The 115,343-nt window shown below is 38.6% G+C and carries 106 protein-coding genes and 4 pseudogenes (2 of these 110 running past the window's edge); 43 read left to right on the forward strand and 67 right to left on the reverse strand.

Going from position 1 to position 115,343, the window contains the following annotated elements; all coding sequences use genetic code 11:
- The 4 genes from HL290_RS06970 to HL290_RS06985 all read left to right on the forward strand — a co-directional run.
- Positions 1-340, forward strand: the 3' portion of a protein-coding gene (locus tag HL290_RS06970; RefSeq protein WP_198496013.1) for a rhodanese-like domain-containing protein. 170 nt of this gene lie to the left of the window's left edge; the window shows 340 of its 510 coding nt (coding positions 171-510); its start codon lies off the left edge, out of view; the stop codon is at positions 338-340.
- A gap of 18 nt (positions 341-358) precedes the next feature.
- Positions 359-1,300 (forward strand): serine O-acetyltransferase EpsC, encoded by a 942-nt coding sequence (epsC, locus tag HL290_RS06975; RefSeq protein WP_080026793.1) that lies wholly within the window; start codon positions 359-361, stop codon positions 1,298-1,300.
- A 251-nt stretch (positions 1,301-1,551) separates the two neighbouring features.
- Positions 1,552-2,484, forward strand: coding sequence for a family 2A encapsulin nanocompartment shell protein (locus HL290_RS06980; RefSeq protein WP_004642462.1), 933 nt, complete (start codon positions 1,552-1,554; stop codon positions 2,482-2,484).
- A complete protein-coding gene (locus tag HL290_RS06985) occupies positions 2,459-4,420 on the forward strand; it encodes a family 2A encapsulin nanocompartment cargo protein cysteine desulfurase (protein ID WP_198496014.1) in 1,962 nt (653 codons plus the stop codon). Before HL290_RS06980 ends, HL290_RS06985 begins: the two co-directional genes overlap by 26 nt.
- 157 nt (positions 4,421-4,577) lie before the next feature.
- On the opposite strand, the pseudogene HL290_RS18610 reads toward HL290_RS06985, so the two are convergent.
- From HL290_RS18610 to HL290_RS06995, 3 genes and pseudogenes are all read right to left on the reverse strand, one after another.
- A pseudogene (locus HL290_RS18610) lies at positions 4,578-4,698 on the reverse strand (hypothetical protein).
- A 115-nt stretch (positions 4,699-4,813) separates the two neighbouring features.
- Positions 4,814-5,452, reverse strand: a complete 639-nt coding sequence (locus HL290_RS06990; RefSeq protein ID WP_198496015.1) for a LysE family translocator — start codon at positions 5,450-5,452, stop codon at positions 4,814-4,816.
- Positions 5,453-6,094: an alanyl-tRNA editing protein gene (locus HL290_RS06995; protein ID WP_198496016.1), complete on the reverse strand. Its 642-nt coding sequence runs from the start codon at positions 6,092-6,094 to the stop codon at positions 5,453-5,455.
- Positions 6,095-6,184: 90 nt separating this feature from the next.
- Between HL290_RS06995 and HL290_RS07000 the strand changes: the two genes are divergently transcribed.
- Together HL290_RS07000 and HL290_RS07005 are read left to right on the forward strand one after the other, a co-directional pair.
- Positions 6,185-7,120 carry a LysR family transcriptional regulator gene (locus HL290_RS07000; protein WP_198496017.1) on the forward strand — a complete coding sequence of 312 codons (936 nt, stop codon included), beginning with the start codon at positions 6,185-6,187 and terminating at the stop codon, positions 7,118-7,120.
- 76 nt (positions 7,121-7,196) lie between these two features.
- A complete protein-coding gene (locus HL290_RS07005; RefSeq protein WP_151744355.1) occupies positions 7,197-7,316 on the forward strand; it encodes a hypothetical protein in 120 nt (39 codons plus the stop codon).
- Between the two features lie 37 nt (positions 7,317-7,353).
- Here HL290_RS07005 and HL290_RS07010 read toward each other — a convergent pair whose 3' ends face one another.
- From HL290_RS07010 to HL290_RS07030, 5 genes are all read right to left on the reverse strand, one after another.
- Positions 7,354-8,220 (reverse strand): cysteine ABC transporter substrate-binding protein, encoded by an 867-nt coding sequence (locus tag HL290_RS07010; protein ID WP_198496018.1) that lies wholly within the window; start codon positions 8,218-8,220, stop codon positions 7,354-7,356.
- Between the two features lie 82 nt (positions 8,221-8,302).
- Positions 8,303-9,163 (reverse strand): transporter substrate-binding domain-containing protein, encoded by an 861-nt coding sequence (locus HL290_RS07015; RefSeq protein ID WP_003651209.1) that lies wholly within the window; start codon positions 9,161-9,163, stop codon positions 8,303-8,305.
- 31 nt (positions 9,164-9,194) lie between these two features.
- Positions 9,195-9,926 (reverse strand): amino acid ABC transporter ATP-binding protein, encoded by a 732-nt coding sequence (locus tag HL290_RS07020; protein ID WP_198496019.1) that lies wholly within the window; start codon positions 9,924-9,926, stop codon positions 9,195-9,197.
- Positions 9,927-9,928: 2 nt separating this feature from the next.
- On the reverse strand, positions 9,929-10,594 hold the full coding sequence (locus HL290_RS07025) for an amino acid ABC transporter permease (RefSeq protein WP_198496020.1): 666 nt from the start codon (positions 10,592-10,594) through the stop codon (positions 9,929-9,931).
- On the reverse strand, positions 10,584-11,243 hold the full coding sequence (locus HL290_RS07030; RefSeq protein WP_002114214.1) for an amino acid ABC transporter permease: 660 nt from the start codon (positions 11,241-11,243) through the stop codon (positions 10,584-10,586). The genes HL290_RS07025 and HL290_RS07030 overlap by 11 nt, the downstream gene beginning before the upstream one ends.
- A gap of 64 nt (positions 11,244-11,307) precedes the next feature.
- Between HL290_RS07030 and HL290_RS07035 the strand changes: the two genes are divergently transcribed.
- A complete protein-coding gene (locus tag HL290_RS07035; protein WP_080547582.1) occupies positions 11,308-11,421 on the forward strand; it encodes a hypothetical protein in 114 nt (37 codons plus the stop codon).
- Between the two features lie 107 nt (positions 11,422-11,528).
- Here the strand turns inward: HL290_RS07035 and HL290_RS07040 are convergent, their stop codons facing one another.
- Entirely contained in the window at positions 11,529-11,813 is a 285-nt protein-coding gene (locus tag HL290_RS07040; RefSeq protein ID WP_004642449.1) for a GNAT family N-acetyltransferase, read from the reverse strand.
- Positions 11,814-12,074: 261 nt separating this feature from the next.
- Here HL290_RS07040 and HL290_RS07045 point away from each other — a divergent pair, with 261 nt between their 5' ends.
- Positions 12,075-13,280 carry an MFS transporter gene (locus HL290_RS07045; RefSeq protein WP_198496021.1) on the forward strand — a complete coding sequence of 402 codons (1,206 nt, stop codon included), beginning with the start codon at positions 12,075-12,077 and terminating at the stop codon, positions 13,278-13,280.
- Here the strand turns inward: HL290_RS07045 and HL290_RS07050 are convergent.
- Entirely contained in the window at positions 13,258-14,148 is an 891-nt protein-coding gene (locus HL290_RS07050; RefSeq protein ID WP_198496022.1) for a LysR family transcriptional regulator, read from the reverse strand. The genes HL290_RS07045 and HL290_RS07050 overlap by 23 nt on opposite strands.
- A gap of 284 nt (positions 14,149-14,432) precedes the next feature.
- Between HL290_RS07050 and HL290_RS07055 the strand changes: the two genes are divergently transcribed.
- Together HL290_RS07055 and HL290_RS07060 are read left to right on the forward strand one after the other, a co-directional pair.
- Positions 14,433-14,909 (forward strand): cyclophilin-like fold protein, encoded by a 477-nt coding sequence (locus HL290_RS07055; protein WP_198496023.1) that lies wholly within the window; start codon positions 14,433-14,435, stop codon positions 14,907-14,909.
- A 45-nt stretch (positions 14,910-14,954) separates the two neighbouring features.
- Complete coding sequence (locus tag HL290_RS07060; protein ID WP_198496024.1) at positions 14,955-16,025, forward strand: alpha/beta hydrolase; 1,071 nt, start codon at positions 14,955-14,957, stop codon at positions 16,023-16,025.
- Positions 16,026-16,070: 45 nt separating this feature from the next.
- Here HL290_RS07060 and HL290_RS07065 read toward each other — a convergent pair whose 3' ends face one another.
- Positions 16,071-17,030 (reverse strand): response regulator transcription factor, encoded by a 960-nt coding sequence (locus tag HL290_RS07065; RefSeq protein WP_127491417.1) that lies wholly within the window; start codon positions 17,028-17,030, stop codon positions 16,071-16,073.
- The gene (locus HL290_RS07070; RefSeq protein WP_198496401.1) at positions 17,027-20,491 is read right to left on the reverse strand and encodes an ATP-binding protein; all 3,465 of its coding nucleotides are present in this window, start codon (positions 20,489-20,491) and stop codon (positions 17,027-17,029) included. Before HL290_RS07070 ends, HL290_RS07065 begins: the two co-directional genes overlap by 4 nt.
- A 195-nt stretch (positions 20,492-20,686) precedes the next feature.
- On the opposite strand from HL290_RS07070, the gene HL290_RS07075 reads away from it, so the two are divergent.
- Positions 20,687-22,303, forward strand: a complete 1,617-nt coding sequence (locus tag HL290_RS07075; RefSeq protein ID WP_004642440.1) for a purine-cytosine permease family protein — start codon at positions 20,687-20,689, stop codon at positions 22,301-22,303.
- A 58-nt stretch (positions 22,304-22,361) separates the two neighbouring features.
- Here HL290_RS07075 and HL290_RS07080 read toward each other — a convergent pair whose 3' ends face one another.
- Positions 22,362-22,817: an Lrp/AsnC family transcriptional regulator gene (locus HL290_RS07080; protein WP_000376211.1), complete on the reverse strand. Its 456-nt coding sequence runs from the start codon at positions 22,815-22,817 to the stop codon at positions 22,362-22,364.
- 156 nt (positions 22,818-22,973) lie between these two features.
- On the opposite strand from HL290_RS07080, the gene HL290_RS07085 reads away from it, so the two are divergent.
- The gene (locus tag HL290_RS07085) at positions 22,974-23,585 is read left to right on the forward strand and encodes a LysE family translocator (protein WP_198496025.1); all 612 of its coding nucleotides are present in this window, start codon (positions 22,974-22,976) and stop codon (positions 23,583-23,585) included.
- 76 nt (positions 23,586-23,661) lie between these two features.
- Here HL290_RS07085 and HL290_RS07090 read toward each other — a convergent pair whose 3' ends face one another.
- Complete coding sequence (locus HL290_RS07090; protein ID WP_198496026.1) at positions 23,662-24,273, reverse strand: LexA family protein; 612 nt, start codon at positions 24,271-24,273, stop codon at positions 23,662-23,664.
- A 287-nt stretch (positions 24,274-24,560) separates the two neighbouring features.
- On the opposite strand from HL290_RS07090, the gene HL290_RS07095 reads away from it, so the two are divergent.
- Complete coding sequence (locus HL290_RS07095; RefSeq protein ID WP_003651181.1) at positions 24,561-24,794, forward strand: hypothetical protein; 234 nt, start codon at positions 24,561-24,563, stop codon at positions 24,792-24,794.
- Between the two features lie 183 nt (positions 24,795-24,977).
- Here HL290_RS07095 and katE read toward each other — a convergent pair whose 3' ends face one another.
- Positions 24,978-27,122: a catalase HPII gene (gene katE, locus HL290_RS07100; RefSeq protein WP_198496027.1), complete on the reverse strand. Its 2,145-nt coding sequence runs from the start codon at positions 27,120-27,122 to the stop codon at positions 24,978-24,980.
- 49 nt (positions 27,123-27,171) lie between these two features.
- Positions 27,172-28,584 (reverse strand): iron-containing redox enzyme family protein, encoded by a 1,413-nt coding sequence (locus HL290_RS07105; RefSeq protein WP_198496028.1) that lies wholly within the window; start codon positions 28,582-28,584, stop codon positions 27,172-27,174.
- Between the two features lie 314 nt (positions 28,585-28,898).
- Here HL290_RS07105 and HL290_RS07110 point away from each other — a divergent pair, with 314 nt between their 5' ends.
- The 3 genes from HL290_RS07110 (at position 28,899) to HL290_RS07120 (ending at position 30,319) form a co-directional block, all read left to right on the forward strand.
- The gene (locus HL290_RS07110; RefSeq protein ID WP_198496029.1) at positions 28,899-29,375 is read left to right on the forward strand and encodes a CinA family protein; all 477 of its coding nucleotides are present in this window, start codon (positions 28,899-28,901) and stop codon (positions 29,373-29,375) included.
- Between the two features lie 280 nt (positions 29,376-29,655).
- A complete protein-coding gene (locus HL290_RS07115) occupies positions 29,656-29,886 on the forward strand; it encodes a hypothetical protein (RefSeq protein ID WP_045436254.1) in 231 nt (76 codons plus the stop codon).
- A gap of 115 nt (positions 29,887-30,001) precedes the next feature.
- A complete protein-coding gene (locus HL290_RS07120) occupies positions 30,002-30,319 on the forward strand; it encodes a hypothetical protein (protein WP_005041460.1) in 318 nt (105 codons plus the stop codon).
- Between the two features lie 94 nt (positions 30,320-30,413).
- Here the strand turns inward: HL290_RS07120 and HL290_RS07125 are convergent, their stop codons facing one another.
- Together HL290_RS07125 and HL290_RS07130 are read right to left on the reverse strand one after the other, a co-directional pair.
- Complete coding sequence (locus HL290_RS07125; protein ID WP_198496030.1) at positions 30,414-30,842, reverse strand: hypothetical protein; 429 nt, start codon at positions 30,840-30,842, stop codon at positions 30,414-30,416.
- Positions 30,843-31,108: 266 nt separating this feature from the next.
- Complete coding sequence (locus tag HL290_RS07130; RefSeq protein WP_198496031.1) at positions 31,109-31,252, reverse strand: hypothetical protein; 144 nt, start codon at positions 31,250-31,252, stop codon at positions 31,109-31,111.
- A gap of 903 nt (positions 31,253-32,155) precedes the next feature.
- Between HL290_RS07130 and HL290_RS18620 the strand changes: the two genes are divergently transcribed.
- Entirely contained in the window at positions 32,156-32,458 is a 303-nt protein-coding gene (locus tag HL290_RS18620; protein WP_227602201.1) for a hypothetical protein, read from the forward strand.
- Here the strand turns inward: HL290_RS18620 and HL290_RS07135 are convergent.
- Entirely contained in the window at positions 32,451-33,356 is a 906-nt protein-coding gene (locus tag HL290_RS07135) for a LysR family transcriptional regulator (RefSeq protein ID WP_198496032.1), read from the reverse strand. The two genes, HL290_RS18620 and HL290_RS07135, sit on opposite strands and share 8 nt — an antisense overlap.
- A gap of 110 nt (positions 33,357-33,466) precedes the next feature.
- Between HL290_RS07135 and HL290_RS07140 the strand changes: the two genes are divergently transcribed.
- The gene (locus HL290_RS07140; protein WP_198496033.1) at positions 33,467-34,705 is read left to right on the forward strand and encodes an SGNH/GDSL hydrolase family protein; all 1,239 of its coding nucleotides are present in this window, start codon (positions 33,467-33,469) and stop codon (positions 34,703-34,705) included.
- A 46-nt stretch (positions 34,706-34,751) separates the two neighbouring features.
- On the opposite strand, the gene HL290_RS07145 is transcribed toward HL290_RS07140, so the two are convergent.
- The 5 genes from HL290_RS07145 to HL290_RS07165 form a co-directional block, all read right to left on the reverse strand.
- Entirely contained in the window at positions 34,752-36,107 is a 1,356-nt protein-coding gene (locus HL290_RS07145) for an MFS transporter (RefSeq protein WP_198496034.1), read from the reverse strand.
- Between the two features lie 100 nt (positions 36,108-36,207).
- Positions 36,208-37,491 carry a DcaP family trimeric outer membrane transporter gene (locus tag HL290_RS07150; RefSeq protein WP_198496402.1) on the reverse strand — a complete coding sequence of 428 codons (1,284 nt, stop codon included), beginning with the start codon at positions 37,489-37,491 and terminating at the stop codon, positions 36,208-36,210.
- 279 nt (positions 37,492-37,770) lie between these two features.
- Positions 37,771-38,442: a class I SAM-dependent methyltransferase gene (locus HL290_RS07155; protein WP_198496035.1), complete on the reverse strand. Its 672-nt coding sequence runs from the start codon at positions 38,440-38,442 to the stop codon at positions 37,771-37,773.
- A 73-nt stretch (positions 38,443-38,515) separates the two neighbouring features.
- Positions 38,516-40,210 carry an AMP-binding protein gene (locus HL290_RS07160; protein ID WP_198496036.1) on the reverse strand — a complete coding sequence of 565 codons (1,695 nt, stop codon included), beginning with the start codon at positions 40,208-40,210 and terminating at the stop codon, positions 38,516-38,518.
- A gap of 110 nt (positions 40,211-40,320) precedes the next feature.
- Positions 40,321-40,938 (reverse strand): TetR/AcrR family transcriptional regulator, encoded by a 618-nt coding sequence (locus HL290_RS07165; protein WP_003651165.1) that lies wholly within the window; start codon positions 40,936-40,938, stop codon positions 40,321-40,323.
- Positions 40,939-41,082: 144 nt separating this feature from the next.
- Here HL290_RS07165 and HL290_RS07170 point away from each other — a divergent pair, with 144 nt between their 5' ends.
- From HL290_RS07170 to HL290_RS07190, 5 genes are read left to right on the forward strand one after another with little or no spacing between them, the layout of a single operon-like run.
- Positions 41,083-42,255: an isovaleryl-CoA dehydrogenase gene (locus tag HL290_RS07170; RefSeq protein WP_003651160.1), complete on the forward strand. Its 1,173-nt coding sequence runs from the start codon at positions 41,083-41,085 to the stop codon at positions 42,253-42,255.
- Between the two features lie 24 nt (positions 42,256-42,279).
- Positions 42,280-43,881: a carboxyl transferase domain-containing protein gene (locus tag HL290_RS07175; RefSeq protein WP_198496037.1), complete on the forward strand. Its 1,602-nt coding sequence runs from the start codon at positions 42,280-42,282 to the stop codon at positions 43,879-43,881.
- A 9-nt stretch (positions 43,882-43,890) separates the two neighbouring features.
- Positions 43,891-44,694, forward strand: coding sequence for an enoyl-CoA hydratase/isomerase family protein (locus HL290_RS07180; protein WP_198496038.1), 804 nt, complete (start codon positions 43,891-43,893; stop codon positions 44,692-44,694).
- Positions 44,695-44,705: 11 nt separating this feature from the next.
- Positions 44,706-46,697, forward strand: a complete 1,992-nt coding sequence (locus tag HL290_RS07185; protein WP_198496039.1) for an acetyl/propionyl/methylcrotonyl-CoA carboxylase subunit alpha — start codon at positions 44,706-44,708, stop codon at positions 46,695-46,697.
- Positions 46,694-47,596, forward strand: coding sequence for a hydroxymethylglutaryl-CoA lyase (locus HL290_RS07190; RefSeq protein WP_198496040.1), 903 nt, complete (start codon positions 46,694-46,696; stop codon positions 47,594-47,596). Before HL290_RS07185 ends, HL290_RS07190 begins: the two co-directional genes overlap by 4 nt.
- 249 nt (positions 47,597-47,845) lie before the next feature.
- Here the strand turns inward: HL290_RS07190 and HL290_RS07195 are convergent, their stop codons facing one another.
- The gene (locus HL290_RS07195; protein WP_045436204.1) at positions 47,846-48,787 is read right to left on the reverse strand and encodes a LysR family transcriptional regulator; all 942 of its coding nucleotides are present in this window, start codon (positions 48,785-48,787) and stop codon (positions 47,846-47,848) included.
- Positions 48,788-48,991: 204 nt separating this feature from the next.
- Here HL290_RS07195 and HL290_RS07200 point away from each other — a divergent pair, with 204 nt between their 5' ends.
- Entirely contained in the window at positions 48,992-52,474 is a 3,483-nt protein-coding gene (locus HL290_RS07200) for an indolepyruvate ferredoxin oxidoreductase family protein (protein WP_198496041.1), read from the forward strand.
- Between the two features lie 73 nt (positions 52,475-52,547).
- On the opposite strand, the gene HL290_RS07205 is transcribed toward HL290_RS07200, so the two are convergent.
- Both HL290_RS07205 and HL290_RS07210 read right to left on the reverse strand, forming a co-directional pair.
- Positions 52,548-53,351, reverse strand: a complete 804-nt coding sequence (locus HL290_RS07205; protein WP_198496042.1) for a thioesterase family protein — start codon at positions 53,349-53,351, stop codon at positions 52,548-52,550.
- 197 nt (positions 53,352-53,548) lie between these two features.
- Positions 53,549-55,351, reverse strand: coding sequence for an acyl-CoA dehydrogenase C-terminal domain-containing protein (locus HL290_RS07210; RefSeq protein WP_198496043.1), 1,803 nt, complete (start codon positions 55,349-55,351; stop codon positions 53,549-53,551).
- A gap of 305 nt (positions 55,352-55,656) precedes the next feature.
- Here HL290_RS07210 and HL290_RS07215 point away from each other — a divergent pair, with 305 nt between their 5' ends.
- A complete protein-coding gene (locus HL290_RS07215) occupies positions 55,657-56,106 on the forward strand; it encodes a PaaI family thioesterase (RefSeq protein ID WP_198496403.1) in 450 nt (149 codons plus the stop codon).
- A 20-nt stretch (positions 56,107-56,126) separates the two neighbouring features.
- On the opposite strand, the gene HL290_RS07220 is transcribed toward HL290_RS07215, so the two are convergent.
- Genes HL290_RS07220 through HL290_RS07245 form a run of 6 tightly spaced genes read right to left on the reverse strand, consistent with a single transcriptional unit; the run spans position 56,127 to position 62,584 of the window.
- Positions 56,127-57,344, reverse strand: coding sequence for an MFS transporter (locus HL290_RS07220; RefSeq protein WP_003651145.1), 1,218 nt, complete (start codon positions 57,342-57,344; stop codon positions 56,127-56,129).
- Positions 57,345-57,363: 19 nt separating this feature from the next.
- Positions 57,364-58,680 (reverse strand): outer membrane trimeric porin-like protein DcaP, encoded by a 1,317-nt coding sequence (gene dcaP / locus HL290_RS07225; RefSeq protein WP_198496044.1) that lies wholly within the window; start codon positions 58,678-58,680, stop codon positions 57,364-57,366.
- A gap of 38 nt (positions 58,681-58,718) precedes the next feature.
- Positions 58,719-59,372 (reverse strand): 3-oxoacid CoA-transferase subunit B, encoded by a 654-nt coding sequence (locus HL290_RS07230; protein WP_045436187.1) that lies wholly within the window; start codon positions 59,370-59,372, stop codon positions 58,719-58,721.
- Positions 59,372-60,040, reverse strand: coding sequence for a 3-oxoacid CoA-transferase subunit A (locus tag HL290_RS07235; protein WP_045436185.1), 669 nt, complete (start codon positions 60,038-60,040; stop codon positions 59,372-59,374). The genes HL290_RS07230 and HL290_RS07235 overlap by 1 nt, the downstream gene beginning before the upstream one ends.
- 47 nt (positions 60,041-60,087) lie before the next feature.
- On the reverse strand, positions 60,088-61,371 hold the full coding sequence (locus tag HL290_RS07240) for an MFS transporter (RefSeq protein ID WP_198496045.1): 1,284 nt from the start codon (positions 61,369-61,371) through the stop codon (positions 60,088-60,090).
- A gap of 58 nt (positions 61,372-61,429) precedes the next feature.
- Complete coding sequence (locus tag HL290_RS07245; RefSeq protein WP_133746304.1) at positions 61,430-62,584, reverse strand: acyl-CoA dehydrogenase family protein; 1,155 nt, start codon at positions 62,582-62,584, stop codon at positions 61,430-61,432.
- A 311-nt stretch (positions 62,585-62,895) separates the two neighbouring features.
- Here HL290_RS07245 and HL290_RS07250 point away from each other — a divergent pair, with 311 nt between their 5' ends.
- The 6 genes from HL290_RS07250 (at position 62,896) to HL290_RS07275 (ending at position 69,461) form a co-directional block, all read left to right on the forward strand.
- Positions 62,896-63,684, forward strand: a complete 789-nt coding sequence (locus HL290_RS07250) for an enoyl-CoA hydratase (protein WP_198496046.1) — start codon at positions 62,896-62,898, stop codon at positions 63,682-63,684.
- 29 nt (positions 63,685-63,713) lie between these two features.
- Positions 63,714-64,475: an SDR family oxidoreductase gene (locus HL290_RS07255; RefSeq protein WP_045436176.1), complete on the forward strand. Its 762-nt coding sequence runs from the start codon at positions 63,714-63,716 to the stop codon at positions 64,473-64,475.
- A gap of 61 nt (positions 64,476-64,536) precedes the next feature.
- A complete protein-coding gene (locus tag HL290_RS07260) occupies positions 64,537-66,060 on the forward strand; it encodes a 3-hydroxyacyl-CoA dehydrogenase (protein WP_198496047.1) in 1,524 nt (507 codons plus the stop codon).
- Positions 66,061-66,074: 14 nt separating this feature from the next.
- The gene (locus tag HL290_RS07265; protein ID WP_198496048.1) at positions 66,075-67,280 is read left to right on the forward strand and encodes a 3-oxoadipyl-CoA thiolase; all 1,206 of its coding nucleotides are present in this window, start codon (positions 66,075-66,077) and stop codon (positions 67,278-67,280) included.
- A gap of 107 nt (positions 67,281-67,387) precedes the next feature.
- The gene (locus HL290_RS07270; RefSeq protein ID WP_003651129.1) at positions 67,388-68,230 is read left to right on the forward strand and encodes an IclR family transcriptional regulator; all 843 of its coding nucleotides are present in this window, start codon (positions 67,388-67,390) and stop codon (positions 68,228-68,230) included.
- 64 nt (positions 68,231-68,294) lie between these two features.
- Positions 68,295-69,461, forward strand: coding sequence for an MFS transporter (locus HL290_RS07275; RefSeq protein ID WP_198496049.1), 1,167 nt, complete (start codon positions 68,295-68,297; stop codon positions 69,459-69,461).
- A 72-nt stretch (positions 69,462-69,533) separates the two neighbouring features.
- On the opposite strand, the gene HL290_RS07280 is transcribed toward HL290_RS07275, so the two are convergent.
- The gene (locus HL290_RS07280; RefSeq protein ID WP_004642382.1) at positions 69,534-70,505 is read right to left on the reverse strand and encodes an NAD(P)H-dependent flavin oxidoreductase; all 972 of its coding nucleotides are present in this window, start codon (positions 70,503-70,505) and stop codon (positions 69,534-69,536) included.
- 287 nt (positions 70,506-70,792) lie between these two features.
- On the opposite strand from HL290_RS07280, the gene HL290_RS07285 reads away from it, so the two are divergent.
- On the forward strand, positions 70,793-71,602 hold the full coding sequence (locus tag HL290_RS07285) for an enoyl-CoA hydratase (RefSeq protein ID WP_198496404.1): 810 nt from the start codon (positions 70,793-70,795) through the stop codon (positions 71,600-71,602).
- 71 nt (positions 71,603-71,673) lie between these two features.
- Here the strand turns inward: HL290_RS07285 and HL290_RS07290 are convergent, their stop codons facing one another.
- Both HL290_RS07290 and HL290_RS07295 read right to left on the reverse strand, forming a co-directional pair.
- On the reverse strand, positions 71,674-72,519 hold the full coding sequence (locus HL290_RS07290) for an IclR family transcriptional regulator (protein ID WP_017389939.1): 846 nt from the start codon (positions 72,517-72,519) through the stop codon (positions 71,674-71,676).
- Positions 72,520-72,694: 175 nt separating this feature from the next.
- The gene (locus HL290_RS07295) at positions 72,695-73,912 is read right to left on the reverse strand and encodes a CaiB/BaiF CoA transferase family protein (protein ID WP_198496050.1); all 1,218 of its coding nucleotides are present in this window, start codon (positions 73,910-73,912) and stop codon (positions 72,695-72,697) included.
- Positions 73,913-74,243: 331 nt separating this feature from the next.
- On the opposite strand from HL290_RS07295, the gene HL290_RS07300 reads away from it, so the two are divergent.
- On the forward strand, positions 74,244-75,395 hold the full coding sequence (locus HL290_RS07300) for an acyl-CoA dehydrogenase family protein (protein WP_198496051.1): 1,152 nt from the start codon (positions 74,244-74,246) through the stop codon (positions 75,393-75,395).
- A 61-nt stretch (positions 75,396-75,456) separates the two neighbouring features.
- On the forward strand, positions 75,457-76,707 hold the full coding sequence (locus tag HL290_RS07305; RefSeq protein ID WP_198496052.1) for an MFS transporter: 1,251 nt from the start codon (positions 75,457-75,459) through the stop codon (positions 76,705-76,707).
- A 275-nt stretch (positions 76,708-76,982) separates the two neighbouring features.
- Here HL290_RS07305 and pobA read toward each other — a convergent pair whose 3' ends face one another.
- Positions 76,983-78,197, reverse strand: a complete 1,215-nt coding sequence (pobA, locus tag HL290_RS07310; protein WP_198496053.1) for a 4-hydroxybenzoate 3-monooxygenase — start codon at positions 78,195-78,197, stop codon at positions 76,983-76,985.
- Between the two features lie 141 nt (positions 78,198-78,338).
- On the opposite strand from pobA, the gene pobR reads away from it, so the two are divergent.
- The gene (gene pobR, locus HL290_RS07315; protein WP_004642369.1) at positions 78,339-79,154 is read left to right on the forward strand and encodes an IclR family transcriptional regulator PobR; all 816 of its coding nucleotides are present in this window, start codon (positions 78,339-78,341) and stop codon (positions 79,152-79,154) included.
- A gap of 61 nt (positions 79,155-79,215) precedes the next feature.
- Here the strand turns inward: pobR and HL290_RS07320 are convergent.
- Positions 79,216-79,419 (reverse strand): annotated as a pseudogene (locus tag HL290_RS07320) (carboxymuconolactone decarboxylase family protein); the annotation flags it as partial.
- Between the two features lie 217 nt (positions 79,420-79,636).
- On the opposite strand from HL290_RS07320, the gene HL290_RS07325 reads away from it, so the two are divergent.
- Positions 79,637-80,539 carry a LysR family transcriptional regulator gene (locus tag HL290_RS07325; protein WP_005041538.1) on the forward strand — a complete coding sequence of 301 codons (903 nt, stop codon included), beginning with the start codon at positions 79,637-79,639 and terminating at the stop codon, positions 80,537-80,539.
- 10 nt (positions 80,540-80,549) lie between these two features.
- Positions 80,550-81,254 (forward strand): nitroreductase, encoded by a 705-nt coding sequence (locus HL290_RS07330; RefSeq protein ID WP_005041540.1) that lies wholly within the window; start codon positions 80,550-80,552, stop codon positions 81,252-81,254.
- Positions 81,255-81,321: 67 nt separating this feature from the next.
- Here HL290_RS07330 and HL290_RS07335 read toward each other — a convergent pair whose 3' ends face one another.
- The 13 genes from HL290_RS07335 to HL290_RS07395 form a co-directional block, all read right to left on the reverse strand.
- Entirely contained in the window at positions 81,322-82,056 is a 735-nt protein-coding gene (locus HL290_RS07335; protein WP_005041542.1) for an SDR family NAD(P)-dependent oxidoreductase, read from the reverse strand.
- 24 nt (positions 82,057-82,080) lie between these two features.
- Positions 82,081-83,397, reverse strand: coding sequence for an MFS transporter (locus HL290_RS07340; RefSeq protein ID WP_005041544.1), 1,317 nt, complete (start codon positions 83,395-83,397; stop codon positions 82,081-82,083).
- A 12-nt stretch (positions 83,398-83,409) separates the two neighbouring features.
- Positions 83,410-83,910 carry a flavin reductase family protein gene (locus tag HL290_RS07345; protein ID WP_005041546.1) on the reverse strand — a complete coding sequence of 167 codons (501 nt, stop codon included), beginning with the start codon at positions 83,908-83,910 and terminating at the stop codon, positions 83,410-83,412.
- Positions 83,911-83,948: 38 nt separating this feature from the next.
- Positions 83,949-85,046, reverse strand: a complete 1,098-nt coding sequence (locus HL290_RS07350) for an acyl-CoA dehydrogenase family protein (RefSeq protein ID WP_227602204.1) — start codon at positions 85,044-85,046, stop codon at positions 83,949-83,951.
- A gap of 322 nt (positions 85,047-85,368) precedes the next feature.
- The gene (locus tag HL290_RS07355; protein ID WP_005041551.1) at positions 85,369-86,625 is read right to left on the reverse strand and encodes an OprD family outer membrane porin; all 1,257 of its coding nucleotides are present in this window, start codon (positions 86,623-86,625) and stop codon (positions 85,369-85,371) included.
- A gap of 283 nt (positions 86,626-86,908) precedes the next feature.
- The gene (locus HL290_RS07360; RefSeq protein WP_198496054.1) at positions 86,909-88,105 is read right to left on the reverse strand and encodes a multidrug effflux MFS transporter; all 1,197 of its coding nucleotides are present in this window, start codon (positions 88,103-88,105) and stop codon (positions 86,909-86,911) included.
- Positions 88,106-88,160: 55 nt separating this feature from the next.
- Positions 88,161-89,114 (reverse strand): PDR/VanB family oxidoreductase, encoded by a 954-nt coding sequence (locus HL290_RS07365; protein ID WP_005041553.1) that lies wholly within the window; start codon positions 89,112-89,114, stop codon positions 88,161-88,163.
- A gap of 126 nt (positions 89,115-89,240) precedes the next feature.
- The gene (locus HL290_RS07370; protein ID WP_005041555.1) at positions 89,241-89,726 is read right to left on the reverse strand and encodes an aromatic-ring-hydroxylating dioxygenase subunit beta; all 486 of its coding nucleotides are present in this window, start codon (positions 89,724-89,726) and stop codon (positions 89,241-89,243) included.
- 10 nt (positions 89,727-89,736) lie between these two features.
- Positions 89,737-91,014, reverse strand: coding sequence for an aromatic ring-hydroxylating oxygenase subunit alpha (locus HL290_RS07375; RefSeq protein WP_005041556.1), 1,278 nt, complete (start codon positions 91,012-91,014; stop codon positions 89,737-89,739).
- Between the two features lie 34 nt (positions 91,015-91,048).
- Complete coding sequence (locus tag HL290_RS07380) at positions 91,049-91,576, reverse strand: nuclear transport factor 2 family protein (protein ID WP_005041557.1); 528 nt, start codon at positions 91,574-91,576, stop codon at positions 91,049-91,051.
- A gap of 3 nt (positions 91,577-91,579) precedes the next feature.
- On the reverse strand, positions 91,580-92,707 hold the full coding sequence (locus HL290_RS07385) for an amidase (protein ID WP_198496055.1): 1,128 nt from the start codon (positions 92,705-92,707) through the stop codon (positions 91,580-91,582).
- A gap of 363 nt (positions 92,708-93,070) precedes the next feature.
- Positions 93,071-93,667 (reverse strand): cytochrome b, encoded by a 597-nt coding sequence (locus HL290_RS07390; RefSeq protein ID WP_005041560.1) that lies wholly within the window; start codon positions 93,665-93,667, stop codon positions 93,071-93,073.
- Positions 93,668-93,679: 12 nt separating this feature from the next.
- Positions 93,680-94,744, reverse strand: a complete 1,065-nt coding sequence (locus HL290_RS07395; protein ID WP_005041561.1) for a catalase family peroxidase — start codon at positions 94,742-94,744, stop codon at positions 93,680-93,682.
- A 238-nt stretch (positions 94,745-94,982) separates the two neighbouring features.
- Between HL290_RS07395 and HL290_RS18830 the strand changes: the two are divergent.
- Together HL290_RS18830 and HL290_RS07400 are read left to right on the forward strand one after the other, a co-directional pair.
- Positions 94,983-95,180, forward strand: a pseudogene (locus HL290_RS18830) (transcriptional regulator); the annotation flags it as partial.
- Positions 95,158-95,286: pseudogene (locus HL290_RS07400) on the forward strand (IclR family transcriptional regulator C-terminal domain-containing protein); the annotation flags it as partial. The pseudogenes HL290_RS18830 and HL290_RS07400, both read left to right, overlap by 23 nt.
- Positions 95,287-95,448: 162 nt before the next feature.
- Here HL290_RS07400 and HL290_RS07405 read toward each other — a convergent pair.
- Positions 95,449-96,093 (reverse strand): glutathione S-transferase family protein, encoded by a 645-nt coding sequence (locus HL290_RS07405; RefSeq protein ID WP_198496056.1) that lies wholly within the window; start codon positions 96,091-96,093, stop codon positions 95,449-95,451.
- Positions 96,094-96,313: 220 nt separating this feature from the next.
- Positions 96,314-96,871, reverse strand: coding sequence for a TetR/AcrR family transcriptional regulator (locus HL290_RS07410; protein WP_198496057.1), 558 nt, complete (start codon positions 96,869-96,871; stop codon positions 96,314-96,316).
- 860 nt (positions 96,872-97,731) lie between these two features.
- On the opposite strand from HL290_RS07410, the gene HL290_RS07415 reads away from it, so the two are divergent.
- Complete coding sequence (locus HL290_RS07415; protein ID WP_045436133.1) at positions 97,732-97,986, forward strand: hypothetical protein; 255 nt, start codon at positions 97,732-97,734, stop codon at positions 97,984-97,986.
- Positions 97,987-98,044: 58 nt separating this feature from the next.
- Here the strand turns inward: HL290_RS07415 and HL290_RS18770 are convergent, their stop codons facing one another.
- Both HL290_RS18770 and HL290_RS07420 read right to left on the reverse strand, forming a co-directional pair.
- A complete protein-coding gene (locus HL290_RS18770; protein WP_265091538.1) occupies positions 98,045-98,170 on the reverse strand; it encodes a hypothetical protein in 126 nt (41 codons plus the stop codon).
- 69 nt (positions 98,171-98,239) lie between these two features.
- Entirely contained in the window at positions 98,240-99,619 is a 1,380-nt protein-coding gene (locus HL290_RS07420) for an L-serine ammonia-lyase (RefSeq protein WP_198496058.1), read from the reverse strand.
- Positions 99,620-100,086: 467 nt separating this feature from the next.
- Between HL290_RS07420 and HL290_RS07425 the strand changes: the two genes are divergently transcribed.
- Positions 100,087-100,710 carry a hypothetical protein gene (locus HL290_RS07425; protein ID WP_151744396.1) on the forward strand — a complete coding sequence of 208 codons (624 nt, stop codon included), beginning with the start codon at positions 100,087-100,089 and terminating at the stop codon, positions 100,708-100,710.
- Between the two features lie 73 nt (positions 100,711-100,783).
- On the opposite strand, the gene HL290_RS07430 is transcribed toward HL290_RS07425, so the two are convergent.
- The 3 genes from HL290_RS07430 to HL290_RS07440 form a co-directional block, all read right to left on the reverse strand.
- A complete protein-coding gene (locus HL290_RS07430) occupies positions 100,784-101,218 on the reverse strand; it encodes an I78 family peptidase inhibitor (protein ID WP_003651098.1) in 435 nt (144 codons plus the stop codon).
- Between the two features lie 157 nt (positions 101,219-101,375).
- Positions 101,376-101,843, reverse strand: coding sequence for a redox-sensitive transcriptional activator SoxR (gene soxR / locus HL290_RS07435; RefSeq protein WP_198496059.1), 468 nt, complete (start codon positions 101,841-101,843; stop codon positions 101,376-101,378).
- A 192-nt stretch (positions 101,844-102,035) separates the two neighbouring features.
- On the reverse strand, positions 102,036-102,329 hold the full coding sequence (locus HL290_RS07440) for a hypothetical protein (RefSeq protein ID WP_045436127.1): 294 nt from the start codon (positions 102,327-102,329) through the stop codon (positions 102,036-102,038).
- A 451-nt stretch (positions 102,330-102,780) separates the two neighbouring features.
- Between HL290_RS07440 and HL290_RS07445 the strand changes: the two genes are divergently transcribed.
- Entirely contained in the window at positions 102,781-103,440 is a 660-nt protein-coding gene (locus tag HL290_RS07445) for an epoxyqueuosine reductase QueH (RefSeq protein WP_003651086.1), read from the forward strand.
- A 278-nt stretch (positions 103,441-103,718) separates the two neighbouring features.
- Here the strand turns inward: HL290_RS07445 and HL290_RS07450 are convergent, their stop codons facing one another.
- The gene (locus HL290_RS07450; protein WP_198496060.1) at positions 103,719-105,197 is read right to left on the reverse strand and encodes a PLP-dependent aminotransferase family protein; all 1,479 of its coding nucleotides are present in this window, start codon (positions 105,195-105,197) and stop codon (positions 103,719-103,721) included.
- A 111-nt stretch (positions 105,198-105,308) separates the two neighbouring features.
- On the opposite strand from HL290_RS07450, the gene HL290_RS07455 reads away from it, so the two are divergent.
- A complete protein-coding gene (locus tag HL290_RS07455; protein WP_198496061.1) occupies positions 105,309-105,764 on the forward strand; it encodes a GNAT family N-acetyltransferase in 456 nt (151 codons plus the stop codon).
- 90 nt (positions 105,765-105,854) lie between these two features.
- On the opposite strand, the gene HL290_RS07460 is transcribed toward HL290_RS07455, so the two are convergent.
- From HL290_RS07460 to tssH, 8 genes are all read right to left on the reverse strand, one after another.
- Positions 105,855-107,003, reverse strand: a complete 1,149-nt coding sequence (locus tag HL290_RS07460; protein ID WP_198496062.1) for a winged helix-turn-helix domain-containing protein — start codon at positions 107,001-107,003, stop codon at positions 105,855-105,857.
- Between the two features lie 126 nt (positions 107,004-107,129).
- Positions 107,130-107,798, reverse strand: a complete 669-nt coding sequence (locus HL290_RS07465; RefSeq protein WP_198496063.1) for a hypothetical protein — start codon at positions 107,796-107,798, stop codon at positions 107,130-107,132.
- A gap of 12 nt (positions 107,799-107,810) precedes the next feature.
- A complete protein-coding gene (locus tag HL290_RS07470) occupies positions 107,811-108,764 on the reverse strand; it encodes a M15 family metallopeptidase (protein WP_198496064.1) in 954 nt (317 codons plus the stop codon).
- A gap of 7 nt (positions 108,765-108,771) precedes the next feature.
- A complete protein-coding gene (locus HL290_RS07475) occupies positions 108,772-109,395 on the reverse strand; it encodes a hypothetical protein (RefSeq protein ID WP_198496065.1) in 624 nt (207 codons plus the stop codon).
- A gap of 12 nt (positions 109,396-109,407) precedes the next feature.
- Entirely contained in the window at positions 109,408-110,214 is an 807-nt protein-coding gene (gene icmH / locus HL290_RS07480; RefSeq protein ID WP_080026732.1) for a type IVB secretion system protein IcmH/DotU, read from the reverse strand.
- 17 nt (positions 110,215-110,231) lie between these two features.
- Complete coding sequence (gene tssK, locus HL290_RS07485) at positions 110,232-111,596, reverse strand: type VI secretion system baseplate subunit TssK (protein ID WP_005041639.1); 1,365 nt, start codon at positions 111,594-111,596, stop codon at positions 110,232-110,234.
- Positions 111,597-111,612: 16 nt separating this feature from the next.
- Positions 111,613-112,707, reverse strand: a complete 1,095-nt coding sequence (gene tssA, locus HL290_RS07490; RefSeq protein ID WP_198078780.1) for a type VI secretion system protein TssA — start codon at positions 112,705-112,707, stop codon at positions 111,613-111,615.
- Between the two features lie 22 nt (positions 112,708-112,729).
- Positions 112,730-115,343, reverse strand: partial view of a type VI secretion system ATPase TssH gene (gene tssH / locus HL290_RS07495; RefSeq protein WP_198496066.1) — the 3' portion only. 68 nt of this gene lie beyond the right edge of the window; the window shows 2,614 of its 2,682 coding nt (coding positions 69-2,682); its start codon lies beyond the right edge, outside the window; it ends in the stop codon at positions 112,730-112,732.

Below are 115,343 nucleotides of genomic sequence, written 5' to 3' on the forward strand. Positions count from 1 at the left end.
AGGACAGGCAGTTTTAGTTGATGTACGCACTAACGAAGAGCGCAAATTTGTAGGATATGTTCCTGAAAGTATTCATGTTGCATGGGCAACAGGCACCTCTTTCAATCGTAATCCACGTTTTTTAAAAGAACTCGAAACCAAGACGGGTAAAGATAGAACCATCCTTTTGTTATGTCGTAGCGGAAACCGCTCAGCATTAGCAGCCGAAGCCGCATTTAATGCGGGTTTTGAGCACATTTATAACGTTCTTGAAGGCTTCGAAGGTGACTTAGATGATCAACAGCAGCGTAACCAGAAAAACGGCTGGCGTATTCATCAACTCCCTTGGCAACAAGACTAAAACTTCAACACATTTTCAATGAATCAAGGAAAGCTTGTGACTCAATGGAACATTAATGCTGTTGTACAGGGTTTACAACAAGCAAGGCATGACTGGCGTCAGCAACAGCACAGAATCAAAGAATTTGGGGGCCGTGAACTTCCATCTAAAGAAGCTTTAAAAGCCATTTTAGATGATCTCTGCGGGATTCTATTTCCAATGCGCTTAGGCCCTGCCGACTTACGTCAGGAAACTGAAGATTCTTATATTGCCTATACTTTAAATCGGGTACTCACAGCCTTACATGCTCAAGTACAACTGGCTTTAAATTATGAGGCAAAGCGTCATTTGGGTCATTCAAGCACAGCCCAACAGCCGCAAGAGCTTGCCCAAAATATTGTTCAGGATTTTGCTAATACCTTGCCTTCTATACGTCGTCTTTTAGATGGCGATGTGCGTGCAGCCTACGAAGGTGATCCGGCGGCACATAGCGTGGATGAGGTATTACTCTGCTATCCGGGCATATTTGCGATTATTCATCACCGAATTGCGCATCAGTTATACGCCCAAGTACCTCTACTGTCTCGCATTATTTCTGAGTTAGCCCACTCTGCAACGGGAATTGATATTCATCCGGGTGCACAAATCGGTAAAGGATTTTTTATCGATCATGGGACTGGCGTAGTGATTGGTGAAACCAGTGTCATTGGGGAACGTGTCCGTATTTATCAGGCAGTAACGCTTGGAGCAAAACGCTTTGAAACCAATGATGATGGTGCTTTGAAAAAAGATTATACACGCCATCCAATTGTTGAAGATGACGTTGTGATCTATGCAGGTGCCACGATTTTAGGCCGTATTACGATTGGTCGAGGGTCCATTATTGGGGGAAATGTCTGGCTGACACATAGTATTGCCGCAGGTAGCCAGATTTTACAGTCACCAAATGAGTCTTATCAAAAAAATCATATTCCCGGTTAAAAACTATAGATGTGAAATAAATAGATAAGGAGACAAACAAATAGTAAGAGCTGAATTAAATTAATTTAATGCTTATTTCTCATTTAAATATATTTTTATTTTAAAGATAGATTTTTAATTAATAAGCCACCTATTCAAAGTTTATAAAACCTTTTTATTTTTTAAAACCAGAACTAATTCTAGTTTATAGCAATACTAGAGTTTTTAATTTTTTGATTTTACCAAGCCACTGTAATAAGGAAAAATGATTCATGGCGAAAAATACTGATAAAGCCCAACTTGCGCTTGGGGACCATGCGGCCCGCCAACTGGCCAATGCAACCAAGACAGCTCCTCAACTTTCTACAATTACTCCCCGATGGCTGACTCACTTACTTCAATGGCTTCCTGTTGAAGCAGGTATTTATCGCCTAAACCGTGTAAATAATACCGATGATATTCAAGTGGCTTGCACACAACGTGATGAAGCAACTTTACCTCAAACCTTTGTTGATTATGACCCAGAGCCACGCGAATACTTTTTGAATGGTGTATCGACTGTTCTGGATGTACATACACGTGTTGCTGACCTTTACAGCAGCCCCCACGATCAAATTAAGGAACAGCTACGTTTAACGATTGAAACCATTAAAGAACGTCAAGAAAGTGAGCTCATCAATAACCCTGAATATGGCTTATTGGCGAGTGTGACAGATGACCAACGTATACCAACTTTAAATGGCCCACCAACTCCAGATGATTTAGATGATTTATTACGTAAAGTCTGGAAAGAACCAGGATTTTTCCTAGCACATCCAGATGCAATTGCAGCATTTGGCCGTGAATGTACACGTCGTGGCGTACCGCCTCCAACAGTGAGTTTATTCGGTTCGCAATTTATTACATGGCGCGGGATTCCCCTCATTCCATCTAATAAAATTCCGGTAGAAGATGGCAAAACTAAAATCTTGCTGCTTCGTGTCGGTGAAAAGCGTCAAGGGATTGTTGGTTTGTTCCAACCAGGTCTTGCTGGTGAACAGTCACCGGGGCTTTCAGTACGTTTTATGGGCATTAACCGTAACGCGATTGCATCTTACCTAATCTCTTTATATTGCTCACTTGCAGTATTGACTGATGATGCTTTAGCAGTATTAGATGATGTGGAGGTGGACAAATATCATGACTACCCAGTTAACTACAAGTAATCTGCAAGGTAGTCCAACAGGGTCGGAAGTGACTGGTGTTAACCCACCAGCCAACTTCCCTGATGAGTCCACCATTGCTCGTCTTGCTAATGAGTTTTTTTCAGCATTGCCAAGTTCAAGCAGTTCGGCTTCTCCATCGGGCCTTAACTTGGATTTACCTGTAGGTACACCTCCACACCCACCACAACCGGGTGAACCATTTTCTGCACTCAGTGGTCGTGCGCCCAATATCGCCTTTCAGAAAAGTCTTAATCCAGAATATCCTGAGCATATTCCAAATTTGCCAGACTACCCTGAACGTCGAATTGTAGCCTCTGCGCCTGTAGTTGGTGGTGCAAATTTGCCACGCCCACCATTTGAACCACATTTGCCACAAGCTGTTCATAGTGAGCCGAACGTGCCCCGTATTGAACCAAGCCTTCCAACGGGTGCAGGTGAATCACCTTATTATTTTTTAAATGATTTTTCTGCTCCAAATGCAGCAGAACCATCTGTTACTGGTGTTGAAGATAACTATTCAATTGCGCAGTCTTTTCAGTTGCCGCATGGAGACCAGCTAAAGTCTTTACTCATTGAAGATCGTTTTGCAGCTGACACACCAGCAAAAACCTCACCAAGCTCTGGATTTTATTTCTTAGACTTACCACAAAGCGGGCAAAGTTATAGTCACTATCATCCATCTCAACCTACCTTTGTAGCAAGCAGTACTCAACCCTTAGATGTACATGCCATTCGTCGTGATTTCCCAATCTTGCAGGAACGCGTCAATGGTCGCCCACTAGTCTGGCTTGACAATGCTGCTACTACACAAAAACCACAGCGCGTGATTGATCGAATTGCTTATTTTTATCAGCATGAAAATTCAAACATTCACCGTGCTGCACATGAGTTAGCAGCTCGTGCAACCGACGCCTATGAACATGCGCGAAATGTGGTTGCCCGTTTTATTGGTGCACCCTCTTCCAAAGAAATTATCTTTGTTCGAGGAACCACTGAAGGCATTAACCTGATTGCAAAAACATGGGGCGAACAAAATATTGGTGAAGGTGATGAAATTATTGTTTCTCACTTAGAACACCATGCCAATATTGTGCCTTGGTATCAACTCACTAAAAAAACTGGAGCAAAATTACGAGTAATTCCTGTGGATGACACGGGGCAAATTATTTTAGAAGAGTTGCCAAAACTGATTAATGAACGCACTAAACTGCTGTCTATTACTCAAGTGTCTAATGCTTTGGGAACAGTTACCCCTGTTGCTGAAGTCATTAAAATTGCTCATGCCAAAGGTGTACGTGTATTGGTTGACGGCGCTCAATCTGTTTCGCATATACCAACCGATGTTCAAGCCCTCGATGCCGACTTTTTTGTGTTCTCTGGACATAAAGTGTTTGGACCAACAGGCATTGGCGCCATCTATGCGAAACCAGAACTGTTAGACACCATGCCAGTTTGGGAAGGTGGCGGCAACATGATTCAGGACGTCACCTTCGAACAGGTGGTTTACCAACCTGCACCAAACAAGTTTGAAGCTGGAACTGGGAACATTGCCGATGCAGTCGGTTTAGGTGCGGCTCTTGAATATGTCGAAAGTTTAGGTATTCATAACATTGCGCGCTATGAACATGATTTGCTTGAATATGGTCAAAATGCACTGAGCAGTGTGTCTGGTTTACGCTTGATCGGAACTGCACATCACAAAGCCAGTGTTATGTCCTTTACCTTACAAGGCTATTCAACGGAACAGGTCGGTAAGGCTTTAAACCAACATGGTATTGCCGTACGTTCTGGTCACCATTGTGCACAGCCAATTTTACGTCGTTTTGGTGTGGAACAAACCGTGCGTCCATCTTTGGCTTTTTATAATACAACGGAAGAAATTGATTTATTGGTTTCGGTATTACATCAACTGACGCGTAATAGGCGTAGCAATTAAATTTATTTAAAAAAGACTGCTTTTGGGCGGTCTTTTTTATGGATTATTTCTTAAAACTACTTTAGCTCAACTTCATATATACGAACAAGTCAAAGTAGCTATCACAGAGGAGTCTTATTATTTTGAATTTGATTTCTGAATTAGCTTTCGGCTCGTGCTAAGAGTCATCTACAGCCTGCCCATAATTTATAAAAATAATGTTTTCGCAACATTTCCTGATAGATGAAAACAGTTAACAGGTTCTGTAGATGACAAAGTTTTTTGGTTACTTTTTCCAAAAAAAGTAACAGAATTAGCTACTTTCTATTGGTGTATAAACGATAAGACTCCGCCTTGAACACTATAAGCAATCTAAAATCGTACTTCTGCAACCCCACTAAATACTCACGGCAATTAAACAAATAATCCCCAAATCAATCTCAATGCAATTCCAATTAACAACAGCCCCATCACCCTTTCAAAGTAAACCCCAAACTCCAAAAATCGTTTGCGTACTATTGGATGAGCAAACATTACACTCACGACCATAAACCAAATTGCATTAACCATACACATCCATACGCCATAAAAGATCTGAACTTTCATGGGAGTTGTTACACTCACAATAGTTGTGAAAATTGCCAGAAAAAATATCGTGGCTTTCGGGTTAAGAGCATTAGTTAAAAAACCCATCGTAAAGGCTTTAAATAAACTCGGAGTATCTGTATCTGCTTGGTCATTAATCTCAATATTAGTATTCGGCTGACTACGCAAACATTGCCATCCTAAATACAGCAAATAAGCCGCTCCCGCTGTTCTGATGATTGACATGAGCCATTCGCTTTGTTGAATCAAAAAGCCAATGCCAACAAGTGTATAAAACACATGAACCGAAATTCCAACACCAATACCAATCGCAGTCAGACATCCAATTAAGTAACCATAACGTACACTTTGTCTTACCGTAACCACAAAATCTGGTCCCGGTAAAATCACTGCCAAAAAGTGAATGAGTGCCAGCGTTAAAAACTCATGCCCATACAACTGCCACATTTATTCAGCCTCCTTGGCAACGCTATAACTGACACTGAGCTTTCCTTTCTTAATCTGATAGGACTGAATTTCTATAAGACCAATATCCCCTAATGCTGCAACATGAGTCCCGCCACATGGAAATGCAGAAAACTCACCAAACCCGATTTCACGAAAACCATCTGCACGTTGCTGAAGATTGGCTGGTAAATTAGCCTGAATATATTGTAAACAATGCTGTTCAAGCATTTGAGTATCTAACTGCTGAGCTGTATCCAAAGCAATGAACTGAACTCGTGCATCATGTGGCCAGTGCTGCGCTTTTACAGCTTGCCAGCCAAATAGATGCATTACATGTCCAAGCAAATGCCCTGCTGAATGTAAGCGGCTATGATAACGACGTACTGCTTCATCCACTTGTGCAAAAGCCACTCCCAACTCAACAGGTTGTGTGCAGTAATGAATAATTTCCCCTTGTTCAATCGCTACATGCACTACATCAACTTCTGCGATTTTGCCCGTATCACTCGGTTGACCGCCACCTTGAGGATGAAATGGGGTTGCCGATAAACGCACGGCAAAACGCCCATCTTCATAAGGATTACACGCTAGAACTTCAACCTCAGCGGCAAGAACACCTGTTAAATACAATGCTTGCGTCATATTTTTCTACATATACGTTAAGATGAAAAAGATTGTATTGCGATTTCTTAAACGCGATAATCCACTCTAAATTCAAATAACTTTTGCCTCATGAGCACAAATCAAAGTTTAGTTCTGTTAAATGAAATGGCGACTTTCGTTAAAGTGGTCGAGTCAGGGAGTTTTTCTGAAACGGCTCGACAACTCGGTACTACACCATCTGCGATAAGCCGTGCGATTGCTCGCTTAGAACGTGCTTTAGGAACACGCTTACTTTATCGAACCACACGAAAGCTTCGTTTGAGTGAAAGTGGTCAACAGGTCTATCAACGTTGTTTAGATATGGTCAATGCGGCACAGGCAGTGATGGAAAGTTCGGGCAAATTTCATGTTGAACCGCAAGGAATCATTCGTCTGAGTGTTCCAAAAGCCGTTGGACATTTTATGATTCATCCACATTTACCAGAGTTTTTAGAACGTTATCCAAAAATTGATATTCAAATGCTTTTAGAAGACCGTTACGTTGACTTAATTGATGATGAAGTTGATTTAGCGCTTCGAATTACAGAGCAACCTTCTGGCGGCTTAATGGGACGAAAACTCATTGATATCGATCACTTGATTTGTGCTACACCTGAATATTTGGAAAAACATGGCATACCAACCCATCCTCATGATTTAAAGCAGCATGACTGTATTTATTTAGGTGAACAACTCAGTGATTCAAAATGGAAATTTCAACAAGGGAATAAGTCCATTAACGTTACTGTGCGGGGTCGTTATGCTGCAAATCATACAGGTGTACGTTTAAGCGCAGCCCTACAGCATTTAGGAGTAGCCAGCTTACCCTACTTTGTTGCGCGCCATGCTTTACAACAACAGACTTTGGTTCAAGTTTTACCCGACTGGGATTTTAAGACCTATTACAGTGGTGGGCTATGGCTACTCTATCCGCCCACACGCCACGTACCACCTAAATTAAGTGTATTTATTCAATATTTGGCAGATAAATTGGCAGCAGAGCCGACTTTATTTAAGTTCAAATAATATAGAATCGAGGAATTAACACGATGGAATCCTACCTTTCTATCTCTAAAGCAATCAGCTAATTCTGTTACTTTTTTTGAAAAAAGTAACCAAAAAACTTTGTCATCTACAGAACCTGACCACTGTTTCCATCTATAAAAAATATTGCAAAAACATTATCTTTATAAATTATGGGCAGGCTGTAGATGAATACTAGCTCAAGCAAATACTATCTAGAGTCCTCTTTATTAGAATTATTCAACCAATAAATCTTTTGGATTAATCGTATCGCCATAGACTGGTTTTAAAGTTTTTTCATAGGCCTGATGAATTACACCTTCTTTTGCCAATTTTTCTAAATCTTGATTCAACCAGTTCAATAACTCTTTATCGCCTTTTTTCACTGCCGGTGCGATTAAGTCCTGCTCACCTAAATTGGTAATGCCAACAGTGTAATTTGGATTTTCTTTAGCCCAAGCTAAAACCAGCAAGTTGTCATGTGCTAAAGCAGCACCACGGCCATCTTTTAAAGCATCAAAGGTTTCAGTGTTTTGCTCATATTTTTGTAGTTTAATTTCAGGATGAGTCTTAGTGAAGAATGAATCAGCCGTAGTGCCTTTGTTCACCAACAAAGTTTTGTCTTTGAGTTGAGCAATATCTGTAATTGGATGAGTTTTAGGAGACACCACACCCAAAGCAACTTTTAAATAAGGTTTAGCAAAATCGACTACTTCTTTACGTTCTGGTGTAACTGTAAAGTTGGCAAAAATAATATCGACTTTATTGGCTTTTAAATATTCGACACGATTTGCAGCTTCAGTTAAAACAAACTCTACCTTGTTTTCATCACCCAACAAGTCTTTAGCAACATGCTTGGCAATCTCTACATCGAAGCCCTGATTTTTACCTTGAGCATCTAAATATCCAAACGGCGGTTTATCGCTAAATACACCAATACGCACGACACCATTCTTTTTAATCTGCTCAATACTCGACACAGTTTGAGTGCTGTCAGCTGTTTTTTCATTAGATTGCGTGCCTTTATCACATGCAACCAAACCTAAACTCAGCAAAGATGCAGCGAGGACATGCTTTATATTTTGTAAAGTTAGTGTTGTCATTATTTCACCCTATCGTTCTTGTAAAAGTCTTATTTAAAATCACAGTGCCTACTTTTAGACACTGCTCCAGCGATATCGAAAATTATTGGCCTACATCTAAAAACACATTAGGATTAACCGATTCACCATAAATTGGTTTTAAGGTTTCATCATAAATTTTCTTAATTTCACCGCTTGTTCTTAGCTGCTTAATTTCAGTATTGAGCCAATTCAATAATTGGGTATTACCCTTTTTAACTGCTGGTGCAATAAACTCTTGATCACCAATAGACTGGATACCCGCCACATAACTTGGATTCTTCGCAGCCCACGCCAAAGCATAAGTACTATCTTGTGAAATTGCGTCACCACGACCATCAGTCAAGGCTTTGAACGCATCCGAATTTCTTTCAAACTTCAGTAAATTCACTTTCGGATAGTGCTTAGTAAAATAGGTATCTGAACTGGTGCCTTTATTTACAATTAACGTTTTACCTTCTAATTGAGCAATGTCAGTAATTGGTTTGGCTTTAGGAGAGACAATACCGAAAGCACCTTTTAAATAAGGCTCGGCAAAATCTACAACCTCCTTACGTTCAGGCGTTACTGTAAATGTCGCAAATACAACATCGGCACGGTTTGATTTTAAAAACTCCACCCGATTTGAAGCCTCAGTCACAATAAACTCAACTTTTTTTTCATCGCCAAGCAGATCTTTAGTAACTCGTTTTGCTAAGGCCACATCAAAGCCCTGATTATTGCCAGCACTGTCTACATAACCAAACGGCGGATCATCAGCAAAAACGGCAACTCGCAACACCCCATTTTTTTTGACTTGCTCTAAAGACTGGTCTTCTTGAGTATTACTTGCTTGCTCAGTTGATGGCGTTTTACTACATGCCGTTAATAACACCCCAGCAACAGCAATACTGCTTAATATTTTTATTGAATTACGTTTAAACATTCACTTCCTCATGATTCAAATAATAAAAGACTTAATACGACAAAATATTTAAAAAGGTTTTAGCTCGTTCTGTTTTCGGCTGTTCAAAAAAATCTTCAGGTGGCGCCTGTTCAATAATTTTGCCCTTATCCATAAAAATAATGCGGTCAGCAACCTTACGGGCAAAGGACATTTCATGAGTCACAATCAACATGGTCATCCCCTCATTGGCTAGTTTCAAAACTACATCAAGCACTTCTCTGACCATTTCTGGGTCAAGTGCGGCTGTAATTTCATCGAGCAAAATGACTTTAGGTTGCATGACCAGTGAACGGACAATGGCTATACGCTGCTTTTGTCCACCAGAAAGTTGTCGCGGATAATCGAGTTTTCGTTCAAAGAGTCCTACTCGCTTTAACAACTCATCTGCAACTTGTTCAGCTTCATCACGGCGGCGTTTTTGCACTTTGAGTGGCCCGAGCAAAATATTGTCAATCACATTCATATGCCCAAACAGCTCATAGTTCTGAAAAACCATGCCAATTTTTTGACGAGCATTAGTCCAGTCAACATCTTTACCCAAAACACCTGAACCAGTTAAACGGATTTCACCACCCTGAATCGGTTCTAAGCCATTAATGCAGCGCAGTAAGGTACTTTTACCACAGCCCGATGGCCCTAAAATAACAACCACCTCTCCTTGTTCTACATCCAGATCAATACCTTGTAAAATATGACTTTGTGCAAATGATTTCTGTAATTGTTGTATCGATAACAAAGGCATAATTACTCCCAGACCTTTTCTAAATGTGCCGCCAAACGAGATAAGGGATAGCAAATCAGAAAATACAAAATAAAAATAAAGCCATAAATCCAAAGCGAGGCGCTCGGCACAGTCAGCAGCGAATTTTCAATAATTTGCTGGCCCACCTTTATGACCTCAACAACACCAATTAGTACTGCTAAAGAGCTGGTTTTCACCATTCGGGTAAATAAATTAATTGCGCCTGGTGTTACACGTTTTAGACTTTGCGGAAAAATGACATAGACCAATGCTTGAACATGAGTCAGTCCGAGCGCATAGGCCGAATCGCGTTGATGTTGATCGATCGAGGTTATGGCTGCACGGACCAAATCGCCCATTTCAGCCGTGCCCCACAAAACAAACACCACAACACACACCCACATCGCAGAAAACTGCCAGTTAAACCATGTCGCAAAGCCGAAATAAAAAACAAAAAGCAAAACTAAAATTGGAATGATTCGAATCGCTTCTAAATAAACACGGCACAGTGCTTTAATTACTATGTTTTTAGAAGTCATAATGACACCTAAAATCGTGCCTAAAATCGCAGAGAAAAATACTGAAATAAAAGCAATTTTTGCGGTTGCCCAGAGTCCCCACATTAAACGTTCGAGATGACTCGCCTGAAATAAATAATCAAGTTCCATGGCTCACCTTCCGACTTCTGTGTTCCAGATAACTGGTTAAAATAGACACGGGCAATAAAATAATCAGATAAGCCATGATTAATAAAAACAAAGCTTCCGTAGTTTTATAGTCCATGCCAATTAAGTCTTTGGTGACAAAAAGCAGCTCAACGACAGCAATCGCACTTACAACAGAACTTTCTTTAATGAGAAATAAACAATTTGCTCCAATTGCTGGAATTGAAATAGCAAGCGCTTGAGGAAAAATGACATATCTAAAAATTTGAATCGGTTGCAGACCAATACTTTTTGCAGAGTCAATCTGCCCTTTTGCAACAGATTGTAGACCCGCTCGAAAAGCTTCCGCCATATAGCTTCCACCTAAAAAGGTCAGTCCGATCACACCACAGGCAAAACCATCGATTTTGATACCAAGTTTGGGCAAACCGTAATACAAAAAGAATAGTTGAATTAATAAAGGGGTATTTCGAGATAACTCAATATAGAACTGGGCAATTCTATTTAGTACCCGCACGCGATATGTGATTAAAATGCTGCAAATCAGCCCTACAATAATGGCCAGAATAATGCTGATAATTGAAATTTTCAGCGTGGTCAAAGTTGCAGAGAAAAATTGCGGCAACACACTATGGATATACTGCCAGTTCAAGGAAAATTCCAAAAAATAATATTAAAACGTTATAAATATTTAGCTTTAATCAGCGATCAAATATTTGTGTACCGAGTTTATTTTTTTCCCAATTGGTCTAAAACTATTTTTATTAGATAAGCTTTTCTATAAGTTTGATAAATTCGATTTGGCAATCGAAAGCATTCAAATCAGTTGAATACAACCGCTTAAAACATGTTCATCTCAGTCCATATATAATAAAAACCAATAAAAAAAATCGGACACCAACGCCCGATTTTCATGAAACAACTTCCAGTCTATTGCTTATTTTCTAAGGACATCGCCAATGCTTGGATCTTTATCAAATACCGATTTTGCATAAGGGCAAAGCGGAATCACTTTCACATCTTTTTCGCGAACAAAAGCAACTAAAGCATCAAGTAATTGGCGACCTACGCCTTGTCCCCGATAATTTTCATTCACATCTGTGGCATCAATAATCAGCATGCCTTCGCCTGCCCATGTATAAGTCATTTCACCTGCAACGGTTTCACCATCAAGTAAACTAAAGCTACCGTGTTTTGTATCATCTTTTTGTTGAATATTCACAATAAATTCCTCTTCTTACGACTCATATTTATTTAAAAATGACTTTGTATATCTTGAACTATAAGAACAAATCTAAGTGTAAAAAAATAGCCTGTTTTTAGCAGCGAGTCTGTATGCTTTTTAAAGACAATTCATGCATAAAACTCATAATTCTATTCGTAATTCTAGGCCTAATCCTTTCAAACCCTTGCTGATAAGCTCTGCAACCAGATTTGTTCATTTCTTTTATGAACATTTAACGGTTTTAAAGTCGGAACTTTTATGTCTTCTTTCCATCAAATTGAGCAAGATACACATGAGAATAGCACACCTGCATGGGGTGCTGTATTTGTAATGTCACTATGCTGTGCAGTATTAATTGCCTCAGAATTCATGCCCGTAAGTTTACTCACACCAATCTCTTCAGATTTAAATATGAGTGAAGGCCAAGTCGGTCAGGCAATCGCAATTTCAGGCATTTTTGCTGTGGTAACCAGCTTAACTATTAGCCGTGTATTTAAGACATGGGATCGCCGTCATATCATGCTGTTACTTACCCTACTCATGATCATTTCTGGCATGCTTATTACATTTGCTCACTCTGCTGCTTTATTCATGGTGGGTCGTGCAATTTTAGGTGTAGTGATTGGTGGTTTTTGGGCCATGTCGACTTCGATTGTGATGAGACTTGTACCTCCTTTAGCTGTACCCAAAGCACTCGGTCTATTAAATGGCGGCAATGCTTTAGCCACCACAATAGCCGCACCTTTAGGAAGTTTTCTAGGTTCAATCATTGGCTGGCGTGGTGCGTTCTTCTGTATCGTTCCTATCGCGATTATTGCGCTTGTATGGCAATTTAAAAGTATGCCCGCTCTTCCAGCAGTTATGTCTGTTGAAAAGTCACAAAATCCATTTGGACTACTGAAACGTCCGATTGTGTTTTATGGCATGACAGGGATTTTATTGCTATTTATGGGGCAATTTGCGCTATTTACCTACTTACGCCCATTTCTAGAAACCGTCAGTCATGTCGATGCGGCCATGTTATCCATTTTATTACTCATATTAGGTATCGCAGGTTTAGTTGGCACATTCGTGATTAGTTTTATTCTTCATCAACATGTCTATCGCTACCTCATCCTTATTCCTTTAATGATGGCAAGCATTGCTTATGCCTTCGTGCTTGGTGGTCAGCACTTGTGGTTGGTCGCAATATTAATGGGATTATGGGGATTCATTGGAACTTCGGCGCCTGTCGCATGGAACACATGGCTTGCACAAACGTTGCATCAAGATACTGAGGTTGGTGGCGGTTTGATGGTTGCGATTATCCAATTTGCAATTACTTTAGGTGCAACTTTAGGCGGCTTGCTATATGACTCACAAGGCTATAGTGCTACGTTTTATATGAGCGCTATTGTGTTGTTATTGGGTGCTATCATTGCTCTTATTACATGGCGAAGTGCTACTCACGCAACACATCAATAACCAACCTTAATGCAGGCGAAAGCTGTCTACGATGTGGATAGTACAGGTGGTATCCGGGAAACTGGATACTGTACTCATCCAATACCTGAACAAGTTTGCCTTGATCGAGATCTTGTTGGATCAGTTCTTGCGGAATGTAAGCCAATCCAAATCCAGCTCTAACCGCCTCGACAATGTCGTAGCTTTCATTAAATATCCATTGTCCTTGGATTTTGATTTTTGTTTCTTGTCCATCCTTCATAAATTCCCATGCATAAATGCTGCCTTGAGTCGTTAAACGATAGCCAATACATTGATGATTGATTAAATCTTTGGGGGTTGCAGGAATTCCATATTTCTCAAAATATTTGGGCGTTGCAATCACCGCCATTTTGACATCTGCGCTAATACGTACCGCAATCATGCCATCTGCTACACGACTTCCAAAACGAACTCCAGCATCAAATCGCTCTGCAACAATATCCACCATACCGCTATTGGCAGCTAGCTCAACTTGTACATCAGGATAATCACCAGCAATCTTTTCAAGTTTTGGAATAAGAACTTCCCGTATCGCATGGCTACTGGCATTAATACGAACCGTACCAGCGGGCTGATCCCGAAATGATGTTAAAAGCGATAATTCATTATCAATCTGGTCAAAGCTGGCGCTAATGGTTTGCTTTAATCTTTCACCCGCGGCTGTCGGTGAAACGCTTCGTGTGGTTCGGGTCAGAAGTAGCATTCCTAAGCGCTCTTCTAAACCGCGAATGGTATGGCTGAGCGCAGACTGCGAAATTCCCATTTTTCCTGCGGCCTTCGTAAAACTCCCTTCTCGAGCCACCATTAAAAAAGCATAAAGATCATTATAGTTTTCTTTGTTTATCATCTGCTTTTGTCTCTTTTCACGGTTTAATTTAATTATAAATGATAAAACTATTTATGAATATTGCTCATAAGTCCATGTTTGTTTTTTAGGCTAATTATTATAAAGAAGATTCATTAAACTCTATATCAAGCAGTGAGCATCAAGATTTAGATGAGCTCAAGCATAAAAGTGCCTGATTTTATTATTGTCAAAAATTAATAAATTCAGCTCATACCTTTACGCTAGAAATTGAATAACTTCACTGTATTTAAGTTCGTTCTCTTAAAGAAATGAGGTTCTTCGATATGGCTACTCAGAAGTTTTTTCTCGCTTTACTCAGCATCTTTTTCTCGTTTTCAGCCATATCTATCTCTTATGCCACAAGGCCTACGGGCGACAATCAACAAAGGTTATCGATGATGAAAATCCGTATTGATATTGAGGGATCAAAGCAACCACTATTTGCAACATTACCCATGACACCGACGGTTCAAGATTTTGCCAAGCAGCTTCCGTTGACATTAACCCTTAAAGATTATGACTCTACTGAAAAAATAGCCGACCTACCCACCAAGCTAACTACACAGAATGCACCCAATGGCTATGCAGGAAAAGCTGGTGATCTTACCTATTACGCCCCTTGGGGTAATCTGGCTTTTTTCTATAAAGACTCAACTGTTGGGTACGCAAATGGTCTTATTTTGCTTGGGAAACTTGAGGCTATTCCCCAAGAATTCAAGCAAAAACAACCCATCAAAATTTCAATTTCCCAAATGAAATAAGCATGAGCAAATTCACCCATTCAAATTATTTAAATTGAGGTATCCATGACTACATCTCCCTTGTTTAAAAAGCTTAAAACCCATACAGCAGCGGCAATTTGTGCTGCAACAATTGGTTTATTCTCTTCAACCTCAGGTATGGCAGCAGACATGACTAACGGCGCAAATAACTTTTATCAAAGCCAGCAAGTGACTATTCAGAAAGTCACTTTCAAAAATCAATACAACATGGATATAGTCGGTAATCTGGTTATTCCCAAAAACTTAAATAAAAAACTAAAAGCCCCCGCCATTGTAATTGGTCACCCAATGGGAGCCGTGAAAGAACAAAGCTCTATGCTTTATGCACAGAAACTGGCTGAACAAGGTTTTGTAACATTGGCGATTGATCAATCATTTTGGGGGGAAAGCGCAGGCCAACCCAGAAATGTAGTTGCACCTGACATTTACGCAGAAGCATTTAGTGCGGCTGTAGATTATTTAGGAACACAATCTTTTATTAACCATGAACGTATTGGTGTACTTGGTATTTGCGGAAGTGGAAGTTTTGTCATTAGCGCAGCAAAAATTGACCCTCGTATGAAGGCCATTGCCACTGTCAGCATGTATGATATGGGAGCTGCGAACCGCAATGGCTTACGTCACTCACAAACCTTAGAGCAAAGAAAGCAAATTATTGCTGAAGCGGCTGCGCAACGTTATGTCGAGTTCACAGGCGGTGAAACAAAATATACTAGTGGGACTACGCATGAGTTAACGGCAGATACACATCCGATCCAACGTGAATTTTATGACTTTTATCGCACCCCACGCGGAGAATATACGCCGAAAAGTTCATCAAAAGACCTTACAACGCATCCAACACTGACAAGTAATGTCAAATTTTTAAACTTCTATCCATTTAACGATATTGAAACCATCTCACCACGCCCAATGCTATTTATTACTGGTGATCAGGCTCATTCAAAAGAGTTTAGTGAAGAAGCTTATAAACTCGCAGGCCAACCAAAAGAGCTTTACTACGTTAAAGGTGCGGGACATGTTGATTTATATGATCGAGTCAATCTTATTCCATTTGATAAATTGACCAGTTTCTTTAAACAAAACTTAAAGTAATAGCGATGATAGAGGCTCAAAACGGGCCTCTATTTTTAAATTTATTTAATGAAACTCTTGCACCAGACTATTAATATGCGCCACTGCCGCAGTTCGATTTTCAACACAAAGCTTTTCAAAAACATGTTCTAAATGTTTGTTTACCGTCCGCGGGCTCAGTTCCAAAATTTCCGCAATATCTTTATTGGTTTTCCCTAATAACAACCAGTGCATAACTTCTGCTTCACGCTGAGTCAACTGTGGGCAATATTTTAAGATATCAGCGACGTCTAATGCAGGCGTAGAAGTCTTGATCTGTATAAGATAATTTTTCGCCACACTTGTGCCAGATTGCCACGGCGTGAGTAATAAAAGTTGTAATTGCTGAGATGGCGTTGAATAAGAACAGCTGGTTAATTTTTTTGGGTCTTTTTCATGTTCCAAGTCTGAAAACCAAGCTTTTAAACCTGCCTCAAAGCCTTCTATTTCCGACAAATATTGATTCAATAAATCACTGGCTTTTTGGGTTTTCCAAACAATTTTACCTTGAACATCTAGCGCGAGAATTGCTGTTTCAGTTGCATCAATCACCTGTTTTTGTTGTTGTAACAGTTTGGCATGTGCCAAATGCGTTTTTACTCTTGCTAATACTTCTTCAATATTCAGTGGCTTGGTTACGTAGTCTACCCCGCCCACCTGAAAACCACGCACTATATGCTCTGTTTCCGACAAGCCTGTCATAAAAATGACTGGAATAAACTGAGTAATTGGGCTTGCTTTAAGCTGTATACAACTTTCAAAACCATCCATATGTGGCATATTGCCATCGAGCAAAATCATATCGGGTAAGCATCGGTGTGCTATTTCAATTGCACTCAACCCATCCGTTGTTACAAGCACGCGATACCCTGCCTGATCCAGACTTTCATGTAACAAGCCCAGATTTTCCGGTACATCATCCACAATCAGAATAACAGCCTGCTCAGTTGTTGAAGCCTGCTGAAAAGAAACATGTTGCGTACTCATTGCTTATCCTGAATTAATCGTTGGGCGTGTTTTAAATCAAACTTCTGAATAGCCTGTTCAAGCTGTTCCCATAACTCGTCATGCTCCGGAAAATCTTGACGACAATGCGTTAAAGCATGTTGAATGCCTCGAATATAGCCTTGTCCAAACAAGTCATCTAGTTGTTGCAAGGCTTGAGTTAAATCTTGTGGGCCATTATTTTCTGGTTGTCTTGTTGGTGTATAAACAGTGACTTTTTCTTGCTTATACGTCTTTACATGAAGTGCTTGAACCTCATTATTTTCTTCGGTTAATGTGGACTTAGAATCAGCCCACACCAACCCTAACTTATCTCCAATTTTACTCAGCAACAAATTGAGGTCGATTGGTTTTAGCATAAAGTCTTCACTTAAAACTGCATCTTGTGGATTGACTTCACGCTCACCTGCATTGGCCGAAATAATTAAGATGGGCACATTGGTAATATTATTCTGGCGCAATAACCGCGCAGTTTCCCAGCCGCCCATCAAAGGCATATTTAAATCCATCAAAATCAGGTTAGGTTGAAAAATAGGTACACGTCTTAAACAGTCAATGCCCGACTCGGCTTCTTCAATAATAAAACCCAAAGGTTTTAGAAAATTAGCAACTAAGCCGCGGTCAACCGCTTCATTATCGACAACCAAAATTCGTTTTCGCTCGCCTTGATAGCCCGTAATCTGATTGGAGTAAACATTAGAAATTGGATGAACCACCTCTTTTGAAGGCAAATAAAACTTAATTTTAAACTGTGAACCTTGATTGAGCTGGCTACTCACAGATAGCTGCCCGCCAAGTAAATCTACCAATAATTTTACAATTGGTAGGCCTAGCCCTGTTCCAGTAAATCCACCTTGAACCACATTACTGCCTCGTTCAAACGGATTAAATATTCGCTCTAAATCCGCTTCTGCAATGCCACAACCTGTATCTCTAATTTCAAAATAAGCCGTTTGAAAGCGGTAATCGACTTTTAAAGTTATTGTGCCGCTCGTCGTAAACTTTAAAGCATTGCCTAATAAATTAATCAGTACCTGCTCTAAGCGCTTTTTGTCGGTGCGGACATAGTGCGGCAGGTTATCTCCAATTTCATAAATAAACTGTAAATTCTTCTGTTCAAACTGCGGCTGAAACATTTGAATAATCTGTTCTATAAAATTTGGGAAATGGACATCCACCACATTTAAAGAAATTTTGCCTGTCTCAATTCGTGCTAAATCCAGTAAACCATCAATGAGTGAAGTTAAATGCTGCCCACTACGACTAATCACCCCGAGCGCCATTTTGCCTTGTTCCGAAAGCTGCTCTTGTTTTTGAAGCAATTGGCTATAGCCTAAAATACTATTTAGAGGTGTTCGTAGTTCGTGGCTAATGCCAATGACATAACGGCTTTTTGCGTCATTTGCCCGTTCTGCTGAAATTCTGGCATCTTGCAAGTCTTTTGAGGTGACTTCATGAGCAGCAATTTCATCAATCAATAACGCTGTTTGTTGATGTGTCTCGATTTCAGCATTACGGCGGCTTTCATCGTTTAGTACCAACCACCATGCAGCAACACTCATTAATAAAAACAAGATGGTGTAAATTTTGACAAATAGTGTAAATAGCTGAGGAACTCCTTCAGCATTAATCGTTTCCAGATATGTTTTTTCTTGGATATAACCCAGACTTAAACTCACCGCCAAAACAATAGACAGCCCTAAAGTCAGTAATAAATATAAACTGACCCGACTATTTAAACGGCTGGCCCAGCGTTCTGGTAAATAATGCCAGATGGCTTTTTTAAGTTGCACCGACCAACGAGCATCAGGCTTACATAAATCATGGCAGCGTGCTTCAAGTGAACAACATAAAGAACAAATCGTACCGTTATAGGCTGGGCAACCTGCCATATCAGCGAGTTCATAGTCCCGTTCACATACAACACAGTTTGCAACCGAAGTTGCCTGAATTTTTTCAGGCTGGCGTGCAATGTAATATTTGCCTTTGGTTAAGTAAGCAATGATAGGAACACATAGCATCGCACTTCCCAAGGCTATAAAACTTGCCAAGCCTTTCGCCATTAATCCAAAAAAGCCCAAATAGCTAAGCATCGATAAAACTGAAGCAATCAGTAAGGCTCCCACACCAACGGGGTTAATGTCATATAAATAAGCACGGCGAAATTCAATTCCCTTCGGACTTAAACCTAAAGGTTTACAGATAATTAAATCGGCAACAACAGCACCAATCCATGCCAAAGCGACATTGCTATATAGCCCCAAAATGCGCTCGACCGCATGGCTAATGCCCATTTCCATCAAAACAATGGCAATAAAAACGTTAAAAAGAAGCCAAACAATTCGCCCTGGATGGCTATGAGTCAAACGGGCAAAAAAGTTTGACCATGCCAATGAGCCAGCATAAGCATTGGTCATATTAATTTTAATTTGCGCCAAGCAAACCAGTGCTAAAGTCAGGATTAAAGCAATCTGAGGATTTGGAATAAATTGTTGATAGGCAACCCAATATAAATACGTCGGATTGTCTAGTTCAGAGACAGGAATCAACAGCTGAAAGGCTAAAACCATCAGCAACATGCCCATCAAAACTTTGAGAAAACCAAAAATAATCCAAGATGGACCACCTAAAAAAACAGCAAAACGCCACGCAGTTCTATTTTTTTCTTGTTGCGGTAAGAAGCGTAAATAGTCGGCTTGCTCACCAATTTGGATCACAAATGAAAAAATAAGAGTGCACGCTGCACCAAAGTAATACAGATTAAAATCAGTTGAGTTTGAAACCGCACCAACAAAATGCAGGCTACTACTTAAAATTTGTGGCTGTTTCCACAGTACAAAAAACCACGGCAACAACAGCAACAAGAGCCAGATTGGCTGCGTGATTGCCTGAACTTTATTAATAAAACCAATACCTTTGACCACTAAAGGTAAAATCACCAATGCAGAAATTAAGTAACCAACAACTTGTGGAATGCCAAGGGCAAGCTCAAGTGCCATCGCCATGATTGCGGCTTCAAACGCAAGTAAAATAAAGGTAAAGCTGGCATAAATCAGAGAAGTAATGGTCGAGCCAATGTAGCCAAAACCTGCACCACGAGTAAGCAAATCAACATCTACATTATATTTTGCAGCGTAGTAACTAATCGGCCAACTGGTTAAAAATATGATGGTACATACGACTATTGCCGCCCACAGCGCATTGCTAAAGCCATACTGCCAAAGCATGGTCGCCCCGATGGCTTCCATAGCCAAGAAGCTAACGGTCGAAATTGCGGTATTGGTAACGGTCCAAGGCGACCATTTACGTACTGATGTGGGCGCATAACGGAGCGCATAATCTTCGATACTTTCATCTGCCACCCAAATATTATATTCACGGCGCGTTTTGATCACACGTTGTGGCGCTTGTTGGGGGCGTGAAGAATCTGGCATAACACTCATGTTTGGCATGTGGCTGCATTAAACCCAGCAATCCTTATGCCAAAAGTCATTTATCATGGCGATTTTCTCGAATACGCACATATACGCAAAATAACGTATTTCCAATTTTCATCAAAAATCACACACTCAAATTCATCAAAAAACAATGATCAATATTTGTGTTGATTGACCGAAAATGATTGGGAGATTGATGTTATGAGTGTATCTGAACATCCAAATCTGGACACTGTGCAAGGTACAGATTCACAAAAAGCAGTGAATGAAACCTTAGAAGATTATACTTTACGTTATGCTCCACATAGCTTTCGGCGCTGGAGCCCCAAAGTTGTTGCTATTACTGCACTTGGTGGTATTGCCTATCTTGCTGACTTTTCTATTGGCGCCAGTATTGGTATGTCTTATGGAACAACCAATGCGGTTTTCTCCATTTTATTTGCAGCAATTATTATCTTCTTAACCGGTATTCCTCTTGCCTACTACGCAGCACGTTATAACATCGACCTCGACTTGATTACCCGTGGGGCAGGTTTCGGTTATATCGGATCAGTCCTCACCAGTATCATTTTCGCCAGTTTCACATTTATTTTCTTTGCCCTTGAAGGTTCAATCATGGCGCAAGGGTTATTACTCGGTTTAGGTATTCCGCTTTGGGCAGGCTATCTCATCTCAACCGTCATGGTGATTCCGCTTGTTATTTACGGCATGAAGGCCTTGAGTAAATTACAAGTATGGACAACTCCCCTTTGGCTCATTCTCATGATTGGTCCTGTGGCCTATCTGATTTACCAAGAACCCACCTTAGTCAGCCAGTTTGCTACTTTTACAGGTAAAGAGGGTTTTGCGACTGTAGATATGGCCGCGATCATGTTAGGTGCTGGCATATGTTTATCTTTGATTATGCAAATCGGTGAGCAAATTGATTACTTACGTTTCATGCCTGCTAAAACAAAAGAAAATAGCAAAGCATGGTGGGCTGCTGTGATTTCAGCAGGTCCAGGTTGGGTAATTTTAGGGGCAATCAAACAAATTATTGGGGCATTTTTAGGTTTCTACTTATTAACAAAATTACCGGGTGTAAACAGTACTGAACCTGTTCAACAATTTAATGCAGCGTTTCATGACATGCTTCCGGGCTGGGCTGCTCTAACACTTGCGGTTATTTTGGTGGTCATTTCTCAAATTAAAATTAACGTGACCAATGCTTACTCTGGTTCTCTTGCTTGGACAAGTGCCTACACTCGTATTAGCAAACATTATCCGGGTCGTATTGTCTTTGTGATGGTGAACTTGGCAATTGCCCTTGCCTTAATGGAAGGCAACATGTTTGCAGTACTCGGTAAAATCTTAGGGTTCTATTCAAACTTTGCGATTGCGTGGGTTGTGGTTGTTGCAACAGACATTTCAATCAACAAATATGTTTTAAAGCTTTCACCAAAAGAACCGGAATACCGCCGCGACATGCTCTACAACGTAAACCCTGTGGGTATGGTGGCGTTCCTTGTGTCAGCAGGACTATCAATCGCAGCATTCTTCGGATTACTTGGTAGTTTCTTGGCGCCTTACTCTCCGCTTATCGCGCTTGTACTTGCCTTTGTATTAACACCAATCATGGGTTTATTAACCAAAGGAAAATACTACATCAAGTCACATGATGACGGCATTAAAGAACCACGTTTTGACGCTGAAGGTACACCAGTTGCAACAGTTTACCACTGCCGTGTATGTGAAGAAGGTTACGAGCGTCCAGATATTATGTTCTCTCATAAACATAACGGCACCATCTGCTCTTTGTGTAAAACACTAGATACCTAAATATCCTTAAGACTAAAAAAGAAGCTTTTTAAAGCTTCTTTTTTTACCCCTAAAGATTTTAGCCAATCGGAAATAAACGTTCAGGCACGACATCTTTCATCACAATGGTTGAGATGAGTCGTTGCACACTCGGAATAGCCGATAACTTTTCATCATATAGCCGTTGAAAAGCGGGTAAATCTTTTGCTACCACATGCAGCAAATAGTCTGGCTCACCAAATAAGCGCTGGGCCTGAATGATTTGTGGAATATCAATCACGGCATTTTCAAACTTCTCAACTGCCTGCTTATCACCTTCTTTAAGCGTAATAAAAACAATCGCTGAAAACTCAAAACCTACTAAATTCGGGTCGAGTTCTGCCCGATAGCCTTTGATGGCTCCTGACTCCTCTAAAGCCTTCACTCGTCGATGACATGGTGAAATGCTTAAGCCTACTTTTTCTGCCAATTCAGTAATAGATAATCGGCCATTTAATTGCAATTCAGCAAGAATCTTTTTATCCGTGCGATCCATTTAGAAAAATTTACCCCAAATGAGTGTGATATGAGCAAACATTTAAAAGCACATTCTAAATACATGAGCATATTATTTTCAACAAGTTCGAATAAATAGGAATTTTTTCTAAACCACGAACGAAACCTTTGGAAAATATTTTGCCGAGATAAGCATATGGCTTTTAACATTTTTATTGCATTTTGGAGTGTCTCCATTCTTTTTATTATTACTCCAGGGGCAGACTGGGCCTATGCCATCTCGGCAGGAATTAAAGGTAAAGTGGTCGTACCTGCCGTTGCAGGTATGCTATTGGGGCACTTTATTACGATTTTATTGGTAGCGGCTGGTGTTGGTCTGCTTGTAGCAAATAACCCGACGGCTCTGATGATTCTTACTGTTGCGGGTTCTGCTTATTTATTATGGATGGGAATAAATTTATTACTTACCCCTCCTACTCCAAATCAGTCTGAGTCTGAAAAAGCGCAATCATGGTTAAGCTGGGCAACAAAAGGCGTTTATGTGAGTGGCTTAAACCCGAAAGTTTTTCTACTCTTTTTAGCCTTGCTTCCTCAATTTATTGACACCACTGCATCATGGACGGTGACTACGCAAATTATTGCCTTTGGTGTTGTCCACATGATTAGCTGCGCGATTATTTACTTAATGGTAGGTTACGGTTCACAAGCTATTCTAAAAAGCAGACCACAGGCAGCACGCTTAGTAGGACGGTTTTCAGGTGGTCTTATGGTAATCATCGCCACATGTTTATTGATTGGGCAAATTTAAAAATATTACTTAGCTTAGAGTTACTGGTCCCTATCTCGGATCAGTAACTAAAACCATAAAATATGAAAGCAACGCCTTATCTCATTCGTTTAAGGTTATAAGTCACGACTCCCCAAATGACCAGTTCTTGCCCTTCTTCAATATAAATATTCTGATAATCGGAGTTTTCAGCTTTTAGCCAAATTTTAGGTGGGTGGTAATTATTATCAATCATTAAGCGCTTAACAGTGAAATCATTGTCAATAAGCGCAATTACGATATCCCCAGATTTAGCGGGAAGACTACGATCCACAATAAGCGGATCGTCAATATCAATTCCAGCGTCTAACATTGATAAAGAATTGGCTTTGACAATAAAGGTGGCATTTTCATTTCTAATTAAATATTCATTTAAATCGAGTGCTTGCTCAATATCATCTTGCGCTGGCGAAGGAAAACCCGCAGCAACACGTTCAGTAGCTAAAGGAATATGGTAAATTTTATCGTTATTTGCATGGACCTGTTGAACCTTCAATTTTGAGCTAAAATCTGTCCGGTTGTCGGTTTTGACATTATTCAGTAACCAATTTTTGATAAAGTTCACTTGAGATTCTGGAACACGAATCACTTTTGTGGGTTCATTGAACTGTGCTTTACGACCAGCATTTTTACGGGCACCGCCATGCTCAAACTCGTTTTTCTTTGACATCTCGCCTCCATTTCACCGTTCAAATCCTACACAGACAATGTAACTTGAAAAAGTTACATTTTCAAGTTGACGAAATATTTTTTTTGCATAACAATAAATCCCATGATCAGATTTTAATCCATTTTGCTTTTAACAGGGATGTTTAAATCAAAATGGCAATTTGAAGAAAATCAAAACCTATTATGGGATAGTCCTGATTACTGACTGTTTTATGATTTTTATCAAATGAGATTCTGAACATTTAACATTCTAGTTAAATTCAGTTTTTTGGTATGGAGACATGCGAAATGAAAAATCAACGTGATGCAGTTTTAGGTTATGCAAATGAGCAACATGCTTACTATATCCGCCTCATTGAAAATGATGCGGTATTAGGCGAAAGCTATGGAATTTTCTGTGAAAATCCGGAAAGTGAAGCAGCAGAAAGTATTATGACCACCCTATTTTTAAAAAAATCTTTTTGGTTAAATGGCTCTGAATATCTTGATATTGTAAAAGGGCTACAACCTCTCCCCCAATAAAATATTAAAACAAAGGAGGCTAAACCTCCTTTGTTTTTAAAGCGCTATGCTTAAGACGTAAACCGTCCAGAGGCATCGCGTTTCTGATTTCGTGAATTTTGTCCACGGACATTATAATCATCGTCACGACTGCGGCTACGATATAAAAAAGCCCTGAAAGTTTTAACCTTCAGGACTTTTACTTTAAGCTGGAACGTGCTGAGCTATTTGCTCCCTCGACCAAACTCGATGAGCTTTAAGCAAGTTTTTAAGCTTCTCTGAAATATGCTTAAATTCATCTTCTATTAGAGTACCTTCATCTGCAACCAAATTAAGCGGGTCAAGTAGGTCAGATTTATTACCTAAAAAAACGACTGGTTTTAAATGTTTATAGGCTTCTAATATGTAATGACGAGTTACACCATCTTGTATCACCGTATTTAAATTATCACCATCGGGAATAATCACCGCATCATAAGCAATTGATGGTTCTGCCATTTGCATACCATCAGCCGCAATAACTTTGTCTTGATGATCTTTAACTGGTGCTAAACTCGGTGCTAATAAATGAACAACAGCCCCTTCCTTAACTGCCCAGTTCTTAATGGTTTCTAATGCATCAGACTTCACCAGATTATGGATAAGTACGGCTATTTTTCGGCCTTTAATATCGGCTGGCGGGAAAGCGAGCATGGATAACTTAGCCGATTTTTCAACGGATTGAGGTTTAAAATCGAGGCTAAGATCAGGTACTTCTATACCTAGATTTGCTCCCACTTGACGTGCCAAATCAAGGTCGATATTCGCCAAAATTTGTTGGACCTGACGTTCACGAATATATTTTCTTTTTACCTTACTGAGTTCAAAGGTATACGCATCGACCACATGTTTCTGCTCATGAGGTGCAAGGCTCTTGTAGTAAAGACGCGGCTGAGAAAAATGATCTGAAAAAGATTCACTTCTTTCACGAATCTTTTGACCACTCACTCGTTCATAGTAACTTTCAAATCCACCATTTTCTGCCGCCGGAGGTGTCTCAACCGGCCAGTTCCCATCAATTGAATTTGGTTGATAAGAAGCTTGCCCTTTATGAATGGTATGCTGATGAATACCATCGCGTTGATTGTTATGGAATGGGCATACAGGTTTATTAATTGGTATTTGATGGAAATTCGGTCCGCCTAAACGACTTAACTGTGTATCCGTATATGAGAATAGTCGTGCCTGTAATAAGGGATCATTTGTAAAATCAATACCCGGTACAATATGCCCCGGACAGAAAGCAACCTGCTCTGTTTCAGCAAAGAAATTATCAACATTTCGATTTAAAACAAAACGGCCAATAGGTGTGACAGGAACTAATTCTTCAGGAATAATTTTTGTTGGGTCAAGTAAGTCGAAATCGAACTTCATTTCATCTTCTTCTGCGACAATTTGCACCCCTAATTCCCATTCAGGATATACGCCTTGCTCAATGGCTTCGTAAAGATCTCGACGATGGAAATCAGGATCTTTACCTGCAAGTTTTTGTGCCTCATCCCAAACCAGAGCACTTAAGCCTTGTTTAGGGGTCCAGTGAAACTTAACAAAATGAGCTTTACCTTCAGCATTAATTAAACGGAAGGTATGCACACCAAAGCCTTGAATTGAACGTAAATTACGAGGAATAGCACGATCAGACATGGCCCAAATCACAGCATGTGCTGACTCTGGTACTAAAGACACAAAGTCCCAAAATGTATCATGGGCGCTCCCTCCAGTAGGCATTTCAGTATCTGGTTCAGGTTTTACCGCATGTACAAAGTCAGGGAACTTAATACCATCTTGTACAAAGAAAACTGGAGCATTATTGCCGACCAAATCGAAGTTGCCTTCTTGGGTATAAAATTTAATAGCAAATCCACGAATATCACGAACAGTATCAGCTGAACCACGCGGCCCTTGTACAGTCGAGAAACGTACAAAAATTGGAGTTTGAATAGATGGATCCGTTAAAAAACCCGCTTTTGTTAGGCGTTCATTACCTTCATAAGCCTGAAAATAACCGTGAGCTCCTACGCCACGAGCATGCACAATACGCTCTGGAATTCGTTCATGGTCAAAATGGGTAATCTTTTCTCGTAAGATAAAATCTTCTAATAATGTTGATCCGCGCGTTCCTGCTTTTAAACTATTTTGGTTATCAGCAATTTTAACCCCCTGATTTGTGGTTAAAGCCTGATTTGTAGCATCATCTCTTACTGTGTCTAATTGTTCAGTTTTTTGAGTAGTATTGGCTTTGTTTGCCTCATCAGCGCCAGCCATTTCACTTGTTTTATTTGTTAATTTAACGTTATCAGTCATGTTCATTACCTATGTTTTAAAGTTAAACCTTGGGTGAAGTAGAAAAATTAAAGAACTAATTTTTGTTAAAGGAACTTAAATATGGAAAAAGAAGCTCGACATATTTGCGCGTGCTCCAAAGTCCAATACTCTTATGGTGTGAGTCGGGTGCTAAAAATGGGGTTAATTTGCATATTTTTATAGCAAGATCATGCGACTGACCTATACGTTCTTGCAAAGCATCAAGTTCGCCATCAGAGATATAGCTAAATAGATAGTCTTGAATACGCTGACTACTATTGAGTGCCTTGCTGTAAGTCAAGAAATTAGAAGAATGGTCATCTCCTGCAATCCAATCATGAATGATCTGGCGCTCTACAGGAGTAAACACTCCAAACATTTTTCCATTCTCATCATTAATTAATCTCCAGAAAATACTTTGTTCAGGATTACTATTAAATTTAATCCATTTATGGTCAATTAAATGTGATATCAGCCCTTCAACATCGTCTGGGTTAGATAACCATTGATTAATCGTTTTGCACCCAAACTCTCTGGTTTCGTTATGAATTAATTGCCCTACGAGCGCCTTTCTCTTTAAAATTTTAAGAACAAAATCTTCAACATTTAAATTTTTTATAATTTTCGAAGAGCCCACGCCATGATTGTTTAGCGCAAAACCACGTTTTAATTTATTAAGAAAAAGTTCTTTATCTCTATATTTATCATAAATATTTTCTATAACTTTAATCGCTTTATTTGCATGTCCATTATCAATGTTGTCAATGGTGATGTGCAGATTGAAATACTTAGAATCGATGCCCAGTTCAGCTAGTTCGTAATTGCTAATCAATAGGTGAAGAGGCAGCTGTTCATAGCCCAGATTAAACCCAATAATCTCGGGAATGAACTCAGCTGGAGCATAACCAAGAGCCAACTGAACCACGGCATGATGATAGTATTCATCTTCTAAAAGCAGATCAAAACTATCGATTCCCAAACTACGTAGTAAATCATCATAAATACATACGTGGTTTGCTTTCGGTTCACCTAACCCCAGCTCTTCCAAATACGTAATAATTAGTTCATGAAAAACTGGATCATTCCAGTAGTGAACACAACTATACAGCCATGCACCATCTACTTTTTTTGTAGGAGAGACTTTAATTAAAAATTCAAATGCTTGACTCACATTTTTGAAATATTCTCTCTCACCATCCGCTTGCCGACGATTTAAATAAGCCTGAAATACCTCACAATTTTCTTTATTATTGTTCTCACACCATGCTTTAACCATATTTATATTTGAAGGGAAATCAATTTCCTTTTGATCTATTTTATCTATTTCTTTAGTTAGAAAATCTCTTGCTTTCTTTTCTTTTTCAAAACTAGAAATATCAGGATCAAGAAAAAAAACAAATAATTCGTAATAGTTCTGTTGATTATCTTGTAATAGGTCTAATAATCTTTCTTTCACTACAACAGGCATTTCTATTCTCCTTTTGTGAGATATAAAATACCATACTTTACTCACCATATTATCCCAGCTTATCTTTGTTATATTGCGTTATTAAAAACAATTGTTCCGGTATAAATCCCTTCAAATTCAAATGTGTAACACCTAACACAAAATTACATTCTCATCTTTAGAATAACTTAACTGCCTATTTTTATAAAAAAATATAAAATTTAAATTTTTATTACACTATAGTTACCTTTAAAATCATAAAGATTAAAAAATTAACATAAAGCAATTAAAAATAATTCTATAAATAACTTTAAAACATAGCTAAGGATAGAAAAATGTTTAACTCATGTTGCAAATTATTAGCAGAAGAAAAAATTAAAATTGCATTTTTTGAAAGTGCTTCTGCGAGATATTTAGCTTACCGCTTTTCTTTAAGCCCCTATTCTGGCGATATTTTTATTGGAAGCTTAGTCAGCTATGACTTACGGGTTAAAGAAAATACCCTTCATATTTCTTCGGAACTTATTGAAAAATATACACCTGAATCCATGCAAGTCACTGTAGAGATGATCAAAAAAGGGAAAAACCTTATAAAGGCAGATCTTTATGTTGCTTGTACGGGATTATTAAAAAAAGGCGGGTCAGAAACAAAAGAAAAACCAGTAGGTACCTTCTTTTATTCTATTTTTTATAAAAATAATTTTTATAATTTCCGCCGTATATTTAAGGGTTTTCCTTATTTTAAACTTAGACAACTTGTTTATTACATTACTCAAGATATAGAATTCATAATATTAGATAATAAAAAATAGAACCTTATCAATAAAAAATAACAAATACATATTTAGAAATGATCATAGTGTTTCTTTAACACCAATGTACTTAAATGTAATTTTATCCATCTTCATATTAATTATGTTTATTGATAAAAACTTCATTATATAAAAATCAAGGTTTTAGTTAGTTTCTAAAGTTACAGTTAAATATAGGGTAACACCCTCAGACTACACATTTAAAATTTTCATGTTTAAATAAACCTATCTGAAGCTCTCAGATAAAACACACATCATAAATGATATGAGGTAATTAAAGATGAGCACTACTAATAATCAAAGCAATCAACCTAATAATCAGCAGCAACAACAGCAGCAAAATGACAACCGTAATAACCAGCAACAGCCAAATGGCAACCAACAGCAAAAAGATCAACAGCAACAAAACAATCAGCAACAACAGCAAAATGACAACCGCCGCCCGCAACAAGGCTCTAATCAAAAAGATCCAAGCCAACAAAACCCAAATAACAATAATCAGCAACGTTAATTCATTGCCGATTTAATTGTTATTTGATGCGGTCATTCATTTTATTTAGGAAGGTGTACTCACCTTCCTAAATTCAACATAAGCATAAAATTTAATAATAGATGAGGAAAAACTGATGACAGATCAAAATAGCGATCACGCACGACTGCCAGCTGGCGACCATAACTATTCTGATACCTATTGGCGCGAAAGTTACGTTACTCGTCCTTATTATCAAGAAGCTCAACTTACTACTCCAGATCTAGATTATGATCGAGATTTCTCGACAGCCTATGAATTAGGTCATCGTGCCCGCACCGAATCTGAAGAAGGTGCTCAATTTGAAGATGTCGAAGGTAGCCTTCAACAAAAATGGGAAGAGCTGAAAGCTGAATCCCGCTTAAAATGGGAACATGCTAAACAGGCAATTAAAGATGCATGGAACGATAGATAGTATTTGTAATGTAGTATCTTCTATTTATTAATTTAAAAATATGAGCTTATTTCCTATTGGCCCTTGGAAATAAGCTCTTTTTATAGCATCTTATTTAATTATCTTTTTTCTTAAAATATTCAATAATTTCTTCCCCGTTATTTACCGGATGTGGCACTGAACGATAATTTTCTTCGTAATCATATGAAGATAAAGTAACCTTAGCTCGGATTGGCGGTAATTTTTCTTGTCCGCCCGTTGTAATCCGCTCAATAAAACTCGCAAGCCACAATACAAATTCTTGTGTATTTTTACTCTGCGGAATAATACTTAAATCCAATTTAATTTTAGATTCCTGTAGAGGTTTAATCAGTAATTCAGCAAAATCAATATAATTATATAAAAGCTTAAGCTTTGTCCCCTTAAGCTCATGTCTGAGTTCAATCATCAAATTGTTAAGATCTTCCATATGATCATCTGTAAAGCCTTTTTTTTCTTTAACATTTTGATATATTTTCTCAGCTATTCTTAAGTACTGGGGCATATCCTTACCTTTATAAAACTGTCATGACTACAATGAATTTAGGATGAATATAAGTAATTTATTGTGTTTATTTTATTAATTTTTTGAAACTATAACTCATTATAGAAACACTTCAGTAACAGCAAATTCGTAGAAAGATAATAACTTACTAATTTATTGATTAATTTTATATTTTCATATAATTATCATTTTTATTATGTTACATATTTTATAGAAAATAACGATAAGAAAACTCACCTAAAAATGAGTTTTCTTAGAAAAAATAGTTATGAGTTTTTATCCATTTTGTGAGGGGTTGTGGGGTCATTAACGCCATGAGTTCCATCATCTCTTGAATCTCGATCTTGGCAAGCGCTCATACCCATTGCAATTGCAACGACCATGCTAACTGCACAAAAAACTCTTAACATTGAAGTCACCCTTATAAATTTTAAGATGTAGGCTTATGAATAACATTATCTTATGTTGGTCTACCGCTGTGGTTCTCTTAACTTTTGTAGGTTATGCAAGCTTTTGTAAAATCAAAATTAAATAAATGATTAAAAAATACCATTCTTGCAATTGATATTTTAATTAAATTTTGGCATTAGCTAATTATTTAAGATTGCCCTATTCATAAAAGTAAAATTGCTCATCCTTTCTGAGTGTGTGTCTTATTAAGCCAATGATTGCAAACAATATATAAATAAACAATTAATAAATCTTTGATATATAACCATTAAAACTCAATTATAAAAATTAGGTTTAATAATTATTCAATTGTTTAAATTCTAAATAACTTGTTATTTTATTAATGAAAATTTAAAAATATTAATATTTGTTTATATAAACCAATCTTTTATTTTTGCAATTGACCCGCTTTAAGGCTCAGCTTATGATGCTCCGGCTGACCTATTTTGTCAGTCGGTTTTAGCAGATCGTCTACCTAAGTGCACTAAAAACAAGTTTTTTGGTGTGGAGCCCCTCGTGCCTTTGACGGAGGAACGGGAGTGGGACACCTTCGGGTGTGCTGGTTTCTTAGGTATCAGTCTGCTAACCCTCTTTCGTTTCACCACCATAATTAATAGCAGTGATTGGGCACAACTTCTTTTATCAAGGAGTCTCTAATGACTATTATTTTATATCATTTTATTTTTATTACTCTTCATTATCTTATTGTTCAGCTTAAAACACGTTTAAAGAATTCCTCCCATCTTTTTACCTATCCCTACTTTTATATTTTTAGGGAAAAGATCTCACTATTTAACGCCAGTTAAAGATGAGCGCATCTATAAGCATAACTTAACGATAACAACAACCAACGAAGAGCAATAATGATGTTTTTTTCATATCGTATTGTTTTAGTGTGCACTCTATTAATAATTTCTATAAGTTTATTAGGGTGCAGACCTATCAGTAAAAACGAATTCAATACCCATTGTGTGTGGTCAGGCCATGCGCTCTCACAATGCAATTGTATTTATAACGCTTTAGAAGAACATTATTCGCCACAATTTGTAGAAGATCTAGAAAAAGTAAGCTTACAAAATATTGATGCGGACATGAACTTTGTAGAAACAATGAATGAAACAATTCACCAATGTCAGTTAAGTGCAAGAAAAGACTCAGTTAACTGATATTTGCATGTTCCACTAAGAAATCTAGAAAGACCCTTACACGTTTAGGAACGTATTTATCATGCCCGATCCAGACAGCATGAAATTCTTCAGAAGCATTAACATTCCAGTCTTCAAGAATTTTAATTAACTGCTTTTGTTCTAGCGCTTTTCGAACTTGAAATTCATTGAGTTGTGCAATGCCTGCATCGGCAAGTGCTAACTGCAAAATCGCTTCCCCATGATTTACTCTTAAAACCTGAGTAGGTACGAGCGTGATTTCTTGATTCTCTTTTTTAAATAACCATGTCTTATTCTGACGCTGATAACTTACGTCTAAAAGCTGATGTTCAGATAGTTCATCTGGATGCTGTGGGCATCCACACTGTGTAATATATGCAGGTGAACATACATAATGTTTATGAGTGCTCCCCAATGAGCGAGCCACCAAATTTGAGCTTTTTAAAGGTCCTGTCCGAATTGCGACATCAATTCTTTGCTCAACTAAATTAATGACTTCATCACTTAAATGAGCCTCTAATTCAATTTGTGGATAGCGTTGATTAAATAAAGAAATGCACGGCACCAAAAAATGGGTCCAATATGAAAAACTGGTATGTATTCTGATTCGTCCTTTAGGTGTGTGATTTGCAGTAACAGATTGTTCGAGTTCATCTAGCTCACTGAGTATTTGAAGACCTTGCTCATAGAACTGACAACCTTCACTGGTGAGCTGAAACTGGCGTGTTGAACGATTCAGTAACCGGACGCCAAGTCGTTTTTCGAGCCGAGCAATTAATTTACTGACAGCAGACGGCGTCATATCGCATGCTCGCGCTACTGCTGAAAAACTTCCTAATTCGACCACCCGAATAAAAATTGCCAACTCGCCAGATCGATTAATATCAAAATATGACATAACGAAATCTATTTATGAATCTAATTCACAAATCTTATTCCGCTTAGACAGCTATAACAAGCCACTAATTTGTTTCAAGATGACTCTAATTCGTTTTAAGGATTCATGAGATGAAACTTTATAAATCTACCCTTTTCTCTTTAGTTTTATTGTCTACCGTAACGCAAGCAGAAGTACAAAAGAGCCAATGGATTACCAGTTGGTCAGCCAGTCCACAAAAAGTTTGGAATAAGGATTTTGTTTTCCCAACCCATATTCCTGAGCAAATATCTAACCAAACGATCAGACAAGTTAGTCAAATTAGTTTAGGTGGTGAAGCAGTTAGACTCGTTTTCACCAATCAATATGGCGAACAGCCGCTTAATATCGATAAAACCACCGTAGGCTTAGTTACCCCAAAAAGTCTTAAATCAAAGAGTGCTTACCCTGTTTACTTCTCGGGTAAGCTCAAAGCACAAATTTTACCGGGTAAACAATTGATTAGTGACCCAATTCATCTCTCTGTTCCTAATCATGCACAGTTAATGGTAAATAGTTTTATTCAAAAACCAACGACATTTAAAACTTTTCATTGGGATGCTAAACAAACCAGTTGGCTGATTACGGGTAACCAGACAGCAAATTTAAATACTCCTACCGATGCTAAAACAACCACTGCAAGATTATTACTCTCTGCGATAGAGGTAAAACCAAAGCATAAAGCCCATGTTGTTGCGGTTATTGGAGACTCAATTACTGATGGAGCAACTGCAACTCTAGATGCAAACACGAGATGGACCGACTTCTTAGCTAAGCGTTTATCGTCACATCAAGTAGCGGTGATTAATAGCGGAATTTCAGGAAATCGACTACTCACAGACGGTATGGGCGACAGTGCTTTAGAACGATTGAAAAAAGAAGTGTTTCAATATTCTGGAGTGAAAACGTTAATTGTTCTGGTGGGCATTAATGATATTTCATGGCCGGGTACAGCTTTTGCTCCTAAACAAGAAATACCGTCTTTTGAAGCATTAACTCAAGGTTATAAACGTGTCGTAGATGAAGCACATAAACAAGGCATTCAAGTGATTGGGGCAACCTTACCTCCATTTTCGGGTGCTTTACCCAATACCCCTTTAGATAACTACTACCAACCGAACAAAGATCAATTACGGAAAAAAATTAATGATTGGATAAGAACCAGTCAGACATTTGATGGAGTTCTTGATCTTGATCAAGGTTTAAAAGATTCAAAACATCCCGATCGATTAAACCCGATTTATGACTCAGGTGATCATTTACATCCAAATGATCGCGGTAATCAACAAATGGCAAATCTAGTTCATTTAAACCAGTTACTGAAGAAATAAAATGTAGGTACAGGTAGGAATTTTCTCCTACCTGTATCAATATCGATTAGTTACCTTCTAATTCAGCGGCAAGTTTCGGGGCAATCGGCTGTTTTTCAACTGCAGGTCGTCGAAGCATCATGACTGCTAAAAAAGCAAGAATTGCAGGAATTGCGATCATCACAAAATTCATTTTATGTGGTAACTGTAGGCCTAATAACATGCCGGTTAAGATTGGCCCAACAATTGCTCCAATTCGACCAACACCGGAAGCACAGCCAATTCCAGTAGAACGCACACTTAATGGATAATATTGAGCAACGTAACTATAAAGAAGAATTGAGGTACCAATGGTTGCGGCTCCTGCAACAGTCACCAAACCATATAAAACATAGGCTGGTGAGTTAAAGCCTAAACCGACTAATGCCATAACACCCGCCAGCAGCATTGCCATAATTACAGGTTTTAAATGGAATTTATCAGAAAGAATACCACCACCGATTGAACCGATCATTGCGCCAACATTTAGGGCAAACAAGAATAAAATACTCTTTCCGAGTGAATAGCCTGCCGCAAGCATGAGTTTTGGTAACCAGCTGCTTAAGGCATACACCATGAGTAAGCACATAAAGAACACTAACCAGAACATGAGTGTATTAAAAGCGCGGCCTTGTTGAAATAATCCCTTTACAGAGCTACCTGTTGGAACATTATCGTCATTAAGCACTAACTGTGTATTGATCGTTAGGTTTTGTTCAGGTGAAATTTTTTGAATAATACGCTGTGCTTGCTCAGTTTTACCAGTTTTAACCAAAAAGGTTAAAGACTCAGGTAAAAACTTCCATATAACAGGCAACAAAAATAAAGGAATGCCTGCAATCAAGAACATGATTTGCCAACCCTGACTTTCAACCAAATAACTACCAATTAATGCTGAAAGAATCCCCCCAATCGCATATCCACTAAACATGGTACCCACTAAGGTGCTGCGTATACGTTTAGGTGCATATTCTGATGTGAGTGCAACTAAATTTGGCATTACCCCACCAATACCTAATCCCGCTAAGAATCGAAGCACCCCAAACTCAAGTGGACTTGATGCAAAAGCACCTAAAAAAGTAAAACCACTAAAAAGAGCGACACAAATTAAAATCACATTTTTACGACCTATTTTGTCTGCCAAAGTTCCAAAGAACATTGCCCCAAACATCATTCCGCATAGTGCTGTACTTGCTAACATTCCCGCCTGTACAGCCGTTAACGACCACTCTTGCATCAGCAAAGGTAGCACTACACCATAAATAACCAGATCATACCCATCAAAGATAATAATCAATAAACACCAAAGTAAAATACTCCAGTGATAAGGTCTAAATTTGGCCTGATCAATAATTTCATTTACATTTAATTTAGATGTTGTCATTTACCCACCTCCTCTGTGAGATAAATTCATATTCAATTTTTTAAAACGACATACTGCACCCTAAAGAAAAAACAGATTATTCAAGGTTTTATTGAATTAATTAAAAATCGTAACTCGCCATCATGTTGAAGCGGTTATCGGTCCCGTTACGCCCATCAAAAGTTTCTCGTTCGCCATAAACATATTCGACGCCCAAAGTAATTGGTTTATAAGGGTTATAAAGTGCATTTACCCAGCCCTGCCAAAGTTCTTTGTTTTGGGTTGTGCTAGTGCGTTGTAATTCGGCAAAACGATTGTCATCTTTGGCTTTCATATAGCCATAACCCAAGGTTGAACGAATTTGTGGCGTAAACTGATGGGTTATGCCCAATGAAACTGTGTCAAATTCATTGCTATGCATATTGTTTTGATCATCTATTGCATAGCCGCTGTTACTCCATAGTAGGAAACGTCCATCTCCCTTGACATGGTAATAATCAGCTTTGAGTAATGTATCTGGCGTAATCTGATATTTCCCCCCTAGGCCTACACCCCAAGCCACTTCTTCATCATTGTTGGTTCTCTTTTCAGCCACAAAACTACGACCTGATAGCATCGAGCCATTTGTAAATTTATGATTTAAGCGACCTACCAAAGCTGGTAAACGCATTTTGTTATCAGGGTCTGATGTAGGGGTATATTTCGGGTCTTCAACCGATATTGCAAAGCTTGTATTTGCAGTTAAGTTATCGCTATAGCGAACTAGTGGTGATCTTAATAATGCTCCACCTACAAATGTGCCTGCATCAATCGTTTCTGGGTAATATTCTGGCGCAATAAATGTCGACCACGTTTGACCGATAAGCCATTTATCAAAAGTTAAATAAGCATGGCGTATCCGAAACTGATCACGAGTGGCTGCCCCAAAGAAGTCCATTTCTAACTTCCCCCCCACATCACCCACGGCTGTTGGGGTTTTAAAATTCAACCCAAACCGTGTCACATTAACGGTACTGTGCAACTGATCTTTTTGTGCGCCCTCTTCAGGAGTATTTTCGAGTGGAACCCCACTAATGTTGTTATACATGGTAGATGCGCCCTTCATTTGATAAGAAGCATCTGCCCGTATATAACCGTATAAGTTAAATTCTGCACCAGACTTAGTTAACCCTTGCTGTATTGGCTGTGCAGCTTGAGGAGTTGCAGAAGTTGCTAGTTCAACTCGTCCCTGCGTTAAAGATTTTTGAGCTTGTATATTGGCTTGTAGCATAGCCCGCAGCTCTTTTACTTCTTGTCGAAGTTGTTCTATTTCAGGATCTGTTTTGCCTGCAAAAGCAGAAGACACAAACAGGGTCACAGAAACCGCCAATAGGCTTTTTTGAACCGTTGTATTTAAAGCATTTATCATAAAACTTTCCTTTTTTGATCTTTAATTAGACTTAAAGATCTCGACATCCTTTTTGTTATATACCTATCTAAAACAGGCCCTTAAACATCAGACTTTCTTCCTCTAGAAAGTCTTCCATCATATTTTTTAGACAAAACCTCCCTTAAGCAGCATTGAGGCCACTTTTTACTGTGTTATAGGTAAAGCGAGTTCTTCTATTTTTTTTCAATTTTCATATTCTCTTCCTCATTGAGAATATTTAGGTGTTAAGACAACATTCCTATGTTTCTACTGGCATTATTTTTTTGCAATAAAACCCTGATAAGTCAGAACCTGTGCATAGGACTGTACGCTTTCAAAGCCACTCTTTTGCAAAAGTTTTATATAGCCTTCTGTAGTTAGGCTAAAAAAGTCTTGAGCCATACGCTCTAACATTTTTTGGCATTGCTCCTCAGTTAAGCCTTGTGCCAAGCATAAATAACGTAAAGCTTGAAGCTGCTGAGGGTTTATACACGTCATTAAATCGTAGGTGAGCAAGACAGCATTTTCTTTTAAGCGATCATAAATATCTTTAAAGAACGCAGGTTTTATATCATCAGCAATAAAATGCGCCACAAGAATAGACAGTGCAGCATCAAAGCAATTTTCAAGAGGTAAAGCTGAAGTTTCCCCATGTACAAAAGTCACTTGTGAAGATTTATCTAAAAGTTCAACCTGTTCTTGGGCTTTTTGAAGCATCGTTAAAGATGGATCAACGGCTGTAAATTTCCAGTTCGGATGTCTTTTAAGTAAATATTCGAGTTCATAACCCGTGCCACATCCCACAATTAATATGTGAGAGTTTGGTTTCAACACTGATTGCAAAATGGCATCCACCTGTTGATGGATCACTTCATAACCCGGAATTAATTTACGGATATGTTCATCATAACCATCGACTACTTTTGGGCTATTAAAGTCTTTTGCCATTTTGTTTTATCCTCTTTTCAAACTGCCTTTCAATTTATAGTTTGCTGCACTTTGACTGGTCTTTTGACTTTATTTAGTCAAAGACATTTCCTGTCAAATTAAGCTCAGCACGCATAATTTCTTGCAACTTAAACTTTTGGGCTTTGCCTGAAGCAGTCATTGGAAATTCATTAAAGAATCGGACATAGCGCGGCACTTTATTATGAGAAATATGCTCTTTACAGAATTGGCGAATGCTATTTTCATCAATTTGATGATGTTCATGCAAAATAATACAAGCACAAAGTTCTTCGCCATATCTCGCATCTGGCAGGCCTATCACCTGTACATCGCTCACATCGGGATGGGTATATAAAAAGTCTTCAATTTCTTTAGGAAAGAGATTTTCCCCACCACGAATCACGACGTCTTTAATACGACCTTTAATTTTAATAAAGCCGTCTTGGTCCATTTCTGCAATATCACCCGTATGCATCCAGCCAGCTGAATCAATGACCTCTTTTGTCTTTTCTTCTTCGCCCCAATAACCAGCCATCACTGAATAACCACGAACACATAGCTCGCCTAAAGTCCCTTGCGGAACAATCTGACCTTCTAAATCGACAATTTTAATTTCAACATGCGGATGAACATGCCCAACTGTGCTTACTCGTTTATCAATCGAATCATTTACCGAACTTTGTACACTGACTGGCGAGGTTTCAGTCATACCATAACAAATCGTGATTTCAGACATATGCATACGGTCTATGACCCGCTGCATAATTTCACGTGGACAAGGACTACCCGCCATGATGCCCGTTCTTAAACTCGACAGGTCAAACTCATTAAACTGTTCATGCTCTAAGGTGGCAATAAACATGGTTGGCACACCATAAGCTGCCGTGCAACGTTCTTGATGAATCGCTTTTAACGTTTCTAAAGGATTAAATACCGCCGATGGATAGACCATCGTTGCCCCATGCGTAACACAAGCTAAATTCCCCATCACCATGCCAAAACAATGAAATAACGGCACAGAAATACAGACTTTATCTTGAGGCGTTAAACGAATACCTTCACCCACAAAGTAACCATTATTTAAAATATTATGGTGGGTCAACATGGTCCCTTTTGGGTTACCCGTTGTACCAGAAGTAAATTGGATATTAATGGTTTCATCAAATTGATGTTGCTTAGTTAACTGTTTTAATTGTTCAAACTGCTCGGAGTTTGGTGTTGTAACTAAATCACTAAAACGGTGAATGCCGATGTGTTGCTGGTCATCAATTTTAATGACAAATTTTAAATGTGGCAGTCGTTCTGAACTGAGTACTTTATCAGGACTATTTGTTAACTCAGGGGCAATTTTTGTGAGTAATTCTTGGTAATTGGTGGTTTTGAATTGAGAAGCAATAATCAATCCTTTGCATGAGACTTTATTCAACACATATTCAAGTTCATGGCTTTTATAAGCTGTATTTAGATTAACTAAAATAATCCCTGCTTTAAAGGCCGCGAACTGGGTAACTGTCCATTCCACACAGTTTGGTGACCAAATCGCTAACCGGTCGCCTTTTTTTAAACCCAATTTTAAAAGGCTACAAGCAAAAGCATTTACTTCATCCTGTAAAGCTTTATAGGTTAACCGTCTGTTTTGATGAAAACTGACAATTGCTTCCTTTTCTGCATATTGCCGACAGGCCTGATCAAATTGTTCACCAATGGTCATACCCAATAAGGGTTGCGTGCTTGGTCCCGAGGCGTAGCTTAACCGTTCTTGTTGCATTGAATCATTCTCCTTGATTCTTTGTAATTCTCTTCGTACCTGATCTAATTGTTGTTACTGCAACTAATTTTCCAAACCGCCTACTTTGTAATGTTTATCCTTTATATGCCCTATTTCTTCTGCACAGCATCCACACAAAAGTCAGCAATCTGTTTTGAAAAATAGTCTCTGTGTGCTTGATCAAACTTTGTATTTTGAGCTGGATCTAGGGGTTCAACAACCACATAGGTCATGGCACCAACAACACAGAGTGCTGCTGTATTTAAATCATCCAAGACAAACTCACCACTTGCATTTCCATCCGCAAGTATTTTTTTCATACTTTGTTTAATCAATTGCTTCACACGAAAACGCTCATGTTCAACTGTTGAATCGACAGGTTCAAACATGAGTGAATATGCAAGCTGAGGACTATTGAGTGCCCGTTTTACAAAGGTTGCCACCGCCTTATGTAATTTCTGCTTTGCCGATAAGTCACTTTCAGTAATCGAATCAATCACCAATAGTTCTGTGTTAATGGCCTCAGACAAAACCTCAATGAGCACTTGGCTTTTATTATCGAAGTAACGATAAACCAGACCACTTGATACACCCGCTTGCTCTGCAATTGTTTGTATTTGTGCGTCTTTAAACCCTCCTTCTGAAATTAATTTTCTGGCTGAACTCAAAATCGACTTACGATTTTGCTCCATCCGCTCTTGCATTAAAGATGATCGTTTATAGCTCATAATTTATTCTCTAACAAATAAAATGAATTGTAAATCATTTTATGAATCTGTATTCACTTTTTTAAAAAATCATTGTATGGTACATATCAAATACCCACAAAATATTTTATGGACAACAAATATAACCAATAGGATGAAAATATCATGAACCTCCGCAGCTTGAATTTCGGTCTAGATGAAACTTTAATTGCACTTCAAGATTCAGTGGCCGCATTTTGTGCAAAGGAAATTGCACCAATTGCCCAACAAGTTGATCAAGACAACAAATTCCCTGCACATCTCTGGAAAAAATTCGGAGATATGGGCCTTTTAGGTATGACCGTCTCTGAAGAATATGGTGGTGCCAATATGGGTTATCTGGCTCATATTATTGCCATGCAAGAAATTTCTCGTGCTTCGGCAGCCATTGGCCTCTCTTACGGTGCTCATTCTAATTTATGTGTAAACCAAATTAACCGAAACGGTAACGAGCAACAAAAGCAGAAATATTTACCAAAACTGATTTCTGGCGAATATGTAGGTGCCCTTGCCATGTCTGAACCAAATGCTGGTTCTGATGTGGTTAGCATGAAATTACGTGCCGAGCAAAAAGGTGATCATTTCGTTTTAAATGGTTCAAAAATGTGGATCACCAACGGCGGTGATGCAGATGTACTTGTCGTTTATGCAAAAACTGACCCTAAAGCTGGTGCGAAAGGCATGACTGCTTTTTTAGTTGAAAAAGGCATGAAAGGCTTTAGTCATGGTAATCATTTAGACAAACTCGGTATGCGTGGTTCTAACACTTACCCACTATTTTTTGACAATGTGGAAGTGCCTGCTGAAAACGTACTGGGTGGTGTCGGTAACGGTACAAAAGTATTGATGAGTGGTTTGGACTATGAACGTGCAGTTTTAAGTGCTGGACCTTTAGGAATTATGGATGCTTGTTTAGATGTGGTGATTCCGTACTTACATCAACGCGAACAGTTTGGTCAGGCTTTAGGTGAATTCCAGCTCATGCAGGGCAAACTTGCCGATATGTATTCAACTTGGTTGGCATGTAAAGCATTAGTTTATGCCGTTGGTGCTGCTTGTGACAAAGCCGACCATGACCGCAGCCTGCGAAAAGATGCTGCAAGTGCCATTTTATATTCTGCTGAAAAAGCAACTTGGATGGCTGGTGAAGCAATTCAAACTCTAGGTGGCAACGGTTATATCAATGAATTCCCTGCTGGTCGTTTATGGCGTGATGCAAAACTTTATGAAATTGGTGCCGGAACTTCTGAAATTCGCCGCATGCTCATTGGCCGCGAACTCTTCAATGAAACCAAATAATAATTATAAATAAGGACGCATCTTATGAACCAATTACAAAGCAAGATTAATGTTCGAAGTGAAGACTTCAAAACAAACCAGCAAGCCATGCAAACATTGGTCACAGATCTCAAACAAGTTGCCCAGCGTATTGCTTTAGGCGGTGGTGAAAATGCCCGTCAAAAACATTTGGCTCGAGGGAAACTTTTACCCCGTGAGCGTATTGATCAATTGGTTGATGTCGGCACGGCATTTTTAGAAATTGGTCAATTGGCAGCGTACAACGTTTATGAAGATGATGTTCCAGCTGCGGGTGTAATTGCAGGTATTGGTCAGGTGAACGGCGTAACTTGCATGATCGTTGCCAACGATGCAACGGTTAAAGGTGGAACGTATTACCCACTTACAGTTAAAAAGCATTTACGTGCACAAGAAATTGCCGAACAAAATCACTTGCCTTGTATTTATTTGGTGGACTCAGGCGGTGCTTATTTACCAATGCAAGATGAGGTTTTCCCTGACCGTGATCACTTCGGGCGCATTTTCTATAATCAGGCACGCATGTCGAGCTTAGGTATTGCCCAAATCGCTGTCGTGATGGGTAGTTGTACTGCTGGTGGTGCTTATGTACCTGCCATGTCTGATGAAACCATTATTGTTCGTAATCAAGGTACGATTTTCTTAGGCGGTCCTCCTTTGGTAAAAGCTGCAACTGGCGAAGTGGTGAGCAGTGAAGATTTAGGTGGTGGTGATGTACACACACGTCTTTCAGGTGTAGCTGACCATTTAGCAGAAAATGATGAACATGCGATTGCGATTGCACGGAACATTGTTGCCAACCTCAATAAAAAGCCAAATGACTTAAACAAGCAAATTGATGAACCACTGTTTGATGCATCTGAACTCTATGGTGTGGTGCCAAGTGATGCACGCAAGCCTTTTGACATCCGCGAAGTGATTGCACGCATTGTAGATGGTTCTCGTTTTGATGAGTTTAAAGCACGTTTTGGCTCAACCCTCATTACTGGTTTTGCTTCGCTTTATGGTATGCCAGTCGGAATTATTGCCAATAACGGGATTTTATTTTCAGAGTCTGCACAAAAAGGTGCACACTTTATTGAACTTTGCACACAACGCAATATTCCATTGTTATTTCTTCAAAACATTACGGGCTTTATGGTCGGTCGCCAGTATGAAAACGAAGGGATTGCAAAAAATGGCGCTAAACTGGTCATGGCAGTTGCAACCGCAAATGTACCAAAACTCACCTTGATTATTGGTGGTTCGTTTGGTGCAGGTAACTACGGTATGTGTGGCCGTGCTTATTCACCACGCTTCTTATGGACATGGCCGAACTCTCGTATTTCAGTGATGGGCGGCGAACAAGCAGCCAGCGTACTTTCAACTTTAAAACGCGATCAGATTGAGCAAAAAGGTGCCGAGTGGTCAGCACAACAAGAAGATGAGTTTAAACAACCTATTCGTGAACAATACGAACGCCAAGGCCATCCATATTATGCTTCTGCCCGCCTTTGGGATGACGGTGTAATTGACCCAGCTCAAACCCGTCAAGTACTGGGTTTAAGCCTTGCTGCTGCAATGAATGCCCCTATCCAGCCAACCAAATTTGGCGTGTTCCGCATGTAAGAGGTGTATATGAGCTATCAATTTTTACAACTCGAACAACAAGGTCAAGTTGCCTATGTTTGGCTGAATCGCCCTGAACTACACAATGCCTTCAATACAACAGTGATTGAAGAATTGCATGCTTGCTTTAAGCAAATTAATACACGTGATGATATTCGTATTGTGGTTTTAGCTGGTCGTGGCAAAAGCTTTTCGGCAGGTGCCGACCTGAATTGGATGAAACAGGCAGGTCAGGCATCTTCAGCAGAAAATGAAGCAGATGCGCTAAAACTCGCGCAAATGTTAGATGCACTTGCAACACTGAGACAACCGACTATCGCCCGCGTTCATGGCATTGCCTTTGGTGGTGGTATGGGCTTGGCATCGGCTTGTGATATTTGTATTGCCAGTACTGACGCCAAGTTTGCAACCTCTGAAGTACGTTTAGGTCTTGCGCCATCTACCATTAGCCCATATGTGATTCGTGCGATTGGCGCAAGACAAGCCTCTCGTTACTTCTTAACTGCTGAACGTATTTCAGCACGTGACGCCAAACAAATTGGCTTGGCACATGAAGTGGCAGATGCAGAAGACTTAGACAGAAAAGTTCAAGAAATTATTGATGCTCTATTACTCGGTGGCCCCCACGCTCAAGCTGCATCAAAACAACTCATTCAAATGGTGAGCAATCAGACCATGAGCAATGACTTGCTACAACAGACGGCGCATCATATTGCTCAAGTTCGCCAAGGTAGCGAGGCAAAAGAAGGTCTGAGTGCCTTTTTAAATAAACAACAGCCTGCTTGGGTTTCTAACTCGAATAACAACAATTAAGGACGATCATCATGTTTGAAAAGATTTTAATTGCGAACCGTGGTGAAATTGCCTGCCGTGTGATTCGTACAGCTAAAAAATTAGGTATTGCAACGGTTGCTGTTTACTCTGATGCAGATGCAAATGCACAACATGTCAAACTTGCAGATGAAGCCATCTATATTGGCCAGTCGCCTGCGACTCAAAGTTATTTACAAGCTGACCGCATTATTCAAGCTGCCATTGATACAGGTAGCCAAGCGATCCATCCAGGCTACGGTTTTTTATCTGAAAATGACCAGTTTGCGCTTGCTTGCCAACAACACAATATTTGCTTTATTGGCCCGCCAGTCGATGCCATTTTAGCTATGGGTTTAAAAGCCACGTCTAAAGCTTTAATGGAAAAAGCAGGCGTCCCTTTAACACCGGGTTATCACGGGACCAACCAAGATGCTGACTTTTTAAAACAACAGGCAGACCAAATTGGCTATCCAGTTTTAATTAAAGCCAGTGCTGGCGGTGGTGGCAAAGGCATGAGTCTGGTTGAACGTAGTGAAGATTTTCTACATGCCTTAGCCTCATGTAAGCGCGAAGCTAAATCAAGTTTTGGTAATGATGATGTCTTGATTGAACGCTATGTGATTCAACCGCGCCACATTGAAGTTCAAGTATTTGGCGATACACACGGCAACTATGTGCATTTATTTGAGCGCGACTGCTCTGTGCAACGTCGCCACCAAAAAGTACTGGAAGAAGCCCCTGCTCCACAAATGCCAAGCGAGAAGCTTGATGCAATGCGCCAAGCGGCTATTGATGCTGCACGTGCAGTAGACTATGTCGGTGCTGGTACGGTCGAGTTTATTGTGGAACAAGACGGTACGGCGTATTTCATGGAAATGAATACCCGCTTACAAGTCGAGCACCCAGTGACCGAAATGATTACCGGTGAAGACTTGGTTGAATGGCAACTTCGTGTAGCTTATGGCGAACCGTTACCTAAACTACAAAACGAATTACAAATTCACGGGCATGCGCTCGAAGCACGAATCTATGCCGAAGAACCTGAAAAAGGCTTTTTACCTGCGATTGGTAAAATTGACTATTTGCACTACCCAACTCAAAACCAATATGTACGTGTAGACAGCGGTATTGTTGAAGGCGATGAAATCACGACGTATTACGACCCAATGATTGCTAAACTCATTGTATGGGGTAAAAACCGTGAAGCTGCACTCATTCAAATGCAACACGCTTTAAGCCAATTCCATGTCGATGGCTTAGGAAACAACATTGCATTCCTTGAAAAAATTGTTCGTAGCGAATCGTTTAAACAAGCCAAGCTTGATACCAACCTGATTCAACGCGAACAAAACTTCTTGTTTAGCCCTGAAGACATCAAGCCAGAACTTGTGGTGGCAGCAGCATTTATTGAGTTTTTAAGTAAACTCGAAAACAATCGCTCAAACCAAAAACAGCTTTGGCAGGCTCAACCACTTTGGCGCTTAAATATTACCTATCAGCACAACATTAAACTGAATTACTTAAACCAAAATATCCAAATCAAATTTGCTTCAAATGAACAAGGCTTCACCGCAGAATATAACGGACAAAGCTATCCGATTTCTGGTCAATTAATTGATGCGCATACTGCCTCTGTTCAAATTGGTGGATCTAAGCAAAAGCTATCTTTTAACCAAAGTCAGCAAGGCATTACTCTATTCCAAAATGGGCAAAGCTATAAATTTGCTTATATTCGTCAAGACTTTAATCAAGCAGATAGCCAAGCCGATGAAGGTCACCTGAAAGCCCCAATGCCAGGTGTAGTCACGCAAGTGCTAGTAAGTGCAAATCATAGCGTGAAGAAAGACGATATTTTAATGACACTTGAAGCAATGAAAATGGAATACACCATCCGTGCCCCTAAAGATGGCTTGATTGTAGACTCCTATTTCCAAGTGGGTGATCAGGTCAAAGCTGGTGATGAGCTTGTGGAATTTCAACCTGCACAGGAGGAAGTTGCATGAGTGAGTTTGTCAAAATTGTGGAGGTCGGTCCCAGAGACGGCCTCCAAAATGAAAAGCAGGCTTTAACGGTTGAACAACGCTTAAACTTTATTAATGACCTGATAAATGCAGGTCTAAAATCGATTGAAGTGGGTTCATGCGTTTCGGCAAAATGGGTGCCGCAAATGGCTCAAAGTGACGAGCTATTTAAGCTGTTACCCCAGACCACAGATGTGCAATTTAGCCTGCTCACCCCAAATATTAAAGGTTTTGAAACTGCCCAATCAGTGGGATGCAAAGAAGTTGCGGTTTTTACCGCAGCTTCTGAAAGCTTTACCCGTAAAAATATTAACTGCTCTATCGATGAAAGCTTTGAAAAATTTAGCGATGTCATGAGCGCAGCGAAAGCACAGAACATACGTGTGCGTGGTTATGTCTCTTGTATTGTCGATTGCCCTTATGAAGGAGCAATTGCACCTGAGCAAGTGGTGAAAGTCGTTAAACGGCTCTATGACATGGGCTGCTATGAAGTGTCTTTAGGTGAAACCATTGGCACCGCAACACCAGATCGAGTTCAAAAGGTTTGGCAAGCCTGCCTCGCTGAACTCGACAGCAAGGTTTTAGCTGGGCATTTCCACAATACCTATGGCATGGCAATTGCCAATATTTATCAGTCCCTACAACAAGGCATTCGTGTTTTTGATTCCTCCCTTGCTGGACTTGGCGGCTGCCCATACGCCAAAGGTGCCTCTGGCAATGTATCGACCGAAGATCTGTTTTATTTGCTGTCACACATGGGATTTGAAACTGGCATTGACTTAGAAAAGTTAATGCAAGCCACCCAAAATATTAGCAATGTATTAAACCGAAAAAGCTTGTCGAATTATGCAAATGCCTATTGGCAAACCAAGTGTGCGTAGTAATAAATAAAATAGATCAGCATCTGGTATAAGGCTTAATCTATTAGGCCGAGTACCAGATCATGGCGTTTAATCTTTATCTCATTTCATTCAGAAATTGGGACTATCCCTCATGCAATTTATTTAAAATTTTGAATTAATCTCTGTATTAAATGCCCCTCTCAACAGAAGCACTCTCTACCCTATTTTTATTCTAATCCGTATTATTGTTCATCCTTTTCTATCTTAATCCTTAAAAAATTTATCTCATTATTTATAAAAATAAGATGCATCCATTTCAATTCTTGGCGAAATATATTCTTCCACCCAATCCAACCATGCACGCGTTTTGGCATCAATAAAATGACGTGAAGGCAATAAGGTATAAACCCCAATATCGGGCGAACGCCACTCAGGCAAGATATGGCATAATCTTCCATTTTGAACTGCCTCTAAAGCCGAAAACATCGGCAATAACGCCACGCCCATGTCCTGCTGTACAACATCTAATAATAATTCTGGGTTATCTGCAATGAGTTGCCCACCAATATCAATTTGGTAAGACTCACCATTTGCATTTAACAAGTGCCAATCTGCTGTAATCGACGGGTTTACTAAGCGTAAACAAGCATGGTTTTTTAAATCTTCGGGCGACTTAGGAACACCATGTTTTTCTAAATACGCAGGTGATGCACATAAAACAGAAAAAATAGTGCCAATTCTGCGGGCAACAAAGCGGGAATCTGTTAAAGATTCAGTGAGATAGAGACTCACGTCTACCCCTTTCGCCAACAGGTCCGGAACGTACTGTGATGTCGTATATTCCACCGTTAACTCGGGATAATTTTTGCAAAACTCGGCCATGACTGGAAAAACATAGTGATGCCCAAAGCTTCCCATGCTTAATACACGTAAACGCCCTTTCGGTTTAGATGCCGTTCCTGTTACTTCTGATTCTGCTTCATCCACTATTGAAATGACTTGGCGACAGCGCTCTGCATAAGTTGCACCAATATCGGTCAGAGCCTGCTGGCGCGTTGAGCGTTGTATTAATTTTGTACCTAAGCGTGTTTCTAGCTCGCTGATAAGACGTGAAACCTGTGCTGTGGTCAGATCCATCTGCTCAGCTGCTGCTGTGAAACTCCCGCTATCAATCACTTTCAGGAATGCATGCATCGCATGCAATAGTCCACCATCGAGATTTTTGCGCATAACGTAAATATGTTTTCCTAAATTACGGATTGTTGCACCAGTTTAGATCAACCACAATGACTAAATGTACATACATTGGCACTAATTCTTTTTAAGAAGAGGAACCGATCTTTTTTTATTTCGTATGTCACTTGCTCCAAATATTCAACTGGATGTTGAAAAAAGAAAGTAGTCCGAGCTACTAAAAATTCTAAGGAGATATAAATGAACATAGCTACAAAAGTCACTCCAAATATTATTGCAACAAAGGATGTGTCACTTGAAGATAAATATATAAGTGATAACGGTACAGCATATATGACCGGCATTCAGGCACTTGTTCGATTGCCTCTTGCTCAGACTCGCCGTGACGCGATTAATGGTTATCATACTGCTGGTTTTATTTCTGGTTATCGCGGTTCTCCTGTTGGTAACTATGATAGTTTCCTTTGGCAAGTTCAAGGATTACTTAAATCCCATAATGTTGTATTTCAACCTGGTGTAAATGAAGACTTGGCTGCTACCGCAATTTGGGGTACGCAACAAGTTAATCTTTCAGGCCAAGGCAAATATGATGGAGTGTCTTCATGGTGGTATGGTAAAGGCCCGGGTGTTGACCGTTCAGGCGATGTACTCCGCCATGCGAACTTAGCTGGTACCTCTGAACGTGGTGGTGTCGTTGCTTTATTTGGTGATGACCACTCTTGTAAATCTTCTACAATTCCTCACCAGTCTGAACATGTCATGATTGGTTGTGGTATTCCAATTTTCTACCCAACATCCGTTCAACAAATTTTAGACTTTGGTGTACACGCCATTGCTGTTTCACGTTTTTCTGGCCTTTGGTCTTCAATGAAGCTAGTCAGTGAAATTGTAGAAACTTCTGCTTCAGTTCATGTTGATCTAGACCGAGTTAATCCCGTTATACCAGAAGATGTTAATTTCCCTGCCGACGGCGTTAATATTCGTTGGCCAGATCATGGCATTCAGCAAGAAGAACGTCTTTATAAATATCGCTTACCTGCTGTTTTGGCCTATGCACGCGCGAATAAAATCAACACCGTAACATGGCCTTGTGAAAATGCCCGTATTGGTATTGCCGCAAGTGGTAAAGGCTATTTAGATACGATTGAAGCCTTACGCATTTTAGGTATTGAAGATGAAACTGCCCAACAGCTTGGGCTACGTGTTTATCAAGTTGGTCTAATTTGGCCTTTAGAACCTCAAGGCGTTCGTGAATTTGCAGAAGGTTTGCAAGAACTGATCGTTATTGAAGAAAAACGTCCAATTATTGAAGCACAAATTAAAGATGAGCTGTATTCACTTCCTGATGGCAAACGCCCACATGTGATTGGTAAAGCAACTGATGGTAAAGGTGAATGGAGTACCTCTATTGAGGAAGCACCACTCATTGGTCATTATGAGTACCAGCCTGAACCTATTGCAAAAATGCTGGCTGCTCGCTTCTTAAAACTTGATATTCCAGAAAGCCTAAAAGTACTAATCCAAAGCAGAATCGACTTACTGCTAAAAGCAGAGCAAGAATCAAAACGTGTAATCGATCTTGCTGAGCGTAAACCCTATTTCTGTAGTGGTTGCCCACATAACTCTTCAACAGTAGTTCCTGAAGGTAGCCGTGCGCTAGGTGGTATTGGTTGCCACTATATTGCCGTTTCACTTGACCGTGGTACCGAAACGTTCTCTCAAATGGGTGGTGAAGGTGTAAGCTGGGTCGGTGCATCGCCATTTACCAATGAAAAACACATTTTTGCTAACCTTGGTGATGGAACCTATTTCCACTCAGGTTACTTAGCAATTCGTCAGTCTATCGCTGCAAAAACTAATATTACCTATAAAATCCTCTACAACGATGCGGTCGCTATGACAGGTGGTCAGCATGTAGATGGACATTTGAGCGTTGCGCAGTTAACTCGTCAGCTTGCTGCCGAAGGTATCAAAAAACAAGTTATTGTCACTGATGAAGTTAAACTATTAAACGAAGAAGACGGCATTGCACCGGGTGTAGAAATTCGCCACCGTAATGAACTCGATACTGTTCAACGTGAGTTGCGTGAAGTTTCAGGTGTGACCGCTTTAATTTATGTACAAACCTGTGCCAGTGAAAAACGCCGTCGCCGTAAACGTGATGCCTACCCTGACCCAGCTGAGCGTTTATACATTAACAGTGATATTTGCGAAGGCTGTGGCGACTGTTCGAAAAAATCAAACTGTTTATCTATTGAGCCAGTAGAGACAGCTTTAGGTACTAAGCGTCAAATTAACCAAAGTAGCTGTAATAAAGATTTCACTTGTGCTGAAGGGTTCTGCCCAAGTTTTGTGACTGTTCATACACGTGATATGAAACGTCCAGCTAAATTTGAAGGAATTGGCGCAGGCTGGCCAACATCACCAATCATTCCTCAGTTATATGATGTTCCAAGTCGTATTATGGTCGGTGGTATCGGTGGTACAGGTGTTGTGACTATTGGTGCACTCCTTGGTATGGCTGCGCACCTAGAAGGTAAAGCAACACGTGTTATGGACATGGCAGGTCTTGCGCAAAAAGGTGGTACGGTTTATTCATACGTACAACTTGCAGCAAGTGATGATCAAATCTCTTCTACCAAAATTCCAGCAGGACAATGTGAATTACTGATTGGTGCCGATGCCGTAGTTGCTGGCGGTAGTGCCGCACTTTCTCGCTTAAGAGATGATGCTTTAGTCATTGTCAATGAAGACAGCACGCCGACTTCTGAATTTATTAAATCTCGTGACTGGTATGCGCCTATTACCGATTTAATTGATCGTCTTCGAGGTCGTGTTCGTCAAGGTCAATTGGTTTCATTACCAGCAGCTCGCATTGCAACACAACTATTGGGCGATGCAATCTATACCAACCAGTTATTACTCGGTATGGCATGGCAATCTGGTCGTATTCCGCTCTTACGTGAAAGCATTGAAAAAGCAATTAAGTTAAATGGTACTGCTGTTGAAAAGAATATCGAAGCTTTCCGTGTGGGTTGTCACCTTGCAAGTGACCCAACTTTAGCTGCACGTTTACTTGCGGCAATGCCAAAAACCAAAACGCCGCAAACGTTGGCTGAACTTGTTGAAGACCGCTCTACTCGTCTGACAGACTATTGGAATGACGCTTATGCAACTAAATACCGTACGCTGGTAGAACTAGCTGCTAAAAAGTTACCAGAAGAATTAACTGGTACGATTGCAACCCAGCTTTATAGAGTCATGGCGTATAAAGATGAATATGAAGTTGCACGCCTGTTAACAGGTAAAAGCTTCAAAGAATCGATTGAAACACAATTCGGTAAAGGCCTACGTTTAACTTACCATCTTGCTCCACCAGCACTATTAGGTGGTCTACAAAATGTTCGTAAACGTGCATTTGGTTATTGGATGCGCTTCCCAATGATGATGCTTGCTCGCCTACAATGGCTTCGTGAAACTTTCCTTGACCCATTTGCGCGCCAAGAAGAACGTCAACACGAACAAGCATGGCGTGATCGTTACATCGCATTTGTTGAAGCACTGGTTGAAGCTCCAGAAAATCATAACTTAGCTGTTGCTGAACAAATTGCAAAATTACCAGCAGAAGTTCGTGGTTATGGACATATCAAAATGAAAGCAATGGATGCAGCAAAACAGCGTTGGGACGAGCTTACACCAACACTCATTAAAGTTCGTAGCTAAGAAATTGCTTAAAAATTAAATCTCAAAATAAAAAAGTCATCCTTAGGGATGACTTTTTTATGGGTTCAAATATTTATTTGGCCATCTTACGTAAAGTTAAAATCTGCTCGCTTCTTCCAAATGGGCCATAGAGGTCATGTAAAACTGCACTGGTTAAGCCAATCCCATCCGATCCATATTGCTGAACAGTTTCCAAACCTAACCATTTACCTTGCGGATAACGATGCATGTGGATTTGCAAATCAAGATTTGGAAAGCCCCACGTAAACTCACCTTCTTGTCTTGGCACAATTCCGTTTGCGGTATCCACCATTCCAATTAAGTGTGCGAAATCTGTTGTCGGCTGCCCTTCAACCATTTCTTTATCATTATTGAGCCAAACAATACCTTTGCCTGCGCGATGCTGATCATCAATTTTTGTCACTAGTGTTTGAATAAAACCACCCGGCCATCTTTTCATACCCTTCCACTCTGTAAAAGAGTCTGGATGATGAATTAGTTGATCTTCAAGCCCAGCAATATCGGAACTGTCTTGAGTACACATTCGCCATGCTCTGGCAACAATACAGGTTTTACCTTGTGCTTGCATTTCAGCTTCTATTAGCTCAATTGTTTTTCCGGCACGAATCACTTGGGTCTTAATTGTAAATTCACCAAATGCAATAAGACCGAAAATATCAAAACTAATTCGACCAATTCTCATGCCTTGTCGTGGTGAAAACTGCTCTAACTCCACTGCTATTAAGCCACTTGCTGGTGCCATATGCTGTTCATGGGGGTTCCAAGTGCCTTGTGCATGAACAGTTGAGCAATAATGAGCAATGACCTCACCTTCAGGACCAATTGATCTATTCAGTAATTGATAATAAGCATTCATGATTTTCTTTCCTTAGTCCTTATCGAACATCAATATTTAATGAAAGTTCACGTTTTAATGCTTATATTAATGGTCTATTCCCTTGGCTAAATTGGTTTTTCCTACCAAAAACTCATGAGTCTAAAGTTACAAATTTAATCAATGGGTAAAATTCCACATGAAAATTTCATCCATTGATTCTCAAAAACTACTATTTGTTAGAATGCAAAAGCCTCTTGATCAAGCTCCATGACAGATTCAGCTCCTGACTCAATTGCGGCAGCATGACTTTGTGTACGATGCAAAAGTTTTTGATAGAAAAACTTAGCTGTGCTTAGCTTCGCCTTATAAAAAGCTTCCTCTTGTGTACCTAATGCCAATTTTTCATGGGCAACTTGAGCCATTCGAGCCCAAAGATAGGCAAACACGACGTAACTAGAAAAATAAAGATAATCTACAGAGGCCGCGCCAATTTCTTCTGGATTGTGCTTCGCTTTTTCGGCAATTGTTGTAGTGAGCGATAACCATTGTTGCTTAAGTTCATCTAATTTTTCTAAATAAGGTTTCAGTGCAACATTTGCTTGATGTTGAAGAATGAATTGATCAATTAAATCCGTCATATTCTTCAAGAGCTTGCCTTCTGAATTTAAGACTTTACGTGCAAGCAAATCTAAAGACTGGATTTCGGTTGTTCCTTCATACAAGGTTGAAATGCGTGCATCGCGTACAATTTGCTCCATTCCATGCTCAACAATAAACCCATGCCCACCAAATACCTGAACACCATGTTTTGCAGACTCATTACCAGACTCAGTTAAAAAAGCTTTAGCAATAGGCGTTAAAAAAGCCAGTAGATTATCGGACTGTTTTTGCTGTTCTTGATCGGCTGAACTTTCAACAATATCTACATGTTGAGCTAGAAAATAAGCTAGCGCACGTCCACCTTCAGCAAATGCTTTTTGTGTCATTAACATTGAACGCACGGCAGGATGCACAATAATCGGATCGGCATTCTTTTCTGGATATTTTGGACCAGATAATGAACGCATGGCGAGGCGTTCTTTGGCATAACTTAATGCGCCTTGAAATGAAATTTCAGAAGCAGCGAGCCCTTGTACTGCCGTTCCAATGCGTGCCGTATTCATAAAGGTAAACATACAATTCAGCCCACGATTTTCCGGACCAATCAAATAACCTTGAGCACCATCAAAATTAAGAACACAGGTGGCATTTCCGTGAATACCCATTTTATGTTCAATCGCACTACAGACCACCTGATTGCGATCTTGCAAATTACCTTCATCATCTACATTAAATTTAGGCACGATAAACAAAGAAATACCTTTTGTGCCTGAGGGTGCCTGAGGTAATCGAGCTAAAACAATATGAATAATATTTTCAGAAAGATCGTGTTCACCTGCCGATATAAAAATCTTTTCCCCAGTAATTGAGTAACTACCATCCGGATTTGGTTCAGCCTTGGTTCTAATTAACCCAAGGTCTGAGCCCGCATGTGATTCGGTTAAACACATGGTTCCAGTCCAGATTCCACTAATTAACTTGGTTAAAAACTGCTGCTTTTGCTGTTCCGTTCCGTGGTGTTCAATTGTTCTCATCGCACCATGAGATAACCCTTGATACATTGCCCAAGCCCAGTTAGAACCACACAACATTTCAGAAATCGCAATGCGTAATAGTGTTGGTAAGCCCTGCCCACCATATTCAGGGTCGGCGGTTAGAGAGGTAAACCCAAGTTCGGCATATTTTTGGTAGGCTTCTTTAAAACCTTTCGGTGTAGTCACTACGCCTTGATTTAAATGACACCCTTCTTGATCGCCATTTTGATTAATAGGTGCCAATTCATTTTCGCAGAAATCTGCTGCTGCCTCTAAATATTGATCAATTAATTCTCGATTTACGCTTTCCTGATATTTGCTTAAACGTTGGTAGTTCCCTTCTGTTTGAAGCATTTCATGCAGAACAAATTGCATATCACGTAATGGAGCTTTGTATAAAGGCATAATTTTTTCCCTTTCACTTCACTGTCTGTTTCATGCAGGCAGATATGTTTTTTCCTTGAATAGACTTTTATTTTTTCAACTCAACCAAAATATCAAAAAATTTCTTATAGCAAAACTAGTTTTCACTATTTTCATAAAATTTAACTAGTAAAAATATCCATTAAATATTTAATATGTTGTATTTAAGTACTTTTATTAATTTTATACGTGCAAAAACAAAAAACTGGTTACTATTTTAATTTTGTACTGCAAAATTTTATTCCGTAAAAAACCAATTTATAGTATTGTTATTACATTGCTTAATCATCCAAGGACGATTTATGGATAGCCCGAAATACACAGGTCTTGAATTTTTAACAGCTTTAAAAAATGGCGAAGTTTCTCCATCGCCTATGGCTCACACCATCCCTATGCAATTAGTAGAAGTTTCCGAAGGTAAAGCCACTTATAAAGTTACTCCTAGACAAGAACATCGAAACATACAAGGTGGTGTACACGGCGGCTTTTGTGCCACAGCTTTAGATACAGCTACAGGAAGTGCTGCGCATACTCTACTCGAACATGGAGTGGGTTATGGGACTATTGATTTGAATGTAAAAATGATTCGTCCTATGCAAGTTGATACCTCTTACTACGCAAAGGCCGAGTTGATTAATGCGGGGCGCAATATTATTAGCACCGAAGGTAAAATCGTGGATGAAAATGAAAAAGTATATGCTTTTGCCACAGCCACATTAATGATTATTAGAAAATAAAAGCCTTGTTAAGCTCCTCCTTATGGAGCTTTTTCTTGCTTGGCAATTTTGTCCATCTCATAGAAATCTAAGCGATCAATCATAAAACTCACAATGGCTAGACTTATACCTAAGGCTACACAGGCTTCCCATCCCCAGTGTTTCCATGCATAAACTGCAATAAAAGAGCCCAAGGCAGCTCCACCGAAATAGAGCGTCATATAAATTGAGTTAATGCGGGAACGCGCCTGTGCAGAAATTCGATACACCAGATTTTGATTGAGTACATGAAATGCAGACAGCCCAAAGTAAGCCATAATTACGCCAACCGCATAGGCCACTAAAGATTGCTGTGCAAAAAATAGTGGTATCCATGCAGTAATTAATAAAACCATGCTAACCAGTGCAACTTTATTCTCAAGTCCCGCTGCAATTTTCTTACCCGCCCACGGTGTGGCAAACACACCAGCTAACCCGACAATTCCAAATAGACCAATTTGGAAATCATTAAAATGGTAAGGAGCATTGGCTAAAAGGAATGTCATGGTTGTAAAAATAAGAGCCAAAATACCAAAGCCAATTCCTCCAGCAAAACCACGGCGAAGCAGATGAGGTTGATGTACCGCTAATGAAAATAATGAACTGTAAATTTGTAGAATATTGAGTTGATGGGATTTACGTGCAACTGGTAATTTTGACCACATGATCCAAGCAAAAAACAGAATGACGATGCCACTAATTAAATAAACGGCATGCCAAGACCAAACCGTAGAAAGTAAACCCGCAATAGAGCGCGCCAATAAAATTCCCAAGAACAAACCACTCATGAGAGTCCCTACAACTTGCGGGCTTTTTTTCGGACCTGCCAAACCTGCGGCAAATGGAACCAAAACTTGAGTTGCAATAGAAAAGAATGTCGCTAAAAAGGTAAAGCCATATAAGACTGGCAAGGTTTGGCTAAAAGAAAGCCCCACTTGTGCAAGCCCCGTACAACACATGAGCAAACAAATATAACTACGCTTTTCAAAGAAATCACCGAGTGGTACCAATAGAAACAGACCAACTGCATAAGACAGTTGTCCAATCACAATGGTTAAAGCCACTTGCTCGGCATTAGCCTGCAAGGCTTTGGCAATTGAATAAATTAAAGGCTGGTTATAATAGTTCGAGCCCGCACAAATCCCGCATGTCATCGCCATGATAAAAATAAAGCTTTTTGACAAAATATTGTCTGCATCGGGTCGAACTATTTTTTCCATTTTTTAATTACGCCCTATTTTAAAATTTATACATCGACACAAAGTTTACACGTGACACATCGGCTGTTCTGCCATCAAAGACTTCTCGTTTACCTTGATGGTATTCCATACCGATATCCATTTGTTCAATAGGCGAATAAAAGACGTTAGCAGCATAGTCCGTTAAACGCTTATTGGCATCGGGATTGAGTTTTGCATAAGCCGTATCATCATCATAATCAAACATTGAAGCCGATAAGTTTGCACGCCATTGCTCATTGAATTTATATGAATAACCAATATTTACGCTATTGAGTTTATTCATAACTAAATCTGTTTTTTCTTCATTTAAAGAAAAATCACCCGCTGCATTTAAACTTGTTGAATTAGCCAAGCCGCTTTGCGTGGTATACGGCATAAACTTTTGATCACCAACAATATATTGATAATTTGCTTGCACCGATTGCTGTGGCGTTAATTGGTATTTTAACCCACCACCTGCGCCCCAACTTACTTTCTTCACTGTTGCGGTTGCTACATCTGCTGACTTCTCGTTAATAAAACCTTGAGCAAGTGCCGTTAAAGGACCTTGTTTAAAGCTATAGCGCCCCGTTAAAGTTGGAAATGCCGAGACTCTCGAACCTGTATATTCCAAGGCTACTTTTAAATCATTATTGGCATCTATTTTCCAGTCATAGCGAATTTGAGGCGTCCGTGTATAGGAAGTTCCCACAAATTGCGTGTAATCGACGGCTTCAGTACGTGTTTCCATGTTGGACATGAGCGACCATGTTTGACCAAATGTCCAGTCTTTATAGGTGAAAAATGCATGTCGAATACGGAATTTACCATCACCCGTTCCCATGTTAGAGCTATCAAAGAAATCGGCTTCAATATTTCCCGTCACTGCTTTATTTGGACTATTAAAATAAACACCTAATCTGCTTGCATTAATCATGGCATCAGAACGCGCATGATTTGAACGTTTTTCACTCTCAAAAGGTGTTCGGTACAGACTGCTGGTTGTTCTCCCCCCCGAATCAGGTGAAGATTTAAAATCGACCGCCGCATCAATACGGGCAATACCATAAACCTTAACATTGTCGGTCCAAGTCACCCATGACGGAGCAATAGGCTTAGTAGGCTCAACTGTTTTATTCTTTTCGATGTTTTCTTCAATTTTTACCTGTTTGACTTGTAAATTATTTTGAGTTTGCTTTTGAGCTGCAAGTTCTGCTTTTAACTTTTGCAGCTCGGTTTCCAGCAAATTAATTCTTTGTTCTGTATTATCTGAAGAATTTGCAAAAACAGTCCCTGAAGCCGCAGCACAAGCTGCAGCTAAAATTAATTTTTTCATCTTTTAATCCTTAAAGAAGCGTTTTTTCCGTGTGTAATTTAGGCTACACGTGCATCTATCAGTTCACAGTCCGTGACTGCCTGTAATTCATCAAGACTTAAGCCGTCTACCATTTCCGTCACATAAGCTTTTTGATCTTTGAGTTCAATAATGCATAAATCGGTATAAATACGGTTTACACACTGCTCACCAGTCATTGGATATGTAAGTTCCTTTACAATCTTGGACTCACCTTTTTTGGTGACATGTTCCATATAGACGTAAATCGTTTTAGCTCCAACCGCCAAATCCATGGCACCACCTACTGCCGGTACATCATCTGGTTTGCCGGTATGCCAGTTTGCCAGATCTCCGTTTACAGCAACTTGAAATGCACCAATCACGCATATGTCTAAATGGCCACCACGCATAATGTCAAACGAGTCACCATGATGCATAAAGCATCCACCGTCTAATAAAGTGACAAGTTCTTTTCCAGCATTGACTAAATCTTGGTCTTCTTCGCCGGGTTGTGGCGGTGGACCAAAAGCCAACACACCATTTTCCGAATGTAAAAAGATTTCTTTGTCTTTTGGCAAAAATTTGGCAACGTTGGTAGGCAGGCCAATACCTAAATTGACATAAGAACCTTCTGGAATGTCATTTGCAATCAGTTTGGCAATATCTTCACGAGAACGCTTTTGAACTGACATTAGATATCTCCTACTTTTACAACGTGCTGAACAAAAATTCCTGGTGTGATAATGCACTCTGGGTCAAGCGTTCCTAGCTCTACGGTGTCATTAACTTGAACAATGGTGTTTTTTGCAGCTTTTGCCATAATTGGGCCAAAATTACGGGCCGCTTTGCGGTAAGTTAAATTGCCCCAGCGGTCGGCCTTATCTGCATAAATGAGTGCAAAATCAGCTTCAAGTGGATATTCAAGCACATAATTTTTACCATTAATGGTTCGGGTTTCTTTACCTTCGGCAACTTTGGTGCCATATCCCGTTGGAGTAAAAATAGCGCCTAGACCTGCACCTGCTGCCTGAATACGACATGCCAAATTCCCTTGTGGAACCAGCTCTAACTCAATTTTTCCCGCTCGATATAAGTCTTGAAAAACAGTTGATCCCGCAGATTTTGGAAATGAACAAATCATTTTTTTAACGCATCCAGCAATAATCAGATTTGTTAAACCACGATCACCCGAAGCTGCATTGTTATTTACAATGGTGAGTTCTTTTTTTCCTAAATCAATTAAGGCCTCAATTAATTCAGCAGGTTGCCCCGTAACACCAAACCCGCCCGTCATGATGGTTGCTCCATCAGGAATAGCTTTTAAAATCGGTTCAATGTCACTGGTGATTTTATTTATCATCTCACTTGTCCCTTTTCATCCTTAATTTAAGGTGACAGATTGATCTGTCACTCTGCCTTTTGCGGGTTAAATAGTCGGTCTTTAATAAATAACAATGGAATCACGCCACAGATAAAGTACGCAGCAGCCATCACCAAGAGCCCTAAGCCAATAGAACCACTTTGAGACAGATAACCAATCGTTAATGGAGAGAAAATTGAAAGCACTTTACCAATGTTATAGGCTCCCCCCACCGCAGAACCACGAATCGAAGTTGGGAAGCTTTCAGTCATATAGGTGGCATTAATGGCATATGGAATACCGTAAAGGAACCCAAAGAACAGCATCATCCATAAAATATTAGTGGGTGTATTCAAATAGACAATGACTGGAATAAACAGTGCTGTACCAATGGTTCCAAATGCAAACACAGCACGGCGACCCAATTTATCTGCAACAATGCCTGCAATCACTTTGGCAAACATCATAATCAGGAAGGTACCGACCATATACATGGCCATTTCTTTAAACTTGATGCCTAGATCAGACTCTAAATAAGCTGGTAACCAGTTACTTACGCCGTAATAACCAAACTGTAAAGCGCCTGTACTAATAATCCAAAGAACAAACATGGTGCCATGTTTTTTATCTCTTAAAATCTCAAGATATGGGTTTTGACGTTTTTTAGGGTGAGTACTTTGGGCCACTTCCAAAGCTTTTAACTGACGAGATTTTTTCCATGATTCAGGTTCAGGCACACAAAAGTGCATCAAAATTGACAACACCAAAGGGGTAATTGCAATCCAGTACAGGAAACGCCAGCCATGTTCAGGAATAATATGGCCTGCCAATAAGGTCGCTAATAAAGAACCCAAGGTATAACCAGTCATGAGGGTTGCCAAAACAGTCGAGCGATGTTTGGTTGGAACCATTTCTGACATTAAAATATTACAGGCAATATAAAGTGCGCCTAAGCCCATCGCTCCAAAGGTTCTTAAGATGGCAAACTGCATATAAGAATCCGTAAAACCAAGCGCACAGGTTAAGACTGAAGAGTAAGCAATAAAGAACACAATAATGCGAACCCGTCCAAAACGGTCACATGCCCAACCACCAATCAGGCCACCGACGGCTGAACCTAAAAGTGTTAAACTGCCTAAAGTTCCGGCTTGAATGCCAGTTAAATGAAACTCTGCTTTAAGACTAGTAAGGCTCAATGCCAAAAAACCTAAGTCAGCCCCATCACATAACAATGTTAAAAAAGCGAATATAAATGCTGTAATCCAAATCTTTTTCGGCGTTTGAATAGCTTCACTGCTAGCCGTATTTTGCGTAATTGTTTCTGTTGTCATGTCCATATCCTCAGAAGGAACATGAGGCATCCAATGCCTCATGGCATTTGATTTTTTATTAGGCTGTAGCTTCCCTAATCATGTTTTTGGCAATAATAATTTGTTGAACTTGCGTAGTTCCTTCATATAAGCGGAACAAACGGACATCGCGATAAAAACGTTCAATGGCATATTCACTGATATAACCTGCCCCACCGTGAATCTGTACACAGCGATCTGCGACTCGACCACACATTTCGGTTGCAAACATTTTGGCACAAGATGCTTCGGTGCTAATGTTTTCACCATTATCACGACGGCGAGCGGCATCTAGAACCATACATTTAGCTGCATAAATCTCGGCTTTTGAGTCGGCGAGCATCGCTTGAATAAGCTGGAAGTTAGCAATAGGTTGACCGAACTGTTTACGCTCAATTGCATAGTGAAGAGCATCATTTAACATACGCTCAGAAACGCCCACACTGTATGCGCCAATGTGCAAACGGCCTTTATCAAGCACTTTCATGGCCGTTTTAAAACCAACACCTTCTACACCACCAATCAGCGCAGACGCAGGTACACGGCAGTTTTCAAAAATGACATCACAGGTATGAGAACCCTTTTGTCCCATTTTTTGATCAATTTTCCCTAAAGTAATGCCGGGTGTGTTGGCTTCTACTAAAAAGGCTGAAATACCACCCGATCCTTTAATTTCAGGATTGGTTCGTGCCATTACCGTAAAAGTTGCAGCATGTGGCGCATTGGTAATAAAACGCTTAGTACCATTTAGAACGTAAAAATCACCATCTTTTACTGCACTAGTTTTTAAAGAGGCTGCATCCGACCCTGACTCAGGTTCAGTTAAACAAAATGAACCAATAATTTCGCCACTTGCATAACGTGGTAAATATTTTTGCTTTTGCTCTTCTGTGCCATCAATCAAAATTGCACTTGAACCAATTCCGTTATTGGTACCAATTAAAGAACGGAAAGCTGGTGAGGTTTGCCCAAGTTCAAATGCGACTCTTACTTCTTCTTCCATGGTGATGCCTAAGCCACCATATTCTTCTGGAATTGTGAGTCCGAACAAACCGAGTTCACGCATTTGCTGCACGATGTCATCCGGAATTTTATCTTTCTCTACCACTTCGTTTTCACGAGGGATCAATTCATTTTTTACAAAATCTCTAATTGTTGAAAGTAATTGCTCCAACATCCCTTCATCACGGATCATCTGTGATCTCCCTTCTTATGTATTTCCATCGTACCCATCAGCCAATTCCAGCTTGTATAGATACCAACTTTTAAATCTTGTTTACGGCGGATTCGTTTCATAGTACGAGAACGAAAACACAAATTTCAAGCTTTTTTGAAAATTAATTTCGTTTAACGAAATTTAAAAACACACCAATACACAATATCAATCACTTACACTTCTTAAGAGATCACAATTGCTCTATTTAAATAAATAAGACTTGAAATAAATTCCAAAATAAGCATCATAAAAGGAATATAGTTTTGATATGCGAAACAAGGAATGCAAAAATGAGCAAAGAAATAGGGAATAATTTCGTAGATGTTGATTACACCATTCAAAAAATAGCGATTGTAAAAATTAACCGCCCAGAAGCTAAAAATGCCTTAAATGGGGAAGTTCGTAAGCAATTAGCCCAAATTTTTTCCGAATTAAGTTTTAACGATCAGATCAATGCGGTTGTACTCACTGGCGGAAATGAAGTTTTTGCCGCAGGTGCAGATTTAAAAGAAATGGCAACAGCAACTTCAACAGAAATGCTATTACGTCACACTGAACGTTATTGGAACGCAATTTCCCAGTGCCCTAAACCAGTGATTGCGGCTGTAAATGGCTATGCGTTGGGTGGTGGCTGTGAGTTGGCAATGCATGCCGACATTATTATTGCCGGTAAAAGTGCAGTTTTTGGACAACCAGAAATTAAAGTTGGTTTAATGCCAGGTGCTGGTGGCACACAGCGTTTGTTTCGTGCAGTCGGTAAATTTCATGCTATGCGCATGATTATGACAGGTGCCATGGTGAAGGCTGAAGAAGCTTATATCATTGGGCTTGTTTCACAAGTGACAGAAGACGACCAAACTATTCCAACCGCTATTCAAATGGCGCAAAGCCTAGCAAAAATGCCACCTATCGCCTTGCAGCAAATTAAAGAAGTTGCACTCATGAGCGAAGATGTTCCATTAAATGCTGGCTTAACCCTAGAGCGTAAAGCATTCCAACTGCTGTTCTCTACCGAAGATAAAAATGAAGGTGTTCAAGCTTTTATTGAAAAGCGTAAACCGTCTTATCAAGGTAAATAATTTAAATAGATAACAACAAAGGAATGAAAATGGCTAAAAAAGTATTTATTAGTGCAGGTGGTTCAGGGATTGGACGCTGCATTGCTGAGGCATTTTTAAACAACGATGATGAAGTTTTCATTTGTGATATCAATGCTAAAAGCCTAGAACAGTTTCACAAAGATTATCCAAAGTTGCACATACACGCATGTGATTTAGCAGAGCCTGAGCAAATTAAGCTTATGTTTGCCGAAGCGATCAAAAAACTTGGACACATTGATGTTTTAGTGAACAACACAGGCATTTCAGGCCCGACCATTGCGGCAGATGAACTGAGTTTTGATGACTGGAATACGGTTATTAATTTGAATCTGAATAGCACTTTTTTAATTACTCAATTAGCGATTCCCTTGTTAAAGCAATCAGGTGCTGGTGTCATTATTAATATGTCATCAATTGCAGGTCGCTTAGGCTATCCATATCGTTTGGCGTATTCCACCTCAAAATGGGGACTTATTGGTTTTACCAAAACACTTTCTATGGAACTCGGTGCAGATAATATTAGAGTTAACGCGATTCTTCCGGGTGCTGTTGATGGTGACCGTGTCCAACGCGTTCTACAGGCCCGCGCAGATGTAGCCCAAAATTCTCTTGAGAAGGTCACACAAAATGCACTTAAAAATCAGTCGCTCAAATATTTTGTAAATCCGAAACATATCGCAGATTTATGCCTATTTTTAGCCTCAGATAGTGGGCGTTCTATTTCAGGCCAGATCTTACCAATTGATGGTGATAAACAATGCTTAAGTTAAATCACCAACCCCTATTTATCCGCTTAATTTCAAATACAGATCAATAATCAGGATGATCGACATGACTTATGATATTAAAAGCATGGCTGTGATTGGTGTAGGTATTATGGGCAGTGGTATTGCTCAAATTGCTGCACAATCTGGACATACCACTTATTTATATGATGCTAAGGCAGGTGCAGCAGAACAAGCAAAAGAACAACTTGCTGCTACATTTCAAAAGTTAGTCGACAAAAATAAAATTACGGCTGAACAAGCAGCATCGGCAAATAGTCATTTAATTGTTGCGCAACAAATTGAAGATTTAAAAGATTGCGACTTGATTATTGAAGCTATTGTTGAACGTTTGGATATCAAACAAAGTTTGATGCAACAACTTGAAGAGGTTGTTTCCGAAAATACCATCCTAGCTTCCAACACATCGTCTCTTTCTATTACGGCAATTGCTGCAAACTGCAAAAAACCTGAACGTGTGGTGGGCTACCATTTCTTTAACCCTGTTCCACTCATGAAAGTTGTTGAGGTCATTCGAGGCTTAAAAACCGATCCACTTATTATCGCTGCTTTAAATAGCTTGTCTCGTGCATTCGGCCACCGCCCTGTGGTTGCTAAGGACACACCAGGATTTATTATTAATCATGCTGGACGAGCTTACGGAACCGAAGCTTTAAAAATTCTAAATGAAAATGTCTGCGACATTAGTGAAATTGACCGAATTTTACGTGACGGTGTTGGTTTTAGAATGGGACCTTTCGAGCTAATGGACTTAACGGGGCTTGACGTTTCTCATCCTGTCATGGAGTCGATTTACCATCAATATTATGAAGAAGCACGCTACAAACCTAACCCGTTAACCAAACAAATGTTGGAGGCTAAACAACTCGGACGCAAGGTTAATCAAGGTTTTTATAATTATGAAACTGGTTCAAAAACAGGTGAACAACCCGCCAAGTTTGTAGACCGTTTAGCGCAATATCCAAAAGTTTGGGTAGCAGCAGATTTCTCTGATGATAAAAAGCAGCTTGAAGATTATTTAACTCAGCAAAATATTGCCTTAGATACTGGCTCTGCACCGCAATCAGACAGTTTATGTTTACTCGCTTGTTACGGCGAAGACACAACTCAAGCAGCTATACGCCTAGGCGTTAATCCAGAACAAGCAGTTGCTATAGACATGTTATATGGCATTGCAAAACATCGCACATTAATGCCTTCACTTGTCACAAAAGCTGACTACCGTCAGGCAGCTCACTCTATTTTCAATTTAGATGGAAATACGGTCAGCATGATTGCTGAAAGTATCGGGTTCGTTGCTCAGCGTGTTTTAGCCATGGTCATTAATTTAGGCTGCGATATTGCACAGCAAAATATTGCAACAGTAGATGATATTAATGCGGCAGTGCGTCTTGGTTTAGGCTACCCATTTGGCCCAATTGAGTGGGGCGACCAAGTCGGTAGTCAAAAAATCTTACTCATTCTCAACCGTATAACAGCACTTACCCATGACCCGCGCTATCGCCCTAGCCCATGGTTACAACGTCGCGTCGCGCTTAATTTACCTCTTACTTTTACTCATGAGTCTTGAAAAGGAACTTCTCAATGTTAAATGCTTATATTTATGATGGTTTACGTAGCCCAATTGGTCGCCATGCAGGTGAACTTGCCTCAATTCGTCCAGATGATTTAGCAGCGACAGTCATTCAAAAGTTACTTGAAAAAACTGGTGTTCCGGGTGCTGATATTGAAGATGTAATTTTGGGTGATACCAACCAAGCAGGTGAAGATAGCCGTAATGTTGCGAGAAACGCACTTTTACTTGCAGGTTTACCAGTAACCGTACCCGGTCAAACCGTAAACCGTCTATGTGCCAGTGGTTTAGGTGCCGTAATTGACTCTGCGCGTGCCATTACTTGTGGTGAAGGTGAGTTATATATTGCAGGTGGTGTAGAAAGTATGTCACGTGCACCCTTTGTGATGGGTAAAGCGGAAAGTGCTTATAGCCGTGATGCTAAAATTTATGACACCACGATTGGCTCTCGTTTTCCGAATAAAAAAATTATTGCCCAGTACGGCGGTCATTCAATGCCTGAAACGGGCGATAATGTTGCTGCCGACTTTGGTATTACACGAGAGCAAGCCGATTTATTTGCAGCTCAGTCACAAGCCAAATATCAAAAAGCCAAAGAAGAAGGTTTCTTTGCGGGTGAAATCACCCCAATTGAGGTTTTCCAAGGTAAAAAGCTACCACCAAAACTGGTTTCTGAAGATGAACACCCTCGCCCAAGCTCGACTGTTGAAGCACTTACAAAATTAAAACCATTGTTTGAAGGTGGTGTAGTGACTGCTGGGAACGCTTCAGGCATTAATGACGGCGCTGCGGCACTCTTGATTGGTTCAGAAGCTGCAGGTCAAAAATATGGCTTAAAGCCTATGGCAAAAATATTGTCAGCAGCGGCAGCGGGTATTGAACCCCGTATTATGGGGGCCGGCCCTATCGAAGCCATTAAAAAGGCAGTTGCACGTGCAGGGCTGACTTTAGATGACATGGATATTATTGAAATTAATGAAGCTTTTGCCTCACAAGTTTTATCTTGCTTAAAAGGCTTAAATGTTGATTTTGATGACTCTCGCGTAAATCCAAATGGCGGTGCAATTGCTATTGGTCATCCACTTGGTGCTTCTGGTGCCCGTCTTGCTTTAACTGTGGCACGTGAACTCATTCGTCGTAAAAAGAAATATGCTGTCGTAAGCCTATGTATTGGTGTGGGTCAAGGCCTCGCTATGGTGATTGAAAACGTTTCATAATTACCAAACCAGATATCCATTCATCACAACAGCGCAGTGATGAATGGATTTATTTTGCAGAGCGAAATATAATAGCAAAACTTTGCTTTATTATATTTGAGGATCGAATGTCTCAGAATTCAAAAACTGAACAACCAATAAATTTTGATGAGATACGCCTAGATCCTATTTCACATATTCATCGGGAAAATAACCCTCAATTTATCGCTTCCTTAGCACGTGGTTTAGAACTTTTACGCTGCTTTTCTGCAAATAATCAGGTACTTGGAAATCAAGAACTCGCAAAAATGACAGGTTTACCTAAACCGACTATTGCCCGTATTACCAATACCCTTGTGTCATTAGGTTATTTAAAACAATTGCCTAATTCGACCAAATATACCCTAGACATTGGTGTTTTATCTTTAGGATATGCAGCATTGTCGAATATCTCTATCCGTACTATTGCTCATCAATATATGGAAGAGATGAGTCAATATGTGCAAGCCCCTGTGGCAATGGCAACACGTGACCGATTAAATATGGTGTATATCGATGTGGTACAAATTGAAACTGCATTAAATATGCGTCGTCCAATTGGTTCAACTTTGCCACTTCATAGTAGTTCAATGGGAAGAGCATGCTTAGCGGCGACTCCTGAACGTGAACGTAATTTTTTACTTGATGCACTTAAACAAAAGAACGCTGAAAACTGGCCTGCCATCAAACGCTCTTTAGAACGAGCTTTCCGAGATTATCAAGATTACGGATATTGTTTGTCTTTAGGTGAATGGCATAAAGAAGTGAACTCGGTCGCTGTACCATTAGTCAGCTCTAAACACGGTCTTTATGTCTTTAACTGTGGTGCGCCAAGTTTCCATTTAAATCCGGAAAAACTTGAAGGTGAAATTGGACCACGTTTAATCCATATGGTGCACAATATTCAAGATGCTTTGAATGAAACGCACTAACAACCGTACTTAGAAAAGTAATGGTTGTGATGGTTAAAGTTCCTCTTTCATTATGACAATAGGCATGATGAAAAACGCACTCTATACCCCAACCATTATTTTAATGGCTATTGCAGCAGGCATCTGTACAGGCGGAAATTATTTTAGCCAACCACTTATTCATTCGATTAGTTTAAGCTTAAATTTAACCGAAACTACCACAGCATGGGTGCCTACTTTAGCCCAGATTACCTATGCTTGTGGCTTACTCTTTTTAATGCCATTAGGAGACATTTTAGAAAAGCGTAAACTGCTCTTCATCTTTATGTTACTGGCTGCAAGTGGATTAATTATTAGTGGTTTTTCACACAATATTTATCTGCTCTTACTAGGTACAATCATTACCGGTCTATTTTCCAGTTCAGCTCAGCTTCTATTACCTCTCGCCGCAAGTCTGGTTCCCATTCAACAAAGTGGTCGTGTTGTTGGTTTTTTACTGAGTGGTCTCATGATGGGGGTTTTACTCGCTCGCTCCCTATCAGGTCTAATGTCTACGCTTTTTGCATGGAATGTGATTTATCTGGTCAGTGGCTTTTTATTACTGGTTATCGCCATCATTTTGCACCGTAGTATTGGATTGTTCCCACCCACCAAATCTGAAAACTATGCGAAAACCATCCGCTCACTTCCACAAATTTTTATCCAAAATCGACGTTTAAGAACCAGAACTTATATTGGTGGTTTTACATTTGCTTGTGTGAGCTTAACCTTTACCACCATGTCATTACTTTTGGCTCCCTATTTTTTTAGTGACTTTACGATTGGGCTTTTCGGTTTTGTTGGTGTTTTAGGAACTTTCGTTGCCAATTTTTCAGGCAAATTTATTGACCAAGAGTATATCCACAAAATTTCAATTTATTGCGGCGTAGGGCTTATTCTAAGTTGGATTCTTTTTTCACTTTTACCCTACCATTTCATCTTTTATATTATTGCCTTACTCATTCTATACGCTTCACTTTCCGCAGTTCATGTCACCAATCAAAGTATTGTATTTAAGCTCAATCAAGAATTACGTTCGCGTTTTAATGCGATTTATATGACTGGTTATTTTGCAGGTGGAGCTTTAGGCACCACAGCTGGAAGCTACGCTTGGAAACATTTTGGTTGGACGGGTGTCTGTATTTTAGGCTTAATTTTTGCCGTCTTTTGTCTTTATTATTGTATCGCCGATGCAAAAGATCAGCACAACTAGCAAGCTTGTACTGATCTTAAACGAATAACTTTCAATAATTTCGTAATCAACGTTATGAGCTAAAGTTAAATTTTATAAAAGCCCTAATAAACGTCCACGAATAATATCTTCTGCATCTTTGACAATACGGCTGACCAATTCATCACAGGTCGGAATATCATGAATCAAACTTGCAACTAACCCACATGACCATGCTCCGGCATTTACATCGCCATCTATCATAACTTTAGGATAAACCCCTGCAACCTCTTCAATAATATCTTCAAATTTAATGTTGTCGCCAAGCGCTTTTTCTTTCGCTACAATTTTTTCGACGGCCACATTATTCAGCACACGCTCAGTGTTGCGTAAAGCTCGCATAATTAAACGGGTATCTCTTTCAGTTGCATTCAGAATTGCCTGTTTCACATTTGCATGTACTGGGGCTTCTTGAGTTGCAATAAAACGCGTTCCCATATTAATTCCATCTGCCCCCATGGCTAAAGCTGCCGCGAGTGAACGTCCATCCGCCATACCTCCTGAAGCAACAAATGGAATTTCTAATGCATCGGCTGCTAAAGGCAATAGAATCATATTCGGTACATCATCTTCACCAGGGTGCCCACCACACTCAAAACCATCTACAGAAACTGCATCGCATCCAATTTGTTGGGCTTTTAGGCTATGTCGAACCGATGTACATTTATGAATAACTTTAATTCCAGCAGCCTTTAAATAAGGCATGACCTGTTCAGGATTACGACCCGCTGTTTCTACAACCTTGACTCCGCCCTTAATAATTGCTTCTACAAAACCCGGATAATCTGGTGTATTTACGGTAGGTAAGAAAGTTAAATTTACACCAAAAGGTTTATCAGTCATTTCTCGACAGCGTGCAATTTCTTTTGCTAGATTTTCAGGTGTTCTTTGCGTCAGGCCAGTAATAATGCCTAATCCACCTGCATTTGAAACCGCAGCAGCAAGCTCCGCAAAACCGACATAATGCATACCGCCTTGAATAATCGGGTGCTCAATTTCAAATAATTCTGTAATTTTCGTCTTCATATTATTTCCACTCACTTTTTATATACCTAGCTTCTGATTTCCTTAGCATGTCTAGGTACTTTATTACCAATAAATCCTGTAAACATTTCTAAACGCATAAAGTTTTAAATTTCGCATTACAAAATTTTATACCATAATATAAAACAAATTAATTGATAATGGAACTTGTTTTCGATAGGATCATCTTATTAATTTAAAGTTTTAATTTCAGATCTGTCTAAGAATATTTGGTTTGAATCAACAATAAAGCAAATATTTTTCAAATAGTTAAATAAAAGGAATGAATGATGCAGCAGGATGATAAGAGTCAAAATAAATTGAAAATAGGCGTGATTAAGCAACATTTAGATAAAAATATACTCACGCTAACGATGAGCAATCCCACCAAAAAGAATGCGATTAATTATGAAATGTATTCTGCACTCAGTCAGGCATTAGATGAGGCAGCAATCAATCAAGAAGTTCATGTGGTTATACTCACAGGCGAAGGGTCTGCATTTACCAGTGGCAATGACGTAAATGCATTCGAAACGCGTAATACAACCAGTACCGAACCACCCTCTTCAATTGTATTTCTAAAAAGCTTAGCAACGTTTCCAAAGCCGATTATTGCTAAAGTAAATGGTGTAGCAATTGGCATTGGCAGCACCATGCTTTTACATTGTGATCTCGTAAATGCAAGTCAAAACTCTATTTTTCAGTTTCCTTTTGTGAATCTCGGACTTGTGCCTGAAGCAGGTTCTAGTTACATCTTACCGAGATTATTAGGTTTCGCTCGAGCTTCTGAAATTATTTTACTGGGCGAGAAATTTTCGGCACAACAAGCTAAAAATTATGGTTTAGTAAATAACGTATGCGAAGAAAACGAGCTTGATCAATTTGTTGAAGATACGGCAACCAAACTCGCAAATAAACCAAGTCAAGCTTTACAGCTCAGCAAAAAATTATTAAGAGATATGCCTATTGATGATCTATTAAATCGTATTGATCATGAGTCGACTATTTTTTCTCATTGTTTGCAAGGTGAAGAATTTAAAGAAGCCCTAAGCGCCTTCAAAGAAAAAAGAAAACCGAATTTTCATAAGCACGTCATTTGAAATATAGCTTATGAAAAAGGCCAGCAATCAATATCTTTGCTGGCCTTTTTTGATTTTTTAATTCAGTACAATTAACTAATCTCAGTACGAATGTTATTCACCATATGTAAAAGACGTGGTGCAATATCTTCTTCAAGTTTTTCACGGTTCATAATAAAGCTTGGACCGCCACAGTTGAACACCAGCAAACCATGTTGTTCATGAATCAGCGGAACTGCAACTGAGTTCACATCTTTATGCCATTCGCCAATTGAAAAACAATATCCAAAATCTTGATAGTCTTTAAAAGCTTTGTCTAAATCACGATTAATCTTGATCCAGTCTTCTTTGTGCTTGGTACGAATCGCATCAAGCAAAAATTCTCTTTCATCTTCAGGCATTGCAGCTAAACATGCACGTCCCATCGAACTTAAATGAATCGGTAAATAAGTTCCGACCTGACGGCGCATGGTCATATTTCCTTTACCTTGTACCACGTCAAGATAAATCATATTGAGTCGATCACGTGTTGCCATTGCAACCGCAGCGCCAGCATAGTCTGCCAGATTTTTCATATATGGATGAGCAATAGAACGAATCGACACGTTAGAAAGCATCGAGTAACCAAAAGCAAGAACCCCAACTGAAAGTTGAAATTTGCTCGAATTTGGGACTTGTTTGATATAACCCAAACGAGACAAAGTGTGCGTTAGACGAGTAATGGTTGGCTTAGGTAAACCCGTCATTTGTGCGAGCTCTTGGTTTCCTAAATGCTGATGTTTTGGGGTAAAACAACGCAATAGCTCTAAACCACGGGCTAATGCAGTAATAAATTGGCGATCATTTTCATCCTGCATGTCTTGAATCGGATGTAATAATTCATGTCTTAAAGGCGCTAATAATTTTTCTGTTTGCTCTGCATCTACTGCATCATTCATATCTATACCAATCCACATTTTGTTTCGCACTGCGAAAATTATAATCTATTTTTTCTATAAATAGCAAAAAAGCAAACGTCCGAGTCTGCATCTAAAATATAACTTGATTTAAACCATTCAAGCGAAAGGCTAAATATTTTATTTTCTAATTTTAACCCTTCGCTTTCAGGCCAGCTTACGCAATCACGCCTTTTTTCTTAAGCTCATCTAATTTTTCCAGAGAAACGATTCGACCTAAAACCACTTGCGTATGTTCACCCAATAAAGGAGGGGCTGTTTTGTACTCAACAGGTGTTCTTGAAAGTTTGATTGGCGAACCAATTATCTTCAATTTTTCACGTTGCGGGTGATTCATCTCGACCAACATTTCTCGGGCAATCACTTGTGGCTCTTGAAAAGCTTGTTCCAAGTTATTGATTACACCTACCGGAACTTTAGCTGCATAAATCGCATCTACCCATTCATCTGCAGTTTTAGTTAAGAAATGGTTTGATAAAATTTCGATAATTTCATCACGATGTTTGATTCGGTCTGCATTTCGGGCAAAACGCGCATCATTGGGTAAATCGGGTAAGCCAACACTTCTACAAAGCTGAATAAATTGGGTGTCATTTCCACACGCGATAATAAAATCACGATCAGAGGCTTTGAATACTTGGTAAGGCACAATATTGGCGTGTGCATTGCCATAACGCTTAGGGATATTACCTGATGAAAGATAATTCATTCCTTGATTTGCCATAGTCGCAATTTGGACATCAAGCAAGGCCATATCAATGTATTGTCCTAAACCCGTCACATGACGATTAAGTAAAGCAGCTTGAATGGCTATCGTAGAATAAAGTCCTGTAGCTAAATCAGAAAAAGCCACCCCTACTTTTTGTGGACCGCCACCCGGTAAATCATCACGCTCACCTGTGACTGACATCAGTCCGCCCATTCCCTGAATAATAAAGTCATAACCAGGTTCTTCAGCTCTTGGGCCAGTTTGACCAAAACCTGTAATTGAGCAATACACCAATTTCGGGTTAATTGCAGATAAAGACTCGTAATCCAAACCGTACTTTTTCAAAGAACCTGCTTTATAGTTCTCAATCACCACATCTGTGTCTTGAATTAAAGCTTTAATCAATTCTTGACCATCTGGGCTGGCAATATCGATGGCAACCGATAGTTTATTGCGGTTTGTAGACTGATAATAAGCAGCCTCTTGAGTATCAAAACCAGAGTCATCCTTCATCCAAGGTGGTCCCCACGAACGAGTATCGTCACCGACTTTGGGTCTTTCAATTTTGATGACCTCTGCACCTAAATCGGCCAACGTCTGTCCACACCAAGGCCCAGCCAATACCCGACTTAAGTCAAGCACCCGAATTCCATTTAAAGCACCCATCTTCATCCCACTCTATCTGGTGATTCATTTCCTATAGGAAAATTTATCCATTTAAAATTTCGCATAGCGATATATATTTTTAATATACACACCTCATTTTAAAAATCAAACTTTAATTTTCCACTAAAAATGATGAATTTTTATAAGAAAATATAGCTTAAATAAATCAATAAATTAGCCAATAAAATACCAATAACAATATATCGCATTGCGAAATTAATTTTCAAAATATATTGTTTTGCGTTCATCCTTTGATTACTATCGCTTCAAATATTGATGATTTTACGAACATCACATTGATGTTTTTAGCATGTAGTAAAAGGATGAGACTATGATTCGAGATCAGGAAACACTAAATCAACTTGTTGATATGATTCGACAATTTGTTGAAGGTGTATTAATTCCTCATGAGAATGAAGTCGCTGAAACGGATGAAATTCCTCAAGATATTATTGAGCAAATGAAAACGCTGGGCTTATTTGGTTTAACCATTCCTGAAAAGTACGAAGGCCTTGGACTTACAATGGAAGAAGAAGTCTATGTTGCTTTTGAATTAGGAAGGACCTCTCCTGCTTTTCGTTCGCTTATTGGTACCAATAATGGCATTGGTTCAAGTGGTCTGATTATTGACGGTACTGAAAGTCAAAAATCATTTTTCTTGCCACGTTTAGCACGTGGTGAAGTGATTAGCTCTTTTTGCTTAACTGAACCCGATGCTGGTTCTGATGCAGCATCTTTAAAGACTAGTGCAGTAAAAAATGGCGACTTTTATATTTTAAATGGCACCAAACGGTTTATTACCAATGCCCCTCATGCCGGCGTATTTACAGTTATGGCACGCACAAGTTCTGATATTAAGGGAGCTGGTGGTATTTCTGCTTTTATTGTCGACAGCCAAACCCCAGGTATTTCTCTTGGCAAACGCGATAAAAAAATGGGGCAAAAAGGCGCTCACACTTGTGATGTGATTTTTGAAAATTGTCGTATTCCTGCTTCAGCACTCATTGGTGGAGTTGAAGGCGTTGGCTTTAAAACCGCCATGAAAGTGCTTGATAAGGGACGATTACATATCGCAGCGTTAAGTGTCGGGGCCGCGACAAGAATGCTAGACGACTCTTTAAAGTACGCCATCGAACGCAAGCAATTTGGGCAACCCATTGCCGAATTCCAACTTATTCAAGCCATGCTTGCTGACTCAAAAGCCGAAATTTATGCAGCCAGATGCATGGTTTTAGACGCTGCACGCCTACGTGATGCAGGACAAAACGTCAGCACTGAAGCTTCCTGCGCAAAAATGTTTGCGACCGAAATGTGTGGTCGAGTCGCTGATCGCTGCGTACAAATTCATGGCGGTGCAGGTTACATCAGTGAATATGCGATTGAACGTTTTTATCGAGATGTTCGTTTGTTCCGCCTCTATGAAGGCACCACTCAAATTCAACAAGTGATTATTGCCCGAAACATGATTCGCGCTGCGTCTTAATCAAATTTTAAGCGCTTTAAAACGACTTGAAGTGCTTTCAATCAAATGTAGGTAATGGATTATGGCTACAAATTACAAAGAAGGTCTTTCTCGTATACAGCCTCATACGTGGAAAATAGCATTTATTTTTGCATTTCTAGCGCTATTGGTGGATGGTGCAGATTTGATGCTGCTGTCTTATAGCTTAAATAGTATTAAGGCAGATTTCGGATTAAGTTCAGTACAAGCCGGTATGCTCGGTAGTTTTACTTTAGCAGGTATGGCTGTTGGTGGAATTTTTGGCGGTTGGGCATGCGATAAATTTGGTCGCGTCCGCATTGTTGTTATTTCTATTTTAATTTTCTCGCTCCTCACCTGTGGCTTAGGTTTTACTCAGAGCTTTCTTCAATTCGGTATTTTAAGATTTTTTGCATCACTTGGACTTGGCTCGCTCTACATTGCGTGTAATACATTGATGGCCGAATATGTCCCGACACGTTACCGCACAACCGTACTCGGAACTTTACAAGCGGGTTGGACGGTTGGATATATTGTTGCAACATTACTTGCAGGTTGGATTATTCCAGATCATGGCTGGCGCATGCTGTTTTACGTTGCGATTATTCCCGTCATTATTGCTGTTTTAATGCATATTTTTGTACCAGAACCACAAGCATGGCAACAGGCTCGACTACAACAACCTGTTGCGGCTCAAAACGCATCGAAAACTTCGGCATTTAAACTTATTTTCCAAGATAAGCAGAACCGTAATATGTTTATCCTTTGGGCATTAACCGCAGGTTTCTTACAGTTTGGTTATTATGGGGTAAATAACTGGATGCCTTCTTACCTAGAAAGTGAGTTAGGTATGAAGTTTAAAGAAATGACCGCCTATATGGTCGGTACTTATACCGCCATGATTTTAGGTAAAGTCCTTGCCGGCATGATGGCAGATAAACTAGGTCGTCGTTTTACCTATGCCTTTGGTGCCATTGGTACTGCTATTTTCTTACCACTTATTGTTTTTTATAACTCTCCAAGCAATATTTTATATTTACTCGTTACCTTCGGTTTCTTATACGGTATTCCTTACGGCGTAAATGCAACCTATATGACTGAAAGTTTTGCGACAGCCATCCGCGGTACAGCAATTGGTGGTGCTTATAATGTTGGTCGTCTTGGAGCAGCCCTTGCACCTGCCACAATTGGCTTCTTAGCGTCTGGTGGTTCTATTGGTTTAGGTTTTGTTGTAATGGGCGCTGCCTATCTGATTTGTGGTGTGATCCCCGCCCTATTCATTAAAGAAAAACTATATGACCCACAAAAGTCATAAAAAGATCTATCACATAGGTCATATGCCTATCTGGTTGATGGTGCTAACGATCGAAACATGTGTTTTAAATCGTTAGCCGGAAATAAGGAATTTACTACTCAAAGTTATTCCTTATTTCCACATATGTAGAGTTTATTACTCTTCATTTTAATTTTTTAGGTAAGCTTAGCTCTCAAGGGAGCTAAGCTTAAAAAGATGAAGATGTACTTGGTATTTTTAATCGCTTTAAAATAAAAGAACCCGCGTTAAAGCAGGTTCCCTCATTACTTAGAAAATCAACTTGCGTGCTTAAAACTATCAATCTGCTTAATCTCATAAGGCAAACCGACATAGTTTTCAGCCAATGTTGTTCTACCTGCAATTGACCCGAGCACATAACTTAGTTCGGCTTGTTTAATCTTATGATCAAACTCACTTTCAGTTTCAAAGCGATGCAATAAATGAGTCATCCACCAAGAAAAACGCTCTGCTTTCCATACGCGTTGTAGGCATTTCTCTGAGTATTCATCAATACCTTGTTCTGAACCTTCCACATAATATTGAACAAGTGCGCTTGATAAGTAAGCAATATCGGAAGCCGCGAGATTGAGTCCTTTTGCTCCTGTCGGTGGAACAATATGTGCAGCATCACCTGCTAAAAATAGTTTTCCGAAGCGCATTGGCTCAGTCACAAAACTACGTAACGGCGCAATACTTTTTTCAATAGAGGCCCCAGTTACTAGCTTTTCACGGCTTTCAGGGTCTAGGCGGTTTTTTAACTCATCCCAAAACTTTTCATCCGACCAGTCTTCTACGTGATCGGTTAAAGGGACTTGTAAATAATAACGGCTACGCGTTTCAGAACGCATACTGCATAAAGCAAATCCACGTTCTGACTGTACGTAAATCAACTCATCGGCTACAGGTGGAACATCTGCCAACACACCTAACCAGCCAAATGGATAAACTTTTTCAAAGGTTTTGATTTTATCTGCAGGCACGCTGGCACGGCAGACGCCATGGTAACCATCACAACCTGCTATAAAGTCACACTCAATTTGAAAGGCTTTACCTTGGTATTCAAACTCAACTTTGGGCGCAGTGTAGAAATCTTTAACCTGCACATTTTGAGCTTCATAAAATGAAGTCAGCTTCTCTGCTTCGCGCGCAGTCATCAAGTCTTTAGTGACTTCGGTCTGACCATATACGGTCACTTGTTTTCCACCTGTTAGTGCCGCCAAATCAACCCGATGTTTTACACCATTAGTTAAGATTTCAATGCCTGAATGCGGCAATCCTTTATCTTTTAAGTTTTGGTCAACGCCTGCTTGTTTAAGTAAGTCGACTGAAACTTGCTCTAAAATTCCTGCACGAATCCGTGAAGCCACATATTCAGCACTACGTTGCTCAACAATAATATGATCGATCCCAGCTTTATATAGAAGTTGCCCAAGCAATAACCCTGCTGGTCCAGAACCAATAATTGCAACCTGTGTCTTTAAAATATCCATAACTTCATCCTTGTTTCATCCTGACTTTTAAATTACTGGCTTTAAGTTTTGTGCACTATGTATGCAAGACGAAAATAACCGTTTATCATTTAGTTTGTCCGAATAGCGGACAGAAACAACCAAAATAACAGGAATGAAAGGATGCCTTCTCTCGATGCTTTTTTAGAGCACCCGAACTCGCATGAGAAAATTCGTCAAGAAGACTACATTGCAGGGTTAGCAAAAGGCTTAGCTTTACTGGAAGCTTTTGGAACAGATCGGCAACGGCTCAATGTGACTCAAGTGGCTGAACGAACCGGTATTAGCCGTACAGCGGCAAGGCGTTATCTAAAAACTTTGAAATACTTAGGCTATTTAGAAACAGATGAACATTACTTTTGGCTCACCCATCGCGTGCTGCGCTTTTCGAGTTCTTATTTAAGCTCTGCACATTTGCCTAAAGTTGCTCAATCATTTTTAAATCTTTTGTGTGCGCAGACGTCTCTCACTTTTTCGATTGTAGTTCTGGACGATAATGAAGTCGTACCGATTGCCCGTAGTTATTTACCGCAGCAAGATAATTTGCGTGTAAGTCCTTACGGCATGCATTTAGGAAACCGACTCCCTGCCCATGCAACTTCTACGGGTAAAGTATTGCTTGCAGCATTGTCTGAGGAGGCTCAGCACACATGGGTAAAAACTTACGGTTTAAAACGCTTAACCCCATTTACCGTTGTAGATGAGTCAAAGTTTTTTGAGGTGCTTAAGGACATTTCGTTATCAGATTATTGTCTTTCTAAAGAAGAACATGAGCTTGGCGTGATTGCGATTGCGGTGCCTGTATTTAATGCACAAGGTCAAGCCGTGGCAGCACTTAACTGCATGTCTCAAACCAACCGTGTACAAGAAGATTATTTGGTTCAGCAAATTTTGCCATTGCTGCGCAACACGGCAAATGAACTTAGAAATGTGATTTAAATAATGTATTAAAAAGGCCTCGTCTACTTGAACAAGGCCTTTTAATACGCAAAGCGAAAATTTATTGCTCAGATTCAAACTCTTTAATTGCCTCTTTAACAATACGAAAACTATCTACAGCAGCAGGCACACCACAGTAAATTGCAACCTGTAAGAGCACTTCACGAATTTTCTCTTGAGGTACACCATTCCGTAGTGCACCTTTGACATGTAGTTTTAATTCATGTGGACGATTTAAAGCCGAAATCATTGCCAAGTTGATTAAACGGTACTTTATACTAAACTTGACAAAAAGCTTACCACCTATCACTTTTTCTTATTTTTCAAAGCTCTAAAACTGTTTCTTCAAAAGAACAATTTACTATATAAATACAATATTTTTTATATTAGAATTCATTATAAACTATTAAATGCATTATTTATGGAATGAATTTTGCTTAATATTAATTTAGTATAAATCTTAAGATAGAAGGATATTATCAATGAATGTTAAATTTGATTTTAATTTAGTACGAATTTTTTGTACTTTATATGAAACTGGTAGTCTGACTAAAACTGCTGAAATTTTAGAAATTAGTCAACCAGCGATTAGCCATTCACTGAAAAAGTTAAGAGGTTTATATAATGATCAACTTTTTATTCGTACTGATGGTAGAATGTTACCTACAAGCTTAGCTGAAAAAATATCCCACAACTTACTCAGCTCTAAAGAGTTAATTCTTTCTACATTACCTAATACAAATATAATAACTATCAAAAAAAATTTTGTATTGTCTATGTCCGATATGTGCCAATCTTATTTTATGCCTTCCATTTGTCTATTGATGGAAGAAAATAATAATAAAGTAAATATTGATGTAATTCAGGCACGGCAAAACGATTTACTTAATGCAATGCGTGATGGAGAAATTGACTTTGCGATAGGAAATTTACCTGTTCTAAAAAACTGTAAAGATAATATAATATATGAAAAATTATTTGATGATGAATTTGTTTTAATGATTAGAGAAGAACATCCATATTACAATAAAGAAATTGATATTATTTTAAAAAATATTGAATTGATTGGTGTTAAATCTTTAACTACTGGTCACACTGATCTTGTTAAAAATATTAATAATGAATTTGAAAATAGAACTGTATTAAATATTCCTAATTATTCTGTGGCTCCAGAAATTGTAAGTAAAACAGATTATGGCGTTATTATTCCTAAATCATTTGCTAAAAGATTTAATTATGAAAATCAATTTGTTATTATAGATATTAATATACCAGGAAATACTATTGATATTGGTCTTTATTATCATAGATTATTTAAAAATAATCATTCCATAAAATGGATGAGTGAAATTATTTTAAATAACTTTAAAGCCACCTCTTTTTAAGGAATATAAAATGCATTCAAATGGAACTCTGCTAGTCGATCAAATAATTCAATCAAGATATGCCGCTCGAGCTTTTTTAGATCAACCTATCGACCCGCAGCTCATTAGAGATATTTTAACTATTTCTTCCCGAGCACCTTCAGGTACTAATACACAACCTTGGAAAGTCTATATTGTTAGTGGACAAAAACGAACTGAGTTGGTGATAGATGTTTTGCAAGCACAAAAAAAAATATTTGAAGAACCTGATGTAGCTGAACAATATCAAGAAACTTTTGCTTACTACCCCAAAGCTTGGCCACAACCTTACTTAAATCGACGAAAAGAAAACGGCGCCTGGTTATATGGTTTACTCAAAATTAGTAAAAATGATCAAACAAAAATGCAAACACAGCTTTTGCATAATTATGAATTTTATGGTGCTCCAGTAGGCCTTTTCTTTACTGTGGATCGTTCTCTAGGCATTGGTTCTAAAATGGATATTTCAATGATGATGCAGAATGTAATGTTGTGTGCCAAAGCTAGAGGACTTGATACTTGCCCGCAAGCTGCTTGGAATAAATTTCATTCTATTGTACTTAACCATCTTAATGCAGACGAGAATGAAGAACTAGTCTGTGGAATGGCTCTCGGCTATGCCGACCCTTCCCAAATTATTAATATTTCTCAAACCACTCGAGTTCCAGTAGAAGAGTTTGCTATATTTTTAGATTAATTATTTAGCTATAAAAAAATCATCTTCAGATGATTTTTTTATTCGTAAACTGTTTCTACAAAAATAATTAGCGCATCAGTAATCCACCATTCATGTCCCAAGTTGCTCCAGTGACAAATCCCGAATTATTTTGAATTAATAACTCAATGGTTTGTGCAATAAAACGCATATCACCAAGTTTTTTTACTGGTATCGATTTAAGAATCTCTGGAATTTCATTCACCTGAACCAAACGGTGAAATGCTGGTGAATCCACTGGACCACAGGCAATTGCATTAACCGTGACACCTGACTCAGCCAGTGCTTTAGCAAATAGTTTAGTCATCGTTAGAATAGCACCTTCAGAAATGGCATAGTGTGCTCCTACAGCGACACCGCCATTTTGACCTGCGAGAGAGGACATATTAATAATACGTCCCTGTCCCTGTTGTGCCATCCATTGTCCAAAGTGTTGACAGGCGAGGAAAGTTCCCATCTGATTGATCCGGCTGATCTCAACAAACTCATCAGCCGAGATTTCAAACAGTGATGTCGTTCTAGTCATCGCAGCATTGTTAATCAGCGCATCCAACTTATGAAATTTTTCTTTAATCCAGCCAGAGACTACGTCAAAGTCTGTTGGCTGTGTGATATCTAGCTTATGGGCAAATGCATTATTTACTGCCAGCTTCGCTACCGCCGCTTCAGCTTTCTCAAGTGTCAGATCTGTCACAATCACCTGATATTGCTGGCTAACCAGATATTCTGCTATCGAAAAACCAATTCCTTCACCTGCACCAGTAATTAGAATCACCTTATCCATTACAACCGACTCCTCTTTCCAAACTTAGTGATTGCCAATATTTTTAGGTGTAAAGAAAATACTTATCGCAGCGATCAAGGCAGCTGCGGAGAACAGATAGAAATTAGCACTAGTACTAGTTCCATTCGCCAGTAGATAACCCGCAATGATCGGCCCCATGATGGCCCCAATACGACCGACTCCAATTGCCCAACCAACTGCACTAGCACGAATTTTAGTCGGGTAATAATGGGTAATATAACCTAGCTGAACCATACCTACTCCAGTTATGCCGATACCTGCCAGAGCAACCAATACATAGGTTAGGGCAATATGGTAGTTAAAGGATAGGCAGAAAATAGCCACTGCACCAATAAGATAGAACATCACAATTGTTTTACGAGTGTTCAATCGATCTGTCAGACGTCCAATAAAGAGTGAACCCAAGCCAGCAGAAAGCATAAAGATTGCTAGGAAAGAAATACTTGAACTAATGCCATAACCATTAGTTTTCATAATTTGTGGCAACCAAGTGCTCAATCCATAAACACCCAGTACGGTTGCAATCTGTGAGCTCCAAAACAAAGTTGTTGCACGCAGATGCTTGGCTGAGAATAATTCTTTCAGCAGAGAGAAAATATTAACCTTTTCTTCTTTGCTTACTTGATAGTTTTCAATTGAACCTTGTGCGATACCGATTTTGTCAGCTAACTGCAACGCCTCTTGTTTCCGGTTTTGACTAAGCAGAAAACTAATGGATTCAGGAAGGTATTTGATAAATACAGGTACTAATAAAAGTGGTAATGCACCAACTGCAATCAGTGGGCGCCAACCATATTCATCCAGATAGAACATCCCAACCAGCGCTGCCAATAATGCTCCTGCTGGATAGCCACAATACATCAAAGCAAAATAGAAATTTTTATGTTTTTCATCTGAATATTCAGAAGTTAAAGCACAGGCAATTGGAATTATGCCACCGACTCCAATACCACAAATACCGCGAGCAATAACAAAAGTAATCGGGTCTTGTGCCATAGCTGCCACAATCATTGAACTGGTAAAAATAATTAGACAACCAATTAATAATTTTTTGCGTCCAAATAAATCACTGAGTGCACTAAACAAATAACATCCAATCAGCGTACCCAAAAAAGCTGCACTGCCAATATATCCCATGTGTACGGCAGTCACGTTCCAGCTTACTTCCTGTAAAAGGGTCGGAATAATGACACCCATAATTCCGATATCATAACCCTCAGATATCATTGCAATAAAGCACAGCAACACCACACGTTTAGTAGTAGTAACTGAAGGCTCCATATTGGTATTTATTGCATTATTTATTACTGGTACCGACATCACTATTACTCCTTAATATATTTTTAATGAAGGATGTGCCTCATGTATGGCATAAGAACCATTACAGAAAACTAGTGAGTCAACATCCTGTTCATAACTATATTGCAGCACTTCTCCAATCACGATGGCATGATCCCCTGCATCGCAAACACTCCATAAGCGACACTCAAACCAAGCTGATACATTGGTAAAACGAGGTGCACGCTCACTATCTTGATGCAGTTCTACACCTGCAAATTTATCTTCACCACGACGTGCAAAACGATTAGACAGTTCTATCTGCTCTTTTCGTAGTATATGAATAGTAAAATATCCTTCTTGAGTAAAAGCGTCGTATGTGTAGGCATTTTTATCAATGCTCCATAACACTAAAGGTGGTTCCATAGACACTGAGTTGAAGCTATTAGCAGTAACGCCAATTTTCTCTCCATTCTTGTCATAAGCTGTAATAATAGTAACGCCTGTTGGAAATTTACTTAGTGCATTTCTAAAATCACGTGTATTAATCAACATTTTTTCCCTCGTTATTTGATCCGTTTCTTTTCCTGAAACTAGATATATCCTTTGAATGGTTCTGTTTTGGTCATCACTGCCCCAGCTCCATCAAAGACAGATTCATTGATATGTGCATGTTGAGTAATCACCAAAATATCTCTTAGAATTTTCTGCATCTTCTGACGCTTGAAGATGGAATTAATGCCAGAAATGCTATAGCAGTTCTTGACAATATCGACGCACGAATGCGCGGCATAGGTAGCAGAAAGGCGCATTTCATTTTCTAGCTCTTTACTAATCTCATTCCCTTTTTCAATTTCTTCCCAAACAAGATGGCAAATCTCGTAGAAATAACTGCGGGCACTGAGAAAAGCTGCTGTATTTTTGGATAAAGCCATGCGGAAATAGGCACGATCAGCGAGTTTGGGCGCGCCAGTTGTAGTTTGTCCCTTACAAATCTGTAGAAGTTCCTGAATTGATGCATATGCCAAACCAAGTGCTACTACTGTATGAACCTGACCCGAAAACGCGACGGTTGGGATGTGATAAAGTGGTTCATCAACTAGTGCAGGTGCACCGCGAACAAAAGACCAGTCCTCAGTCACAAACTCCTTATTAACTTTTAAGTCGTGGCTACCTGTGCCTTCCATACCAAAAACGTCCCAGTTCTCAGAAACTTGTACTTTATCTTTAGGAAAAATTACAGTTCTTGGACGGTCCTGAAATTCGCCGCTGCTACTTTCACAAATGCCAACACCTAACCAATCTGCTGTTTTTGAACCACTAGAAAATTTCCAGGTTCCAGTCACTTCCCAACCATTATCAATACGAGTAACTGGTTGTACGGGGAATAAGCCCCCCGCAAAGATCTGGTCTGGACCGTCCTGATAAATGATTTTCTGAGTTTCGATAGGCAAAGCCGCTAGGTAATAGTTTGATGAACCGAAACTAGCCACCCATGCAGCTGAACCATCGACTGCGGCCAGTTTTTCCAAAGACTGTAAAAATGGCAGTGGATTCCCCGCATTACCACCAAAAATCCGAGGTACAGACACACGGAAAAATCCAGCTTTTTTCATCAAATCGACGATATGCTGTGGAATATAAGCCAGTTCCGAAAACGATGCACTTTCCAACGCAACTTGCTTGAGCAATTCTTCAAACTCAGATTTTTTACTCTCATCCAGAAAGATGGAATCGTAAAGTCGCTCAATGGTATACATGGGTCTTCCTTAGGGATTATAAGTAGATATTTATAGTTATAGTTTTTAAACTTCTATAGAACAAATTACTTTCACTTATGTTGTTTTCCTAAAATAAACAGTACGAATACATATTTTATTCCATTGATTTATAATGTTTTTTATTTTTAATTCTAAGTAGATAATTGCAATATCAAAGACCGAATGAAAAAATTACAGGCTCCTGATCTGGAGCCTGTAAATATGTATCAATCGATAAGGATTGTTAAAGTTTTTAGAACTTGAAGGTGTAAGAAGTAATTAAACGGTTTTCAACAAAACTCTTGCCTGGTTGCATTCCTGCACCATACTTAATATTAGCATCGGTATAGCGCCATTCAAATCCCAGTCCTTTTAGCCAACTCTTATTCGGATTGTATAACAGGCTGAATACACGTTCACTTTCCCTGTTATCTGCCAGTCCAGGGCGCTGGATACCTTCTCCATGATGATAAGCAAACCGAACTTTAACTCCCGGGAGATTCCAGTTTTTAAAATCATATATGTAACTAAAATGCCAGATTGTTTCTTCTGGATTATTAAAAGTCAGGATTGACCATGCCTGTAAGTAAAGTTGTGGAGAATAACCAGTTAGTAAAGGGAAACTACTGTCTCCTATGTTCTTTTGCAAACCAAACGTGAATAAGTGATTCTGGTACTGGAATGTGGTCATTCCACCCAAAGCCTGACTATCAATCTTCCCATAATACGCATCACCATCTTCTTTATTATAGAAATAGCTCAGATCAAATTTAACTTTGGCCTGATTTAGCTGAGTTTTATAATTGATACCAATATAATGCTGCTGGTAAATATCTTCCAATTGACCAAACCAATAAGATGACGACAAGTCAGAAGTCAGTTGATAATCCAGCCCTAATAGATTTAGTCCATCACTTTCCTTAACTGGTCCCGCAGCCATCAAACTCAATTTACGGTATTTATTATCATTACGGGCATTACTATGAGTAATACGCCCTGCAGTAACTTTTAAATTCTCAATATCCTTGTTTTCCAAGATCGCCCCAGCTAATGATGTAACTAACTGTCTTGACTCATCAAAATATACAATTGGGGTCCGTGGCAACAATTCACCGACTTTCAGTTCGGTATTACCTGCTTTTAATTTTAAAGTAACCCCGTATTTAGTATAATTACTTTTTAACTCTCCTTTAGCAGTATCATAAGGCATAATTAAATCACTGGTCTGACGATGTTCACTATCAACTAAAACCGCATATCGAATGCTTGCATCTATTCCTACTTGTAGTGGTGTATCAGTGTAGCCTGATTCAAAAATTAAGTTCGCTCCTTGCGTCCAGCTGCCAAAGGATGGTTGTCGTTCTTGATCAAAGGATCGATCAAAATAAAAATTTCTAAGATTAAGGTTAGTTTTACTATCTTCGAGGAAATCTGCATGTAATTGCATCGTGGCTGCACTAGCAAATATTGATATTATTGCTGATTGAGTAAGTTTTAACTGTTTCGACATATGGTACCTATCACATTATTCCATTAAACACCAATTAATAGCCAAAAACAGACCACATCTAAAAAGTTCACTTAATATAGGTTAATTTATTAAATAAATTTTAGATTAATTATTAAATGCCTTCCAATAAACCCAAACTAAATAGGCTAAAAATAAAATGGTCCGATCCAAAACATTAAAACACTTTATATATAAAAATAATAAAAAATATAAAAAAAATAAACAAAACTAATAGTATAAAAATTAAAATAAATTCTAATTATAGTTCTTTATAAAAATTAACCTATATTTCTCTTAAAGTAAAAAAATATAAAATCAATGCTATTAAAGCAAAAACACTCATAACAATAAACATATTAATTATAATATTAAAAAAAATGAAATTTAAAACAACCCCACTTATTAAACCACAGGAAAAATGTATACTTCCCATCATTGCACTTGCTGCTCCTGCACGTTTATTTTGATTTTTCATTGCCAAGGCTAAGGAACTCGGCCCTATTAGTCCCATTGTAGAAACAATTAAAAATATAGAAATAAATATTAAACTCTTAGAAACAAAAAAATAACCTACACCCAATAACAAAATTCCAAATACTTGAATTATTAAACCTAAAAATAAGATAAATTTTATATTTTTTCTTTTTAGGAGAAATTTACTCAGTAAAGAAAAAAATATAATTCCAATTCCATTTAATCCAAAAATTAAGCTAAAAATTTTCTCATTTAAATTAAATTCACCTATCATTACGGCTACTGCTGAATTTAAAAATGTAAACATTACACCACCTGACAATCCTCCTATACACATAGGAAGATAAAATGTTCGGTCTTTCAGCAAATAAACATATGATTTGAAACTATATTTTATTTTAAATTTAGTTCGCTCAGATTTCGATAACGATTCTTTAAAAAAGAAATGAACTCCTAGTAGGCACGCTATACCAATTAATGCCATTAATATAAAGATCATATGCCAATAGTAATATTCTAATATCAATGCTCCAATACTTGGAGCAATTACGGGTGCAATAGCTAAAATCATCATTAAAGTTGTAAAAGCTTGTGCTGAAGCTTGTAAAGTGAGCTTATCTCTTACAACTGCTCGTACAATTACTACCCCCACACAACCACCTAAAGCTTGTATCACTCTTAGAAATATTAATTGATAAATATTTTGGCTACATACACATAAAATACTAGCGAAGATATAAAGAGCTAAACCAAAATAAAGTGGTTTTTTACGCCCTAAAGCATCGCTAATTGGTCCATAAATTAACTGTCCAACTGCCAAACCGAAGAAATATGCCGGTAAAGTATTTGAAACAACTTGCACACTCACTGATAAATCTTTGGCCATATGATTCAAAGCAGGTAGATACATATCTACAGATAAAGGACCTAGTGCCATGAGCAAAGATAAAAAGAGAATCCAGCTTAATGAGTATTGAGTACTCTGCTGTAAATGAATATCTTGCATGAATTCAACCTTGAATTAAAAAGGAAATCTCTAAAGATCTAGCTCAATTAAGATTTTAAATATCCAAAACTAGGCGCGGTGTTTTAGACCGTGAACAACAGACAAGGATCTGTTCATTGCTAGCTTTTTCTTCGTCGGTAAAATATACATCACGATGATCAGGTTCGCCTTCGATCACATCACACATGCAAGTACCACATACGCCTTGCTCACATGACATTTCAATTTCAATACCTTCACGTGCCAAAGCTTGCAAAATGGTTTCTTCAGCATTGACCATAATGATTTTGCCACTTTGCTGAGCAACAACTTCAAATGCATCACCACCAGTTTCCACTTCGACCTGAAAATACTCTTTATGAATCTGCTGTTCTGGAAAATTCCTGGAAATGGCTAAGTTGATAATCCAGTCCATAAAACCATTTGGCCCACAGGTATAAATATGGCTTTCAGGATCAATTCCTTTAATAGCCGACTGGAAAAATTCCCGATGGCTCGCCCCTTCCGATTTAAAATGGAAAGTCGTAAATTGAGCTAATACACCATTTTTAATTTCATCAACAAAGGCACAGCGTTCTGGACTTGAACCACAATAATGTAATTCAAAAGATTCTTCTTGCTGAACCAATTGATAGGCCATCGTAATGAGCGGCGTAATTCCAATACCGCCACCAATAAGTACAGTATGTTTTGCCTTAACCAAAGGGAACAGATTTTTTGGTTCACTGACTTGGATTTGCATACCATTTTTTAAGTCATCAAAGGCAGAAACTGAACCGCCACGTGATTCCGGATCACGCAAAATACCTAAACGAAATACACCGATATGCATTGGATTTTGGCATAGGGAGTATTGACGCACCATGCCATTCGGTAGGTGCACATCAATATGCGCACCCGCCTCAATTCTTGGTAATGCAGTAGAGTTTGCAGATTCAAATTCCATGACTGCAACGTTTTCACCCTCTACATGGCGATTTTTGACAACAACATTATACAGTGTAGCCATGATCCTTCTTCCTGTTACGCATTAAGCTCAAGGCTTAAAGCCATAAAATAACTCACCATTGATATCCCTTTTATTGCTCACGCCATGAATGGTGCACTTGGGCCTTTCAATTTCATTTTTGTTTTCTTAGAGAATGTAACTAATACCTGCTAAGGTATCGGTAGAGTTTACTAAGTTGATAATTTTACGATTGATTTTAAAGCCTTGCTCAACATCACGTTGTAAATGGAAAATTACATCAGCTGTGTAATGCTTTAAATTTTCCTTACGAAATTCACGTAAGTTCTGTGCACAACGTAAAATAATTTCGTCGTTGTCATCCTTAAGAATACGAATACGTGAAACGCTACGGACAGTGTTGGCTTTTGGTGCAGTTGAAATCGCTTCACCATTCTTTAAACGTTCGACACGTAATTGGCGCATATGGTGATCGTCATAGGCATAATTCAGATTATTTTCATAATCGGTTAAGCTTGGATCGATAGGAATGATATACACGCCGTTTTCATTCCACAGCTTTATCCATGTTTCATGTTCAGAGTGGTCTAACATGTCTGCTTCCGCCCAAATAAAAGCAGTCACTTCGTTCAATAAATTTAAGTCAATTTTCATAGCATTTTCCTTAAGACATCATTAACTTTTTCCACTGCTGATAAGCAGCACGCATCCCTGTTTCAGCACTAACATCACTTTTTAAACCATCTTCAGTTTTCACTTCACCTGTTAAACCACGGTTTAACATGATCCATAAATCATTACCTGCACTCGCGCCGTGTTGTACGCGTTCCCATGCTTCTGCATCATCTGGCGTACCGAAACCAAATGGGCCTTGAAAATGTTCATGTAAGCGCAAGCGATATTGGTTGGCAATTTGTGGGCCACCATCCATGGTAATGACAGAATGATGAATCTCTGTTTTATCGACTGCAATTGGTTGCATGACACGGAAGAAAGCCATTGAACAAGCAATATTTGGGAATAAGTTCAGGTTAAAACCAGATCCTCCTACAGCACGGACAATACGACGGACCTCAAGTTCTTCATGCCCTTCATCACGTAAAGCTTGCGCAAGTTCTTCAAAACGCTCCTGAATTGGGCGTTGCATCAGCTCTTCATCTAGATCAACCAGTTCTGGAATCATCACCATAACGCTATGACCATTACCTAAGTCTTCGACATAACCTGGCTGATTCTCAAAGTTAAATAACTCTTCAGTTTGTTCATCTACCGAGCTTAAGAATGATTTGTGTACCAACGGGAAATGATAGGCATCAGTTGTATTCTCCAACTGGATTTTCCAATTACCTGGGAAAGTAAAACGGTGTTCACCTAAGACCTTAATTGGATAGCCCGCACCTTGTTTCATAAACAAGTCGATCCATTTTTTTGCAGCTCCAAGGAAATCTTCTAATGGCTCAATCTCGTGATTGAATGAGGCGAAAATCATGCCGTTATATTCTTCAATGCGTAAGCTAATTAAAGGGAATTCAGATTTATCTAAACATTCACCATAGCTTTCTGGAGATGGTACGCCACGCAAACTACCATCTAGTGCATAACTCCAACCGTGATATGGGCAGACAAAACTATTGGTTTTCCCTTTTTTATGTTCACACACGGTAGCTGCACGGTGACGGCAGCGGTTTAACAATACATGGACTTTTTTCTTTCGATCACGTACAGCAATTACAGGCTGCTTACCTATATTCATGGTTTTATAGCTACCTACATCTGGAATTTCGCTGGCATGTGCAACCCAAACCCAAGTTTTGTAGAATATCTTTTCCATTTCATCATCAAAGATCTGAGCATCTTTATACAATGAGGTGTGCGCGCGATCACTTTGAACAAGTTCGTTGTAATCAATCTCGATATTTTGTGTTGGAATAATACTGTTCATGGCAATTTCCTTTTCAATCTGTCCTTACTAGGAATTAATTTTGGTTCGGTAGTGGCAACTCCGCACTGCTATGCCAGTGAGAGATAGGTCGGCTAAAAATATTTTCTGTCTGGAAATATTTAATTTTCCAGCTACCCTCTATTTGCTGTTGAAAGCGAACCGTTAATTTGGCTGCGTTTAAGTGACTACGTCCATCTCGAAAGGTGGATGTTTGCAACATCAACCAAGAAGCATTAGCTTGATTTTGTTTGATATAAATTTGTTCTGAACCCACAAAATGAGCATTCATAACAAAATGAGATTCTTTTTTTGTATAGCTTTTGAACATGTCATAAATCGCTTGCCATGAATCATAACGTCCAAAAGATTTGGCATATTTCTCACCAATGCCTTCCCAAATACAGTCTGCATCAAATAAGTTCATTAACTCATTCAAGTCAGTATTGGCATCTAGAGCATCACAGATTTCCATATAACGATTTATACAGTTACGGATTTCTTGCTGTGCTTGTAATTGTTCCAAACGTAATAAGAGCTTAGTCATATCAACATCATGAAGCATGCTCTAGACTCCTTTATTTGGTTCAAATAAACATGCAATTGCACATAATTTCTCATCTTGATTTTGTCCCGCCACCAATTGCAGGCCTACGGGTAAACCTTCTACCGTTTCTAAAGGCAAAGTTAGTGCTGGATGACCTGAAACATTAAAAGGACGTACTAGAGACGTTAAGTTCAGTAGTTTTAATGGATCATTTACTTCACTAATTTGTGGAGGAATAATGGGTAATGTAGGTAAAAGCAATGCATCGAATTGTATTAAAAGTTGATCTACTTCTTGTCGAAATGCCTGCTGCACTTCTTTCGCTTTCTCATATTCTTCAGATGTGATTTGTGCAGAAGTTAATAAACGTTGGCGAATATCGCCCCCTAATTTTCCAGTAGTAATTAAATATGAAAATGCCCGCCAATTTTCATAACTAATCAGCGTCATTCCGACTTTATAAGCAGCTTGAAATAGACTTAAGTCAACTGGTTCAAATTGAATATTGCCTAACTGCTCTATTCTTTGTTCAATGCTTTTCCAAACTAAATTATCTGCATCTACACGTAAAACACCTATACGCGTTGGATGTTTATAATTTATCTGAGTCTTTTGAATATCGAATGTTGGATCAATAATATCCATTGCGTGAATCAGTGTGCTCATGTCATTAGCAAACGGTCCAACACAATCTAAGCTAGAAGTTTGAGGTAATACACCTTGACGGCTTACACGATCGAAGGTTGGTTTAAGTCCATAAATACCACAACATGCTGCAGGTAACCGAATAGAACCTCCAGTATCAGTTCCTATAGAGAAATCACATATTTTCTCTGCAACTGATGTAGCAGATCCACTCGATGATCCACCTGGAATTAGATCAGGATATTTAGGGTTTACAGGACTCCCTGTATAATTATTTAATCCCGTAATCCCGAAAGCAAGTTCATGTAGGTTAGCCTTGCCAATAATCTGACAGTCATGGTCTAAAATATTTTCTACAACTGCGGCATGTTGTGTTGCAGCAGGAATACTTGCTAAGGCTGGGCTTGCTGCTGTAGTCGGATAATCCTGAATATCTATTGTATCTTTAACAACGACTTTTAATTTTCCAGATCCCAACTGTAAAGTCTGAACCAAAGATGCCATATTTTCTCAACCTATGATGTACGATTTCAGATCATTACCGACCTGAAACTCACTTGTCATAAGTTATATACATGTCCTTTAGGCATCGCAAATTACTACTATTTATACTTTTTTAAGTATTATTATTGAGGCGAATGAAATAAGTATCTCATCAAGATGCTTTAAGCATTTTATATACTGCAATATCAATTCTGTTCTTATAAAAACCTGACCATTAACGAATCTTGGCCCGGCCTTTTGCAGTCATGCTTAATTTGTAAATTTCATAAATTCTATAGGTCAAACCCCATATTAAAAAAGCCGCATCCAAAGATGTGGCTAAATAGAATTTAGTCATAACTTTCACGGAAAGCTACAATCAAACTAATCCGCATTCTCCTTTTCAAAAGTAGATCCATTTCTAGATTGTTCAGAAGAGCCCAAAGCCATACTTGAGAATACGCCGTCGCGATAAATCCATGCATGTAATAATGCAGCAGACAGATGACCAATAACTACAGCAAATAATAGCCAAGCCAGAATTCCATGCAATGTGCGAAACCAAGCATAAAGCGTAGAGTTGGTTGGTGTTATAGGCGGAAGATCCCAGCCCGGAAATAAAGTTACAGGCCAGTTACCTGCTGATAGAGTTGCCCATCCGAGTAATGGTAAACTAAACATTAAAATATAAAGTAGCCAATGTGATGCATGGGCAATAAACTTCTGCCAGCGCGGTACAGTCGGTGGCAAAGGTGGAATTGGATAATAGAGTCGATTTATTAATCTTATGATGACCAATAATAAAATTGCTATCCCTAAAGGACGGTGAATATCGATTAACCACGGACGCCAAGTGATTGAGGTTGTCATTCCCACACCAACAAATAGCATGGCCAAAATTGCTACAGCCATAAGCCAATGTAGTATTCGAGCAGTCAAGTTAAAATGACATGGAGCATTATTGTTAGATTTTTTTTGCATTGTTAATCTCTCCTATTTGCCCACGGCATCCGTTGCTTTGCCAAATCCAATTTCACGTAACCGAGCATTGTAAGACTGTGAATAGATACCCGCTCGTGCTGCGAGTACTGGATCATCTGATAACTCAATTCCTGATGGAACCAATGTTGGGTCAAAGTTAATATCACGACAAACGCCATTTACCTGTTCAGTCACATTTTTGACTTCCAATGTTCCTGCTATAACCTCTTTACGTTCTTTTGGCCAAGGTTGAGATGGGTCATTAATTGGGTCTCCTGGCTCAGCAAGTTGTAAAACTAAATTCCAATACAGCGGCCCTTCAGCTAAACGTTTTTTGATATCTTTAAATAAGAAATCATGGTCAGCTTGATCACGTTGTTCTTTAGTCAGACTAATAAATTTTGAATGAGGGCGCATAGACCAACGGACTGGCTGTTCTTGTCCATTCGCCGCCCGCAATATAAAAGCATTTACGACATAAAATTCTGCACCGCTGAAACTACCGGTTAATGGCATCTTTGCCTTTTGCTCAATAGATTTACGCGCTTCGGGATATTCTTTTAAAAAAGCCTCAACAAGGGCTGGATCAGGTTTGCCAGTAGATGGAACTGGTTTAAATGCTTTTACCTGGGCCAGAAAACCCTCAGGATTTCGAGTAGGAAAATAGGGAAAGTTGTTTAATTTCATACGCCATTGTGAATGATCAGCTGAGGAAAGTAATAAAGCCATACTCACTGTTGCTGTAGAGTTATCTGACGCATGCGGGTTACCGCTTCCAATAGAAAATCGACCAATTGCTGGTATATCAGACTTGGCAAATACACTGGCTTTAGAGAGCGCTGCTGCGGCACCATTACTGTGGTAAGTACCATCAAAACAAATACCTTTACCGTGTGCACGTCGATATCCAGGATCAAAGTTGTTTAATGTATCACCCAAAAAAGTTTTGCTTGTTGTTCGATGTCCAAATAGTCCTGCAATCCAAGCAAATGCCAATACTAAAGAACCTGCGATTACAGCAATACCCACGAATCGCAACCAATACTTCTTTAGACTTTTAAAATTCAAATTATTCATTCTTAATCCTATGTAAACTGTATAGCTATATCTAAAAGAAGAGTTTGATAATGTAAAAAAAGTATTACTTACATTTATGGAACCAAGTTCAAAATTAGCTGAGTAAATAAAATCCTGAAATGTTCTGGATCCAATATAGAGATGAGCCTTAATATAATATTTATTTCCAGACCATATAAGATACGTACCTCGAGGTTAGTATTAAGCTTACTTACATTTGAATGGAGATAAATAAAGTATGGTAACCAAAAATATAAAAGCTCCCACATTGACAGAGAGAGTCCGAAGAGGTGATCTTTTTACTGGAGAGAATAATTGTCAATCACGAGAAGTATTTGCTCATGTAACAAGCCTTTGAGGAGTTATATGTCTTATCGCCTTACGTGATGGCACACATCGTTACAGTGAGTTACGCCGTAAAGCAAGCGGTGGCAGCACTTAACTGCATGTCTCAAACCAACCGTGTACAAGAAGATTATTTGGTTCAACAAATTTTGCCATTGCTGCGCAACACGGCAAATGAACTCAGAAATGTGATTTAAATAGACATAGAAACTCTTGTCATCAATTAGAGATACAAGAGTTTCAACACATAATTTTAAATGGCAAACCCTTTAACCCGCTGGTTTGCCAGAACTCATGAAAGAACGAATACGAGCCAATTGAGCAGCTAAACAATATTGAAAAAATTACTTACAGCAATTTTAGGCATTGATTCGGTGATGAAGATTTTTTTCAATAGACATGGCTTTTTGCCAGCTTTCTAAGCTTTCTAGACTTTTTACATATTGTTCAATATTGAGATATTTTGATCGAATATTTAAAGAATTAATTAGACCATAGACTACGAAACCAATCATAAAATCTGCACCTGTTAAGCAATTGTCTACTAAGAATTTTTTGCCTACTAATTGTTGATCTAAATATGAAAATACTTTATCCAACTCAGCATGCGCATATTGATCCAAGAACTTTAATTGAGTGCCATTTTTTAACTCAATCGAATTAAAAATATTTAATAAATATGGAACCATAGCCGAACTTTCTGAAAAATGAATCCATTGTAAATAATCAAGATAACTGTCTGAATCTTTCGCGGGCATAAGTTGAGGAGCAAACTTTTCAATCAAAATTTCTACAATGGCACCTGATTCAGCAATTACTTTTCCATCGAGCTCAATCACAGGTGATTTTCCTAAAGGATGAATGTTTTTTAATTCTTGAGGTGCAAGATTTGTAGTTTTATCTCGAAAATAACTTTTTAACTCATAAGGTTGATTAATTTCTTCAAGTAACCACAGAATGCGAAATGAGCGTGAAGCATTTAAATGATGAAGAATAATAGACATTAATTTTCTCTTTTAAACTAGAAGGCCAACAAAGTGAGGCCTCACTATATAGATTGATAGACGACCGGTCTAATATTTTTTGTTATCAGCTCAGCATTTGTCTAATTAAGTAATAAAGTAAATGTGTTAAAAACATAAAAAAAATACATCCGTAGATATGGTGACAAATTGGCTTTTAAATTTATCGATTTTCTAGCGCATTCTGAGGCCTCAAATTACATTAACTACCTAAACTGCGCAAAAAACAATCCATCACCTTTTCCCGCTCAATTGCCCCATCTAAGCTTAGAAGCTGAATAATTGCGCCTTCAATCATATATAAAAATAGTTTGGCGTCTTGAAAAGTCGCATCGTTTTTTAGTTTTATAAGCTGACTATAGATTTCATTCATTAACCACGTTCTATATTTAATTGCAACTTGATAGGCTTTTGGATAGCTCAGTTTCGTTTCAAAAATGGCTTTAAATAGTAAGTAGTAAAGCCCTTCTAAATCGGTGTGTAAAAAATAAAGTGCCTTGAGTTTATCTTTCACGTTTGAGCCTTGGCCGTACTCAGCAATTGAAACTACTTTTGCTTTTAAGCGTTCTTTTTGTACGATTAAACAGATTTCAATAAACCGCTCTTTCGAGTGAAAGTAGTTATAAAAAGTCCCTTTTGGAATATTTGACTCTTTAACAATTCTGTCGATCCCAACGGTATGAAACCCGTAATGGTGAAATAAATTAATCGACTTATTTATGACTTGTATGGCACGTGTTGGGAGAACTAACGTTGGCATCGTTTTACCGTTATAAAAATTCTTGTTGTTTGTAAATGAGATACTTTTTGGGAGAAAAAAGGCATAGCAAAGCCTATAAAGACTGTGCTTGGCACATCTCAAGTTTTATTGTTGATTAAGTTTTTTGAGCCGTAATGACTTAAAGCCTGAAAACCTTAGGGTGATCAAGCTGCTTTAATTTTTAAGCTGTGTCGTTATAGCTTTTGGCATTGAGAGCCAAGAAATAATGGATGTGCAAAGCCAACTCCTTTTTATTGGGAGTTCTGCCAGATATTAAAATTATGGTGGCAGAACGGAAGAGGGTTCGCGGACTGGGTAAGACTCCAGCACACCCGAAGGTGTCCCACTCCCGTCCTACCGCAACGGGAGGAGACGAGGAGTTTACACATAAGAGTATCCCTCAGAAAGGAATAAATCTGATGTGTTCTTACAAGCGGTCCGCGACGACCGACTGGCAATGTAGGCCAGCAGGCAAAGAATAGTGCCCTGTCCCCTTACAGTCAAGCACGCAAAATGCCATTTGTTTTAAATTAAATCATTAGAAAAGTAAGGCTAAATAATGAGTGAGTTATTGTTAAGTGGAGCATTATAGAGGGGTGATTTTAGAAGAGAGATTTGTTTGGTAGCAAATATGGCTAAGAAAAGTTTGGTATTCCAAGAATTCAGAATTTAATAACTGACCATTCTATTCCCTATTCCTAGGTTTCGATTATACTATTTAGAAAAATAATCCTTTTATAATACGAATAGCTCTTTCTTGCAGAGTTTTTTCATATAGAGCACCTAATGATTCAAGGAGTCCATTTTAATTTTGATAACTTTTTCTTTGGTTTACTGGATTCTAAGTAGAGTAAATAGATATGTCTCTCCCACCTAATTTCGAAATTATTTTTGCTAGCAATATTGAATTTGAATTCTTAACAGTTGAAGTTTATTTTTATAACTATAGAATTTTTCAATTAAATCGGGAAAATGGCGTTAAAAATATTGAGATAGAGTTTCTCTTAGACTTAACAGCTATCCCTAATGATATAGATTTTAAATTCTCATTAGAAGATTTCTATAAAGTCATAGAAATCGCTAAAAATGATTTAATAAATTATGATAAAAAATAAAATAGCGTGATTATCTGTGGATGCAAGAAACCAATTAAAAGAAACTATATTTTCTGAGTTAAGAAATTAGATCAATTAGCTGCAAAAGTACAACAAACGGAGAAGCAATTTCTGCCACCGTTATATCGCTTGGTGTCCCTACAAGTACCTTCCTATCATCAAATTTGATTGTTTGGATAGCCATTTTTTAGCCTCCTGCTCACCCTGCTTAATGTTTAAAATAAGATGGGGCACCTCGTCCCCATCTCATTTTTTAGCACTCAATTGCGTTAACAGCGAGGCCACCTTTTGAAGTCTCTTTATATTTCTCAGACATATCTCTGCCTGTTTCTTTCATGGTCTGAATGACTTTATCGAGCGTCACAAAATGCTCACCTTCATCATGAAGTGCCATTTGTGCTGCATTAATGGCTTTTACAGCCGCAATTGCATTTCGTTCAATGCAAGGAACCTGAACCAAACCACCAATCGGGTCACACGTTAAACCTAAGTTATGTTCAAGGCCAATTTCAGCTGCATGTTCCACTTGTTCAGGTGATGCACCTAAAATCTCGGCTAAGCCCGCCGAAGCCATCGCACAAGCTGAGCCTACTTCGCCCTGACATCCTACTTCTGCACCAGAAATAGATGCATTGAGCTTACATAAAATACCGACTGCTGCTGCACTTAGAAAAAAGCGAACAACTTTGTCTTCGGAAAAATCTTTAGAAAAAGTCACGTAATAATATAAAACTGCCGGAATGATCCCTGCTGCACCATTTGTGGGAGCTGTCACTACTCGACCGCCAGCAGCATTTTCTTCATTTACGGCTAACGCAAATAAATTGACCCATTCCATGGCATGAAAAGTCGTCACAATCAGGTTTGAGTTTTTCTTATTTAATAACTTATCGTGAATTTTTTTAGCCCGACGTTTTACGTTTAATCCACCCGGTAATATTCCATCATTAATTAATCCATTATGAATACACTGCTGCATCACCTTCCAGATTTGCATAATCTTGGCGCGAATCTCACTTTCACTACGCCAGCTTTTTTCATTTTCAAGCATTAACTGACTTATTGATAAATGATGAGTTTTACATAAGCTTAAAAGTTCAGCCGCACTATGAAATGGATATGGAACCTTAATTTCACCAGTCTCAGACTGGGTTTGTGTTAATTGCCTTTGGCTAACAATAAAACCGCCACCAATCGAGTAATACTTTTCAGCATATAAAATTTCTTTCGCCTCGTTATAAGCAATCAGTTCCATTGCATTTGGGTGATGAGGCAAAGATTCATCTAAAAAAAGCAAATCATGCTTATAGTCAAAAGAAATACTCTTTTGCTGATCGAGCTGGATGGCTTTATTTTCAAGAACATCTTCAATCAAACTTGTACTTACTTGAGTATCGATATGTTCAGGATCAAAACCCATTAATCCTAAAAGAATAGCTTTATCTGTCGCATGACCAACACCAGTTGCTGCAAGCGAACCATATAACTTAATCTGAACTCGAAACGTCTTTTGTAGATCATTTTGCTTAACTAAATCATCCACAAAACTACAAGCTGCTCGCATTGGCCCAACCGTATGGGAGCTAGATGGGCCTACACCAATTTTAAAAAGATCAAATACACTTATAAACACGGGGATCCTACCTTCAATTCATTATTATTCGTTTATTCGTCGTTATTGTGTCCTTTCGGATAACTCTAAAACTATCATTAAGCCGAGTACAAATCACGAATAACTATTGGCTAGCAGTGCAAAAAGACAACGGTTGAACAATCAACATCAATCGGTTTAATCAAAAATATAAATTGTGGAGCTTTTATCCCCCTAATAGATGTTCCAGAAATAGTCTTTAAATAAGTACGCCAATTTGTATAAATAAAAAACCACAAATATTAGCCATTAGTCGCACCTCTCTATTTTTATTCATTTTTACTGGTAAAGTGTTTTACATGGTTTGATACAACCTACTTAACTCAGATGCATAATTCACCTGTTCTTGCATCTGATGTTTTTCAGCCTCTAGTCCGCTAGAGGCTTTTTTTATTATTGATATAAAGCCTGATATATTAAATTGATAGAAATAATGAAAGAGAAGAAAAATGAATCACATATTAAAATTGAGTGTTTTAAGTTTTCCGGTTTTATTCTTAAGTGGATGTATTGGCTGTTATAACCCAACAGGTTGTAACCGTGATGATTCGCCTTATTTCTATACAACTCAAATAACTCAAGCCAAAGGCGTAACTGTTCCAGTTGGAACAAAACTGGTTTATAAATCTCAAAAGTCAAAACAGAAAAATGAACAAACTGCTCCACTTAAAGAAGAAAATATAACCTCGATAAAACTACCAAAAGATACTGCTATTCTTTGGGGAGGAATGCCCACAAATCATCTGCTTCAATTTGCCAATTCTGAAATGCAAGGATTTACCGCCTACCGAGCCCAAGAAGTTCCTGCTACATATTCCAATCAATTTTTAAAACTCTGGAAAGAGTGTGATAGTGATTTAGATATCTCGATCAAAAATAAAAATGACTGGAGTTTTAACCCTGCAAATATGAAAATTATTGGATGCGGAATTAACTATCAAGAAAGAGCTTCGTACAACACCAACAATTCAAGCCAAGATAAAGTTGATATTTTTCTAATCAATATTAACAAGGCTTTACAACAACTGCCTCAACAAAAAGAATATCCCGTAATTCATTCCTCTAAAAATTAAAGTCGTAAAAAAGCCCGCGTTTCAGCAGGCTTTTTTATTTCAAAATTCAGCCTATTAGCTTTTAATTAAAAAGTTAGCCACATGTTGCATTCGTAATTTTTTTAGAAGCTGGGTCAATGGTGACTGTAACTCGGTTTGTACGATAATCCATGGTCATTGGTTGACCCGGAGCAACTTTACGCACAATTTCTGATTGAGTCTTTTGTTTAATTTGATCATCAGTAAGGCCAGATTGTCCCACTAATTTTTGAGCTTCTTCTGCTACACAGTTCGCTTGATTGTCACGGAATAATTTCCATTCTTCTACGACTTGGCCATTTGGTAAATGACAATAGCCGACCTGACCATTTGCTTCATTTCTAATTTCTAATTTTCCACCTTGTTCAACACAATATTGACTAGCTGGATTTGGTGAACCAATTTTTGGTGGAGTCGGATCTTTATGTTGTACAGACGAGCAAGCCGTTAATGAAACAAGTGCCAAGCCAAGAAAAAGAATTTTTTTCATAATTTTTTGCTTCTTACTAAAAAAACTAAAGATATCAAAAAATTTCATATTCCATGTCACTTCTTTACAATAAAAAACTCACTTGAATGTTCTAGCAAAATAAGTTTAATTTATTGGAAATTAAGATATTCCCAATTAAAAGCTATTTTGAAATATTCTATTCAGGTCTTTCTAAAATTCGTGGCCCCGATCCATCTTGTCCTAAAATATCTTCAGGATTTCTTAATGGACACTGCTCTAATGATAAACAGCCGCAGCCAATGCACCAGTCCATTTCATCTCTTAACCTCGTTAATTTTTGAATTCGATCATCCAGATTTTCTCGCCAATGACTTGATAGATTTTTCCATTGCTTGGCTGTTAATTTACTACCCACAGGATACTGACTTAAAGCCTCTTTAATTTCATTTAAAGGAATACCCACTCTTTGAGCGACTTTAATAATCGCAATATATCTTAAAATAATTAAGGGATACCGACGTTGATTACCATTTGTTCTTATACTTTTTATAAGCCCTTTCGCTTCATAAAAATGTAGGGTCGAAACAGGAACTCCACTCCTTTTTGCAACTTCACCCACAGTCAAAACTCGACTAGAGTCAGCTTTTTTATTTTCACTCATCATGATTGACCTCAACTTTACTTGAGGTTTATAAGAGAGCGCTTTTATTTTGTCAAATAAATAACAGAGATTTTCTTATACGCTATGAGCCACTCTCCCCGAGGTATAGGTCTTATCTGTATAAACTGATGACAAAATGAATCTGATAATTAATTCAATCTATAAAATAACTTGCTGTCATTTAAATTTAAGAAATTAGTTTTGTAGAGCAACCGGACATCCACAAATCCAAAACATGTTGTAAACGAAAGGCATGGGTGCGCCTAATGGATAGACTTTTATCTGCTCGATCTTATAAGTTTTTTTACGTGACTCAATGTGTAATATATTATCGTAACGGGCAACAACAACTCCCTTTTTATATAATTTTTTCCTTTCATTCTTTGCGTCAAATTTATATACCAAAAAGTAAACTTTTTCTCCTACACCGATCTTTGAATGATTAACCATAATGTAACCATTACAATACTTACATTGCCAATCTTCCATATCTCAAATTATCACACGCTTAAATTAAAAAAACACACTGAATTTTATAGTATAGATTTATTAAAGATATAAATCTAAAGAAATATTTTAATTGAAAAAATAAGGTTTATTTGTGACACATATCACAATAAAAAATTCAAATTATATTCAGATACATCAATCACTTATCAAAAATTTTTAAGGCTTATTATTTTTGAATATATAAAACTCATCCATAATTTATTTAATTATATAGTATATTTAGCAATAACTTTAAATTTAATTATAAATCCAGCCTCAATATATAACATGACATTTATTTAATTATTTACATTCAACTTAAGCTTAAATATAACAATAGATTTTCTTTAAAATATTAAATCAATTTCACAGTAAAATTGAAAATAATTCATTTCACATTATACAAATAATAAATATATAATTAATGGCATTACAATTTAATTTTTTTATTATGTCAACTCAACGTTTAAAATTAGAACTCCCTTCTGGACACGATCAATTATTACTTCACTCTTGTTGCGCTCCTTGTTCAGGAGAAGTTATGGAAGCATTAATCGACTCAGAAATTAAATTTTCAATATTTTTTTATAATCCTAATATTCATCCAGTAAAAGAATATTTAATCCGCAAAGAAGAAAATATTCGTTTTGCAGAAAAGCATAATATTCCATTTATCGATGCAGACTATGACACTGACAACTGGTTTGCCCGAGCAAAAGGGATGGAAGATGAACCTGAACGTGGCATTCGTTGTACCATGTGTTTTGATATGAGATTTGAACGAACTGCCCTTTACGCACATGAACACGGCTTTAGTCTCATCAGTAGTTCGCTAGGAATTTCTCGTTGGAAAAATATGGCGCAAATCAATGACTGCGGAATTCGCGCTGCTGCTCACTATCCTGAAATTCAGTACTGGGACTATAACTGGCGTAAAAATGGTGGCTCAAGCCGTATGATTGAAATCAGTAAACGAGAAGAATTTTATCAGCAAGAATATTGTGGCTGTGTATATTCTTTACGAGATACTAACCGCTGGCGTATGGGTAATGGGCGTGATCGTATTAAACTAGGTGTTAAGTTTTATAGTAATGCCATGGAAGAAGATTAATTTTTACTTCTCTTAAAAAATTAATTAATTTGTTCTTAGCTATATTTATTTTTTATAAAAAAAGAGCCACATCTGGAGAATGTGGCTAAAAGGTGTACTAAATAAGCTTTGATGTAGTTAGATTAATTGTGCTAGCTTAAAATAATATTAATTAAAATTAATTTTTAAAAATTTTAATAGCATTCCTATTTTCATATAACCAATTTATCATCATAAAAATTTGCATTTAAGTATTTGAATAATGATTAAAATTTATGTAAATAGCATAACTTAGGCTATTATTTAGCTTTTAAATATTGTGCAATTTTTTGAATGTTTTCAATAATTTCATTAGGTGTGTGAGCTGCATAGCCAATAAGTACAGCAGCCTTCTTGCTTGGCATCTGACAATATCTTGATAACGGCTGAACAGCTAAGTTTAGAGCTGAGCACTGATCAATAAATTCTTGCTCTGTCCACGCACCTTTTAACCAGCACACTGCATGGATACCTGAATCGGTTGGTTGAACGTCGAGCACATCTGAAAGATACTCATCAATAGCTTTAATCAATGCTTGTTGACGCTCATAGCATGCTTTTCTAATTTTACGTACGTGCCGAGCATAGTGGCCTTTTTGTATAAATAGAGACAAAGCCACCTGCTCTAAATAAGAACTTCGAACATCCGTGTAATATTTGGCCGCACTAAAGGTTTCAATCAATGCTTCAGGCACAACCATGAATCCTAACCGAAACTCAGGAAACATCATTTTAGTAAAAGTACCAGAATAAATAACTCTTTGCTGCTGATCTAAACCCTGTAAAGCTTGAATAGGATATGTGCCATAGCGAAACTCACTATTATAATCATCTTCAAAAATCCATTTCCCTTGTTGAGATGCCCAATCGAGTAACGCAAAACGGCGAGCTAAACTCAAAGTTCCCCCTACAGGAAACTGATGTGAGGGTGCGGTATAAACAAGTTTGCTTTTTGAATAATGATCTGTAATGTCAGAGATTCGCATTCCCTCCTCATCACTCTCGATCAAATTTATCTGAGCGCCAAAACTTCGAAAAATATTAAAAGCTGCGTCGTAGCCTGGTTCATCTAGGCACACCTCATCATTTGCTTGAAGTAAAGCGTAGCCAGCTAAATGAATTGCCTGCTGCGTCCCATTTACAATAATGATTTGCTGTTCATTGCAGTTCAGGCCTCGGGTGGAACGTACATACTCACAGATTGCCTGACGCAATGGTAAATAACCCCGCGAGTCGTGAAATTGGCCCAGTTGATAATAAGATTGCCGCCAAGCTTGACTTAATAACTTTCCCCAAAGCTGATGAGGAAATAAATCAATACAGCCCACTCCCACATGAAACATTTTTTTCTTTTGACTTGACCATGACTGTTCTCGCCATGAAGTTAATAAACCTTCAAAACTCGGATTAATATTTAAGGAATGGTGATTGGTTAGCGTAGTTTTTTTTGAATTTTCTTGGATATGTATTAACTGATCTGGCACAACCTCAGCAACATAGGTACCCGAACTTGGTTTGGTAAATAAGTATCCTTCATCGAGTAACCGCTCAAGCGCAGCTAACACAGAGTTTCGTGAAATCGACATCATCTCTGCTAAAGCACGACTTGAGGGTAATTTTGTTCCAGCACTAAGTCTTCCATCTAAAATAGCATCACGCAAAGCAGAATATAGTCCATCTTTAATCTGGCCCTTTGGCAAAATCAAATGTGGAAAAGATGCAGAAATCGAAGTTGCCATAACAAACTGGTACTGTAGAAAATATCAAAAGTGTATCTTATAAAAATACCACTATCAAAACTACACTCTTGTTTTCAATTTTCTAGAACTTTAAAACAGAGTGTAATTATTATGCAAAATCAAGATATTCAGATTGTCCCTGTTCAGCAGCAGGACTATTCACAATGGAAGAAATATTGGCTTGCTTATCAAAATTTCTATCAGGTAAATTTACCCCTTCATGTCACCAAAGTGACTTGGGAACGCTTTTTCGATGAAAATGAACCCGTTTATTGTGCTGTTGCCAAACAAGGCGAGCAAGTTTTAGGAATTGTGCATTATGTTATTCATCGTTCAACATGGGCAGAGAATAATTATTGTTATTTAGAAGACCTTTATGTTTCACCTGAAGTCCGTGGGCAACACATTGGTAAGCAACTCATTGAATATGTACAAAAGCAAGCAATCGAACACAACTGTGACCGTTTATATTGGCACACTCAAGAAACCAATCACACGGCTCAAAAACTCTATGACTGGATTGCACAAAAACCAGGAATAATTGAATATCGTATGCCTTTAATCTAAACCAATTATAAACACCAAAAGCTTTAATTCTTTTGGTGTTTTATCTTAAACATGCTTTATTTAAGACCAACATAGTTCCCTGCTTACACCTTAGCGAATGAGCTTGATGACTTTGTCATTAATAATGGTGCATTGATTAAACTCTGCAAAATGCTTGATCTCTTGCTCTAATTCGAAAAAGAAAAGCTCTTTATCTTTGATTGTTTTTTCGAGATGTAGACTAATGACTTCTAACTCTTTTACTGTCCGATGTGCTTTGCAATCTATGCGGCCCACTAGCTCATCTTGATAAAGAATAGGTAAGCAAAAATAACCAAATACCCGTTTGGCCGCTGGCACATAGCATTCAATCCGATAATCAAATTCAAATAAAGATGTTAAGCGGTCACGATGAATCAGCGAGTTATCAAAAGGCGAAAGTATTTTTAATCCAAAATCAGTATTCACGTTTTGTTCTATTGCAGCTACATCGACATATAGAGTTTGCCCATCAACAAGTTTAATTGCTGACACTACACCTGCGTCAATCTGCTCCTTCAGCACGACACGCATAGTTTCTTTTAAATCTTTTCCCTTTAAATGAACCAATTGCTTCCATGTAAATGTACCATGTGCTCGAAGCGTTGTATTAAATAAATACTGCGCATATTCATGAAGCGTAGGCATACTTAAATCAATATTTTCAGGTAAGCAGCGTTCGGTCAAATCATAGACTTTTTCCATTCCGTTACGCTCACAGATCATCAGGTCACCCTGCATATATAACTGCTCAAAAGCACGGCGACCTGGACCTGTATTCCACCAATTTCCCAAACTCTTTTTATTACTCTTATCAATATCTCGTAGTCGAATTCTACCTTCAGCACGAACACGGGCTAAAATTTCATTCATGAGATGTTGATCACCTCTATTGAAATAACGACTTTCCCCTTTCCTGACCGACATCATGGCAGGCAGTGCATAACGGTAGTCTTTCATAGGAAGATAAGACGCCGCATGATACCAATATTCAAAAATCTGACGCTCTCGAACCAAATTATTTAAATGACTTAAATCATAATCAGGCACTCGACTCCACAATATATGGTGATGAGCGCGCTCAACGACCGATATGGTATCAATCTGCACATAACCCAAATGCTCAATAGCCTGTAAAGTTCCATCCACACCTTTTGCAAACGGGCTAATCTTTCCTAAGCCTTGATTAAATAGAGCCAAACGTTTTAAAGATGAAGTCATAGAAAGCTCAATTGGCTAATCATATTGATATGGTCTACTACTCATTCGAATATGAGATAGACTCAAATGAAATGTAAAGCGGGTTCTCTCACTCATATTCATAGCTAAAAATTAGCTCAAGCGAAATCAGATTCCTGCAAATACACTAAACATTGCAATAAGAGCAAAAGTATAAAATATCAAAGGTAAAGCCAAAAACCATAAAATTGCACGCTTATTTGCTGAAAATACTATTTTTGCAGCAACATAACTCACCCAACAGGAATAAATGCTAAAAAATAAAATGATTAAACCAGACCAAATCTCTTCACTAAAAAATGTATCTAAATAACTATCATAAATAAATGTTTGAATAACAGTAATAACAATTACAGGAAAGGCGGCAACAAACCATTGCATAATATTGGCCTGACGAACCAAAGCGGTATCTGGATTCTGTACACCACACCATTTCAAACGGATTTCATACCACCAACCATAAAAGAACCATGTAATAAAGGAAGCAACTGCACCAATTGCTGCAACACAAATCCAATAGTTAACCCAATGATCTAAAATAAAAGAATATGAAGCATAATTTGGATGATCTGAGGCCAAAGCCTTAATGAGCTTTGTATCAATTCGATCCATAACAAAAAAGACAGCAACGAGATAAGTCGCGAAATGGATATACTGCATATCTAATTTCGCGAACATTAAGAAAAACACTTTAGGCTTAAAATATAATTTTGCGATTTGTTTCGGACTAATCACTGAATCGATTTTAATGTCCTGTATTTTAGGTTCTGTAAACATATTTTTCTCTTTTTAATTTATATCATTCAAGCTTTCGGCAATGAGTTTTTCTGCCATTTCTTGAGTTTTTCTTAATCCCGGCATACGGAATTCAGTGTGTCCATAATCTTGGATAGATTTCCAACGTCCGCCCCACGTGAGACCAACCGATTCAGCAACTTGTCCATATAAACGATAACCTTGCATAGCCCACGGGTCTCTTTCAGAAATAACCACTTTTCCATTTCGTTTAAAGGCTACATCTGCCGCCAAACCAAATTGATGGTAACTCTGATAACCTTTTGCTCTTGTTGTATTTGGATTACCTGCCAGCATATTCTGACGAGTAGGACTACGATAACCTTCTAATAAAACCAACTCATAACCATACTGTTCTTTCATGATTTTAAAGACCATGAGTAAACGCTGCTTATAACGTGGGTTCATTTTGCTCCATTTACGATCTACTAGACTGGTATCTAAAATAGCTCGCCCATCGAAACTCGCATTATCAATAGGTGAAGAATTAATAGCGCCAGTACTTTGAGAGGAATATTGTTGCTCTAATTGGGTGGCCTCTACAATCGCAGCTTCAATTAGGCTTTCATCCACTTCTGGCGGTGGTGATAATATTTCACCATTCAAAAGTGCATAAATTTGAGGATCTGTTTTTTTCAGATATTCAGCTTCAATTCGAGTTGAACTAATAGGTCGAGTAAAAGCAAACACTAAAATACTGGCAAACAAGAAAAAGCCAGCAATGACAATCCACCACTGCTGTAAATGCCAATGGGATTGCAGCTTTTCAGGCGCAGCTGCCTGATTCATTGTTTGAGCAAATTGTCTAACCTGACTAAGCTGTTTACGGCCTTGTGGCAGTAATGACAAAACAAAATCTTTGCTTTTACTCCTTAGCTCATAGGACATTAAAAACGCTAAACCAATTGCCAAGCATGTAAAGCAAAAGAAAATGAGAAAAATCATCATTTGTTCATTAATTCACAGCAAAAGGACTTCGTGTAATTTTAATATCTACCGATGCTTTAGGTGGTTCAACCTCAACTTCTGGCTCGGCTGGAGCTTTATTCTCAACAATTGGTTTAGCCTGTGCCGCTTGTTGTTGCTGCGGTTTACTCACTGGCTTTTGCTGAGCTGGCTGTACCTTCGGTTGAGCCGTTTTAGCTGCACCCGTCTGTAGTTGAGGCACAGTCTGAACTTTCTTTTCACCAGTGAGTTGTTCATCAAATGGAGAAACTCGCTGTTGATTGACAGTAGCAGGCTTATGCTGAGCAGGTTTAAAGATATTACTTAATTCATTATCTTTAGGTTGTTCAAAACCATCACGGCTCATTGAATCTGTTTCGTTGTCTTGACTTACAGCAACCTGATTTTGTTCATCAGAAGAATGAACCGTTTCTTGATTTAAAGTCTGTTCTTCTGTTGATTTACTCTCAATTGCTGCTGATTCTGACGAATGCGGTTGAGACAAGAACAGGAATAGCGAGATGCTGACAAACACCCCAGCAATAACACCAATAACAATATAAAGTATTGGTGATTTCGGCTTTTTTTTATTCGACTGTAAAACTCGAATAGAAGTTGGTTTTTCCTGAGCCATTTCGTACCATCATCAAGGTAAATAAATTGTAATATGTGCTTGCTCTTGAGGAGCAGAAATCACATTTTGATAATTAGATAATGCTTTATCATTTTGATTGTTCAGCATAAATCTTAGTCCTGCAAAGGTAAGTAATGCAAAAATCAATAAAAAGATCAAAATCCAGAAGAATGGTACTTCGCGATGAATAATATTTCGGATCTGATCGGGAATGGCCGAGAACGGCGAAAATGCGAGCTTCTTCCCTTTCAAATAATCAATTTCGTCACCCACTCGTGATACTAAGTGGTTGAGACTTTCCGTAGATTCGATTCGGTACTTACCCTGAAAACCTAATAAAAGGCAGTAATGAAATACTTCTAAAGCAGCTAGACGTTCTTTTCCACGGCTACGTAATTGTTCCAATATTTCAAAGAAGCGATAACCAGCTAATTGAGAACCAAACAAGCTCAATTGCAATGGACTAATTAACCAAGCATTTTGCAAATTAAAATAACTCGCGTCTTGTTGCGTTACGATAGTTTCATCAATCAAAGCACAAAATGCATATTTAGCATCATGAATATCATCAGCTGAAAATTGCAACTTTTTGGCTTGTTGCTCAAATTGATTAAGTAAATTTAAGATTTTTTCACGAAACCGCTGCGCATCTGCTGGTACATACTGATTTCGAATCAAAAAAACCAAATAAAACCCATCATGCAATAAATCAATAAGATTGATTGCCTGTAGCTTTGCTTGAGACTGGCTATTATTGTTCCCGCCCGTTCCGATTTGTCCATCGTCAAATAAAGAAGGAGCACCTGTGGATTGTGACATTTTTCTCTCCTTTATCGTTAAGCGTTCATGACCGCAATCAGTTCAATACTAATATCTTGGAAACCAGCTGGAACATAAATACAAATCGTCTCTGAATCTAACATGCGTTGGTATAGCTCATGATGTGGTTCAATTTCAAAATAGCTCACACCAGAGCGTACAGGTATCGCAGTTGGAACTTGAATTAAGTGATGCAATGGAATTGCAGGCAATGCAGCAACCACACGTTGCTCTACATCTAAAGTACTACCGATTTTGAATCGTAAAGGTACGATCTGAATCAACTCATGTGTCTGCATTGCGCTACTTGATACTGCAATATAAAGTCGAGTGTCTCGAGTAATCTTATCGGTCTCAAGACTTCCCACCCAATATGAAGGACGGATTTCTTTAAGTGCAATACTGATGTAACGACTCGAAATAATCGTATCGAGTAAATCACGCAAAATCGTATCTAACTGTGAAAAACTTTCTTGTAAATTATGATGTTTATAGGCAGGTAATTGATCGACATCATAGGCCGTCGAGAAAGTTAATAATGAACCTGCTAAACGCAATAATTCAAAGAACAAACGCTCTGGATGGATTTGTGGATATTGCACAAAATGATTTAGACCAGCATGAGCTGTATTTAACGCATTCACTAACCAGAACGAAACAATATCACCAGAACGGAATTCAATTAATTTCTGTTCATTTTCTCGGTTATTGGTTTGAATTGTCTTAATTTTTGCCTTAATAACGTTCAGTGTTCTTTTTAAATTTGAAATCAGTGTTTCAGAGGCATCCACATGCAAAATTGGTGGAATAAATTTTCGATCAATTTCAAAAGCACCTGAGCTTTGACGCTTAATTTTTCCAATAGGTAAATATAAGAAACCATCTAAATTATGGTCAGGATTACTATGTACATCTAATAGTTTAAAAACAGCACGACGGCGTAGCAAACTAATATCGGCTTCAGTTGCATTAGTGAATAGATCATGTGTTTCAACAAGGTGAGATTGATATCTACCCTTTTGCGCTTGGTTCTGATCAATGAGATTTTGCTTATTTGCTTGTAAGAGCGGCAAGGCTAAATAAATTAGCATCTCACCCCGTAAATTAAGATCATCCAATAAAATTGGCTCAGGCAATAGATCATATGCAGGCGCCTGATAAATTTCACCGTCTTGCCAGATCATCTCTACAGACTCAAGAGCAAGAATATGTGTGCTCAATTGAGCCTCATCGAAATTTAATTTTTGAATACCATACGAAAAAGGCACAACCGCTCGAACCGTATGATTCAAGCGTTGTTCATGATAAGTATCTTGAATTTGGAAATGTTGAGGTCTTAAAAATAAACCTTCGCCCCATAGGACTTTTTCAGCTTTAAACATATGTCTTTACCAACCTTTATTCGTATTCATTTTTAGGCTGTACACCTAACATTTCCTGAACCATTTGTAATGGATGCTCATCTTTAATGACTTGGGCTAACCATTCATGTAACGGCATTTGACTCCATTTAATGGTTTTCTGAAGCATATAACTCACAGGACTATGAGGCTCATTTGCTTGAAAGTAATCCGCGATTTCTTGCAATACTTTCATTGCTTGCTCACGATTGGCCAAGTGAGTTTGTGCTTGAGGCTGAAAAACGGGCTGATCTGACACGATTTGTACAGGCACTTGATTTTCCATAGATGAGCTTGTAATAACAGCAGCCTGTTCTTGGATTGGCGCAAGCCCAGTACCAAAAGCTTCTGCTTTATAAATCTTGCGTAATGTGCTGTGAATGGTTTCAAATGCTGAATCGATTGCACCAAAACTCGGCGAGTCTAGTCCCATTAAATGGTCAAGGGTTTGCTTTAAAACATCCCATTCAGTTAAGACTGAACTAAAATCTTGATAATTAGAATATTGAAAAGTTTTAGACGTATTAAAAATAGCTTGATCGAATTGTTCTAACTCCGATGGCCCCGACTGACTATCGTAATCTTCAGTTTGTTTACGGCGAACATTTTCGTGATATAGAAAATTATCGTAATCAAGCAAATTATAATAAGGAGCTGTATTGGTTAAAGAAACTTTTTTTAACAACATCGGAAGTTGATTAATTAAACCCTGTAATAACCCAATGCGCTGATCTAAGTCATCATCTTCAATAACAGGGTGAATTTCCTGCCAATATTGATTCAACATGGTATGACTTAAAGTTAAACCTTTAGCCATACCTTCAAAACCATAAAGATGAGTCCAAGCTTCCAAGAGCCAAGTTAATAGACGAATATCTTTTGTATTCTCTTTTAGCAAAACACTCGTTTTATTTGATACAAAGTCCCAGTCGGCCTGTTTGCGTTCAGCAACCCAATCACCTTGATCTAGCAATAAATCATCTTGTGTTTTCGCTTTTTTTATTTCATGAAATTCATTAGAAAAAGAAAAGTCGTCACCACAAGGCAAACTATCACTAATGGGTTCAAGGAGTTCAGAAATATCAATATTCATCTAATTTTAGCTCTATTCAATTTTAAACTTCTGACTTCAACTTTTTACTAGTCCTTTTTTTAGCAGTTTTTACAACTGGGTCTAGTAAATATTGAATTTCGTCATCTTTAGCATCAATCATGATAATTTTTGGCAATTTTTGCTCTGCTAAAGCCACCAAAATTTCTGTAGCCAATGCAGGTAACACCGTAGAATTTAAAATATTATCAACGTTACGCGCACCACTATCGACTTCTGTACAGCGGCTTAAGAGTAGTTCTACCAAATCTTCAGAATACTGGACTTGTGTACCGTATTGTTTTTCAATTCTTGCTGTGATCTTGCCTAGCTTGTGTTTAATAATTCGTATGAGTAAATCATCATGCAATGGGAAATACGGCACCACTCTCATTCGGCCTAAAAATGCAGGCTTGAATTGCTTGTATAAACTTGGTTTTAGATGCTCAATTAACTCTTCAGCTGTAGGCCATTCTTCTACAGGTGTATTTAAGCAAGCTTGCATAATGGCACTTGAGCCAGCATTTGAAGTCAACAAAATAGTGGTGTTCTTAAAGTCAATAACTCGACCTTCGCCATCTTCTAACGTACCTTTATCAAATACTTGATAGAACAGTTCCTGAACATCACTATGTGCTTTTTCAATTTCATCAAGCAACACAACACTATAAGGATTACGGCGAACAGCTTCTGTTAAAACACCACCTTGACCATATCCCACATATCCAGGAGGTGCGCCTTTAAGTGAAGATACAGTATGTGCCTCTTGGTATTCAGACATATTAATTGTGATTAAATGCTGCTCACCACCATATAATTCATTTGCCAAAGTTAATGCAGTTTCAGTTTTACCTACACCACTTGGCCCAACCAAAAGAAATACACCTTGTGGCTTATTAGGATCTTCAAGTTTTGCTTTTGAAGTTTTAATCCCTTGAACTAATTGTGTGAGTGCATAATCTTGACCCATTACACGTTCGCCTAATTTATCTTCAAGCGTTAATATCTGTTTAATTTCATCATTGACCATTTTTCCAACTGGAATACCCGTCCAATCAGAAATAATTTCATTAATGATTTGAGAGTTTACTCTTTCAAATACTAATGGTTGCTGACCTTGAATCTCAGCAAGATTCTTACGCAGTAGATTAATCTGATCATAAGCTTCAGATTCATTCGTATGATTCTGTGCTTCTAATTCCTGAATTTTATGAACAAGTTCTAATTCTTTTTTCCACTGCTCTTCGGTTTCATGAATCTCTTTTTGCAAAGATTCTAAATTAGCTTTTAAAGTTTCTAATCGTTCATGGTGAATTGGAATCTGACGATGCTCATTTTCTAAAATTTGCTGTTCAAGCTTTAAGTTATGCTCTTGAGCCTTTAACTGGTCGAGCTTTACAGGTTGAGCATTTTGGGTCAACGCAACACGAGCTGCTGCCGTATCAAGCACACTCACTGCTTTATCCGGAAGTTGACGACCACTAATATATCGGTGCGAAGAATGAACCGCAGTCACGATCGCTTCATCATCAATTTGTAATTTAAAATGCTGCTGCATCACAGGAATCATTGCCCGCAACATATCGACCGCAACGTCTTCGGTTGGCTCTTCTACTTTTACCACCTGAAAACGTCGGCTCAATGCAGCATCTTTTTCAAAATATTGTTTGTATTCAGCCCATGTTGTTGCAGCAATCGTGCGTAATTCCCCACGTGCAAGTGCCGGTTTTAAAAGATTCGCAGCATCATTTTGCCCTGCTTGCCCACCTGCACCAATTAAGGTATGCGCTTCATCAATAAACAAAATAATAGGATGAGCAGAAGCTTGAACTTCCTGAATAACCTGCTTTAAACGATTTTCAAACTCACCTTTAACACTTGCGCCAGCCTGTAACAGCCCCATATCCAGCACATGTAAATGGACATTTTTTAGGGCATTAGGCACTAAACCTTGAGCAATTTTTAAGGCTAAACCTTCGACCACCGCTGTTTTACCAACCCCCGGTTCTCCCGTTAAGATCGGGTTATTTTGGCGTCTACGCATTAAAATATCGAGCATTAACCGAATTTCATATTCACGACCAATAACCGGATCTATACCGCCTTGTTTCGCTTTTTCAGTGAGATTAATCGTATATTGATCAAGTGCTGGTGTTTTAGCAGTTTTGGTATTCGCTACAGTCGTTTCTGTTTCTTCAGCTTCACCAGAAGGTGTTTTTGTTTCATCTTGTTGTTCAACACTCTTCTCACAAATTTCAAGAAACTTATGTTTCATTGAATCAATTGGTAAGAGATCAAATAAACTCGAAGCACGAGTCGCAATTTGATATAAATCAGATGCAGTTAATAACACAACTAATAAATGACCACTACGAATAACTGGATGTTGCTCAGCCGAAGCCAATAACCATGCTTGTTCAAACAAACGAACAATAGATTTAGCAAAAATAGGAGTTCGATTATTACCTTTCGGTAATTGAGATATTGTCTCTTTTAAATCATCAGCTAAAGCTTCAGGTGAAATTTTATATTTCTTTAATAAAATTTTTAAATCATTCTCTAGAGATTGATTAAGTAACTCCAAAAATAAATGTTCAATTTCAATTTCGTAATTTTGTTGAATAACACAAGCATTAGCC

Origin of the sequence: Acinetobacter sp. AC1-2 (assembly GCF_016124155.1) — a bacterium.
Classification (GTDB): domain Bacteria; phylum Pseudomonadota; class Gammaproteobacteria; order Pseudomonadales; family Moraxellaceae; genus Acinetobacter; species Acinetobacter calcoaceticus.

What these genes read in the sequence shown, in the direction of transcription:
- HL290_RS07065 (WP_127491417.1), bottom strand. Translation starts at nt 17,030, where the DNA reads ATGAGTACGCAACATGTTTCTTTTCAGCAGGCTTCAACAACTGAGCAG.
- HL290_RS07075 (WP_004642440.1), top strand. Translation starts at nt 20,687, where the DNA reads ATGAGTGTATCTGAACATCCAAATCTGGACACTGTGCAAGGTACAGAT.
- pobR (WP_004642369.1), top strand. Translation starts at nt 78,339, where the DNA reads ATGCCTTCTCTCGATGCTTTTTTAGAGCACCCGAACTCGCATGAGAAA.
- HL290_RS07275 (WP_198496049.1), top strand. Translation starts at nt 68,295, where the DNA reads ATGATGAAAAACGCACTCTATACCCCAACCATTATTTTAATGGCTATT.
- HL290_RS07245 (WP_133746304.1), bottom strand. Translation starts at nt 62,584, where the DNA reads ATGATCCGTGATGAAGGGATGTTGGAGCAATTACTTTCAACAATTAGA.
- HL290_RS07290 (WP_017389939.1), bottom strand. Translation starts at nt 72,519, where the DNA reads ATGAATGATGCAGTAGATGCAGAGCAAACAGAAAAATTATTAGCGCCT.
- epsC (WP_080026793.1), top strand. Translation starts at nt 359, where the DNA reads ATGAATCAAGGAAAGCTTGTGACTCAATGGAACATTAATGCTGTTGTA.
- HL290_RS07330 (WP_005041540.1), top strand. Translation starts at nt 80,550, where the DNA reads ATGCATTCAAATGGAACTCTGCTAGTCGATCAAATAATTCAATCAAGA.
- HL290_RS07280 (WP_004642382.1), bottom strand. Translation starts at nt 70,505, where the DNA reads ATGAAGACGAAAATTACAGAATTATTTGAAATTGAGCACCCGATTATT.
- HL290_RS07345 (WP_005041546.1), bottom strand. Translation starts at nt 83,910, where the DNA reads ATGTTGATTAATACACGTGATTTTAGAAATGCACTAAGTAAATTTCCA.
- HL290_RS07070 (WP_198496401.1), bottom strand. Translation starts at nt 20,491, where the DNA reads ATGAGTGTTATGCCAGATTCTTCACGCCCCCAACAAGCGCCACAACGT.
- HL290_RS07145 (WP_198496034.1), bottom strand. Translation starts at nt 36,107, where the DNA reads ATGACAACATCTAAATTAAATGTAAATGAAATTATTGATCAGGCCAAA.
- HL290_RS18620 (WP_227602201.1), top strand. Translation starts at nt 32,156, where the DNA reads ATGATGTTTTTTTCATATCGTATTGTTTTAGTGTGCACTCTATTAATA.
- HL290_RS07340 (WP_005041544.1), bottom strand. Translation starts at nt 83,397, where the DNA reads ATGTCGGTACCAGTAATAAATAATGCAATAAATACCAATATGGAGCCT.
- HL290_RS07135 (WP_198496032.1), bottom strand. Translation starts at nt 33,356, where the DNA reads ATGTCATATTTTGATATTAATCGATCTGGCGAGTTGGCAATTTTTATT.
- HL290_RS07185 (WP_198496039.1), top strand. Translation starts at nt 44,706, where the DNA reads ATGTTTGAAAAGATTTTAATTGCGAACCGTGGTGAAATTGCCTGCCGT.
- HL290_RS07085 (WP_198496025.1), top strand. Translation starts at nt 22,974, where the DNA reads ATGGCTTTTAACATTTTTATTGCATTTTGGAGTGTCTCCATTCTTTTT.
- HL290_RS07390 (WP_005041560.1), bottom strand. Translation starts at nt 93,667, where the DNA reads ATGCAAAAAAAATCTAACAATAATGCTCCATGTCATTTTAACTTGACT.
- HL290_RS07455 (WP_198496061.1), top strand. Translation starts at nt 105,309, where the DNA reads ATGCAAAATCAAGATATTCAGATTGTCCCTGTTCAGCAGCAGGACTAT.
- HL290_RS07210 (WP_198496043.1), bottom strand. Translation starts at nt 55,351, where the DNA reads ATGCCTTTATACAAAGCTCCATTACGTGATATGCAATTTGTTCTGCAT.
- HL290_RS07140 (WP_198496033.1), top strand. Translation starts at nt 33,467, where the DNA reads ATGAAACTTTATAAATCTACCCTTTTCTCTTTAGTTTTATTGTCTACC.
- soxR (WP_198496059.1), bottom strand. Translation starts at nt 101,843, where the DNA reads ATGATGAGTGAAAATAAAAAAGCTGACTCTAGTCGAGTTTTGACTGTG.
- HL290_RS07260 (WP_198496047.1), top strand. Translation starts at nt 64,537, where the DNA reads ATGACTTATGATATTAAAAGCATGGCTGTGATTGGTGTAGGTATTATG.
- HL290_RS07265 (WP_198496048.1), top strand. Translation starts at nt 66,075, where the DNA reads ATGTTAAATGCTTATATTTATGATGGTTTACGTAGCCCAATTGGTCGC.
- HL290_RS07190 (WP_198496040.1), top strand. Translation starts at nt 46,694, where the DNA reads ATGAGTGAGTTTGTCAAAATTGTGGAGGTCGGTCCCAGAGACGGCCTC.
- HL290_RS06980 (WP_004642462.1), top strand. Translation starts at nt 1,552, where the DNA reads ATGGCGAAAAATACTGATAAAGCCCAACTTGCGCTTGGGGACCATGCG.
- HL290_RS07015 (WP_003651209.1), bottom strand. Translation starts at nt 9,163, where the DNA reads ATGTTTAAACGTAATTCAATAAAAATATTAAGCAGTATTGCTGTTGCT.
- HL290_RS07095 (WP_003651181.1), top strand. Translation starts at nt 24,561, where the DNA reads ATGAAAAATCAACGTGATGCAGTTTTAGGTTATGCAAATGAGCAACAT.
- HL290_RS07415 (WP_045436133.1), top strand. Translation starts at nt 97,732, where the DNA reads ATGTCTCTCCCACCTAATTTCGAAATTATTTTTGCTAGCAATATTGAA.
- HL290_RS07470 (WP_198496064.1), bottom strand. Translation starts at nt 108,764, where the DNA reads ATGATGATTTTTCTCATTTTCTTTTGCTTTACATGCTTGGCAATTGGT.
- HL290_RS07195 (WP_045436204.1), bottom strand. Translation starts at nt 48,787, where the DNA reads ATGCGCAAAAATCTCGATGGTGGACTATTGCATGCGATGCATGCATTC.
- HL290_RS07090 (WP_198496026.1), bottom strand. Translation starts at nt 24,273, where the DNA reads ATGTCAAAGAAAAACGAGTTTGAGCATGGCGGTGCCCGTAAAAATGCT.
- HL290_RS07360 (WP_198496054.1), bottom strand. Translation starts at nt 88,105, where the DNA reads ATGCAAGATATTCATTTACAGCAGAGTACTCAATACTCATTAAGCTGG.
- HL290_RS07325 (WP_005041538.1), top strand. Translation starts at nt 79,637, where the DNA reads ATGAATGTTAAATTTGATTTTAATTTAGTACGAATTTTTTGTACTTTA.
- HL290_RS07465 (WP_198496063.1), bottom strand. Translation starts at nt 107,798, where the DNA reads ATGTTTACAGAACCTAAAATACAGGACATTAAAATCGATTCAGTGATT.
- tssK (WP_005041639.1), bottom strand. Translation starts at nt 111,596, where the DNA reads ATGTTTAAAGCTGAAAAAGTCCTATGGGGCGAAGGTTTATTTTTAAGA.
- HL290_RS07475 (WP_198496065.1), bottom strand. Translation starts at nt 109,395, where the DNA reads ATGGCTCAGGAAAAACCAACTTCTATTCGAGTTTTACAGTCGAATAAA.
- HL290_RS07115 (WP_045436254.1), top strand. Translation starts at nt 29,656, where the DNA reads ATGAGCACTACTAATAATCAAAGCAATCAACCTAATAATCAGCAGCAA.
- HL290_RS07285 (WP_198496404.1), top strand. Translation starts at nt 70,793, where the DNA reads ATGCAGCAGGATGATAAGAGTCAAAATAAATTGAAAATAGGCGTGATT.
- HL290_RS07380 (WP_005041557.1), bottom strand. Translation starts at nt 91,576, where the DNA reads ATGCTTCATGATGTTGATATGACTAAGCTCTTATTACGTTTGGAACAA.
- HL290_RS07080 (WP_000376211.1), bottom strand. Translation starts at nt 22,817, where the DNA reads ATGGATCGCACGGATAAAAAGATTCTTGCTGAATTGCAATTAAATGGC.
- HL290_RS07130 (WP_198496031.1), bottom strand. Translation starts at nt 31,252, where the DNA reads ATGTTAAGAGTTTTTTGTGCAGTTAGCATGGTCGTTGCAATTGCAATG.
- HL290_RS07240 (WP_198496045.1), bottom strand. Translation starts at nt 61,371, where the DNA reads ATGACAACAGAAACAATTACGCAAAATACGGCTAGCAGTGAAGCTATT.
- HL290_RS07250 (WP_198496046.1), top strand. Translation starts at nt 62,896, where the DNA reads ATGAGCAAAGAAATAGGGAATAATTTCGTAGATGTTGATTACACCATT.
- HL290_RS07170 (WP_003651160.1), top strand. Translation starts at nt 41,083, where the DNA reads ATGAACCTCCGCAGCTTGAATTTCGGTCTAGATGAAACTTTAATTGCA.
- HL290_RS18770 (WP_265091538.1), bottom strand. Translation starts at nt 98,170, where the DNA reads ATGGCTATCCAAACAATCAAATTTGATGATAGGAAGGTACTTGTAGGG.
- HL290_RS07335 (WP_005041542.1), bottom strand. Translation starts at nt 82,056, where the DNA reads ATGGATAAGGTGATTCTAATTACTGGTGCAGGTGAAGGAATTGGTTTT.
- HL290_RS07055 (WP_198496023.1), top strand. Translation starts at nt 14,433, where the DNA reads ATGGCTACTCAGAAGTTTTTTCTCGCTTTACTCAGCATCTTTTTCTCG.
- HL290_RS07445 (WP_003651086.1), top strand. Translation starts at nt 102,781, where the DNA reads ATGTCAACTCAACGTTTAAAATTAGAACTCCCTTCTGGACACGATCAA.
- HL290_RS07370 (WP_005041555.1), bottom strand. Translation starts at nt 89,726, where the DNA reads ATGAAAATTGACTTAAATTTATTGAACGAAGTGACTGCTTTTATTTGG.
- HL290_RS07050 (WP_198496022.1), bottom strand. Translation starts at nt 14,148, where the DNA reads ATGATAAACAAAGAAAACTATAATGATCTTTATGCTTTTTTAATGGTG.
- HL290_RS07425 (WP_151744396.1), top strand. Translation starts at nt 100,087, where the DNA reads ATGAATCACATATTAAAATTGAGTGTTTTAAGTTTTCCGGTTTTATTC.
- HL290_RS07205 (WP_198496042.1), bottom strand. Translation starts at nt 53,351, where the DNA reads ATGAATGCTTATTATCAATTACTGAATAGATCAATTGGTCCTGAAGGT.
- HL290_RS07375 (WP_005041556.1), bottom strand. Translation starts at nt 91,014, where the DNA reads ATGAACAGTATTATTCCAACACAAAATATCGAGATTGATTACAACGAA.
- HL290_RS07165 (WP_003651165.1), bottom strand. Translation starts at nt 40,938, where the DNA reads ATGAGCTATAAACGATCATCTTTAATGCAAGAGCGGATGGAGCAAAAT.
- HL290_RS07430 (WP_003651098.1), bottom strand. Translation starts at nt 101,218, where the DNA reads ATGAAAAAAATTCTTTTTCTTGGCTTGGCACTTGTTTCATTAACGGCT.
- HL290_RS07060 (WP_198496024.1), top strand. Translation starts at nt 14,955, where the DNA reads ATGACTACATCTCCCTTGTTTAAAAAGCTTAAAACCCATACAGCAGCG.
- HL290_RS06995 (WP_198496016.1), bottom strand. Translation starts at nt 6,094, where the DNA reads ATGACGCAAGCATTGTATTTAACAGGTGTTCTTGCCGCTGAGGTTGAA.
- HL290_RS07460 (WP_198496062.1), bottom strand. Translation starts at nt 107,003, where the DNA reads ATGACTTCATCTTTAAAACGTTTGGCTCTATTTAATCAAGGCTTAGGA.
- HL290_RS07355 (WP_005041551.1), bottom strand. Translation starts at nt 86,625, where the DNA reads ATGTCGAAACAGTTAAAACTTACTCAATCAGCAATAATATCAATATTT.
- HL290_RS07255 (WP_045436176.1), top strand. Translation starts at nt 63,714, where the DNA reads ATGGCTAAAAAAGTATTTATTAGTGCAGGTGGTTCAGGGATTGGACGC.
- HL290_RS07105 (WP_198496028.1), bottom strand. Translation starts at nt 28,584, where the DNA reads ATGCCTGTTGTAGTGAAAGAAAGATTATTAGACCTATTACAAGATAAT.
- HL290_RS07180 (WP_198496038.1), top strand. Translation starts at nt 43,891, where the DNA reads ATGAGCTATCAATTTTTACAACTCGAACAACAAGGTCAAGTTGCCTAT.
- HL290_RS06990 (WP_198496015.1), bottom strand. Translation starts at nt 5,452, where the DNA reads ATGTGGCAGTTGTATGGGCATGAGTTTTTAACGCTGGCACTCATTCAC.
- HL290_RS07155 (WP_198496035.1), bottom strand. Translation starts at nt 38,442, where the DNA reads ATGGCAAAAGACTTTAATAGCCCAAAAGTAGTCGATGGTTATGATGAA.
- HL290_RS07300 (WP_198496051.1), top strand. Translation starts at nt 74,244, where the DNA reads ATGATTCGAGATCAGGAAACACTAAATCAACTTGTTGATATGATTCGA.
- tssA (WP_198078780.1), bottom strand. Translation starts at nt 112,707, where the DNA reads ATGAATATTGATATTTCTGAACTCCTTGAACCCATTAGTGATAGTTTG.
- HL290_RS07120 (WP_005041460.1), top strand. Translation starts at nt 30,002, where the DNA reads ATGACAGATCAAAATAGCGATCACGCACGACTGCCAGCTGGCGACCAT.
- HL290_RS07385 (WP_198496055.1), bottom strand. Translation starts at nt 92,707, where the DNA reads ATGGCATCTTTGGTTCAGACTTTACAGTTGGGATCTGGAAAATTAAAA.
- HL290_RS07270 (WP_003651129.1), top strand. Translation starts at nt 67,388, where the DNA reads ATGTCTCAGAATTCAAAAACTGAACAACCAATAAATTTTGATGAGATA.
- dcaP (WP_198496044.1), bottom strand. Translation starts at nt 58,680, where the DNA reads ATGAAAAAATTAATTTTAGCTGCAGCTTGTGCTGCGGCTTCAGGGACT.
- HL290_RS07235 (WP_045436185.1), bottom strand. Translation starts at nt 60,040, where the DNA reads ATGATAAATAAAATCACCAGTGACATTGAACCGATTTTAAAAGCTATT.
- HL290_RS07025 (WP_198496020.1), bottom strand. Translation starts at nt 10,594, where the DNA reads ATGGAACTTGATTATTTATTTCAGGCGAGTCATCTCGAACGTTTAATG.
- HL290_RS07000 (WP_198496017.1), top strand. Translation starts at nt 6,185, where the DNA reads ATGAGCACAAATCAAAGTTTAGTTCTGTTAAATGAAATGGCGACTTTC.
- HL290_RS07110 (WP_198496029.1), top strand. Translation starts at nt 28,899, where the DNA reads ATGTTTAACTCATGTTGCAAATTATTAGCAGAAGAAAAAATTAAAATT.
- HL290_RS07230 (WP_045436187.1), bottom strand. Translation starts at nt 59,372, where the DNA reads ATGTCAGTTCAAAAGCGTTCTCGTGAAGATATTGCCAAACTGATTGCA.
- icmH (WP_080026732.1), bottom strand. Translation starts at nt 110,214, where the DNA reads ATGTCACAATCCACAGGTGCTCCTTCTTTATTTGACGATGGACAAATC.
- HL290_RS07450 (WP_198496060.1), bottom strand. Translation starts at nt 105,197, where the DNA reads ATGGCAACTTCGATTTCTGCATCTTTTCCACATTTGATTTTGCCAAAG.
- HL290_RS07200 (WP_198496041.1), top strand. Translation starts at nt 48,992, where the DNA reads ATGAACATAGCTACAAAAGTCACTCCAAATATTATTGCAACAAAGGAT.
- HL290_RS07045 (WP_198496021.1), top strand. Translation starts at nt 12,075, where the DNA reads ATGTCTTCTTTCCATCAAATTGAGCAAGATACACATGAGAATAGCACA.
- HL290_RS07305 (WP_198496052.1), top strand. Translation starts at nt 75,457, where the DNA reads ATGGCTACAAATTACAAAGAAGGTCTTTCTCGTATACAGCCTCATACG.
- HL290_RS07295 (WP_198496050.1), bottom strand. Translation starts at nt 73,912, where the DNA reads ATGGGTGCTTTAAATGGAATTCGGGTGCTTGACTTAAGTCGGGTATTG.
- HL290_RS07440 (WP_045436127.1), bottom strand. Translation starts at nt 102,329, where the DNA reads ATGGAAGATTGGCAATGTAAGTATTGTAATGGTTACATTATGGTTAAT.
- HL290_RS07160 (WP_198496036.1), bottom strand. Translation starts at nt 40,210, where the DNA reads ATGCAACAAGAACGGTTAAGCTACGCCTCGGGACCAAGCACGCAACCC.
- pobA (WP_198496053.1), bottom strand. Translation starts at nt 78,197, where the DNA reads ATGGATATTTTAAAGACACAGGTTGCAATTATTGGTTCTGGACCAGCA.
- HL290_RS07220 (WP_003651145.1), bottom strand. Translation starts at nt 57,344, where the DNA reads ATGGAAAAAATAGTTCGACCCGATGCAGACAATATTTTGTCAAAAAGC.
- HL290_RS07410 (WP_198496057.1), bottom strand. Translation starts at nt 96,871, where the DNA reads ATGCCAACGTTAGTTCTCCCAACACGTGCCATACAAGTCATAAATAAG.
- HL290_RS07365 (WP_005041553.1), bottom strand. Translation starts at nt 89,114, where the DNA reads ATGGCTACACTGTATAATGTTGTTGTCAAAAATCGCCATGTAGAGGGT.
- katE (WP_198496027.1), bottom strand. Translation starts at nt 27,122, where the DNA reads ATGAACATGACTGATAACGTTAAATTAACAAATAAAACAAGTGAAATG.
- HL290_RS07175 (WP_198496037.1), top strand. Translation starts at nt 42,280, where the DNA reads ATGAACCAATTACAAAGCAAGATTAATGTTCGAAGTGAAGACTTCAAA.
- HL290_RS07405 (WP_198496056.1), bottom strand. Translation starts at nt 96,093, where the DNA reads ATGTCTATTATTCTTCATCATTTAAATGCTTCACGCTCATTTCGCATT.
- HL290_RS07395 (WP_005041561.1), bottom strand. Translation starts at nt 94,744, where the DNA reads ATGAATAATTTGAATTTTAAAAGTCTAAAGAAGTATTGGTTGCGATTC.
- HL290_RS07010 (WP_198496018.1), bottom strand. Translation starts at nt 8,220, where the DNA reads ATGACAACACTAACTTTACAAAATATAAAGCATGTCCTCGCTGCATCT.
- HL290_RS06985 (WP_198496014.1), top strand. Translation starts at nt 2,459, where the DNA reads ATGACTACCCAGTTAACTACAAGTAATCTGCAAGGTAGTCCAACAGGG.
- HL290_RS07125 (WP_198496030.1), bottom strand. Translation starts at nt 30,842, where the DNA reads ATGCCCCAGTACTTAAGAATAGCTGAGAAAATATATCAAAATGTTAAA.
- HL290_RS07020 (WP_198496019.1), bottom strand. Translation starts at nt 9,926, where the DNA reads ATGCCTTTGTTATCGATACAACAATTACAGAAATCATTTGCACAAAGT.